Source organism: Mesocryomonas fontinalis, from assembly GCF_055730125.2.
This window is the reverse complement of the sequence record NZ_JBUZWG020000001.1, coordinates 958,532-1,071,936: the sequence shown is the minus strand read 5'-3', so window position 1 is coordinate 1,071,936 and position 113,405 is coordinate 958,532. Positions and strand designations below refer to the sequence as shown.

General features: G+C 66.8%; 105 protein-coding genes, 1 tRNA gene and 1 other annotated feature (2 of these 107 running past the window's edge). Of the genes, 59 read left to right on the top strand and 47 right to left on the bottom strand.

What is annotated here, in order from left to right; all coding sequences use genetic code 11:
- Positions 1-364, bottom strand: partial view of an N-methyl-L-tryptophan oxidase gene (gene solA / locus ACZL02_RS04910; RefSeq protein WP_472939040.1) — the 5' end (the start) only. The gene continues 821 nt to the left of window position 1, outside the view; the window shows 364 of its 1,185 coding nt (coding positions 1-364); the start codon lies at positions 362-364; the stop codon falls past the left edge of the window.
- A 307-nt stretch (positions 365-671) separates the two neighbouring features.
- Between solA and ACZL02_RS04905 the strand changes: the two genes are divergently transcribed.
- Positions 672-1,721 (top strand): LLM class flavin-dependent oxidoreductase, encoded by a 1,050-nt coding sequence (locus ACZL02_RS04905; protein WP_472939039.1) that lies wholly within the window; start codon positions 672-674, stop codon positions 1,719-1,721.
- On the opposite strand, the gene ACZL02_RS04900 is transcribed toward ACZL02_RS04905, so the two are convergent.
- Positions 1,708-2,697, bottom strand: coding sequence for a LysR family transcriptional regulator (locus ACZL02_RS04900; RefSeq protein ID WP_472939038.1), 990 nt, complete (start codon positions 2,695-2,697; stop codon positions 1,708-1,710). The genes ACZL02_RS04905 and ACZL02_RS04900 overlap by 14 nt on opposite strands.
- A gap of 95 nt (positions 2,698-2,792) precedes the next feature.
- On the opposite strand from ACZL02_RS04900, the gene ACZL02_RS04895 reads away from it, so the two are divergent.
- From ACZL02_RS04895 to ACZL02_RS04885, 3 genes are all read left to right on the top strand, one after another.
- The gene (locus ACZL02_RS04895) at positions 2,793-3,407 is read left to right on the top strand and encodes an FMN-dependent NADH-azoreductase (RefSeq protein WP_472939037.1); all 615 of its coding nucleotides are present in this window, start codon (positions 2,793-2,795) and stop codon (positions 3,405-3,407) included.
- A gap of 550 nt (positions 3,408-3,957) precedes the next feature.
- The gene (locus tag ACZL02_RS04890) at positions 3,958-4,893 is read left to right on the top strand and encodes a phytanoyl-CoA dioxygenase family protein (protein WP_472939036.1); all 936 of its coding nucleotides are present in this window, start codon (positions 3,958-3,960) and stop codon (positions 4,891-4,893) included.
- Entirely contained in the window at positions 4,890-5,564 is a 675-nt protein-coding gene (locus ACZL02_RS04885; RefSeq protein ID WP_472939035.1) for a DUF1028 domain-containing protein, read from the top strand. Before ACZL02_RS04890 ends, ACZL02_RS04885 begins: the two co-directional genes overlap by 4 nt.
- 26 nt (positions 5,565-5,590) lie before the next feature.
- Here the strand turns inward: ACZL02_RS04885 and ACZL02_RS04880 are convergent, their stop codons facing one another.
- Complete coding sequence (locus tag ACZL02_RS04880) at positions 5,591-6,334, bottom strand: carboxylesterase family protein (RefSeq protein ID WP_472939034.1); 744 nt, start codon at positions 6,332-6,334, stop codon at positions 5,591-5,593.
- Between the two features lie 166 nt (positions 6,335-6,500).
- Complete coding sequence (gene argE / locus ACZL02_RS04875) at positions 6,501-7,661, bottom strand: acetylornithine deacetylase (protein ID WP_472939033.1); 1,161 nt, start codon at positions 7,659-7,661, stop codon at positions 6,501-6,503.
- Between the two features lie 338 nt (positions 7,662-7,999).
- Here argE and ACZL02_RS04870 point away from each other — a divergent pair, with 338 nt between their 5' ends.
- The 4 genes from ACZL02_RS04870 to ACZL02_RS04855 all read left to right on the top strand — a co-directional run bounded on the left by ACZL02_RS04870 (position 8,000) and on the right by ACZL02_RS04855 (position 12,687).
- A complete protein-coding gene (locus tag ACZL02_RS04870; RefSeq protein ID WP_472939032.1) occupies positions 8,000-9,136 on the top strand; it encodes an ABC transporter ATP-binding protein in 1,137 nt (378 codons plus the stop codon).
- A gap of 150 nt (positions 9,137-9,286) precedes the next feature.
- On the top strand, positions 9,287-10,369 hold the full coding sequence (locus tag ACZL02_RS04865; protein ID WP_472939031.1) for an ABC transporter substrate-binding protein: 1,083 nt from the start codon (positions 9,287-9,289) through the stop codon (positions 10,367-10,369).
- 102 nt (positions 10,370-10,471) lie between these two features.
- A complete protein-coding gene (locus tag ACZL02_RS04860; protein ID WP_472939030.1) occupies positions 10,472-11,764 on the top strand; it encodes an ABC transporter permease in 1,293 nt (430 codons plus the stop codon).
- 11 nt (positions 11,765-11,775) lie between these two features.
- Positions 11,776-12,687 (top strand): ABC transporter permease, encoded by a 912-nt coding sequence (locus ACZL02_RS04855; protein ID WP_472939028.1) that lies wholly within the window; start codon positions 11,776-11,778, stop codon positions 12,685-12,687.
- Between the two features lie 317 nt (positions 12,688-13,004).
- Here the strand turns inward: ACZL02_RS04855 and ACZL02_RS04850 are convergent, their stop codons facing one another.
- From ACZL02_RS04850 to hemP, 4 genes are read right to left on the bottom strand one after another with little or no spacing between them, the layout of a single operon-like run.
- Complete coding sequence (locus ACZL02_RS04850; protein ID WP_472939027.1) at positions 13,005-13,826, bottom strand: heme ABC transporter ATP-binding protein; 822 nt, start codon at positions 13,824-13,826, stop codon at positions 13,005-13,007.
- Positions 13,827-13,833: 7 nt separating this feature from the next.
- Positions 13,834-14,913 carry a FecCD family ABC transporter permease gene (locus ACZL02_RS04845; RefSeq protein ID WP_472939026.1) on the bottom strand — a complete coding sequence of 360 codons (1,080 nt, stop codon included), beginning with the start codon at positions 14,911-14,913 and terminating at the stop codon, positions 13,834-13,836.
- 5 nt (positions 14,914-14,918) lie between these two features.
- Complete coding sequence (locus ACZL02_RS04840) at positions 14,919-15,785, bottom strand: heme/hemin ABC transporter substrate-binding protein (RefSeq protein WP_472939025.1); 867 nt, start codon at positions 15,783-15,785, stop codon at positions 14,919-14,921.
- Between the two features lie 8 nt (positions 15,786-15,793).
- Entirely contained in the window at positions 15,794-15,985 is a 192-nt protein-coding gene (gene hemP, locus ACZL02_RS04835; protein WP_472939024.1) for a hemin uptake protein HemP, read from the bottom strand.
- Between the two features lie 223 nt (positions 15,986-16,208).
- Here hemP and ACZL02_RS04830 point away from each other — a divergent pair, with 223 nt between their 5' ends.
- Positions 16,209-18,422 (top strand): TonB-dependent hemoglobin/transferrin/lactoferrin family receptor, encoded by a 2,214-nt coding sequence (locus tag ACZL02_RS04830; protein WP_472939023.1) that lies wholly within the window; start codon positions 16,209-16,211, stop codon positions 18,420-18,422.
- A 91-nt stretch (positions 18,423-18,513) separates the two neighbouring features.
- A complete protein-coding gene (gene hmuQ / locus ACZL02_RS04825; protein ID WP_472939022.1) occupies positions 18,514-18,855 on the top strand; it encodes a heme-degrading protein HmuQ in 342 nt (113 codons plus the stop codon).
- 103 nt (positions 18,856-18,958) lie between these two features.
- On the opposite strand, the gene ACZL02_RS04820 is transcribed toward hmuQ, so the two are convergent.
- The 5 genes from ACZL02_RS04820 to ACZL02_RS04800 all read right to left on the bottom strand — a co-directional run bounded on the left by ACZL02_RS04820 (position 18,959) and on the right by ACZL02_RS04800 (position 23,805).
- Positions 18,959-19,699 (bottom strand): ParB-like protein, encoded by a 741-nt coding sequence (locus ACZL02_RS04820; RefSeq protein ID WP_472939021.1) that lies wholly within the window; start codon positions 19,697-19,699, stop codon positions 18,959-18,961.
- Positions 19,700-19,895: 196 nt separating this feature from the next.
- A complete protein-coding gene (locus tag ACZL02_RS04815; protein ID WP_472939020.1) occupies positions 19,896-20,984 on the bottom strand; it encodes an ABC transporter ATP-binding protein in 1,089 nt (362 codons plus the stop codon).
- The gene (locus ACZL02_RS04810; RefSeq protein ID WP_472939019.1) at positions 20,971-21,750 is read right to left on the bottom strand and encodes an ABC transporter permease; all 780 of its coding nucleotides are present in this window, start codon (positions 21,748-21,750) and stop codon (positions 20,971-20,973) included. The genes ACZL02_RS04815 and ACZL02_RS04810 overlap by 14 nt, the downstream gene beginning before the upstream one ends.
- Before the next feature lie 8 nt (positions 21,751-21,758).
- Complete coding sequence (locus ACZL02_RS04805) at positions 21,759-22,580, bottom strand: ABC transporter permease (RefSeq protein ID WP_472939114.1); 822 nt, start codon at positions 22,578-22,580, stop codon at positions 21,759-21,761.
- A gap of 157 nt (positions 22,581-22,737) precedes the next feature.
- The gene (locus tag ACZL02_RS04800) at positions 22,738-23,805 is read right to left on the bottom strand and encodes an ABC transporter substrate-binding protein (RefSeq protein WP_472939018.1); all 1,068 of its coding nucleotides are present in this window, start codon (positions 23,803-23,805) and stop codon (positions 22,738-22,740) included.
- 355 nt (positions 23,806-24,160) lie between these two features.
- On the opposite strand from ACZL02_RS04800, the gene ACZL02_RS04795 reads away from it, so the two are divergent.
- The 3 genes from ACZL02_RS04795 to speB (ACZL02_RS04785) are packed head-to-tail and all read left to right on the top strand — an operon-like array spanning position 24,161 to position 27,160.
- Positions 24,161-24,892, top strand: coding sequence for an MBL fold metallo-hydrolase (locus ACZL02_RS04795; protein WP_472939017.1), 732 nt, complete (start codon positions 24,161-24,163; stop codon positions 24,890-24,892).
- Positions 24,889-26,094, top strand: coding sequence for an aminotransferase (locus ACZL02_RS04790; protein WP_472939015.1), 1,206 nt, complete (start codon positions 24,889-24,891; stop codon positions 26,092-26,094). Before ACZL02_RS04795 ends, ACZL02_RS04790 begins: the two co-directional genes overlap by 4 nt.
- Positions 26,087-27,160: an agmatinase gene (speB, locus tag ACZL02_RS04785; RefSeq protein ID WP_472939014.1), complete on the top strand. Its 1,074-nt coding sequence runs from the start codon at positions 26,087-26,089 to the stop codon at positions 27,158-27,160. The genes ACZL02_RS04790 and speB (ACZL02_RS04785) overlap by 8 nt, the downstream gene beginning before the upstream one ends.
- A gap of 22 nt (positions 27,161-27,182) precedes the next feature.
- Here speB (ACZL02_RS04785) and ACZL02_RS04780 read toward each other — a convergent pair whose 3' ends face one another.
- The 3 genes from ACZL02_RS04780 to ACZL02_RS04770 form a co-directional block, all read right to left on the bottom strand.
- Positions 27,183-27,821, bottom strand: coding sequence for a hypothetical protein (locus tag ACZL02_RS04780; RefSeq protein WP_472939013.1), 639 nt, complete (start codon positions 27,819-27,821; stop codon positions 27,183-27,185).
- A 96-nt stretch (positions 27,822-27,917) separates the two neighbouring features.
- Positions 27,918-29,441 carry a carnitine 3-dehydrogenase gene (locus tag ACZL02_RS04775; protein ID WP_472939012.1) on the bottom strand — a complete coding sequence of 508 codons (1,524 nt, stop codon included), beginning with the start codon at positions 29,439-29,441 and terminating at the stop codon, positions 27,918-27,920.
- Between the two features lie 4 nt (positions 29,442-29,445).
- Positions 29,446-30,351, bottom strand: coding sequence for a beta-keto acid cleavage family enzyme (locus ACZL02_RS04770; protein WP_472939011.1), 906 nt, complete (start codon positions 30,349-30,351; stop codon positions 29,446-29,448).
- A 105-nt stretch (positions 30,352-30,456) separates the two neighbouring features.
- Between ACZL02_RS04770 and ACZL02_RS04765 the strand changes: the two genes are divergently transcribed.
- From ACZL02_RS04765 to ACZL02_RS04740, 6 genes are all read left to right on the top strand, one after another.
- Positions 30,457-31,434, top strand: a complete 978-nt coding sequence (locus ACZL02_RS04765) for a GlxA family transcriptional regulator (RefSeq protein ID WP_472939010.1) — start codon at positions 30,457-30,459, stop codon at positions 31,432-31,434.
- A gap of 292 nt (positions 31,435-31,726) precedes the next feature.
- Positions 31,727-33,316 carry an ABC transporter substrate-binding protein gene (locus ACZL02_RS04760; protein ID WP_472939009.1) on the top strand — a complete coding sequence of 530 codons (1,590 nt, stop codon included), beginning with the start codon at positions 31,727-31,729 and terminating at the stop codon, positions 33,314-33,316.
- Complete coding sequence (locus tag ACZL02_RS04755; RefSeq protein WP_472939008.1) at positions 33,316-34,431, top strand: ABC transporter permease; 1,116 nt, start codon at positions 33,316-33,318, stop codon at positions 34,429-34,431. Before ACZL02_RS04760 ends, ACZL02_RS04755 begins: the two co-directional genes overlap by 1 nt.
- A 9-nt stretch (positions 34,432-34,440) precedes the next feature.
- Positions 34,441-35,262, top strand: coding sequence for an ABC transporter permease (locus ACZL02_RS04750; protein WP_472931713.1), 822 nt, complete (start codon positions 34,441-34,443; stop codon positions 35,260-35,262).
- Positions 35,259-36,893, top strand: coding sequence for an ABC transporter ATP-binding protein (locus ACZL02_RS04745; RefSeq protein WP_472939007.1), 1,635 nt, complete (start codon positions 35,259-35,261; stop codon positions 36,891-36,893). The genes ACZL02_RS04750 and ACZL02_RS04745 overlap by 4 nt, the downstream gene beginning before the upstream one ends.
- 584 nt (positions 36,894-37,477) lie before the next feature.
- Positions 37,478-39,481: a CocE/NonD family hydrolase gene (locus ACZL02_RS04740; RefSeq protein WP_472939006.1), complete on the top strand. Its 2,004-nt coding sequence runs from the start codon at positions 37,478-37,480 to the stop codon at positions 39,479-39,481.
- Positions 39,482-39,517: 36 nt separating this feature from the next.
- On the opposite strand, the gene ACZL02_RS04735 is transcribed toward ACZL02_RS04740, so the two are convergent.
- Both ACZL02_RS04735 and ACZL02_RS04730 read right to left on the bottom strand, forming a co-directional pair.
- Positions 39,518-40,420 (bottom strand): alpha/beta hydrolase, encoded by a 903-nt coding sequence (locus tag ACZL02_RS04735; RefSeq protein ID WP_472939005.1) that lies wholly within the window; start codon positions 40,418-40,420, stop codon positions 39,518-39,520.
- A gap of 132 nt (positions 40,421-40,552) precedes the next feature.
- Positions 40,553-41,248, bottom strand: a complete 696-nt coding sequence (locus tag ACZL02_RS04730) for a TetR/AcrR family transcriptional regulator (RefSeq protein WP_472939004.1) — start codon at positions 41,246-41,248, stop codon at positions 40,553-40,555.
- A 188-nt stretch (positions 41,249-41,436) separates the two neighbouring features.
- Between ACZL02_RS04730 and ACZL02_RS04725 the strand changes: the two genes are divergently transcribed.
- From ACZL02_RS04725 to ACZL02_RS04675, 11 genes are all read left to right on the top strand, one after another.
- Positions 41,437-42,501 (top strand): efflux RND transporter periplasmic adaptor subunit, encoded by a 1,065-nt coding sequence (locus tag ACZL02_RS04725; protein ID WP_496258416.1) that lies wholly within the window; start codon positions 41,437-41,439, stop codon positions 42,499-42,501.
- On the top strand, positions 42,498-43,571 hold the full coding sequence (locus ACZL02_RS04720; RefSeq protein WP_472939002.1) for an efflux RND transporter periplasmic adaptor subunit: 1,074 nt from the start codon (positions 42,498-42,500) through the stop codon (positions 43,569-43,571). The genes ACZL02_RS04725 and ACZL02_RS04720 overlap by 4 nt, the downstream gene beginning before the upstream one ends.
- Complete coding sequence (locus ACZL02_RS04715; RefSeq protein WP_472939001.1) at positions 43,568-46,678, top strand: efflux RND transporter permease subunit; 3,111 nt, start codon at positions 43,568-43,570, stop codon at positions 46,676-46,678. Before ACZL02_RS04720 ends, ACZL02_RS04715 begins: the two co-directional genes overlap by 4 nt.
- Positions 46,679-46,843: 165 nt before the next feature.
- Positions 46,844-47,044, top strand: a complete 201-nt coding sequence (locus ACZL02_RS04710; RefSeq protein ID WP_472939000.1) for a hypothetical protein — start codon at positions 46,844-46,846, stop codon at positions 47,042-47,044.
- A gap of 117 nt (positions 47,045-47,161) precedes the next feature.
- The gene (locus tag ACZL02_RS04705; RefSeq protein WP_472938999.1) at positions 47,162-47,620 is read left to right on the top strand and encodes an RrF2 family transcriptional regulator; all 459 of its coding nucleotides are present in this window, start codon (positions 47,162-47,164) and stop codon (positions 47,618-47,620) included.
- Positions 47,621-47,684: 64 nt separating this feature from the next.
- Complete coding sequence (locus ACZL02_RS04700) at positions 47,685-49,079, top strand: FAD/NAD(P)-binding protein (RefSeq protein ID WP_472938998.1); 1,395 nt, start codon at positions 47,685-47,687, stop codon at positions 49,077-49,079.
- Between the two features lie 138 nt (positions 49,080-49,217).
- A complete protein-coding gene (locus ACZL02_RS04695; protein ID WP_472938997.1) occupies positions 49,218-49,847 on the top strand; it encodes an RBBP9/YdeN family alpha/beta hydrolase in 630 nt (209 codons plus the stop codon).
- 72 nt (positions 49,848-49,919) lie between these two features.
- Complete coding sequence (locus tag ACZL02_RS04690) at positions 49,920-50,450, top strand: flavin reductase family protein (RefSeq protein ID WP_472938996.1); 531 nt, start codon at positions 49,920-49,922, stop codon at positions 50,448-50,450.
- Between the two features lie 155 nt (positions 50,451-50,605).
- Positions 50,606-51,559 (top strand): sulfonate ABC transporter substrate-binding protein, encoded by a 954-nt coding sequence (locus ACZL02_RS04685; RefSeq protein ID WP_472938995.1) that lies wholly within the window; start codon positions 50,606-50,608, stop codon positions 51,557-51,559.
- Positions 51,560-51,644: 85 nt separating this feature from the next.
- The gene (locus tag ACZL02_RS04680; protein WP_472938994.1) at positions 51,645-52,406 is read left to right on the top strand and encodes an ABC transporter permease subunit; all 762 of its coding nucleotides are present in this window, start codon (positions 51,645-51,647) and stop codon (positions 52,404-52,406) included.
- Between the two features lie 28 nt (positions 52,407-52,434).
- The gene (locus tag ACZL02_RS04675) at positions 52,435-53,253 is read left to right on the top strand and encodes an ABC transporter ATP-binding protein (protein ID WP_472938993.1); all 819 of its coding nucleotides are present in this window, start codon (positions 52,435-52,437) and stop codon (positions 53,251-53,253) included.
- 43 nt (positions 53,254-53,296) lie between these two features.
- Here ACZL02_RS04675 and ACZL02_RS04670 read toward each other — a convergent pair whose 3' ends face one another.
- The gene (locus ACZL02_RS04670; protein ID WP_472938992.1) at positions 53,297-54,127 is read right to left on the bottom strand and encodes a transglutaminase-like domain-containing protein; all 831 of its coding nucleotides are present in this window, start codon (positions 54,125-54,127) and stop codon (positions 53,297-53,299) included.
- A 142-nt stretch (positions 54,128-54,269) separates the two neighbouring features.
- Positions 54,270-55,451 (bottom strand): amidase, encoded by a 1,182-nt coding sequence (locus ACZL02_RS04665; protein ID WP_472938991.1) that lies wholly within the window; start codon positions 55,449-55,451, stop codon positions 54,270-54,272.
- A gap of 178 nt (positions 55,452-55,629) precedes the next feature.
- On the opposite strand from ACZL02_RS04665, the gene ACZL02_RS04660 reads away from it, so the two are divergent.
- Both ACZL02_RS04660 and ACZL02_RS04655 read left to right on the top strand, forming a co-directional pair.
- Entirely contained in the window at positions 55,630-56,847 is a 1,218-nt protein-coding gene (locus ACZL02_RS04660; RefSeq protein ID WP_472938990.1) for an acyl-CoA dehydrogenase, read from the top strand.
- Between the two features lie 233 nt (positions 56,848-57,080).
- A complete protein-coding gene (locus ACZL02_RS04655; protein ID WP_472938989.1) occupies positions 57,081-57,581 on the top strand; it encodes a DUF427 domain-containing protein in 501 nt (166 codons plus the stop codon).
- Between the two features lie 3 nt (positions 57,582-57,584).
- Here the strand turns inward: ACZL02_RS04655 and pncA are convergent, their stop codons facing one another.
- Positions 57,585-58,217, bottom strand: coding sequence for a bifunctional nicotinamidase/pyrazinamidase (gene pncA, locus ACZL02_RS04650; RefSeq protein ID WP_472938988.1), 633 nt, complete (start codon positions 58,215-58,217; stop codon positions 57,585-57,587).
- 76 nt (positions 58,218-58,293) lie between these two features.
- Complete coding sequence (locus ACZL02_RS04645) at positions 58,294-60,840, bottom strand: hybrid sensor histidine kinase/response regulator (RefSeq protein WP_472938987.1); 2,547 nt, start codon at positions 60,838-60,840, stop codon at positions 58,294-58,296.
- Positions 60,841-61,088: 248 nt separating this feature from the next.
- Between ACZL02_RS04645 and ACZL02_RS04640 the strand changes: the two genes are divergently transcribed.
- Positions 61,089-61,832 carry a phosphatase PAP2 family protein gene (locus ACZL02_RS04640; RefSeq protein WP_472938986.1) on the top strand — a complete coding sequence of 248 codons (744 nt, stop codon included), beginning with the start codon at positions 61,089-61,091 and terminating at the stop codon, positions 61,830-61,832.
- Positions 61,833-61,859: 27 nt separating this feature from the next.
- Here ACZL02_RS04640 and ACZL02_RS04635 read toward each other — a convergent pair whose 3' ends face one another.
- The 5 genes from ACZL02_RS04635 to chvE form a co-directional block, all read right to left on the bottom strand.
- Positions 61,860-64,949, bottom strand: a complete 3,090-nt coding sequence (locus tag ACZL02_RS04635) for an efflux RND transporter permease subunit (RefSeq protein ID WP_472938985.1) — start codon at positions 64,947-64,949, stop codon at positions 61,860-61,862.
- Positions 64,946-66,208: an efflux RND transporter periplasmic adaptor subunit gene (locus ACZL02_RS04630; RefSeq protein WP_472938984.1), complete on the bottom strand. Its 1,263-nt coding sequence runs from the start codon at positions 66,206-66,208 to the stop codon at positions 64,946-64,948. Before ACZL02_RS04630 ends, ACZL02_RS04635 begins: the two co-directional genes overlap by 4 nt.
- A gap of 312 nt (positions 66,209-66,520) precedes the next feature.
- Positions 66,521-67,723 carry a multiple monosaccharide ABC transporter permease gene (gene mmsB / locus ACZL02_RS04625; protein WP_472938983.1) on the bottom strand — a complete coding sequence of 401 codons (1,203 nt, stop codon included), beginning with the start codon at positions 67,721-67,723 and terminating at the stop codon, positions 66,521-66,523.
- A complete protein-coding gene (mmsA, locus tag ACZL02_RS04620) occupies positions 67,720-69,267 on the bottom strand; it encodes a multiple monosaccharide ABC transporter ATP-binding protein (RefSeq protein WP_472938982.1) in 1,548 nt (515 codons plus the stop codon). Before mmsA ends, mmsB begins: the two co-directional genes overlap by 4 nt.
- 123 nt (positions 69,268-69,390) lie before the next feature.
- Complete coding sequence (gene chvE / locus ACZL02_RS04615; protein ID WP_472938981.1) at positions 69,391-70,470, bottom strand: multiple monosaccharide ABC transporter substrate-binding protein; 1,080 nt, start codon at positions 70,468-70,470, stop codon at positions 69,391-69,393.
- A 295-nt stretch (positions 70,471-70,765) separates the two neighbouring features.
- Between chvE and ACZL02_RS04610 the strand changes: the two genes are divergently transcribed.
- The 7 genes from ACZL02_RS04610 (at position 70,766) to ACZL02_RS04580 (ending at position 77,484) form a co-directional block, all read left to right on the top strand.
- Positions 70,766-71,581: a FadR/GntR family transcriptional regulator gene (locus ACZL02_RS04610; protein ID WP_472938980.1), complete on the top strand. Its 816-nt coding sequence runs from the start codon at positions 70,766-70,768 to the stop codon at positions 71,579-71,581.
- A gap of 3 nt (positions 71,582-71,584) precedes the next feature.
- Positions 71,585-72,514 (top strand): Gfo/Idh/MocA family protein, encoded by a 930-nt coding sequence (locus tag ACZL02_RS04605; protein WP_472938979.1) that lies wholly within the window; start codon positions 71,585-71,587, stop codon positions 72,512-72,514.
- A 102-nt stretch (positions 72,515-72,616) separates the two neighbouring features.
- Positions 72,617-74,419 (top strand): IlvD/Edd family dehydratase, encoded by a 1,803-nt coding sequence (locus ACZL02_RS04600; protein WP_472938978.1) that lies wholly within the window; start codon positions 72,617-72,619, stop codon positions 74,417-74,419.
- Positions 74,420-74,501: 82 nt separating this feature from the next.
- A complete protein-coding gene (locus tag ACZL02_RS04595) occupies positions 74,502-75,434 on the top strand; it encodes a 2-dehydro-3-deoxygalactonokinase (RefSeq protein ID WP_472938977.1) in 933 nt (310 codons plus the stop codon).
- 2 nt (positions 75,435-75,436) lie between these two features.
- Entirely contained in the window at positions 75,437-76,078 is a 642-nt protein-coding gene (locus ACZL02_RS04590; protein WP_472938976.1) for a 2-dehydro-3-deoxy-6-phosphogalactonate aldolase, read from the top strand.
- Positions 76,075-76,971 (top strand): SMP-30/gluconolactonase/LRE family protein, encoded by an 897-nt coding sequence (locus tag ACZL02_RS04585; RefSeq protein WP_472938975.1) that lies wholly within the window; start codon positions 76,075-76,077, stop codon positions 76,969-76,971. The genes ACZL02_RS04590 and ACZL02_RS04585 overlap by 4 nt, the downstream gene beginning before the upstream one ends.
- A 165-nt stretch (positions 76,972-77,136) precedes the next feature.
- On the top strand, positions 77,137-77,484 hold the full coding sequence (locus ACZL02_RS04580; protein WP_472931673.1) for a hypothetical protein: 348 nt from the start codon (positions 77,137-77,139) through the stop codon (positions 77,482-77,484).
- Between the two features lie 92 nt (positions 77,485-77,576).
- On the opposite strand, the gene ACZL02_RS04575 is transcribed toward ACZL02_RS04580, so the two are convergent.
- Together ACZL02_RS04575 and ACZL02_RS04570 are read right to left on the bottom strand one after the other, a co-directional pair.
- Positions 77,577-79,181, bottom strand: a complete 1,605-nt coding sequence (locus tag ACZL02_RS04575) for a putative bifunctional diguanylate cyclase/phosphodiesterase (RefSeq protein ID WP_472938974.1) — start codon at positions 79,179-79,181, stop codon at positions 77,577-77,579.
- 391 nt (positions 79,182-79,572) lie between these two features.
- Complete coding sequence (locus tag ACZL02_RS04570) at positions 79,573-80,058, bottom strand: SRPBCC family protein (RefSeq protein WP_472938973.1); 486 nt, start codon at positions 80,056-80,058, stop codon at positions 79,573-79,575.
- A gap of 418 nt (positions 80,059-80,476) precedes the next feature.
- On the opposite strand from ACZL02_RS04570, the gene ACZL02_RS04565 reads away from it, so the two are divergent.
- The gene (locus ACZL02_RS04565) at positions 80,477-81,499 is read left to right on the top strand and encodes an SOUL family heme-binding protein (RefSeq protein ID WP_472938972.1); all 1,023 of its coding nucleotides are present in this window, start codon (positions 80,477-80,479) and stop codon (positions 81,497-81,499) included.
- A gap of 98 nt (positions 81,500-81,597) precedes the next feature.
- On the opposite strand, the gene ACZL02_RS04560 is transcribed toward ACZL02_RS04565, so the two are convergent.
- On the bottom strand, positions 81,598-81,942 hold the full coding sequence (locus ACZL02_RS04560) for a cupin domain-containing protein (RefSeq protein ID WP_472938971.1): 345 nt from the start codon (positions 81,940-81,942) through the stop codon (positions 81,598-81,600).
- Positions 81,943-82,027: 85 nt separating this feature from the next.
- Here ACZL02_RS04560 and ACZL02_RS04555 point away from each other — a divergent pair, with 85 nt between their 5' ends.
- A complete protein-coding gene (locus ACZL02_RS04555; protein ID WP_472938970.1) occupies positions 82,028-82,162 on the top strand; it encodes a hypothetical protein in 135 nt (44 codons plus the stop codon).
- Between the two features lie 13 nt (positions 82,163-82,175).
- On the opposite strand, the gene ACZL02_RS04550 is transcribed toward ACZL02_RS04555, so the two are convergent.
- From ACZL02_RS04550 to ACZL02_RS04540, 3 genes are all read right to left on the bottom strand, one after another.
- Positions 82,176-83,456, bottom strand: a complete 1,281-nt coding sequence (locus tag ACZL02_RS04550) for an O-acetylhomoserine aminocarboxypropyltransferase (RefSeq protein ID WP_472938969.1) — start codon at positions 83,454-83,456, stop codon at positions 82,176-82,178.
- Positions 83,457-83,662: 206 nt separating this feature from the next.
- Complete coding sequence (locus tag ACZL02_RS04545) at positions 83,663-84,052, bottom strand: CoA-binding protein (RefSeq protein WP_472939113.1); 390 nt, start codon at positions 84,050-84,052, stop codon at positions 83,663-83,665.
- A gap of 86 nt (positions 84,053-84,138) precedes the next feature.
- Positions 84,139-84,957, bottom strand: a complete 819-nt coding sequence (locus ACZL02_RS04540; protein WP_472938968.1) for an enoyl-CoA hydratase — start codon at positions 84,955-84,957, stop codon at positions 84,139-84,141.
- Between the two features lie 279 nt (positions 84,958-85,236).
- On the opposite strand from ACZL02_RS04540, the gene rplM reads away from it, so the two are divergent.
- From rplM to ACZL02_RS04505, 7 genes are all read left to right on the top strand, one after another.
- Complete coding sequence (gene rplM / locus ACZL02_RS04535; protein WP_472938967.1) at positions 85,237-85,701, top strand: 50S ribosomal protein L13; 465 nt, start codon at positions 85,237-85,239, stop codon at positions 85,699-85,701.
- Positions 85,701-86,171 carry a 30S ribosomal protein S9 gene (rpsI, locus tag ACZL02_RS04530; protein WP_472931662.1) on the top strand — a complete coding sequence of 157 codons (471 nt, stop codon included), beginning with the start codon at positions 85,701-85,703 and terminating at the stop codon, positions 86,169-86,171. Before rplM ends, rpsI begins: the two co-directional genes overlap by 1 nt.
- A gap of 177 nt (positions 86,172-86,348) precedes the next feature.
- Positions 86,349-86,645, top strand: a complete 297-nt coding sequence (locus tag ACZL02_RS04525) for a hypothetical protein (RefSeq protein ID WP_472938966.1) — start codon at positions 86,349-86,351, stop codon at positions 86,643-86,645.
- The gene (locus ACZL02_RS04520) at positions 86,635-86,919 is read left to right on the top strand and encodes a type II toxin-antitoxin system RelE/ParE family toxin (RefSeq protein WP_472938965.1); all 285 of its coding nucleotides are present in this window, start codon (positions 86,635-86,637) and stop codon (positions 86,917-86,919) included. Before ACZL02_RS04525 ends, ACZL02_RS04520 begins: the two co-directional genes overlap by 11 nt.
- A gap of 107 nt (positions 86,920-87,026) precedes the next feature.
- On the top strand, positions 87,027-87,986 hold the full coding sequence (speB, locus tag ACZL02_RS04515) for an agmatinase (protein ID WP_472938964.1): 960 nt from the start codon (positions 87,027-87,029) through the stop codon (positions 87,984-87,986).
- 103 nt (positions 87,987-88,089) lie between these two features.
- On the top strand, positions 88,090-89,145 hold the full coding sequence (gene argC, locus ACZL02_RS04510) for an N-acetyl-gamma-glutamyl-phosphate reductase (RefSeq protein WP_472938963.1): 1,056 nt from the start codon (positions 88,090-88,092) through the stop codon (positions 89,143-89,145).
- The gene (locus tag ACZL02_RS04505; RefSeq protein WP_472938962.1) at positions 89,142-89,738 is read left to right on the top strand and encodes an MOSC domain-containing protein; all 597 of its coding nucleotides are present in this window, start codon (positions 89,142-89,144) and stop codon (positions 89,736-89,738) included. The genes argC and ACZL02_RS04505 overlap by 4 nt, the downstream gene beginning before the upstream one ends.
- Positions 89,739-89,765: 27 nt before the next feature.
- Here ACZL02_RS04505 and ACZL02_RS04500 read toward each other — a convergent pair whose 3' ends face one another.
- Positions 89,766-90,854, bottom strand: coding sequence for a COX15/CtaA family protein (locus ACZL02_RS04500; RefSeq protein WP_472938961.1), 1,089 nt, complete (start codon positions 90,852-90,854; stop codon positions 89,766-89,768).
- Between the two features lie 243 nt (positions 90,855-91,097).
- Here ACZL02_RS04500 and ACZL02_RS04495 point away from each other — a divergent pair, with 243 nt between their 5' ends.
- Positions 91,098-91,319, top strand: coding sequence for a DUF2842 domain-containing protein (locus ACZL02_RS04495; RefSeq protein WP_472938960.1), 222 nt, complete (start codon positions 91,098-91,100; stop codon positions 91,317-91,319).
- Between the two features lie 33 nt (positions 91,320-91,352).
- Here the strand turns inward: ACZL02_RS04495 and ACZL02_RS04490 are convergent, their stop codons facing one another.
- A complete protein-coding gene (locus ACZL02_RS04490; protein WP_472938959.1) occupies positions 91,353-92,399 on the bottom strand; it encodes a polysaccharide deacetylase family protein in 1,047 nt (348 codons plus the stop codon).
- A gap of 391 nt (positions 92,400-92,790) precedes the next feature.
- Here ACZL02_RS04490 and ACZL02_RS04485 point away from each other — a divergent pair, with 391 nt between their 5' ends.
- On the top strand, positions 92,791-93,690 hold the full coding sequence (locus ACZL02_RS04485; RefSeq protein ID WP_472938958.1) for a GNAT family N-acetyltransferase: 900 nt from the start codon (positions 92,791-92,793) through the stop codon (positions 93,688-93,690).
- A 42-nt stretch (positions 93,691-93,732) separates the two neighbouring features.
- On the opposite strand, the gene ACZL02_RS04480 is transcribed toward ACZL02_RS04485, so the two are convergent.
- Complete coding sequence (locus tag ACZL02_RS04480; protein ID WP_472938957.1) at positions 93,733-95,835, bottom strand: GumC family protein; 2,103 nt, start codon at positions 95,833-95,835, stop codon at positions 93,733-93,735.
- 195 nt (positions 95,836-96,030) lie between these two features.
- Here ACZL02_RS04480 and ACZL02_RS04475 point away from each other — a divergent pair, with 195 nt between their 5' ends.
- The 5 genes from ACZL02_RS04475 (at position 96,031) to ACZL02_RS04455 (ending at position 101,759) form a co-directional block, all read left to right on the top strand.
- Positions 96,031-96,591 carry a polysaccharide biosynthesis/export family protein gene (locus ACZL02_RS04475; RefSeq protein ID WP_472938956.1) on the top strand — a complete coding sequence of 187 codons (561 nt, stop codon included), beginning with the start codon at positions 96,031-96,033 and terminating at the stop codon, positions 96,589-96,591.
- Positions 96,592-96,690: 99 nt separating this feature from the next.
- Entirely contained in the window at positions 96,691-97,881 is a 1,191-nt protein-coding gene (locus ACZL02_RS04470) for a glycosyltransferase (RefSeq protein WP_472938955.1), read from the top strand.
- Positions 97,882-97,965: 84 nt separating this feature from the next.
- Positions 97,966-99,498, top strand: coding sequence for an undecaprenyl-phosphate glucose phosphotransferase (locus ACZL02_RS04465; protein WP_472939112.1), 1,533 nt, complete (start codon positions 97,966-97,968; stop codon positions 99,496-99,498).
- 112 nt (positions 99,499-99,610) lie between these two features.
- Positions 99,611-100,837 carry an O-antigen ligase family protein gene (locus tag ACZL02_RS04460; protein WP_472939111.1) on the top strand — a complete coding sequence of 409 codons (1,227 nt, stop codon included), beginning with the start codon at positions 99,611-99,613 and terminating at the stop codon, positions 100,835-100,837.
- Between the two features lie 76 nt (positions 100,838-100,913).
- Positions 100,914-101,759: a polysaccharide deacetylase family protein gene (locus ACZL02_RS04455; RefSeq protein WP_472938954.1), complete on the top strand. Its 846-nt coding sequence runs from the start codon at positions 100,914-100,916 to the stop codon at positions 101,757-101,759.
- A 94-nt stretch (positions 101,760-101,853) separates the two neighbouring features.
- On the opposite strand, the gene ACZL02_RS04450 is transcribed toward ACZL02_RS04455, so the two are convergent.
- The 3 genes from ACZL02_RS04450 to ACZL02_RS04440 all read right to left on the bottom strand — a co-directional run bounded on the left by ACZL02_RS04450 (position 101,854) and on the right by ACZL02_RS04440 (position 103,272).
- Positions 101,854-102,396: a formaldehyde-activating enzyme gene (locus tag ACZL02_RS04450; RefSeq protein ID WP_472938953.1), complete on the bottom strand. Its 543-nt coding sequence runs from the start codon at positions 102,394-102,396 to the stop codon at positions 101,854-101,856.
- Between the two features lie 188 nt (positions 102,397-102,584).
- The gene (locus ACZL02_RS04445) at positions 102,585-102,869 is read right to left on the bottom strand and encodes a hypothetical protein (protein WP_472938952.1); all 285 of its coding nucleotides are present in this window, start codon (positions 102,867-102,869) and stop codon (positions 102,585-102,587) included.
- Between the two features lie 244 nt (positions 102,870-103,113).
- A complete protein-coding gene (locus ACZL02_RS04440) occupies positions 103,114-103,272 on the bottom strand; it encodes a DUF3563 domain-containing protein (protein ID WP_472938951.1) in 159 nt (52 codons plus the stop codon).
- A gap of 266 nt (positions 103,273-103,538) precedes the next feature.
- Between ACZL02_RS04440 and ACZL02_RS04435 the strand changes: the two genes are divergently transcribed.
- Together ACZL02_RS04435 and ACZL02_RS04430 are read left to right on the top strand one after the other, a co-directional pair.
- Positions 103,539-104,573, top strand: a complete 1,035-nt coding sequence (locus tag ACZL02_RS04435) for a phosphotransferase enzyme family protein (RefSeq protein ID WP_472938950.1) — start codon at positions 103,539-103,541, stop codon at positions 104,571-104,573.
- A 179-nt stretch (positions 104,574-104,752) separates the two neighbouring features.
- Positions 104,753-104,808: a sequence feature (sul1 is cis-regulatory element that is thought to sense ions involved in sulfur or methionine metabolism; They are found in Alphaproteobacteria), on the top strand.
- A 74-nt stretch (positions 104,809-104,882) separates the two neighbouring features.
- Positions 104,883-106,373, top strand: coding sequence for a SulP family inorganic anion transporter (locus ACZL02_RS04430; RefSeq protein WP_472938949.1), 1,491 nt, complete (start codon positions 104,883-104,885; stop codon positions 106,371-106,373).
- A gap of 123 nt (positions 106,374-106,496) precedes the next feature.
- Here the strand turns inward: ACZL02_RS04430 and ACZL02_RS04425 are convergent.
- From ACZL02_RS04425 to ACZL02_RS04395, 7 genes are all read right to left on the bottom strand, one after another.
- A tRNA-Pro gene (locus tag ACZL02_RS04425) sits at positions 106,497-106,573 on the bottom strand.
- Positions 106,574-106,721: 148 nt separating this feature from the next.
- Positions 106,722-107,285, bottom strand: a complete 564-nt coding sequence (locus ACZL02_RS04420; protein ID WP_472938948.1) for a MerR family transcriptional regulator — start codon at positions 107,283-107,285, stop codon at positions 106,722-106,724.
- A 29-nt stretch (positions 107,286-107,314) separates the two neighbouring features.
- Positions 107,315-107,665, bottom strand: coding sequence for an integration host factor subunit alpha (locus tag ACZL02_RS04415; protein ID WP_472931641.1), 351 nt, complete (start codon positions 107,663-107,665; stop codon positions 107,315-107,317).
- Positions 107,666-107,773: 108 nt separating this feature from the next.
- Positions 107,774-108,751, bottom strand: coding sequence for a beta-ketoacyl-ACP synthase III (locus tag ACZL02_RS04410; protein WP_472931639.1), 978 nt, complete (start codon positions 108,749-108,751; stop codon positions 107,774-107,776).
- Complete coding sequence (plsX, locus tag ACZL02_RS04405; RefSeq protein ID WP_472938947.1) at positions 108,751-109,821, bottom strand: phosphate acyltransferase PlsX; 1,071 nt, start codon at positions 109,819-109,821, stop codon at positions 108,751-108,753. Before plsX ends, ACZL02_RS04410 begins: the two co-directional genes overlap by 1 nt.
- Before the next feature lie 81 nt (positions 109,822-109,902).
- Positions 109,903-110,469, bottom strand: coding sequence for a YceD family protein (locus tag ACZL02_RS04400; RefSeq protein ID WP_472938946.1), 567 nt, complete (start codon positions 110,467-110,469; stop codon positions 109,903-109,905).
- Positions 110,466-110,990: a ubiquinol-cytochrome C chaperone family protein gene (locus ACZL02_RS04395; RefSeq protein ID WP_472938945.1), complete on the bottom strand. Its 525-nt coding sequence runs from the start codon at positions 110,988-110,990 to the stop codon at positions 110,466-110,468. The genes ACZL02_RS04400 and ACZL02_RS04395 overlap by 4 nt, the downstream gene beginning before the upstream one ends.
- A gap of 164 nt (positions 110,991-111,154) precedes the next feature.
- Here ACZL02_RS04395 and ACZL02_RS04390 point away from each other — a divergent pair, with 164 nt between their 5' ends.
- A complete protein-coding gene (locus ACZL02_RS04390; RefSeq protein WP_472938944.1) occupies positions 111,155-111,676 on the top strand; it encodes an outer membrane protein assembly factor BamE in 522 nt (173 codons plus the stop codon).
- A gap of 244 nt (positions 111,677-111,920) precedes the next feature.
- On the opposite strand, the gene ACZL02_RS04385 is transcribed toward ACZL02_RS04390, so the two are convergent.
- Positions 111,921-113,405, bottom strand: the 3' portion of a protein-coding gene (locus tag ACZL02_RS04385) for a beta strand repeat-containing protein (protein ID WP_472938943.1). 921 nt of this gene lie beyond the right edge of the window; 1,485 of the gene's 2,406 nt are visible here — the last part of the coding sequence; the start codon falls outside the window, past its right edge; it ends in the stop codon at positions 111,921-111,923.

Below are 113,405 nucleotides of genomic sequence, written 5' to 3'. Positions count from 1 at the left end.
TGTCCAGCACCTCGTGCGGCAGTTCGTGCAAGGCGCAGGCTTTCAGCGTGCCGGAGACGATCTGGCTGTCCGGCTGGCCCATCTGCAGAACGCCGTTGATCTCCAGCACCGGCGCCCCGGTCTCCGCGGCGAGGCGCTGCCAGTTGGCGTAGGCGCGTTTCAGCAGCGGGACATAGGCCTCGCCTTCGAAGTAGCCGAGGCGGATGATGCGGCTGTCGCCATGCGAGGAGCCTTGCGCATGCGCCGGAAAGTTCGCCTCGAACCCGACGGTGCGCAGGCCGCGCCTGGCGAGATGGGCGATCGCCGCACTGCCCATGGCGCCGAGGCCGATCACCGCGACGTCGAAATCCAGCGGCGCAGTCATCGGCGGCACGGCGAAAAGCGGGGGATGGCGATCGAGGACATGATGGCTCCGTCATAAAGCGCAGCAGCGTTCGCCGCGGTGCGCAGAGGCTTCCTCACGGCGGCCGGCGGGTGCGCTGCGACCGGCGTAGCCGGAGACGCGCCGGCGGACAAGGCATCGGCCGACCCTTGCGGCGCGTGTTTTGGCTGATCGGGGATGCTTCGCGATGCGAACCGGTGACGGTGCGTCGCGGCTTGGCAGCCCATCGAGGCGATCACATCTCCGGCCGATGGGCTATCATTCCGCCTGAAGCTCGAAAGGATGCAGTATGGAACTCGGTCTCAGCTCGTTCGCGGAAACCACACCCGATCCGGTCACCTCAGTCGTCGCCAGCCACGGGCAGCGGCTGCGCGAAGTGGTGGAGGAGATCGTCCTCGCCGACTCGATCGGTCTCGACGTCTACGGTCTCGGCGAGCATCACCGACCGGACTACGCCTCGTCGGCCCCGGAACTCGTGCTGGCCGCCGCCGCGACGCGGACGACGCGCATCCGGCTTACCAGCGCCGTGACGGTGCTCTCCTCGGCCGATCCGGTCCGGGTGTTCCAGAACTTCGCGACGCTCGACGGGCTGTCCAACGGGCGCGCCGAGGTCATGGCCGGGCGCGGCTCGTTCATCGAATCCTTTCCGCTGTTCGGGCAGAACCTCGATGACTACGACGACCTCTATTCGGAAAACCTCGAACTCCTGCTCGCCATCCGCGAGCGCGAGGTGGTGTCCTGGCGCGGCGGTCACCGTCCGGCCATCGTTGAGCGGGGCGTCTACCCGCGCCCGGTTCAGCACCCCCTGCCCGTCTGGATCGCCAGCGGCGGCAACGCGCCTTCGGCGGCGCGGGCGGGTGCGCTCGGCCTGCCGCTGGCGCTCGCCATCATCGGCGGCAGCCCGGCGCAGTTCGCGCCGCTGGTACGGCTCTATCGCGAGGCCGGAGCGCGCGCCGGGCACGATCCGCAGAGCCTGAAAGTCGCCGTCCACTCGCACGGCTTCGTTGCCGACACATCGGCGCGGGCCGCGGAACTGTTCTTCCCGTCGACGGCGATCGCGATGAACAAGATCGGCCGCGAGCGCGGCTGGGCGCCCTACTCCCGCGCCGGCTTCGACAATGCCCGCAGCCCCAACGGCGCGCTGTTTGCCGGCAGCCCGGCCGAGGTCGTCGCCAAGATCCTCCTTCTGCGCGAGAACCTCGGCATCGACCGCTTCCTCCTGCACACGCCGGTCGGCAGCATGCCGCACGCCGAAGTGCTGGAGACCATCCGGCTTTACGGCACCGAGGTCGCCCCAGCAGTGCGGGCAGTGGTGCGGGCGACGGTCAAGGCGGCGTAAGCTCCGCTGCCGCATCGCTGGCCCCCGCAGAGCCTTCGCAGATCTCCTGACGTTTCGCCCAGCAGGGATCCCAGGTCGGCACCGGGCCGAAATGGGCGGCGAGAAAGTCGACCAGCGCCCGGACCCGGGCCGTCATCGAACGCCCGGGCGGCATCACCGCGTAGACGCCGACTTCCTCGGGCGACCAGTCGGTGATCAGCGGGACCAGGCTGCCGTCGGCGAGCGCGGGGGAGACGATGAAGGTCGGCAGCAAGGCGACGCCGAGCCCCGCCCGCGCCATCTCGCGCAGCGCCTCGCCGTTGTTCGCCCGAATCCGGCCGGTGACGCGCGCGCTCTCGGCGGCGTTGCCACGGCGAAAGTGCCACTCCGTCGAACGTGCCGTGTTGGTGTAGACCATCAGATCGTGATCGCTGAGATCGCGCGGGCGCTGCGGCGTTCCGCGGGCGGCGAGATAGGCGGGACTGGCCACCGGCACGGCTGCGACCGGTGCGAGCTTGCGGGCGATCAGGCTGGAGTCCGGCAACTTGCCGATCCGCACCGCCATGTCGAACGGCTCTGTGAGGAGGTCGACGCGCCGATCGTCGAGCGCGAGGTCGAGGTCAACTCGCGGATGCCGCTTCAGAAAGATCGCCAGTGCCGGCGCCAAATGGTCGACGCCGAAGCTGATCGGCGCGGCGATACGAATCGTGCCGGCGATCTCGGCGGTCGCCGCCGCCACTGCCTCGTGCGCGGCTTCGAGGTCGCCGAAGATCACCGAGACCCGTCGGTGATAGTCGCTGCCGATATCGGTCGGCGTGGTGCCCTTGGCACCGCGGATCAGCAGCGTCGCGCCAAGCTGCCGCTCGAGATTGGCCACCCGCCGCGACACGATCGACTTCGAAACCCCGAGTTGCTCGCCCGCGCGGGCAAACCCGCCGGTCTCGACCACGGCCGAGAAGGCCTGGACGTCGAGGAAGTCGACCGAAGAGCGTTCCATTTACAGCAACACCGAAGCAGGAAAATGACGGCTTTCGGAAACGTATCCCGCTGGATATCTGTAGCCCATCGAAGCAGGATCCAGAAGGCACGACCATGAGCATTCTCGTCATCAAGAGCAGCGCGAACGGGCCAAGCTCGGTTTCCGGCAAGCTCGTCGACCAGCTGGTCGCCCGCCTCGCTGCCGCCAAGCCGGGCGTTGCCGTGATCGAGCGCGACCTCGACGCCGCGCCGGTGCCGCATGTCCAGTCCTCGACGCTCGGCAGCATCGGCCGGGCCGCGCCGAAGGAAGGCGCCGATCCGATCCGCGACCTCGCCAATACGATGATCGCCGAGGTGCACGCGGCCGACATCATCGTGATGGGCGTGCCAATGTACAATTTCGGCATCCCCTCGACGCTGAAGGCCTGGTTCGACCATGTGCTGCGGGCCGGTGAGACCTTCGCCTACACCGCCGAGGGGCCGAAGGGCCTCGTCGCGTCGAAGCCTGTCGTGGTCATCGAGACCCGCGGCGGCGCCTACACCGGCACCCCAATGGAAATCTTCGATAACCAGGAGCCGCACCTGCGCGGCATGCTGGGCTTCATCGGGCTTCGCGACGTCGACTTCGTCCGCGTCGAGAAGCAGGGCATGGGCCCGGACAATGCCGAGCCGCAGATCGCCGCGGCCGCCGCGTGGATCGCCGGCTTCGACCCCGCCAAGGCCGCCTGAACCGGACGCAGGCAACCGGTCAGTTGTGGAGCCTTGGGCGCGGCGGGACCCTCCGGCCGCGCCCTTCATCTGTTCGCGATCAGCGCCGATTGTCCTTGGCCCGGCTCCGCCACGTGCTAGACTCGGCGCAGCGGAAACTGATCGCGGCAGGCCCGGCGCACCGGAGACCGTGTCGTTCTCATCCGCCGCCATCAACGCCGGGCCTGTGGCCCGGCCAGACACTTACGGAGAGCGGACGATGAAAGAGAGCAAGGGCAAGTCGAAGAAGCCGGCGCCGCCAAAGCAGAACGCCGCCGCGCCGAGCCAGAAGATGGCCGGTGCCGCGCCGCCGAAGCCGAAGAAGTAGCGGCAGCGCGGGCCGGGCCCGCCGGCCAGGACAAGGCGGGCGCCGGCTTTTCGGCGACCGCCCCCGCCGGGGCGCCGGCATCGGAAAAGCCGAGGCGCGACATCGCAATCGCATGCTTTCCCCGGCTCCCGATCCCGGCGAGACTTTTCCGGCGCGCCTTTCCCGGGATATTCGTCCCGGCGGGGCGGGCTCAGGAGAGACGCCGTGACCCTCGCCCCCATGCCCCTCGCCCAGATGCCCCTCACACCCATGCCCCTCACCCCCGTGGTCCTCACCGAAGACCAGATCGCCGCCTTCCACCGCGACGGCGTGCTGACCGTCGAGAATGCCGTGACCCCCGGGGAACTCGCGGCACTGCGCGCCGACTTCTCCGCCTGGGTCGAGGAGAGCCGGGCCGAGACCGCGCCCTATGGCCAAGGGCTGGATGGCCGCGCCCGCTTCGACATGGAGCCGGGACACTCGGCCGAGGCGCCGGCGCTCCGCCGCATCAACGCGCCGACCGAGATCTCGAAGGCCTATTTCGACGTGATGTCGGGAAGCCGGATGACCGCGATGGTCGCCGCCTTGATCGGGCCCGACGTCAAGCACCACCACAACAAGATCAACTCCAAGCTGCCCGGCGCCAAGACCAGCGTCAGCTGGCACCAGGATTTCCCGTTCACGCCGCACACCAATGACGACCTGATCACCGCCCTCCTGATGGTCGACGAGGTGACCGAGGAGAACGGCCCGCTGGAGGTCGTGCCGGGCACCCACAAGGGCGAGATCCACAGCCTCTGGCACGACGGCGTCTTCACCGGCGCGATGGACGGCGGCGTCGCCGGCGAGATGCAGGCCGCGGCGGTGAAGTGCTTCGGGCCGGCCGGCTCGGTCTGCCTGATGCACACCCGCCTGGCGCACGGCTCGGCACCGAACCTCTCGGACGCGCCGCGCACCCTTTTCATCACCGTCTACTCCGCCGCCGACGCGATGCCCTGCTGCCCCAACCCGGTGCCGAACGCGCATGAGGGACTGATCGTCGCCGGAACCGACCCGAAGAGCGTGCGCGCGACGCCCTACGAGATGCAGGTGCCGGAATTCCCGAAAGGCGCGTCCTTTTTCAGCCAGCAGGCGCGGGCAACGACGGGCAGAGCCGCATGACGTTCTCGATCGTGGCGCGCTGCGCGGAAACCGGCATGTTCGGCGTTGCCGTCGCCTCTTCCTCGCCCGCGGTCGCGGCGCGCTGCGCCTATGCGGCGGCCGGCATTGGGGCGGTCGCGAGCCAGAACGTCACCGATCCCCGCCTAGGCCAGCAGGCGCTGGAGCTGATGGCACGGGGCGCCTCGGCAGCCGAGACCGTCGCCATCCTCGAGCGCGTGGCGCCCCATCCGGACTATCGCCAGGTGCTGGCGGTCGACGCCGCGGGAGGGGCCGCGATCTTCTCCGGCGCCAAGGCGCTCGGCGTGTTTGCCGAGGCGCTCGGCCCGAACGTCGCCTGCGCCGGCAATCTTCTGGCCGACGCCGGCGTCCCGGCGGCGATGGTGGCAAGCTTTGCCGGCTCCTCCGGCCCGCTCGGCGACCGGTTGATCGCGGCCCTCCAGGCAGCACTCGCCGCCGGTGGCGAGGCCGGCCCGGTCCGCTCGGCCGGCCTGAAGCTGGTGCGCGACGTCGCCTGGCCGGTCGCCGACCTTCGCTGCGACTGGAGCGAGACCTGCCCCGTCGCCGAACTGGACACGCTCTGGCGCCTCTACGCCCCGCAGCTCGACGCCTACGTCACCCGCGCGATCGATCCACGCGAGGCCCCGAGCTACGGCGTGCCGGGCGACCGATAGGGCCGCGCCTCGGCAGCGACCGCCTGCTACTGCGCGGGCGCGGCCGGGACGACCTCCAGCCGCTGCTTCAGCAGCCAGTCCCACAGCGCCTGATCGTTCAGCGCCTCGGCCTCGACCGCCTCATGGCTGACGCCCTCGAACACCGTCAGGCGCGCATCGCGCTTCAAGGCCTTCAGCCGCTCGTAGAGGATGACCGAGTCCGACAGCGGGATGATCTCGTCTTCCGATCCGTGGAACACCCAGAACGCCGCCTTCTCATTGGTCCGGTTGAGATAGTGGCGATTGCCGCCGCCGGCGATCGGGACGACGGCCGCGAAGGTTTCGGGATACTGCTCGGCCATCGCCCAGGCGCCGAAGCCGCCGCGGCTGTAGCCGACGACGTAGATCCGGCTGCGGTCGACGCGGTACTTCGAGATCACCTCGTCCAGCGCAGCCTTCACCTTCTCGATCGGGTAGAGAAGTTCCTCACTCGGATTCTGCGGCGAGAAGACTATGAACGGCAACGCCTTGCCGGCGTCGATCATCCTCGGCAGTCCGCTGGCCCTCACCTTCTCGATATCGCTGCCGCCCTGGTCGCCACCATGCAGCCAGACCACCAATGGATAGCTCTTGCCGGAGGTCTCGTAGTCTTGAGGCGTGGACAGAAGGTATTTCAGGTCGTTGACGATGGGCGCTTCGGCAGTATGCGGCTTCTGATCGGCCAGGGCCGAGACCGGATTCGAGATGGCGACCGCGCCGAGCGCGGCCAGCGAAAACAGGCATCGCAGCATGATTGATCCTCCCTTTGACGATACGAAGGATCGGACGGCACATGGCGATACCGCCGGCATCATCCGGCGCTGCCGAGCCGTCGTCCGCTGCTTGGTAACCCGGCGAGAAGGTTCGTAACAAGAAATATCAGGCTGACTGTGCATTCCGCCATGCGCCGGATCTTTCCTAAACCCCCGCCGCCAGCCGCTCGATCAGCCCATCCATCATCGCGTCGCAACGGGCGAGCTGGTCTTCGGTCACGAACTCGTCGGGGCGGTGGCCTTGCGCCATCGAACCGGGGCCACAGACGACGATGGGGATGCCGGCGGTCTCGGAAAACAGCCCGCCCTCGGTGCCGAAGGCCACCTTGATGGTGCGGTTGGTGCCGGTCAGCGACTGGACGAACGCGACGACCGCCGCGTTGCGCGCGGTGTCGAGGCCCGGGTAGCCGCCGGTGGTGGCGATCTCGATGCGGGCATCGGGATCGGCGGTGGTGGCGACGATGCGGCGTGCCTCTTCTTCCAGCTGCCGGATCATCGTTCTCGGGTCGTCGCTCGCAAGATGGCGGATCTCGAAATCGACCTCGGCGTAGTTCGGCACGATGTTCGGGCTGGTGCCGCCGCTGATCCGGGCGACATGCAGCGTCGTGTAGGCGACGTCGTAGTCGTCGTCCTTGGTGCCGTGGGCGGCGACGTCGGCCTGCAGCGCGCGGACCGCGCCGACGAAATCCGTGGCCAGGTGCAGCGCGTTCAGCGCCATCGGCGCCAGCGCCGAATGGCCTTCGCGTCCATGGCAGCAGGCGCGGTAGAAGCCCTTGCCCTTGTGGCCGGTGGCGACGACCATGTTGGTGGGCTCGCCGACGATGCCCATCAGCGGCTTCACCGGCGCGCTCGCCAGCATCTCGATGAGATCGCTGACGCCGATGCAGCCGATCTCCTCGTCGTAGGAGAGGGCGAGATGCAAGGGCGTGACGAGATCGCGCCCGGCGGCGCGCAGCGCGGCGGCGACGGCAGAGGCGACGAAACCCTTCATGTCGGCGGTCCCGCGGCCGAACAGCCGCCCGTCTCGGCGCGTCAACTGGAAGGGATCGACGCTCCAGTCCTGGCCCTCGACCGGCACGACGTCGGTGTGACCGGACAGCATGACGCCCGGAACGCCCCGCGGGCCGATGGTGGCGAACAGATTGGCACGGGTACCGCTCTCATGCGGAATGATGTCGATCTCGGCACCGGCCGCCGCGAGCAGGCCGCCGACATAGTCCAACAGCGGCATATTGGGGGTACGCGACAGGGTCGGGAAGGCGATGAGCCGATCCAGAATGTCGAGGGTCGTCGTGGGGCGCTGCATGCGAAATTGTGTCCTCTGCTGTGTATCATCCGGAATACGACATTTCCGACCGGCTTTGCGTCGCTCCAGCACTGCCCTTCCGGAATGACGGCGTGGCAGGCATTCGTCACGCTTTGTGACGAACCCCTCTAACGCTCAGTAAACCTTGCCAAATTTCCGATGCTACGCCCATGAAATCAGCAATCCTGCATTAGAATTAGGCATCAATTTTTTTGATGACGAACTGTGCGAAAAATGAATGAATCCGGTTGACCGCAGCGCAACGAGGACGTTGACTGAGGCATCAACGGCTGCCGATACCCCCGGCGGCCGACCGGAACAAGAGGCCAGATCACCGCATGAATGGCTCGGCATCTGCATTGAAAACCTCCTCGGGGCTGGGCGATCGGGCTTCGTCGGTTCGCTTCCAGAACGTCCAGAAGAGCTATGACGGCGAGGTCCTCGTCGTGAAGAACCTCAACCTCGACATCGCGTCAGGCGAGTTCCTCACCATGCTCGGCCCCTCGGGCTCGGGCAAGACCACGGCCTTGATGATGCTGGCGGGCTTCGAGCCCGCGACGCACGGCGAGATCTACCTCAACGGCCAGCCGATCAACAATGTGCCGCCGCACAAGCGGGGCATCGGCATGGTGTTCCAGAATTACGCGCTGTTCCCGCACATGTCGGTCGCCGAAAACCTCGCCTTCCCGCTGAACGTGCGCAAGATGGGCCGCGCCGAAGTCGAGAGCCGAGTGCGGAAAGTGCTCGCCATGGTCAAGATGGAGCAGTTCGGCAACCGTCGGCCGGCACAGCTGTCCGGCGGCCAGCAGCAGCGCATCGCGGTGGCCCGCGCGCTCGTCTTCGAGCCGGAACTGGTGCTGATGGACGAGCCGCTCGGCGCGCTCGACAAGCAGCTGCGCGAGCAGATGCAGTACGAGATCAAGCACATCCACGAGAACCTCGGCGTCACCGTCGTCTACGTCACGCACGACCAGACCGAGGCGCTGACGATGTCAGACCGGATCGCCGTGTTCAACGACGGCGTGATCCAGCAGCTCTCGACGCCGAACGCGCTCTACGAGGCGCCGCAGAACTCCTTCGTCGCCCAGTTCATCGGCGAGAACAACCGTCTGCACGGCACCGTCAGCCGCATCAGCGGCGATACCGCCGAGGTCCGGCTCGACAGCGGCGAGGTGGTGCGGGCGCGCGACGTCAATTCCGGCGGGCTGAAATCGGCGACGACGATCTCGCTCCGGCCAGAGCGGGTCGCGTTCGACCCGGCAGAGGGTAGCGTCGACAACGTCCTCGAGGGCCGCATCGAGGAGTTGATCTACCTAGGCGACCACATCCGCGTGCGCATGACCATCGCCGGCAATTCCGACTTCGTCGTCAAGCTGCGCAACGAGTCGGGCGGGCCCGCCATCGGCGCCGGCCGGACCGCGCGCGTCGGCTGGAAGTCGGCCGACTGTCACGCGCTCGACCGCATGGCCGGCTGAGCCAGAGCCTTTTATCAGCGTCTCCAGGGGCGCCCGTCTTATCGGCGTCTCCAGGGACGCCCGTCTTATCGGCGTCTCCAGGGGCGGCCGTCATCCTTTCGAGACCAACGGCCCGGCGGTGATCGCGGGCTTCAAATGGGGAAGTGCACCATGCGTTTCATGACTTGGATGGCGTCGACGAGCATCGCTGTCGGGCTTCTCACCACGGCCGCGACCGCCGGCGAGATCACCGTGGTGTCCTGGGGCGGCGACTACGCCAAGAGCCAGGACGAGGCCTATTTCAAGCCATGGATGGCGGCCACCGGCAACAAGGTGAACTCGGTCGACGCGGACAATCCGAAGACGCCGATCAAGGCCCAGGTCGAGGCCAAGAATGTCAGCATCGACGTCGCCGACGTCGAGTTCTCCGATGCCGTGCGCTACTGCGACGAGGGCCTGCTCGAGCCGCTGGATACCAAGACGCTGCCCGCCGGCGTCGACGGCACCGCGGCCGACAAGGATTTCATCGAGGGTGCGCTCGGCGACTGCTCGGTCGCCAACATCGTGTTCTCCACGATCTTCGCCTACGACACCTCGAAGTTCACCGGCGAGACGCCGACCACCATGGCCGACTTCTTCGACGTGAAGAAGTTCCCCGGCAAGCGCGGCATGCGCAAGGATCCGAAGGCCAACCTCGAGATGGCGCTGATGGCCGACGGCGTGCCGGCGGCCGAGGTCTACGAGATGCTCGACACCAAGGAAGGCGTCGACCGCGCCTTCAAGAAGCTCGACCAGATCAAGGGTAACGTCGTCTGGTGGGACGCCGGGAGCCAGGCCCCGCAGCTGCTGGCGGACGGCGAGGTGGCGATGACCACCGCCTATAACGGCCGGATCTTCGGCGCCCAGATCAAGGAGAACAAGCCGTTCGCCATCGTCTGGGACGGCCAGATCCTCGACATGGACTTTTTCGTCATCCCGAAGGGCGCCCCGAACAAGGACCTCGCCTGGGACTTCATCAAGTTCGCCACCGGCTCCAAGCCATTGGCAGATCAGGCGGCCTGGATTTCCTACGGCCCGGCCCGCAAATCCTCCGGACCCCTGGTCGGCAAGTTCAACGACGGCAAGACCGACATGGGCCCGCACATGCCGACCGCCGAAGCGAACATGGGCAATGCCCTCGTCAACAGCTTCGAGTTCTGGGCCGACCACAACGACGACATGCAGGCCCGCTTCGCCACCTGGCTCGCCAGCTGATCTGAGACCAGCGGCGGCGGGGTCCTGCCCCGCCGCCTTCGCATCACCGGGATGGACCATCTGGCAGACAGGCGGGCCTCCAGCGAAGAAGGCGCAAAGCCCATGAGCGACATGCTCCTCGATGCCCGCACCGCCTCGGCCCGTGCCGCGCCGCGCGCCGCCATCGTGTCCGCCGACGGCACGCCGCTGAAGCAGGCGCTGCTGCGGGCGACCCGCCGCGCCCGGTGGCGCGCCTTCGCCTTCGTCGCGCCGCTCGGCCTGTTCATCCTCCTGACCTTCGCCTTTCCCATCGGGCAGATGCTCTGGCTCAGCATCTGGAACCCGACCTTCAGCGATGCCATGCCGCGGACGACCGCCTACTTCAGCGCCAATGCTGGTCTCGGCGTTCCCGGCGAACCCGGCTTCGAGGCGCTGGCGCTCGACATCAAGGATGCCCAGGCGGACCGGACGCTTGGCCAGGTCGGCACCCGCATCAACTATTCCATGCCCGGCGCCAATTCGCTGTTCAAGAAGACCGCCCGCGGCGTCGCCAAGCTCGAGGCTGCCCCCTACAAGGAGGCCCTCGTCGCCATCGACAAGGACTGGTCCGATCCCGCGATGTGGGATGCGATGCGCCGCGCCTCTTCCTCGATCACCGGCGACTTCTACCTCGCCGCCGTCGACCTCACCCGCGACGCGACCGGCAGCATCGTTTCCATGCCGGCCGAGCAGAGCATCTACGTCATGCTGTTCATCCGCACGCTCTGGCTGTCGGCGGTGATCGCCGCGATCTGCCTGGTGCTCGGCTTCCCCGTCGCCTACCTCCTCGCCACGCTGCCGATGCGCACCTCCAACCTCCTGATGGTGCTGGTGCTGCTGCCGTTCTGGACGGCGCTGCTGGTGCGCACCACCGCCTGGCTGGTGCTGCTGCAGGGACAGGGCGTCCTCAACAACATCATGGTGGCGCTCGGCATCCTCTCCGACGATGGCCGGATCGAGATGATCTACAACCGCACCGGCACGATCATCGCGATGGTGCACATCCTCCTGCCGTTCATGATCCTGCCGCTCTACTCCGTGATGAAGACGATCAAGCCGCATTACATGCGCGCCGCGATCTCGATGGGCGCGACGCCGGCTCTGGCCTTCCGCAAGGTCTACATCCCGCAGACGGTCCCGGGCATCGGCGCCGGTACGCTGCTCGTCTTCATCCTGGCCATCGGCTACTACATCACGCCCGCCCTCGTCGGCGGCGCATCGGGCCAGCTGATCTCCAACACCATCGCCTTCCACATGCTGTCGTCGCTGAACTGGTCGCTGGCGGCAGCGCTCGGCGCGATCCTGCTGGCCGGCGTGATGCTGCTCTACTGGCTCTACGACCGCCTCGTCGGCATCGACAACATGAAGCTCGGCTGAGGAGACGGACCATGGCGCTGCCGATCTACGCGACCCCGCTCGACCGCGTGACCTACTACGGTTTCCGCATCTTCTGCGGGCTGGTCTTCCTGTTCCTGATCGCCCCGATCCTGATCATCATCCCGCTCTCTTTCAACGCCGAGCCCTACTTCACCTACACCAAGGCGATGCTGACGCTCGATCCCGCAGCGTTCTCGCTGCGCTGGTACGACCGGCTGCTGACCTTCGGCATGGCCAATCCCGACGCCCCCCGCGACGTGGCCTGGTGGTGGGACGTCTGGAACAATGCGCAGTGGGTGCACGCGGCGAAGAACTCGATCCTCATCGGCGTATCCTCGACCATCCTCGCCACCGTCCTCGGCACCATCGCGGCGCTCGGCCTGTCGAAGAAGGAGATGCCGTTCCGCAAGCTGATCATGGCGCTGCTGATATCGCCGATGATCGTGCCGCTGATCATCACCGCCACCGGGCTCTTCTTCTTCTATTCGGCGACCGGCCTCGCCCACACCTATATCGGCATCGTCATGGCGCATGCGACGCTGGGCATCCCCTTCGTCATCATCACCGTGACCGCGACGCTCGTCGGCTTCGACCATTCGCTGACCCGCGCCGCCGCCAATCTCGGCGCACCGCCCTCGACGATCTTCTTCAAGGTGATGCTGCCGCTGATCACCCCCGGCGTCATCTCCGGCGCGCTGTTCGCCTTCGTCACCTCGTTCGACGAGGTGGTGGTGGTGCTGTTCGTCGGCAGCTTCGACCAGCAGACCATCCCGCGGCAGATGTGGAACGGCATCCGCGAGCAGATCTCGCCCTCGATCCTCGCCGCCGCGACGATCCTCGTCCTCTTCTCCATCGCCCTCCTCACCGCCGTCGAACTGCTGCGCCGCCGCTCCGAGCGCCTGCGGGGCGTGACGCCAACCTAGTCAACCGGTCGCGGATCCGTCGGGTTCGCTTAGCCTCGACAGGGCCCGGGCGTCGTCGCTCGCCTACGGGACAAACGCGGATGTTTGAAATTTCGTCATCCTCGCGCGCAGTGCGGGGACCCATGCCAAGGCGCAGAACGCCGTTGCGACGGTGGAAGCAGTCCGCCCCAGACGAAAGCGAGCGACGGCGAAAATGTCCCGGCATGGGTCCGCGGAATGCGGCCGAGGATGACGACCGTCGGGGTTTGCGTCCCGCTCACGCGATGCCCAACAATTTTATCGCAGGCAGGGTCACTGACGACCCGGATGCGACGCCCTTATCCGCACATGCCAAACCCCGGCCGCGCTCCTACGGCGAGGCACTGCGGCAGGATGAACGGCACGCCGGCAGCCGGCGGCTGGCCGACGCGCAGCCGGATCCCGAATACCGCCTCGAGCAGGTCGTCCTCCAGGACATCCGACGGCGTCCCCTCGGCGACGATCCGCCCGGCCTGCATCACCAGCATCCGGTCGGCGAAACCCGCGGCAAGGTTGAGGTCGTGCAGGATGGCGAAGACGGCGCCGCCGGCATCGGCGAAACCGCGGGCGATCTCCAGCACGGCGATCTGATGGCGGATGTCGAGGCTCGATGTCGGCTCGTCGAGGAACAGCGTTCTCGCGACCCCCTCCGCCACCGGCGCGCCGATCTGGCAGAGCACCCGGGCGAGGTGCACGCGCTGCTGTTCGCCGCCGGATAGCGCCTGAAAGCGCCGCGCGCCGAAACCGCCAAGCTCGACTTGCTCCAGCGCCGCAATCGGCGCACGGCGCCGCTGCTCCGGTGTCAGTCCGGACCGCCCGTCGAGGCCGAGGCGCACCACTTCGAGCACGGTGAAGGGAAAGGCGAGGCCGGAGCTCTGCGGCAACACCGCCCGCTCCCGCGCGAGCGCCGGCGGAGCCAGATCCGACAACTTCTGGCCGCGCAGCGTCACGCGGCCGCAGTCGGGCGTCAGCTCGCCGGTCATCACCCGCATCAGCGTCGACTTGCCGGCGCCGTTCGGGCCGACGGCGACGGTGAGTTCGCCCGGCCGCACCCGCGTGCTGACACCGGAGAGGATGTTACGCGATCCCAGCCGGACCGAGATGTCGTCGAGCACGAGCATGGACGCCTCAGAGGTCGAGCGTGCTGCGGCGGCGCAGCAGCATCCAGAGGAAGAACGGCGCGCCGATCGCCGCCGTGATGATGCCGATCGGCAGCTCGGCCGGCGCGGCGATGGTACGGGCGACCATGTCCGCCGCGATCAGGAGAATCGCGCCGAGGAGCCCCGACGCCGGCAGCAGCGCCCGGTGTTCGGCACCGATGACGAGCCGCAGGAGGTGCGGCACGACGATGCCGACGAAGCCGATGACGCCGGTGGTCGCCACCGCCGCGCCGGTCGCCGCGGCGACGAGGAAGATGGCGAGGTTCTTCAGCCGCTGGACGGATATGCCGAGATGGAAGGCCTCGGCCTCGCCCAGCACCAGCGCGTTCAGCCCGCGCCCGAGCATCGGTGACGCGAGGATCACCGCCAGCATGACCGGCCCGCTCGCCGCGAGCTTGGCCCAGGTCGCGCCGCCGAGCCCGCCGAGGCTCCAGAACGTGATGTCGCGCAGCTGCTGGTCGTCGCTGGTGTAGACGAGAAGCCCCATCAGCGCGCCGGACAGGGCGCCGAGGGCGATGCCGGCGAGCAGCATGGTCGCCACCGAGGTGCGGCCGTCGCGCGTGGCGATGCGGTAGAGCACGGCTGTCGTCGCGAGCCCGCCGAGGAAGGCGGCAAGCGGCAGCGCAAAGCTGCCGAGCCCGGCACCTGCCACAACACTTCCGCCGAGAACGATCATGGCGACGGCAGCCAGCGCCGCGCCGGCGGACACGCCGACGAGGCCAGGGTCGGCGAGCGGATTGCGGAACAGGCCCTGCATGACCGCGCCGGCCACCGCGAGCGCCGCCCCGACGAGACCGCCGAGGAGGATGCGGGGCATCCGGATCTGCCAGACGATGATGTGGTCGCCGCCGAAGCGGGCCAATCCGTCGGCGCCCCCGAGGAGGATCGCCAACACGCGGGCGGGAGCCAGTGCCGCCGGGCCGACGCCGAGCGAGAGCACGCCGCAGGCGAGCAGCGCCACCGCGAGACCCGCGATGACAAGGGCGGCCTTCAGCGAGCGATCGCCCTCGCGCGCGGCCGCCGTGGCCAGCTGCAACCTTGAAGCCATGGCGCTCATGGCCGGGACAGCGCCAGGCCGGGGTAAAGCTTGCCGGCCAGTTCGCGCGCGGCGGCCGGGGTGCGTGGGCCGAAGCCGAGGAGGTAGAGCGCGTCCATGGTGATCACTGCCTTGTTGCGGCCGGCCGGCGTCTCGGCCAGGGCCGGCAGCGCGACGGCGGCGCTCGCATCGTGTGCCGCGCCGCCGCGGTCCATCATCAGCACGACATCCGGCTGCAGCGCGGCGGCGGCTTCCCAGGACAACGCCTTGTAGCCTTGCATGTCCGCCAGCACGTTGTCGGCGCCGGCCAGCCCGATCATGCTGTCGGCCGCGGTGCCCGTGCCGGCCGCCATCGGGCGGCCATCGGCCAGCGACAGGATGAACAGCACGCGTTGCCGCCGGCCGATCCCGGCGAGATCGGTCTCGAGTTTTGCAAGATCCGCCGCCATCGTCGCGGCAAGCTTTTCACCCTCGGTGCCGCGCCCGACGGCGGCGGCGACCGTCCGCACCTTTTCCGCCAGCGCCCCGGCATCGTGCCCAGCCGGCACGTGCACCACCGGCACCCCCGCCCCGTCGATCAACGCGACGGCATCGGCCGGCCCGGCGCCCACCTCCATCAGGATCATGTCCGGCGAGAGCGACAGCACGCCCTCGGCCGACAGTGCCCGGATGTAGCCGACATTCGGATGCGCCTTCGCCTCCGGCGGATAGAGGCTGGTCGTGTCGACCGCGGCGATCCGCCCGCCTTCGCCGAGCGCATAGAGGATCTCGGTGACGGCGCCGCCGACCGAGACAATGCGCTGCGGCTCAGCTGCGCCGGCGGGCAGAGCGAGGACGGCCAGAAGGGCTGCAATCCCGGGAAGCCGGGTCTGGAACGGGATCATCGGGGGCCTCATTTGGTCAGGATCAGCTTGCCGGCGCGGGTGACGCGCAGGCGGTAGAGCTCGCCGGCGTGGACGATGCCGATTTCCCGCGCCGCGCCGAACAGGTCCGACGCCTGGAAGTGACGAAACGGCAGCGGCAGTTGAGCGGTGTCGCTGGACGCGAACAGAGATGGGTCGGTCGGGGTATCGGCAGCATTCATGGAAATACGATCAGCTTTAGAATGGTTCAATTCTGGAATGATTCAAACAACTTAGATGTATCCAGTTATTTGTTGACTCACATATTCATCTTTGGGTAGGAGCGTCAACCAGAGGTCAGCCAGCGCAATGCAGGCAACGGCCCAGGCACCGCCAGCACGGCCACGCGTTTCCGCTGACCCAGCCAGCAATGCTTTCCTTTTCGAAACCTCAGGGAGTATTGCGATGGGTCGCCGCGCGCGCCTTTACGCCGGAGTTGCGTCCGGTCTGATCACCGCCTTGGCCGCGGTCCAGCCCGGCCTTGCGCAAGAGGCCGTTCCGGCCGTCGACAACGCCATCGAACTTGCACCGGTGACGCTGTCGGGGGCGGCCGGCAAGGTTCCCGCGACCAAGGCGGCCAGCGTCCTCACCCACCGCGTCACCCGTCCCGAGATCGACGCCGCGCAAATCGAGGACCCGGACGATATCGGCCGGCTCGACCCGGCGGTCGGCTATAGCGAGAGTTCGAAGAGCTTCAACATCCGCGGCCTCGACCGGGCGCGCGTCCTGACGACGGTCGACGGTATCCGCATTCCCTGGATCGAGGACGGCGCCCGTGGCCTTACCGGCGGCGTGTCCGGCTTCGACTTCGACACGCTGTCGCAGCTCGACATCGTCAAGGGCTCGGACTCCAGCCTGTTCGGCTCGGGCGCGCTCGGCGGCGTCATCGCGCTTCGGACGATCAACCCGGAAGACCTCCTCGCAAACGGCAAGGTCTTCGGCGGCCTCTCCAAGGGCAGCATCGACACCAAGGACGGAAGCTGGGGCGTCGAGCAGGCATTGGCCGCCCGCATCGACCAGACCTTCCTCCTCGTCCAGGGCGGCACCCGCGAGGGCAACGAGATCGAGAACCAGGGCGATGTCGGCGGCTTCGGCGCGCTGCGCACCGAGAAGAACCCGCTCGACTTCGACCAGCACAACGTCCTGGCCAAGGTCCGCCAGCATGTCGAAGGCGGTCACGTGTTCGGCCTGACGGCGGAATCGTTCGACCGGGACGACGACATGGAGAGCCGGACGTCGTCGGCCGCCACCTACAGGCCGGGCTCGGCCATGCAGGACGAAAGCAATGCGCGAAAGCGCGTCTCGGCAAGCTACGAATACGATCCCGGCAACACCGACGGGCTGATCGATGCCGCGGAGGCTGTGGTCTACTGGCAGCGCCAGGAGCTCGACAGCGACTTCACCGCGACCCGCCTGACGACGCCCAGCGGCGCCTACCGCCGGCTGACCGAGCGCGAGGAGGAAACCTTCGGCGTCAATGGCAGCCTGCTGTCGGAGATCGCCCTCGGCGGCCTGACGCATGGCATCACGATCGGCGGCGAGCTCTTCGGCAGCGAGGCTTCGTCGGCCTCCTCGGGCGAGGACAGCTGTCCGGCCCCGCCCTATACCGGCCGCTTCTACAACTGCAATTTCCTCCACACGAACCAGTCCGACATGCCCGATGTCGATGGCACGACGCTCGGCCTGTTCCTGCAGGACGAGATCGCGCTGGCGGACGGGAAGGTCCGCCTCACACCCGGCATCCGCTACGACTGGTACCAGCAGACACCGCAGGCGACGGCTGGCTTTGCAGACAATGTCGCGTTCGCTGGCCTGCCGGACGAGTCCTCGGACAGTGCCTTCTCGCCAAAACTGCGCGGCGAATGGGACATGGGTCCAGGCGTCACCCTGTTTGCACAGTGGGCGCAGGCTTTCCGCGCGCCCACGGCCTCCGAGCTCTACCTTCGCTATGGCGGGCCCGGCACTTATCTGAGGCTCGGCGATGCCGACCTCGAGCCGGAAACCAGCAATGGTTTTGAGATCGGCGCCAAGCTCGGCGACGAGACCTTCGGCGGCTCGATCAACGGCTTCTACAACCGCTACAAGAACTTCATCGACGCGGTGTCGGTGACGCCCGCCGAGGTCGGGATCCCCGCCGGTACCTATCCCCTGGGCATCACCCAGGTTCTCAACCGCGACAGCGTCGAGATCTACGGCGCGGAAGCCACCGTCTACTACCGGCAGGAGCTCGGCTGGCACGGCTCTGCCTCGTTCGCGAGCTATATCGGCCGTGACCGGGAGACAGGCGAGTACCTCAACTCCATTCCGGCACTGAAGGGCGTGCTTGGCGTCGGCTACGGCTTCGAGCAGTTCGGCGGCGACCTCATCCTCACCGGCGTCGCCGCCCGCAACAAGGTGGAGAACGACCTGTCGAAGACGCCCGGCTACGGCCTCGTCGACGTCACCGGCTGGTGGGCACCCGAAGCGCTGCAAGGGGCAAAGCTCAAGGCCGGGGTCTACAACCTCCTCGACACCACCTATTATGACGCCCTCGACATCCCCGACAGCGCCACGCTACCCAAGGAATACTACACCGAGGCGGGCCGCAGCTTCAAAGCCACCCTCACCTTCCAGTTCTGACCGTCGCCGGGACGCCACGGCGCACCCGGCCACACCCCGCCGGCCCGGCCCTCTCCGCCGAGCCGGCCTTCTCCGCCGAAAGGACAGACCGATGTTTATCGCCATGAACCGCTTCAAGGTCGCCAAGGAATCGACCCATGATTTCGAACAGATCTGGCTGAACCGCGAGAGCCAGCTCAACACCTTGCCGGGCTTCGTCGAATTCCAGATGCTGCGTGGGCCGGAAGCCGAGGACCATGTGCTCTACGCCTCGCACACCACCTGGAAGACCAAGGCCGACTTCGAGGCCTGGACGAAATCCGAGGCCTTCCGCGCCTCGCACGCCCGCACCAACACCTCCGGACGCGCGCCGACCTATATCGGCCATCCGCAGTTCGAGGGCTTCGAGAGTTTCCAGCACATCGCTGCGGCCCCGGCCGTCGACGTGGCCTGAGGCCAGCCCACTCCTGCCGGCAGCAGGCGCCCGGATGCAACGCAAGGCGCGTCCGGGTCCTGCACCGTGCGCGTCACGGCTTGCCGAAAACCGACGCGACGGCTCAATCGTCCTTGGCGCATTCGAACGATTTTGGCCGATCGCCGATATAGCCGGGAAGCGCCTTTGCGGCGGGGCTCCGGGCCAGTGCCAGCGCCGTCTTCACCATCGACGTCCCGTCGGCGCGGACCTCGGTGGCCGGCAGTGAAGGCTGCTCGCGCATCCAGTCGGCCCAGATGAACTCCGCGAACTCCTTCTGATCCATCTCGGAGCGGCAGTACCCGCCGGCCTTGCGCAGGCGCCATGCGAGGCTGCGGTAGGGATCGTCCGGCAACTGTTCGAGCGAGGCCGGCAACTGGCTCGGCGTCACCTTGTGGCCGTCCGCATCCGCGAGCCGGACCAGGCGATCCCGCACGAGCCCCTGCCAGAACGCGGCCTCGTCAGCGAAGGCGGGCCGGGCCACGACCTCGCACAGCGCCATCGGATGGTCCGCCAGCCGCCAGGCATCGGCGCCATGGTGGTGATCGGTGATGAACAGCGCGCCACCCGGCCCGTGAACCACCTTGATGGGATCAGCGGCGAGGTCGCGCATCGCCTTCTTCGGCTTGTCCTCGATCTTCGCCGCCTTGCTCGTCACTTCGTCGAGGCCGATGGCGCCCTGCAGGGGCCGGAGTTCGCGGACGTCGCAGCTGCAGGCTTGGCCGGCCGGCGTCGTGTCCGAACATGCCGCGTCGGCCGCAGCGGCGGAGCCGGATGGAACGGCCAGGATAGCCATGATCCCCCAGAACGTGATGATCGTCCTCATGAAAGCCCCTCCCCGTTCACCGACCGAGACGTCCGACCTCGGGCGATGACAAGGTCACCGCCGCTATAGCGCCGTCCGCTCGGCGCAGACGATATACCCTGGAGACGCCGCGTCCATGGCTTGGATGGCCCCGGCAGTGACCGAGGCGAAGGCATCGCCAGCGCCCCGATCGCAAGGCACCCCGATCAGGGGCCCGTCAGGCTTCCCCGATGACAACGGTGTGGGCAGGCGACCAGACGAGGTCGACGTCGGCGCCCACGGCATGCGGCCGGGCATCGCTGTTCTGGGCGAAGACCTTGAAGCTCTGTCCGACGCCCTCGGCGACATAGGTCAGCGCCTGTCCGGCATAGACCATGGAGACGATCCGCGCCGGCACGCGGTTCACCGGCGCGCCGCCGGTCATCGCGCCGGTCATGGCGCCCGACGCGGCTCCTGCCGCCGCGATCGCGATCTTCTCAGGCCGCACGGCCAGCGTCACCTTGGTCCCGACGGGCGGCAACGACGCGGTCGTGGCGATGGCGGCGCCGTCGGGGAGCGCGATGCCCGCATTGCCGACCATGCCCTCGAGAAAATTCATGTCGCCAAGAAATTCCGCGGCAAAGCGCGTGCTCGGCCGTTCGTAGACCTCGGCCGGCGCCCCGATCTGGACGATCCGCCCCTTGTCGAGAATGGCGATCCGGTCCGAGAGCGTCAGCGCTTCCTCCTGGTCGTGCGTGACGAAGATGGTGGTCAGCCCGCTCTCGCGCTGGATGCGCAGGAGCTCGACCTGCATCTCCTGGCGCAGCCGACGGTCGAGCGCCGACAGCGGCTCGTCGAGCAGCAGCACTTTCGGCCGGGTGACGATCGCCCGCGCCAGCGCCACGCGCTGCTGCTGGCCGCCGGACAATTGCTTCGGCTTGCGGGCGTCGAACCCCTCCAGCCGCACCATCTCCAGCGCCCGGCCGACCTCGCGCTTCGCTTCCGTGCCGCGGATGCCGCGGCGGTTGAGGCCGAAGGCGACGTTGCCGGCGACGCTGAGGTGCGGAAAAAGCGCATAGTTCTGGAACACCATGCCGATGTTGCGCGCCCAGACCGGCACGTCGGTGACGTCCTCGCCGGCGATCGCAACCCGGCCGGCATCCGGGGCGACGAAGCCGGCGACGATCCGCAGCAAGGTGGTCTTGCCGGAGCCCGACGGCCCGAGCAGGCTGGTGAACGAGCCGCTGGCGAAGCTGGCGGTGATGTCGGCGAGCACCGGCGTCGCGCCAAAACGCTTGGCGACGGCGGTGAGGTCAACGGCGCTCATCGGCAGCTCCCGGTCGGGCGAGCAATGCAAAGCCCAGGATGACCAGCATCGAGCCGATCAGGAGGATGGTGGAGATGGCGTTGATCTCCGGCGTAAATCCCTTGCGGATCGCCGAATAGATTTCGACCGGCAGCGTGCTCGCCCCTGGCGTCGCCAGGAAATAGGAGACCACGAACTGGTCCAACGAGACTGCGAAGGCGAACAGCGCCGCGCCGACGATGCTCGGCACCAGCAGCGGCAACGTTACCAGAAAGAAAGCCGAGAGCGGTCGCGCGCCGAGGCTCATGGCGGCCTCTTCGAGATCGACCCGCACGGTCGCGAGCCCGGTGCCGACGACGAGCACGACATAGGGGATCGCCAGCGCGACATGGCCGATCAGCATGGCATGGAAGCCGCGGCCGATGCCCGTCCAGAAGAAGAACACCAGCATCGCGGTGCCGGTGATCAGCCAGGGGATGGCGATCGGCGGCAGCAGCAGAAGTTTTAGCAGCGTCTGGCCACGGAACGTCCTTCGCGAGAGCGCCACCGCCGCCATGGTGCCGAGCCCGGTCGCCAGCACCGCGGTGATCGCGGCGATCGACAGGCTGTTGGAGCCGGCGCGGATCAGTTTCGCATTGCCCGCCAGCGCCTCGTACCAGCCGAAGGTGAAGTGGAACGGCAGCGCGTAGAGCGGCGACTCGTTGAAGCCCATGGCGATCATCACCGCGATCGGCAGATAGAGGAACACCAGGACGAGGCCGAGGTAGAATTTGGCAAGACGGCGCATGCGGTCCCTCAAGCCAACGTGGCGCGGCGCAGCACGCCGGAGAAGGTGGCGAAGACGGCGATCACCACGCCGAGGATGGTGAAGGACAGCGCCGCGCCGAGCGGCCAGTTAAAGGCCTGGGTGAACTGGTCCTCGATCACCGTGCCCATCGTCACCCCGACCGTGCCGCCGAGAATGCGCGGCTCCATGAAACTGCCGATCACCGGCACGAAGATCAGGATAGCGCCCGAGACGAGGCCGGGCATCGCCATCGGCACCAGGATCTTGCCGAGGATCACCCACCAGCGCGCCCCGAGGCTCGCCGCCGCCTCGATGACGGCGTCGTCGATGGTGACGAGGGCGATGTAGCAGGTAAGCACCATGTACGGGAGGTAGCCGTGCACGAGGCCGAGGATGATCGCCGGCTGGGTGTAGAGGAAGCCGAGCGTCGGGGCCCCAGGCCAGACCGTGCGGGCGACGGCATCGAGGAAGCCGCCCTCGCGGATCACCATGGTCCAGGAGAACACCCGCACGAGGCCGTTGGTCCAGAACGGCAGCAGGACGAGGATCAGCAGCGTCTCGCGCACCCGGCCGGCAGTGGCCTTGGCCAGCGCCAGCGCGGCGAGGAAGCCGGCGACGGCGCAAATCCCGGTGGTCCAGAGCCCGATCGACAGCGAGCGCCAGGCGACGCCCCAGAGATAAGGCTGGTCGGCGAAGGCACGGTAGTTCTTCAGGGTCCAGGCCACCGGCTTCGAGCCCATCGGCGTGGCCGTCAGGAAGCTGAAGCCGAACATGGTGGCGAGCGGCAGGAGGACTGCCAGCGTCAGCCAGGCATAGGTCGGGAGCAGCAGCGCTGCCGTTGCGACCCAGCCTGGCAGGCGCAGGCCGCGGGGGCGGACGGGAGACGTCGCTCGCACAAATCCGTCCGGGGACGGATTTGCTGTCGCCGAACCGGCCGCCGCAGCGTCCGGTTCGCGGTGCGCTGAATCGGCGGCTGACGCCCCCAATTCAGCTGGCATAGAACGCCTTCACCTCGGACCAGAGACTGGCGAACGCCTCGCGCCGCTCGTCCGGGATCGGCGCCATGAAGCTCATCGACGTCAGATATTCCGGCTTGTGGACGAGGCGGCTGACGTCGTCCGCCGGCAGCTTCTCCATCGCCGCCGCGCTTGCCGAGGCGGGCGCGCCGATCTTCGTCGCCCATTCGGTGTAGAAGTCCGGGCTGATCATGTAGTCGATGAATTTTGCCGCGCTGTCCTTCTTCTCGGACGTCGCGGGAATGGCGAGGCTGTCGAACCAACCGATGGCGCCTTCCTTCGGCACCACGAACTCGACCGGCAGCTTGAAATTTCGCTGCGAGCGCACCGAGGCGCCGGACCAGTAGACCGAGAGGTCGAACTCACCGGCCGAGAAGGCCTTGTTCCACTGGTCCTCGCTCGACCAGATGGTGCGCACGTTCGGCTTCAGGTCCTTCAGCGTCTTCATTACCGCCGGCAGATCCTTCGGATCGTTCATGTCCTGCCCGGTCATGAAGGCGCCGACCGCGACCGCCGTGACCGCGTCGTCGTAGAGACCGACCTTCTTGGCATGCACGGGGTCGGCGAGCGCGGCGTAGCTGTCCGGCTTCTGCGTCCCGGTCCGGAAGGCCAGCGCGTTCATGCCCCAGACCCAGGCGACGCCATAGGTCTTGCCGTCGGCGATGAGGTCCGGGTTGTCGCGCAGCTGCGGCGACAGGCCGGAAGCGTTGGCAAACTGGGCGAAATCGATCGGCTCGAGCAGTCCGTCGGCGACCGCCTGCTGGGTGCGGGCGCAGTTGACGAGGACGACATCGTAGACGCCGGGATTGGTCCGCAGCTTGGTCAGCATTTCCGGCTCGGAATTGAAGTAGTCGCTGACCACCTCGATCCCGGTCTGCTCCAAGAAGATCTTCAGCGCCCAGGCCTCGTCGGTGCCGTAGCCTTGCCAGTTCAGCACGGTGATGGTGTCGGCCGCCCGCGCCCGGCGCGGCAGGCCTAATGCTCCCGCGGCGACGGCCGCGGTGCCGAGCGACAGGATGGTGCGCCGTGTGAATGCCATGTCGATCCTCCCCTGCCGGCGTGCCGGTCGACCGGCCGCACGGATTTTCGTCCGTTCCGCCTTGCCCTCGATGGGCATTTCCCGGACAGCGGCGCTGAATGGCTGCCACATAAGCGGGCGCGGCGGCGACGCGTCAAGCGCTGCCACCGCGGGAGTTGCCCGCCTGCAGTGGAAGAAGCCCGCTAGGCAGCAGTTTGAAGGAACTGCAGTACGGGAATGCTTGTCCGGCGGGACGATTTGCAGCAGGCTGGCGGGCGATGAAAGACGACGCACCAAAGTGCTGCCGCGAAAGCGACGCCGAGGTGCCAAGCCTTAGGATTCGCATGCCCGATCACGCTTCCGGACGCCGCTGAGAATGGAGCGTGCCTCAGCGCTCGACTGGTACGAGACGCGCCGCCTCGCCGACGGCGTCACCTGGATCTACGAGCCGTTCATCGAGCCGTTCTACCGCTGCAACATCTGGCATGTTCGCGGCCGCGATGGTGACATGCTGGTCGACAGCGGCATGGGCGTCGTCAGCCTTCGGGAGCAGATCCCGCTCGTCAGCGAACGGCCGCTGCAGGCGGTCGCCAGTCACACGCATTTCGACCATGTCGGCTGTCATCACGAGTTCGAATGCCGCTGCGTGCACGCGGCGGAAGCCGATCTTCTCGCCGCGCCGACACGGGCGAACACGCTTGCCGATCCCTACGTCACCGACGCCATCTTCAAACGCCTGCCGCCTTTGCCTTATGCTTCCGCGACCTATGCGGTGAAGGCGGCGCCAGCGACGCGGCTGCTGGCGGACGGCGACGTGATCGATCTCGGCGACCGCCACTTCGAGGTGATCCACACCCCCGGCCATTCGCCCGGCGGAATCGCGCTCTGGGAAGCGGCGAGCGGCCTGCTGTTTTCCGGCGACATCGTCTACGACGGGCCGCTGATCGAGGACACCTACCATTCCAACGCCGCCGATTATGTGAAAAGCATGGAGCGGCTGCTGGCGCTGCCGGTGCGTCTCGTGCATGCCGGACACTTCGCCAGCTACGACGCAGACCGGCACCGGGCGATCATCCGGGCCTTTCTGGACGGCAAGGACAGAGCATGACCAATCCCTTTCTCGCACGCGTCGCCGCCCCGCCGATCGGCCAGGCCGCGCTTTGGGCCGCGGGCTATGACGGCAGCCACGGTCCGCTGATCAACCTCAGCCAGGCGGTGCCCGGCGAGGCGCCGCCCGCGGCGATGCTGGCCAAGCTTGCCGAAGCCGCCGGCAGCGACGATGCCGCGCGCTACGGCCCGATCCTCGGCGACACCGCGCTGCGCAACGCCTATGCCGCACACGTCTCGGCGCTCTACGGCACCAGCATCATCCCATCGGAAACCGGCATCTCCGCGGGCTGCAACCAGGCCTTCTTTGTCGCCATGATGACGGTGGCGAAGACCGGCGACGCGGTGATCCTGCCGACGCCCTCCTACTTCAACCATACCATGACGCTCGACATGCTGGGCATCGAGACCCGGGCGCTGCCGACGCGGGCCGAGGACGGCTTCCTGCCCGACCCCGCCCGCATCGAGAGCCTGATCGACGGCAAGGTCAGGGCAGTCGCCCTCGTCTCGCCGAACAATCCGACCGGGGCGATCTACCCGCCGGCGCTGATCGCGGAGATCTTCGCGATCTGCCAGAAGCACGGCATCTTCCTGATCCTCGACGAGACCTATCGCGACTTCATGCCGGAATCGCAGGCCCCGGCGCACGACCTCTTCCAGCGGAACGGCTGGCGCGAGACGCTGGTCTGCCTCTATTCCTTCTCCAAATCCTACGCCATTCCCGGCCACCGCATGGGTGCGATGACCGCCTCGGCGGGCTTCCTCGACCAGGCCGAGAAAGTGCTCGACTGCCTGCAGATCTGCGCCCCGCGCCCGCCGCAACCGGCCCTCGTCTGGGCGATCACCGCGCTCGCCGACTGGCGGCAGGAGAAGCGGGCGGAGATTTTGACGCGCGCGGACGTCTTCCGGAAAACCATGGCGGATCACCCGAATTGGCGGATCGAGCAGGTCGGCGCCTATTTCGCCTATGTCCGGCATCCGTTCCACGGCACGCCCTCGGCCGTCGTCGCCGAAAGGCTGGCGCGGGAGCTCGGCGTCGTCACCCTCCCCGGCAGCTTCTTCGGCGCAGGCCAGGACGCGCACCTGCGCATCGCCTTCGCCAACGTCTCGGCAGAGCGTATCGCCAGCCTCGGCGAACGGCTGGTCAAGGCGCGTCAGATGTTCGACGCCCCTGCCCGCACCCCGGAGAGCGTCCATGGATAAGTCCCGTCTCGACCGCTTGCGCGAGCGCTATTCCGGCGTCAACGAGGCGGCTCTCTACGATCCGCACTTCGCCGCGGTCGCCGCCCACCAGATCAGCCCGAGCGGCACCCGCGTCGCGCCGTACGCCGGCCTGCCGACGCTGCTAGACGCGCCCTACCGGGCCGTCACCTGGCCGGCGCCGGACCTCTCGGACCTCGACGTCGCGCTGATCGGCGCGCCGATGGATCTCGGCGTCACCAACCGCAACGGCTCGCGCTTCGGTCCGCGGGCGCTGCGCACGATCGAGCGCGTCGGGCCCTACAACCACGTCCTACGCACCATGCCATCGGCCGAACTGAAGATCGCCGACATCGGCGACGTGCCCTTCCGCAGCCGCTTCGACCTCGAAAAGTCGCACGAGGACATCGCCGCGGCGATCGCGACGATCCAGGCGGCCGGCGTGATCCCGCTGACCGTCGGCGGCGACCATTCGATCTCGCTGCCGATCCTGCGTGCGCTCGGCCGAGAACGGCCGGTCGGCATGATCCACATCGACGCACACTGCGACACCAGCGGCATGTTCGACGGCTGCAAGTTCCACCATGGCGGACCGTTCCGCCAGGCGGTGCTCGAGGGCGTGCTCGACCCCGAGCGGACGATCCAGATCGGCATGCGCGGCACGGCGGAATATCTCTACGAGTTCTCGCTGGAATCCGGCATGACGGTGGTTCATGCCGAGGAGATCGCCGGCATCGGCCTCGCCGCCTTGTCGGAACAGGCCAAGCGCGTCGTCGGCGACGGCCCGGTCTACCTCTCCTTCGACATCGACAGCCTCGATCCCGCCTTCGCGCCGGGCACCGGCACGCCGGAGATCGGCGGCCTGTCGACGCGGGAGGCGCAGGCCCTCATTCGCGGCCTCGCCGGCATCGACATCATCGGCGGCGACGTCGTCGAGGTGGCCCCGCAGTATGACGCGACGACCAACACGGCGCATGCCGGCGCACAGATGCTGTTCGAGACCCTGAGCCTGATCCCGTTCAAACCGGGGATGGCGGATCCGGCGAACACGGTGACGGCGACGCGGTGATGACCGGGGCAACGCTGGGGGGTCAGCGCAACAAGCCCTCGTCGGCGAAACCTTCCCACCCCTTCAGGTCGGACGCCATCGGCTCCTGAGAGTGGGGCTTCCGGCGTGCCGGCGTCTTGGGGGCGCCCTTTCCGGCGCGCGTCAGGGCGGCCTTGCCGGCACCCCGCCTTCGGGCCTCTGCGCTGGCGGCCTTGTCCTCCTCGCGCCAGAGGGCCGGCCGGTCGCGGTCGAGCACGTCCTCGATGTGCCGGGGATCGAACACGTGGAAGGTGACCGCCTTGGCGCGTCCGCGCAGCTTCACGGTGCGGGTCCCCGCGCTCTGCAGGCGTCCGTCCTTGGTCCACCGCAGCCGCTCGCGCGGCGCGATGGTCAGGATGTCATCGACTTCGCGCGGCAGCAGCGGCAGGTCCGCTATGCCCACCAGCGTCGCGGCGACGATGACCGAAGCATGCTCGAACCGGTCTTTCTCCTCCGACGGAATGCTGAGGCGAAAGACGTCGTCCGCCCGCGTCAGACGCTTGCGATCGGGGAACGGCAGTTTGGCGAGGATTTCCCGCTCGATACCCTTGGCGCGCACCGCCGACCCGAAAGCCGCGGCGGTCGGAAACGGCCACTCGGCGACGAGAAAGGCGGCAGCGGGGGCGGAGGGCTCGGCGTTCATCAGACGTGAACGACGGTCCCTGCCGTTTCTTTCCCTGCCAAGACGAGGCGATCGGCGGTGACCCCTCGGCTTCTCCGAAATCCCGGCGTCTGCCGCCTACCGCTTCTGCCCAACCGACCGCCCCGCCGCCTCGGGCCGCGCGAGACCCGCATGGGCCTCCGCCAGCTGGACCAGCGTCGCCGCCATCGCGCCTTCCGCCGGCACGACCTTGCCGCTCGCCGTGTCGACGTGCAGCAGCAGGTGCTCGCCGGTCGCAACCGCGTCCCCGGCGGCGTTGGTGACGGTGTGGAAGATGTGCAGGCGCTTCGGGTCGGTGGAGACGACCTGCGTTGCGACGCCCAGCACCGCGCCGACCTTGCACTCCTTGAGGTGCCGGAGGTGCGACTCGGCGGTGTAGAAGCTGTGCCCGCCGGCAAGGTAGGCCTTGTCGAGGCCGATGTGGGCGAGCAGCGCGTCGGTGGCGTCGCCGAGCACCTGCAGGTAGCGATATTCGGTCATGTGGCCGTTGTAGTCCGCCCAGCCCGGCAGAACAGTCGCCCGGTGCAGCGAAAGCGGCTGCGACGGATCGGGGGCAGAAGGATGCGCAAACGCTCCCACTGCCTTGGGATCGACGGGCTTGGCGAGAGCGGTCTCGGCGAGGTGCGCCTCGTAGGTGTTGAGCAGCTCACCGGCACCCCAGCCGGCACCTTCGTTCTGGCGCGCGAGCGCATGCATGATGGCGACGAGGTTATCGTCGCGGATGCGCTCGAGTTCGCGGATGGAGAGGCCTGCGGCCTGGGCGTCGGACTGGTCGGAGATCTTGTCGACGAGCGCGTCCGTGAGATCCGGCACGTCCATCAGCTTGGTCCACGGCCATTTCAGGCAAGGCCCGAACTGCGCCATGAAGTGCCGCATGCCGGCCTCGCCGCCGGCGATGCGGTAGACCTGGAAGATGCCCATCTGCGCCCAGCGCAGGCCGAACGAGTAGCGGATGACGTCGTCGATCTCCTCGGCGGTGGCGACGTCGTCGTTGACCAGCCACAGCGCCTCGCGCCAGAGCGCCTCGAGCAGACGGTCGCCGATGAAGGCGTCGATCTCCTTGCGCACCACCAGTGGCTTCATGCCGAGCCCGGCATAAAAACCGCGCGCCATGTCGATGACGGCGGCATCGGTCGCCTTGCCGGCGACGAGCTCGACCAGCGGCACGAGATAGACCGGGTTGAACGGGTGGGCGACGAACAGCCGGCCGGGGTGCTGGAGGTTCGCCTGCAGGTCGGACGGCAGCAGGCCGGAGGTGGACGAGCCGATCAGCACGTCGGGCCGGGCATGGGCGTCGATCTCGCCGAGGATCTTCTGCTTGAGGTCCAGGCGCTCCGGTGCGCTCTCCTGGATCAGGTCGGCATCCCTGACCGCTTCCTCCAGCGTCGCGACGAAACGGACCGTGCCGAAGGTCGGCCTCGGTCCCGGCACCAGCTGCGCGAAGGCCCGCGCGGCATTCTCCATCAGGCCGGCGAGCTTGCGCTCGGCCTCCGGGTCGGGATCGTAGACGGCGACGTCGAGGCCGTTCTGGGCGAAGCGGGCGACCCAGCCGCCGCCGATGACGCCGCCGCCGATGACGGCGGCTTTGGTGAATCCGGTCATGGTGTTAAGCCCGCTTCCTGAGTTTCAGCTTCTCGCGCGTTTCGGCCGGGCCGATGACCCGCGCGCCCATCGAGGTCAGCGTCGTCTTGGCGGCCGCGACGAGGTCGCCGTTGGAGGCCAGCACGCCCTTGCCGAGCCAGAGATTGTCTTCGACGCCGACGCGGACATTGCCGCCGGCGAGCGCGGCGAGCGCCGCATAGGGCAGCTGGTTGCGGCCGATCGAGAAGGCCGAGAAGATCCAATCCTTCGGCAGGTTGTTGACGATCGACATGAAGGTGCCGATGTCGTCCGGCGCGCCCCACGGGATGCCCATGCAGAGCTGGACGAGGACGGGATCGTCGAGCAGCCCCTGCCCGGCCAGCCACTTCGCGAGCACCAGATGGCCGGTGTCGAAGATCTCGATCTCCGGCCGCACGCCGAGCGCCTGGATCTGCCGCGCCATCTCGCGCAGCATGGCCGGCGTATTGGTCATGACGTAGTCGCCCTCGCCGAAATTCATCGTGCCGCAGTCGAGCGTGCAGATCTCCGGCAGCAGCTCGGCGACATGGGCGAGCCGCTCGGTGGCACCGGCCATGTCGGTGCCGACGGTCGCCGGCGGCAGCGGGTTCTCGACCGAGCCGAAGGTGATGTCGCCGCCCATGCCGGCGGTGAGGTTGATGATCACGTCGACGTTCGAGGCGCGGATGATCTCCACCGTCTCGCGGTACAGCGCGAGGTCGCGCGAGCCTTGCCCGGTCGCGGGATCGCGGACGTGGATATGGGCGATGGCGGCGCCTGCCTCGGCGGCCTCGATGGAGGCGGCGGCGATCTCGGCGGGCGTCACCGGCACCTTTGCCGACCGTCCGGTGGTGTCGCCCGCGCCGGTGACCGCCGCGGTGATGAAGACGTCGCGGTTCATCGCCAATGCCATGTGTGCTGATCCCTCTCGGCCATGCCGGTTCCTGACACCGAGGATCGTGCCGAAAATCCACGGCAACCGCGATACCAAACCCGCTGGGTTTGATACGCTATGCGCATGGCATCGATCTTTTCGCCGAGCGAGCAAGCCCTTTCGCTCGACCTTCTCGTTCTTCCCGACGTCTCGCTGCTGTCGCTCGCCTCGACGCTGGAACCGCTGCGGGCGGCGAACCGCGTGGCGGGCCGCGAACTCTACCGCTGGCGGCTGGTCTCGCCCGACGGACACGCCATTACCACGTCGAGCGGCCTGCGGATCGACGTCGACGCGGCTTTCCAGCCGGACTCGGACGCCGGGGCGCTGATCGTCGTCGCCGCCTTCAACGTCCTGCGGCACGCGACGCCGGCCCTGTTGCGCGGCTTGCGGGCCGCGGGGCGGCGACGGACGGCGCTCGGCGGAGTGGAGGCCGGCGCCTGGGTGCTGGCGCTGGCGGGCCTCCTCGAGGGACACCGGGCGACGACGCACTGGGAGGACCTCGAGGACTTTGCGGCGCGGTTTCCCGGGATCGATGTCCAGCCGAGCCGCTTCGTCGTCGACGGCGACCGCTTCACCACCGGCGGCGCCTCTCCCGCTCTCGACATGATGCTGGACCTCATCCGCATCCGGCAAGGCTACGCGCTGGCGCTGAGCGTCGCCAGCGTCTTCATCTACGACCGCGCGCACACCGGCGAGGACCCGCAGCCGAGCGTCTCGCTCGGCAGCCTCGGCTGGTACGAGCCGCGGGTCGCCGCGGCCATCCGGGCGATGGAGGAGCGGATCGACAGGCCGCTGCCGATAGGCGAGATTGCGGCTCGCCTCGGCATCGGTGTCCGGACGCTGGAGGCTCAGTTCCACCAGCATGTCGGGCTGTCGCCGCGGGCGTTCTACGGCCGGATGCGGCTGGAAGCCGGACGACGAATGGTGCTTGAAACTTGTGACGATATGTCGTCTGTTGCAGCACGCTGCGGATTTCATTCCGCTTCCGCCTTCGCCCGCGCTTTTCGTGAACGCTACGGCAGCAGCCCCTCCACCGCCCGGGCTGCAAGAAGAAACCAGTAGACATCGTCTAATGGAGCGCTTCCGTCTTGACCGCGATGTCTATCACCACCGCATTGCAACATAAAGCGGCACCGATCGCCTGATTTTGACGCATATTCCAACTTCGATACTGAATTTATTCGCTGTCAATATTTGATTGTTAAACACGACACTTGATGTCGCACGTGGACTGCTTGGAAAATCGCGGGATGGATAGCGTCCCCTTCGAGCCAGTGAACACCAGTCAACCCTTGAAACAGACCCTCCATGGCCGCTCGCCAAGGGTCTTGCAGAGCCCTTCCAGGAGACGAGCATGAGCGATTACCTGAAGTTTCTCGCCGCCGAGGTGACCCGCAGCGGCATGAGCCGTCGCGAGTTCATGGGGCGGGCTCTGGCGGCTGGCGTCAGCCTGACCGCTGCGGGATCGCTCTACTCGACCAGCGCCTCGGCGCAGACCCCGGTCAAGGGTGGCGTGCTGAAGCTCGGCCTCGAGGGTGGCGCCGCCACCGACGTGCTCGACCCCGCCAAGTACCTGTCGCAGGTGCTCTTCGTCATCGGCCGCACCTGGGGCGATATGCTGGTCGAAAGCGACCCGCTGACCGGCCAGCCGGTGGCGGCGCTCGCCGAATCCTGGGAGTCCTCGGCGGACGCCAAGACCTGGACCTTCCAGATCCGCAAGGGCGTGCAATTCCACGACGGCAGCGAGATGACGCTGGACGACGTCGTCGCCACCCTCAAGCGCCATACCGACGAGAAGTCTGAGTCCGGCGCGCTCGGCGTGATGAAGTCGATCGGCGAGATCAAAGCGGACGGCGGCAACCTCGTCGTCACCTTGCCGGAAGGCAATGCCGATCTGCCGCTGCTGCTCTCCGACTACCACCTGATCATCCAGCCGAAGGGCGGCGTCGACAAGCCGAACGCCGCCATCGGCACCGGCCCCTACAAGCTGGAGAGCTTCGAGCCGGGCGTTCGCGCGACGTTCTCGAAGAACACCAACGACTGGCGCCAGGACCGCGGCTACGTGGACTCGGTCGAGATGATCGTCATCAACGACGCCACCGCGCGTGTCGCCGCGCTCTCCTCGGGCCAGGTGCACTTCATCAACCGCGTCGATCCGAAGACCGTGAGCCTCCTCAAGCGCTCGCCGAAGATCGACATCCTGAACACGTCGGGCCGTGGCCACTACGTCTTCATCATGCACTGCAACACGGCGCCGTTCGACAACAACGACCTGCGCATGTCGCTGAAATACGCGATGGACCGCGAGGCGATGGTGAAGACCATCCTCGGCGGCTACGGCAAGGTCGGCAACGACTTCCCGATTAACGAGACCTACGCGCTGTTCCCTGAGGGCATCGAGCAGCGCGCCTACGACCCGGACAAGGCGGCCTTCCACTACAAGAAGTCCGGCCATTCCGGCCCGGTCCTGCTGCGCACCTCGGACGTCGCCTTCCCCGGCGCGGTCGATGCCGCCGTGCTCTACCAGGAGTCGGCCAAGAAGGCCGGCATCGAGATCGAGGTCAAGCGCGAGCCGGGCGACGGCTACTGGACCAATGTCTGGAACGTCCAGCCCTTCTCCACCTCCTACTGGGGCGGCCGTCCGACGCAGGACCAGATGTACACCACCGCCTACACCTCGAAGGCCGACTGGAACGACACGCGCTTCCTGCGCGAGGACTTCGACAAGCTGCTGCTCGAAGCCCGCGCCGAACTCGACGAGCCCAAGCGCAAGGACATGTACCGGACGATGGCGATGATGGTCCGCGACGAGGGCGGCGTGATCCTGCCGATGTTCAACGACTTCGTGAATGCCGCTCAGAAGAGCGTGAAGGGCTACGTCCACGACATCGGCAACGACATGTCGAACGGCTTCGTCGCAACGCGCGTCTGGCTCGAAGCCTGATGGCGCTCGGGCCTTCCGATGCCAGTGGCGTCACCGGCCGGCTGCCGGCGGGTGACCCGCTGGCGGTGGCCGGTCAAGCCGGAGGCGTCCTCGCCGCTCCGGCGCCGCCACCGGCCGCAGAAAGGCCCGGCGCCTCCGCCTTCCAGCGCCTGCGCGGCGAGTACCCGCTGGCCTGGATGATCCTGCAGCGGCTGGTGCTCAGCCTCGTCCTGCTCTGGGCCGTATCCCTGGTGCTGTTCCTCGGCATCCAGGCGCTGCCCGGCGACTTCGCGCAGACCTATCTCGGACAGTCCGCGACACCGCAGGCGGTCGAGAACATTCGCCGCGAGCTCGGCCTCGACCAGCCGGCGGTGACCCGCTACCTCTCCTGGCTCGGCGGCGCCGTCCAGGGCGATTTCGGCACGTCATGGGCGTCGAAAAACTCGATCTCCGACCAGCTGTCGAACCGGCTCGGCAACACGCTGTTCCTCGCCGCCTTCGCCGCCCTCGTCTCGGTGCCGCTGGCGATCGGGCTCGGCATGCTGTCGGTGCTGTACCGCGACCGCATTCCGGACCGGATCATCAACATCTTCTCGCTGGCGGCGATCTCGTTGCCGGAGTTCTTCGTCGGCTACCTCTTCATCTTCCTGTTCGCGATCACCCTCGGCTGGGTGTCCTTCCCCTCCACCGTCTATTCCGGCATGCCTTTCCTCGAACGGGTCGAGGCGATCATCCTGCCGTGCGCGACGCTGGTTCTGGTGGTGCTCGCGCACATGATGCGGATGACCCGCGCGGCGATCCTTAACGTCATGGCCAGCCCCTATGTCGAGACCGCCGAGCTGAAGGGCCTCAGCCGGATGCGGATCATTGCCCGGCATGCGGGCCCCAACGCCATCGCGCCGATCATCAACGTCGTCGCGCTGAACCTTGCCTACCTCGTCGTCGGCGTGGTCGTCGTCGAGGTGGTGTTCGTCTATCCCGGCATCGGCCAGTACATGGTCGACGCGGTGACCGTCCGCGACATGCCGGTGGTGCAGGCCTGCGGCCTCCTCTTCGCTGCCGTCTACATCGTCCTCAACATGATCGCCGACATCCTCGCCATCGTGTTCAATCCTCGCCTCCGGCACCCGAAGTGAGGGCCTGACATGCGCCTGCGCAGCATCCCCGTCTCGGCCTGGATCGGCTTTGCCGGCATCGCCCTCGCGCTCTTTTGCGCCCTCTTCGCGCCCTACATCGCGCCCTATGGCGAGCGCGAGGTGGTGGGCGAGGTCTGGGAGCCGATGGGCGCGACCTTCCTTCTTGGCACCGACAATCTTGGCCGCGACCTTCTCTCGCGTCTGATCTTCGGCGCCCAGACGACGATCCTCGTGGCTTCCTGCGCGACGCTCCTGTCGTTCTCGCTCGGCGTGCTGCTGTCGTTCACCGCCGCTGTGCTGAAGGGCTGGACCGACCAGGCGCTGTCGCGGCTGAACGATCTGATGATGGCGATTCCGACGCTGATCTTCGCGCTGGTGGTGCTGGCCGTGCTGCCGCAGAAGCTGTGGATCCTGATCTCGGTGATGGCGGTGCTGGATAGCACCCGCGTCTTCCGGCTCGGGCGGGCGGTGGCGACCGACATCGTGGTGATGGACTTCGTCGAGGCGGCGCGGCTGCGCGGCGAAGGAACCGGCTGGATCATTTTTCGCGAGATCCTGCCGAATGCCTTGTCGCCGCTGCTGGCCGAGTTCGGTCTGCGCTTCGCCTTCTCGGTGCTGTTCCTGTCGACGCTCTCCTTCCTCGGCCTCGGCATCCAGCCGCCGGACGCCGACTGGGGCGGCATGGTCAAAGACAACAAGGACGGCATCATCTTCGGCATCTCGGCGGCGCTGATCCCGGGGGCGGCGATCGCCTTCCTCGCCATCTCCGTCAACCTCGTCGTCGACTGGCTCCTGAACCGGACCTCCAGCCTGAAGGGAGGCCGCGGATGACCGGCGACCTTTTGCGCGTCCGCGACCTGAAGATCGAGGCGCGGATCTACCCGCCCGGCGAGGCGCCGCGCGACATCACCATCGTCCACGGCGTCTCCTTCGACCTCCAGAAGGGCAAGGTGCTCGGGCTGATCGGCGAGTCCGGCGCCGGCAAGTCGACCATCGGTCTTGCGGCCCTCGGCTACGGCCGCGGCGGCATCACGCTGTCGGGCGGCACGGTGACGCTGAACGGCGTCGACCTCATCGGCTGCGGCGCCAAGGGCCTGCGCCAGCAGCGCGGCGCGAAGGTCTGCTACGTCGCGCAGTCGGCGGCGGCCGCGTTCAATCCGGCCTACCGGCTCGGCGACCAGATGATCGAGGCGGCGCTGAAGCACGGGCTGATGACCCGCGATGAAGCGCGCAAGAAAGCCGACCACCTGTTCAAAATTCTCGGCCTGCCGAGCCCCGACACCTTCGGCCGACGCTATCCGCACCAGGTTTCCGGCGGCCAGCTGCAGCGGGCGATGACGGCGATGGCGCTCCTCCCCTCGCCCGACCTCATCGTCTTCGACGAGCCGACCACAGCACTCGACGTGACAACGCAGATCGACGTGCTCGTCGCGATCAAGCGGGCGATCGAGGACACCGGAACGGCCGCGATCTACGTCACGCACGACCTCGCCGTCGTCGCGCAGATCGCCGACGACATCATGGTGCTGCAGCACGGCAAGACGGTGGAATACGGCACCACGCGGCAGATCCTCGAAGCCCCCGCGATGGAGTACACGCAAAAGCTCGTCGCCATCCGTCACAACGCCAAGGACGAGGCGCCAGACCAGAGCGACCGGTTGCTGACGATCGACCACGTCGACGCCGGCTACCCCTCCGGCCTGCGCGTTCTGCATGGCGTCTCCATGCACCTACCGAAAGGCCAGACGCTCGCCGTCGTCGGCGAGTCCGGCTCGGGCAAGTCGACGCTGGCGCGGGTGATCACCGGGTTGCTGCCCGCCCAGAACGGGCGTATCGTCTTCAAGGGCCGCGAGCTGCCGGCCAAGCTCAAGGACCGTCAGCGCGAGGATCTGCGCAAGATCCAGATGATCTACCAGATGGCCGATACGGCGATGAACCCGCGGCACACCGTCGCCGAGATCATCGGACGGCCGCTGACTTTCTATTTCGGCCTGCGCGGGGCCGCCAAGCGTGCCCGGGTGAACGAGCTGCTGGAGGAAATCGAGCTCGGCGGGAACTTCGCCGACCGCTTTCCGGCCGAGCTGTCCGGTGGCCAGAAGCAGCGCGTGGCGATCGCCCGGGCGCTCGCCGCAAAACCCGAACTGATCCTCTGCGACGAGCCGACCTCGGCGCTCGACCCACTGGTCGCCGACGGCATCCTGAAACTCCTGATGCGGCTGCAGAAGGAGACGGACGTCTCCTACCTCTTCATCACCCACGACATCGCCACCGTGCGCGCCATCGCCGACAGCGTGGCGGTGATGCACCGCGGCAAGCTGGTGCGCTTCGGCCCGAAATCGAAGGTGCTGCAGCCGCCGTTCGACGATTATACCGACCTCTTGCTGAAGTCGGTGCCGGAGATGCGGGTCGGCTGGCTGGAAGAGGTGCGGGACCAGCGGCGGATGGCGGCAGCGGGGAATTAGGGGAGTGCCGCAATGCCTCCCAATCCCAGGCTCCCGCTTACGGAGGCGGGACGCGAGCAGATCAAACTGCGGGCAACGTTTCTTAACGGAATTGCCGTTGCGACCTTTGCTGTCGGAACACTGACCACGCTGGCGAGAGCACTCCTGGACACCCCCGAAGGTCATACTGGCATTGCGGTGGGCGTCAGCTTGTCACTGGTTTGCTTTGTCACCAGCTGGGTCATACATATCGTCGCGTACAGACATTTGAGGGAGTTGGATCGATGACGGTCGACCAAATCATCCTGTTGTCGATAGTGCCTTTCGGCGCACTGTTGATACTGGCGCTCTCCTGCTTGCAGATAAAATTGATGCCTCCGTCGCGGGCATTACCAACCCGTGCAGCAGCGAGAAAACGCGGCTCAGCTCCCGACGAATAGCTGCACAGGCCGGATTTCCAACCCAGCGCCGATCGCAACCCGACGGGGACGGCAAGATCATGCGAGCAAGGGCTGGCGGTCGTCGATGCGCGCGCTGCTCGGGTTTTTGTCGACTTTCGGTGCGATCGTAAAATCCCTCATCCCCCCACAGCCTCCGAGACCCGCATGCCCTACAGCGTCATAGAGAACACCTGGATCCCGCTTGCCGACGGCACGAAGCTCGCCGCCCGCATCTGGATGCCGGAGGGCGCCACGTCCGTTCCGGCGGTGCTGGAATACCTGCCGTATCGCAAGCGCGACGGGACCTGCCTGCGCGACGAAGCGACCTATCCGACCTTTGCCGAGGCAGGCTATGCCGGGGTGCGCGTCGACATTCGCGGGTCCGGCGAATCCGACGGGGTGATCGACGGGGAGTATACGCCGCGCGAACTCTCGGACGCGCTGGAGGTGATCGACTGGATCGTCGCGCAGCCCTGGTCTTCCGGCGCCGTCGGCATGATGGGCATCTCCTGGGGTGGGTTCAATTGCCTGCAGGTGGCGGCACTGAAACATCCGGCGCTGAAGGCGGTGATCTCGCTCGCCTCGACCGTCGACCGCTACAATGACGACATCCACTACAAGAACGGATGCCACCTTTCGGCGCAGCTGTCCTGGGCGTCGAACATGCTGGCCTACCAGTCGCGCGCGCCGGACCCTGCCATCGTCGGCGACCGCTGGAAGGCGATGTGGCTGGAACGGCTGGAGGGCGAGCCGTTCATGCTGGAGGAATGGCTGCAGCACCAGCGGCGCGACGCGTTCTGGCAGCATGGCTCGATCGGCGAGGATTTCGGCGGCTTCCCGGTGCCGGCGCTGGTGATCGCCGGCTGGGCCGACGGCTACCGCAACACGCCGCTGAAGGCGGTCGAGGGACTGGGCGACCGCGCCAAGGCGCTGATCGGCCCGTGGGTGCACAAGTATCCGCATTTTGCCTTTCCGAAGCCGCGGACGGACTTCCTCGGCGAAGCCGTAAAGTGGTGGGACCGCTGGCTGAAGGGCACCGAGAACGGCATCGAGGCGCTGCCGCAGGTACGGGCCTACATCCTCGACGGTCCGAAGCCGGCCCGCCGCCGCGACGCGGATCCCGGCCGCTGGGTGGCCGTGGAGACGTGGAAGGCGCCGGAGACGCTGGAGTTGCACGGAAACCTTGGCCGGACGCTTGTGGCGGAGACGGCGGCGAGCGGCATGGATACGGCGGCGGCAGGCGTCGCCGAGGCGCACTACCTCAAATCGCCCGAGGATACCGGCACGATGTCGGGCGAGTACTTCACGCTGAAGCCGGACGCCGAGATGGCCGGCGACCAGCGGCTGGACGATGCCGGATCGCTGGTGTTCGACACCGCCGTCCTCGCCGAGCCGATAGAGATCCTCGGCCAGCCCCGTCTCTCCGTGACGCTGACGCCGGAGACCGCGTCCGGCAACCTCATCGCCCGCCTCGTCGACGTGCATCCCGACGGGACGGCGACGCGGGTCGCCTTCGGCGTCCTCAACCTCACCCACCGCGGCGGCAATGCCGCGCCTGAAGCGCTGACGCCCGGCGAGCCGGTGACCGTGCAGCTTGCGCTCGATGCCTGCGGCTACCGCTTCAACGCGGGCCACAGCCTGCGGCTGTCACTGTCCACCGCCTACTGGCCGATGGTGCTGCCGGGGCCGGCGGATGGCGGGGTGACGATCGAGACCCAGGGGCTTGTCCTGTCCCTGCCCCTACTTGGCGATGCCCGGACGATCGATATCCCCGCGCCGGCCAACCCGAACCCGCTGCCGACCTACATCGAGCATGCGCCGTCGGTGACGCGGCGGGCGGTAGAGCGCGACCTCGGCGCCGGCGTCACCCACTACCATATCCTGGAAGACACCGGCCTGTTCGAGCACCCGGACACCGGGCTCTCGACCCGCCAGGTGCGCGACGAGACCTGGTCGATCGCCCCGGACGATCCGCTGTCGATGACGGGCGAGTCGCGCTGGATCACCGAGATGGTCCGCGAAGGGTGGTCGACGCGGACGACGACGGTCGCGCGCATCGCCTGCACGGCGAGCGACTGGCTGATCTCGGCCGAGGCAGTGGCCTTCGAGGGCGACGCCGAGATCCACCGCAAGACCTGGGAACGGACGATCGCGCGCGATTTCATGTAGGGCGCGAGGGATAGGACGCCGTTCGGCACCTCGTCCTCATCGCGCCAGCGCGGCGATACCGTTGCACAGCGCGTCGAAAGCAGCGGCAGCGCTCGGGCTGAGATGGCGGGCGCGCAGCCAGGCATGCACCATCTGCGGCTCCTCGCGGAAGGTGACGTCGACGCCGGCCTCGGCGAGGCGCGCGGCATAGCGCCTGGCGTCGTCCCGCAGCGGATCGAAGTGTGCGGCGGTGATGTAGGCCGGCGGCAGGCCTTCGAAGCGCTGGGCCCGCAGCGGATGGGCGACGACGTCGTCCTCACGGGCCGCGTAGACGCTGCGGTAGTAGGCGACGTCGGCGGTGGTGAGGCCTGGCGCCTCCGCCATCTCGTCATAGGAGCCGGTCGCGAGGTCGCCGCCGAGGCCGGGATAGATCAACACCTGTCCCACCACGCCGAACAGCCCCTCGGAGCGAGCGCGGACCGTCAGGCCCGCAGCCAGGTTGCCGCCGGCGCTGTCGCCGATGACCACGACGCGGCGGCCGTCGACCAGCAATTGCCTGAGCACCTGCATGGCGTCGTCCGACGCGGCGGGGTGGCAATGTTCGGGCGCAAGCCGGTAATCGACGGCAACGAGTTTGGCGCCGGCCGCCTCCGCGATCTCGGCGGTGATGGCGTGGTGGCTGTCGAGCGAGCCGACGACGAAACCGCCGCCGTGCAGATAGAGAAGCGTCGCCACCGCGGTGCGCCGCGCCGGGCGATAGAACCGGACGGGAATGCCACAGAGGAAACTGTCCTCGACGGCGAGGCCCTCCGGCAGCGGTGCGGCGAAACCTTTGCACATTTCGTCATACCACCGGCGCTGCTGGTCGATCGCGGCGTCGACCGCGTCCGGCGGATAGAAGCCGTCGACTCGGGCCTGGTAGGCAAGGATTTCCGGCTCGGTCGGCGATGGCGGGCGCATGGGCGAACTCCGTGGGCGATGCCCGACGGGGTAGCGCGTCAGGCGCACGAAGCCAATTGGCGACCGCGGGACGTCAGATCCAATGCCCTGTCTGCCTCACTCCAGAGCGATGCTGCGCGCCCTGGCGCCGCTTCAGGCAGCGGCCGACGGATTGGTGCCAGGCACGGCGTAGGCGGCGAGGAAGAGCGCGATGCCGCTGTCGACCCGCTTCTGCACGTCGGCGGCCCGCATCGGCTCGAGGCCGAGCATCTCGTGCATCGGGATCTCGCAGGAAATCAGGGCCAGGAACTGGACGGCGGCGAGATGCGGATCGGGCACGGCGAGGCGGCCGCGGGCGTCGGCCTCCCGGAGGAAGGCGCCGATGCGACCGTGCAGCACGCGCGGACCCGCCTCGAAGAAGATGCGGCCGAGTTCGGGAAAGCGCGGCACCTCCGCGACGATGACGCGGTAGAGCCCCATCGCGGTGCCGGTGACGAACATGCCGACGAAATTGCGCGCGATCGTCTTCAGCACGGCCTCGATGTCGTCCGTGGCTCTGCCTTCCGTCCAGATGTCGCCGGAGATGCCGATGCACTGCTCCTCGACCAGAGCGGCAAACAGCGCCTCCTTGCTGGCGAAGTGGGCATAGAGGGTCGCCTTCGACACCTTGGCCGCGCGCGCGATGGCATCGGTCGAGACGGCGTCATAGGGCTGCGCGAGAAACAGCCGGTGGGCTGCGTCCATCAGCTGGGCGACTTTGGCATTGGATCGGTCCGGCGACTTGCAGAGGCCGGAGAAGCACGCCGCGATCGATTCCTTGATGCGCGAGCGTCCGGGGGTATTGACCATGAAACGGCAATTCTTCAGGTCCGAGAGAAGACGATTGACACTTCTCAATCTGGACGGCATCAGTCAAGACTGAACTGAACGGTTCAGTTCTATTTTTACCTCTCGAGGCTTCGATGCGCCCGATCTCCCCTTCCCGCCGATCCCCCTTCCGCCTCCTCAATCCCCGCAGTTCGAAGCGGGCGGGCCTGATGCTCGCTCTCCTCGGCGCGGCTTCGCTGGGGGCCTGCGGCGATGAGGCCCCTATACCACCGCCAAAGCTGACGCCTGTGCGCGGCGAGACGGTGGTGCGCAAGCCGTTCGCCCCGACGGTGACCCTGACCGGCTCGATCGCCGCCCGGATCGAGAGCAACCAGTCCTTCCGCACCAGTGGCCGTATTGCCAACCGGCTGGTCGATGTCGGCGATCACGTGGAAAAGGGCCAGGTTCTGGCGACGCTTGATACCGAGGAGCAGCAGGCGGACCTTGCCGCGGCGAAGGCCAGCCTTGGCGCCGCCGAGGCGACGCTGCGCCAGGCACAGACGACGCTCGATCGGCAGAAGCAGCTGCTGACGGGCGGCTACACCACCAAAAGTTCCTACGACAATGCCGCCGAGGCGGCTCAGACGGCCGAGGGAACGCTGGTCGCGGCGAAGGCGGACGTCGCCACCAACGAGGATCAGCTGGCCTACACCTCGCTGCGCGCCGATGCAGCCGGCATCATCACCGCCCGCAGCGCCGAGGCCGGCCAGGTCGTCGATGCTGCGCAGACGATCTTCAGCCTGGCGCAGGATGGCGAGCGACAGGCAGTCTTCGACGTCTATGAATCCCTCCTGTCGAAATCGCCGACGGACGGCAAGGTGGCCGTGAGCCTCGTCAACGATCCCACCGTGACGGTGACCGGCAAGGTCGACGAGATCGCGCCGATCTTCGACACGACCGGCGGCACGGTGCGGGTCAAGGTCGGCCTCGGCGCCAACCTGCCACCGGCCATGACACTCGGTGCCGCGGTGGCGGGCTTCGCTACGCTGGAGCGGCACGATGCCATCACCTTGCCATGGACCTCGCTGTCCTCCGACCTCGGCAAGCCGGCGGTCTGGGTCGTCGATACCGCGACCAACAAGGTTGCGCAGCGTCAGATCGTCATCGAGCGCTATCGAACGGGCGAAATCCTCGTCGAGGACGGCCTAAAATCGGGGGACGTGGTCGTGACCGCTGGGGCGCAATTGCTGCGCGAAGGCCAGGTCGTCGCTCTGGACATGGGAGCCGCCCAGTGAGAAACGCCCTCTTTCTCGCCCTTCTGGCTACGGTCACACTCGCGGGCTGCAGCGAGGAGGCAGCGCCGCCGCCGCCCATCCGGCCCGTGCTCTCCGTCGTCGCCGCACCGCAGACGATCGCCGATCGCGGCTTCTCCGGCACGGTCCAGCCGCGCTATTCGACCGAGCGCGCCTTCCGCATTCTCGGCCGCATCGTCACGCGCGACGTGGACGTCGGCGACACCGTGGTTCCCGGCCAGTTCCTGGCGGCCCTTGATCCGACCGTTCAGGACCTCGCGGTCCGGTCGCTCGAGGCGGAGCTCTCGAAATCCACCGCCCAGCTGACCAATGCGACCTCGACCGAGAGCCGGCAGAAGCAGTTGCTGGCGCGCACCGCCTCGACGCAGTCGGATCTCGATGCCGCCGTGCAGTCGCGCGAGTCGGCCGATGCCGCGGTCACCACGGCGCGCTCCAACCTTTCCAAGGCGAAGGAGCAGCTCGGCTACACACGGCTGATCTCCGATACCGCAGGCGTCGTGACCGCGACCGGGGCGGAAGTCGGGCAGGTCGTGGCCGCCGGGACGACCGTCATCACCATCGCCCAGGCCGAAGTGCGCGAAGCCGTCGTCGACGTCCCCGACGACATCGCCAAGGAAACCCGGCTCGGCGACACGTTCGACGTGACGCTGCAGATCAACCCGAGCGTCAAGGCGGCCGGCAGGGTGCGCGAGATCGCACCGCAGGCAGATGCCACGACGCGGACCCGCCGCATCAAGATCACCCTCGACAACCCGCCGTCCACCTTCCGGCTCGGCACCACCATCACCGCGGCACGGCGCATCACCGGATCGGCCGGGATCGCGCTGCCGGCGACAGCCATCCTCGACAAGGACGGCAAGGCATCGGTCTGGGTCGTCGACCCCGCGGCGATGACCGTGGCGACGCGCCCGGTCACGCTCACCGGGAAGGAGAGCCAGGGCATAGTGACGATCGGCACCGGCGTCGATGCCGGCATGCGGGTCGTGACGGCCGGCGTGCACAGCCTGGAAGAGGGGCAGAAGGTCAAGCTGAGCGAAGGAGCCGTCCCATGAACGGATTCAATCTTTCCGAATGGGCGCTGCGGCACCGCTCGCTGATCTGGTACTTCATGCTGGTCTCGTCGCTGGCGGGGGTGATGTCCTACATCAACCTCGGCCGCGAAGAGGACCCGAACTTCACCATCAAGACCATGATCATCACGGCGCAGTGGCCGGGTGCCTCGGTCGAGGACACGATCAACCAGGTCACCGACCGCATCGAGAAGAAGCTCGAGGAACTCGACCAGCTCGACTACGTCCGCAGCCAGACGACGCCCGGCTCGACCACGATCTTCGTCAACGTGCGCGACACCATTCAGGGCGACGAGGCCGTGGGCGCGGCCTGGATCCGCGTGCGCAACATCATCGCCGACATCAAGGGCGAGATGCCGTCCGGCGTCCAGGGCCCCTTCTTCAACGACAGTTTCGGCGACGTCTACGGCAACATCTACGCCTTCACCGCCGACGGCCTGAGCCAGCGCCAGATGCGCGACTATCTGGAAGCGGCGCGCGCCAAGATCCTGACAGTGCCGAACGTCGGCAAGGTCAATCTGATCGGCGCGCAGGACGAGGTGGTCTACCTCGAATTCTCGACGCGCAAGACCGCCGCGCTCGGCATCAGCCAGTCGACGATCGTCACGGCGCTGCAGGAGCAGAACGCGATCTCGCCTTCGGGCGTGATCGAAGCGAACGGCGAGCGCATCTCGGTGCGCGTCAACGGTCAGTTCTCGTCCGAGGACAGCCTGCGCGGCGTCAATCTCTGGATCAACAACCGCTTCTTCCGGCTGTCGGACGTCGCGACCATCACGCGGGGCTACGTCGACCCGCCGACATCGCTGTTCCGCTACAACGGCCAGCCTTCGATCGGCCTGTCGATCGGCATGAAGCCGGCGGCGAACCTTCTGGAGTTCGGCGAGGCGCTGACCGAGGAAATGCGCCAGATCGAGGCGGATCTGCCCGTCGGCGTCGGCATCCACAAGGTCTCGGACCAGCCGAAGGTCGTCGAGGAGGCGGTCGGCGGCTTCACCAAGGCGCTGGCAGAGGCGGTGATCATCGTCCTCGTCGTGTCCTTCATCAGCCTCGGCATGCGCGCCGGCTTCATCGTGGCGCTGTCGATCCCGCTGGTGCTGGCGATCACCTTCGTCTTCATGGAGATCTTCGGAATTTCACTGCAGCGCATCTCCCTCGGCGCGCTGATCATCGCCCTCGGCCTGCTCGTCGACGACGCGATGATCGCGGTCGAGATGATGGTGGCGCGGCTCGAGGTCGGCGATACGCTGCACAAGGCGGCGACCTACGTCTACACCTCGACCGCCTTCCCGATGCTCACCGGCACGCTGGTGACGGTGGCCGGCTTCATCCCCGTCGGCCTCAACAACAGTGGCGCCGGCGAATTCACCTTCACGCTCTTCGTCGTCATCGCAGTGTCGCTGCTGGTGTCCTGGGTGGTGGCGGTGCTGTTCGCGCCACTCCTCGGCGTCACTTTCCTGCCGAAGACGATGAAGAACAAGCACGAGAAGCCGGGCCTCTTCACCCGCAGCTTCCGCGCCATCCTGCTGCTCTGCATGCGGCTGAGGTACCTGACGATCCTCGTCACCATCGGCCTGTTCGCGACCGCCATCTACGGCATGGGCTTCGTGCAGCAGCAGTTCTTCCCCTCCTCCGACCGGCCGGAGGTGATCGTCGACTGGACGGCGCTGCAGAGCGGCTCGATCACCGAGACGCGGGCGCAGATGGACCGCTTCGAGAAGAACCTCGTCGGCGACGAGGACATCGACTTCTGGTCCTCTTATGTCGGCCAGGGCGCCGTGCGCTTCCTGCTCTCCTACGACGTGCCGCCGGCCAGCCCTAACTTCGGCCAGATCGTCATCATGACCAAGAGCCTGGAGGCGCGCGAGCGCGTCCGCGCGCGGCTGAACGCGATTGCCGAAAAGGAGTTCGTCGGCACGGACGTCTTCGTCCACGCGCTCGACATCGGCCCGCCGGTCGGCCGCCCGGTGCAGTACCGGATCAGCGGCCCGGACATCCAGACGCTGCGCGGCTATGCGCAGGACGTTGCCGGCATCGTCGCCGACAACCGCAATATCGGCCAGATCATCTACGACTGGAACGAGCCGGCACGGGTGGTGAAGGTCAACGTGCTGCAGGACAAGGCCGCGCAGCTCGGCGTGACCTCCGAGGACATCGCCTCGGTGCTGAACGGCATCGTCGGCGGTTCGACGGCGACGCAGATCCGCGACTCGATCTATCTCGTCGATGTCGTCGGCCGCGCCATGCCGTCGGAGCGCTCGTCGATCGAGACGTTGGAAAACCTGCAGATCTCCGCCCGCGACGGCACCGTCATCCCGCTCGCCGCGGTGGCGACCTTCCGCTACGAGCTAGAGCAGCCCTTGGTCTGGCGGCGCGGCCGGCTGCCGACCATCACGGTCAAGGCGGCGTTGGCAACGGCGGTGCAGCCGGCGACGGCGGTCGCCGAGATTCAGCCCAAGCTCGATGAATTCACCGCCAAGCTGCCGGCCGGCTACAGCATCGCCATCGGCGGCGCGGTGGAGGAGAGCGGCAAGGGCCAGGGACCGATCGTCAAGATCGTTCCGCTGATGCTGTTCGCGATGGCGACGATCCTGATGTTCCAGCTGCAGAGTTTCCAGCGGCTGTTCCTGGTGGTCGCGGTGGCGCCGCTCGGGCTTATCGGCGTCGTCGCTGCGCTGCTGCCCTCCGGGGCACCGATGGGCTTCGTCGCGATCCTCGGCATTCTGGCGCTGATCGGCATCCTGATCCGCAACTCGGTGATCCTGATCGTCCAGATCGAACACCTGATCTCGGAGGGCGTGGCCAAGTGGGATGCGGTGCTGGAGGCGACCGAGCACCGGATGCGGCCGATTCTCCTCACCGCGGCCGCCGCCTCGCTGGCGCTGATCCCGATCTCCCGCGAGGTGTTCTGGGGGCCGATGGCCTACGCGATGATGGGCGGCATCATCGCCGGAACCGTGCTGACGCTGCTGTTCCTGCCGGCGATGTACGTCGCCTGGTTCCGGATCAAGGAAACGCCGAAGCCGACGGGCAAAGACGCTGTGGAGCCGATGCCGGCGACGCCGCCGATCGAAGGTCCGGCCACCGCCTGACGCATGTCACGGAGGCACCGACACACAGAGGCCGGCGGACAGCGCCGGCCTCTGGAGGGTAAGATGAGCCGGAGTGAGAGCGCGGTCTCCGGCGTCGAAAAGTGCTCCGCTTGACATAAAGCTACAAACGCTATGGACTGATCTCCAAATGGGAGACGACATCCAATGCGAACATCCCTCACCCACACCCGCGATGCGCTCGGTCTCATCGGCGCTGTCACGCTCATCCTCTACATCGTCGTCGTGCCGCACCGTCCGGAAAGCGAGGGTCCCGGCGGCGGCTTGCGGACGGTCGCGATCGATCAGGCCGAGATGCCCCGCGAAAACCACCGTGTTGCGGAAGCGACTCTGGAGGTGCAGCCATGACGGAATTTTCAACCACGAAATGCCATTTTACTGGGCATATCCGACCCCTTAATCTATACCGCCGCTCTATAGATAATCTCGACACCAGAGCGGCAGTGTGGAAGGCGCAGGCAGACGATGCTGACCATGAAGGGCAAGTATGGCCTCAAGGCCATGATGCATCTCGCGGCGGTTTCAGAGGGACGGCTGACGCTGTCGGACGAGATCGCCAAGAGCAACAACATCTCGAAGAAGTTCCTCGACGCCATCCTCGGCGATCTCCGCAATGCCGGCTTCGTGCATGCCCGCAAGGGTCGCAACGGCGGCTATGCGCTGTCGCGTCCGCCGGGCGAAATCCGGGTCGGCCACATCTTGCGGGTTCTCGACGGACCGTTGGCGCCGATCTCCTGCGCCAGTCGAACGGCCTACCGGCGTTGCGACGACTGCAAGGACGAGCAGGCCTGTTCGGTGCGGCTGGTGATGCTGGAGGTGCGCAACGCCATCTCGGCCGTGCTGGACGAGAAGACGCTGTCGGAAATGCGCGACATGCCGGGCGACATCGACCTCGGCGCGGACGAACTGGCCGCTCTGGCCTAAGCGGTTCCGTCGTCGCCAGGACCCGACCGGCCGATCTGGACCGTTCGTGCGGGAGGGCCGCGGCATGACCGGCAAGCGCATCATCATCGTCGGCGGCGGCGCCAGCGGCACGATCCTCGCGGCGCGGCTACTCGGGCGGGACGGCAGCCGCGTCAAGGTCGCGATCATCGAGCAACGGCCGGAGATCGGCCGCGGCATCGCCTACTCCACGCAGCAGCGCGACCACATCCTCAACACCCGCGCCGGCTCGATGAGCGCCTTCGCCGAGGACAGCGAGCACTTCTGGCGCTGGCTGATCGAGACCGGCGCGCCGGACGACCTCCGCTGCTCCGATCCGTTCTGCTTCGTCTCGCGCAGCCTCTATGGCCGCTATCTCGGCGATCTGCTGAAACCTTGGCTGGCGGAGACCGGCGACGGCCGCCTGGAGATCGTCTCCGGCGAGTGCACCGGCATTCGCACCACGGCGGGCGGCGTCGTCGTCGATCTCGCCGACAACACCAGCCATATCGGCCATGCCGCCGTGCTGGCGACCGGGCACGCGGTGCCGGGGTTTGCCGCCGGGAGCCCCTATATCGGGGCGTGGTCGACGCCGGCCGAAGCCGGCATCGGACCGGACGATCTGGTGCTGATCCTCGGCACCGGCCTGTCGATGGTCGATGCGGTGATCCAGCTTGCCAACGAGGGACACCGCGGCAAGATCACCGCACTGTCGCGTCGGGGACTGCTGCCGCGGGTCCACAAGCGCAATACGCCGATCCGCATCGACGCCGCCGACGTGCCTTTCGGTACCGAGATTTCCTATCTGCTGCACTGGTTCAGGCAGACCGTCGTCTGGGCGAGCGAGCGCGGCGGCGACTGGCGGGACGTGGTCGACGGCATCCGCCCGCATACCGCCAAGCTCTGGCAATCGCTGACGCCCGAGGCGAAGAAGCGCTTCCTGCGCCATGTCCGGACGTTCTGGGAGGTGCACCGCCACCGCCTGCCACCGGAGAGCGAGGTGAAGATCCGCGCGGCCGCGACACGGGAGCGGCTCGACATCGTCACCGGCTACTTTCAGGGCGTCGAGACGACGGAGCGGGGTGTCGAGGTACGGTTTCGCCGGCGGGGCGCCGCGGTTGCCGAGACCCTCTCGGTCGGCAAGGTCATCGACTGCACCGGCATCCTGCGCGATGTCACCCAGCACCGGGAAGGCCTGATCGCCAGCCTGATCGAGCGCGGCCTGGCCCGGCCGGACGCGCTGAAGATCGGAATCGACGTCGACGAGCAGTGCGCGGTGGTCAACCAGGCGGGTCAGGCCTCGCCGACCCTCTTCGCCGTCGGCCCGGTGACGCGGGCACGGTTCTGGGAGGTGACGGCGATCCCCGACATCCGCCTGCAATGCGCCGTGTTGGCAGAGCGTCTTCACGCCGTGCTCCAGGACGCGCCGAGGGCGGCCGCCCCGCTCTCCTTGCTCCGCTGAGGAGAAGAGTGTCAGCGGAGCCGCAGAAGTTTACCCCATAAATCTAGCAATATAGTATTTTGTTCTTTTCCAGCACCGACGGCGTCCCCTACCTTGCCTGCAGATCGAACGAGGCTTCGGGACAAGGAGGACTGGCTGATGATCCACACGCTCATCATTCCTGGCTATCACGGGTCGCCGGCGGGACACTGGCAGCGCCATTGGGCCGCCGACAATCCGCTGGTGGAGATCGTCGAGCAGGAGGACTTCGATCATCCGGTCCTCACCTACTGGCTGCATGTCCTCGAAATGCATCTGTCCTCCGCCCCGGGGGCGGTGCTGGTCGCCCATAGCCTCGGTTGCGCCCTCGTCGCCCACCTCGCTGGCCGACCGTCTGCCGCCCATATCGGCGGAGCGCTTCTGGTCGCGCCGGCCGATGCCGACGGGTTCGCCGGAGAGGACGAGGGATTTGCCGACTTCGCGCCGCTGCCGACCGCCGCCTTGCCGTTTCCCTCGATCGTCGTGGCCAGCCGCAACGATCCGTTCATGACTTATTCGCGGGCCACCGCACTCGCCAGGCTTTGGGGCGCCGGCCTCGTCGACCTCGGTGAGGCCGGCCACATCAACGTCGCCAGCGGCTACGGCCCCTGGCCCGACGGCGTGATCCTTGCCGAGGCCCTGCGCGGGCGCCAGACGCAGGCGCAGACCGTGCCTCCGTCACGCCCATCCTTGCCGGAAGCCGCCTTCCTCGCCCGCCGCGACGCCGTCACGCTCCGACCGACGGGGTAAGCCGCGCCGATACTGGGGGCCCGTCGATCCGGCGGGTCTCAATCCTTGCAACTTCCGCATTCCGGAGCCGCCATGTCCGCATCCGCCGTCCTCACCCGGCTTTCGCCACTTCCCGCCCCAGGGCATGCCGGGCTGAAGGCCGCTATGCGCCACCTCGTCGGCGGCGTCTCGGTGGTGACCGCCGGACGCGGCGACAGCCGAACCGGGGCCACCGTGACATCCGCCCATTCGCTGTCGATGGAGCCGGAAACCATGCTGGTGTCGATCAATCTCGCCTCCTCGACCTGGCCGGCCATTCGCGACGGCGGCCATTTCTGCGTCAACATCCTGGAGGCTGGCCAGCAGGAGATTGCGGACCGGTTTGCCGGGCGGGGCGGCCTGAAGGGCGCCGACCGCTACCAGGGCGCCGACTGGATCGTGCTCGAGACCGGCGCCCTGGCCCTGGACGGCGCCCTCGCCTCGATCGACTGCGAGGTCGAGCATATCGTCGAGCGACACAGCCATGCGCTGGTCTTCGGCCGGGTGCGCGCCGTCGTCACCGGGCACGGCGCGGCGCTTGTCTACAGCCACGGTCGCTACGGCGTTCACCCCGGCGCCGACTGATCCGCCCGGCCGGCGGGCTCCCGAACCGCCCGGCCAGCGGCGCGCCGCTCGCCATGTCCTCCCGATGGCGAGCGGCGCCTCTCCCCATCGTCACAGCACCGCCTCTCACAGCATCGCCCGCACAGCATCTCTCATCTCAACAAAGGAAACCTCGGATGTCCCTCAAATCCTTCCTCGTCGGCGCGGCCTCCCTGGCGCTCCTTGCCGCTTCGAGCTTCTCGGCGACCGCTGCCGACCTCAAGGAGTTCAATGTCGGCTTCCAGAAGAACGGCGTCCTCGTCGTGGCGCGCAACCAGCAGCTGATCGAGAAGGCGCTGGCCGACGAGGGCATCAAGGTGAACTGGGTCGAGTTCCAGTCTGGCCCGCCGCTGCTGGAGGCCATGAACGTCGGCTCGATCGACTTCGGCACCACCGGCGACTCGCCGATCATCTTTGCCCAGGCGGCGGGTGCCGACGTCGTCTACGCCGCGGCGCTTCCCTCGACCGGCCGGAACTCGGCCATTCTCGTCCAGAAGGACAGCCCGATCCGGTCTGTCGCGGACTTGAAAGGCAAGAAACTGGCGTTCACCAAGGGCTCGAGTGCCCACAACGTCGCCGTTGCGGCGCTGGAGAAGGCGGGCCTCGGCTATGCCGACATCGAACCGGTCTATCTCAGCCCCGCCGATGCCGGGGCCGCGTTCTCGACCGGCTCGGTCGACGCCTGGAGCATCTGGGACCCCTTCTATGCCGGCGCCGAACTGAACTCCGACGCCCGCGTGCTGACGGCGGGGCCTGAGATCCTCGGCAAGACGAACTCCTTCTTCCTCGCCAATGGCAGCTTCGCGAAGGCGCATCCCGACGTGTTGCGGCAGGCGATCGGCGCGCTCGGCGAGGCCGGCAAGTGGGCGAACACCCACAAGGACGGCGTTGCCGAAGCGTTGAGCGCGGCGACGGGTGTGCCGATCGAGATCCAGAAGCTGACCGCCGAGCGCGGCGAGTTCACGGTGACGCCGGTGACCGACGACATCGTCAAAACCCAGCAGGAGGTCGCCGACCGGTTCGCCAAGCTCGGCCTGATCCCCGCGCCGATCGCCGTGCGCGACATCGTGTGGACGGCGCCACAAGGCTGAGCCCCGGGGCACCCTTCTGCCCCGTCTCCCAACCGCCCGCCCGCCGCGCCAGCCGGCCGCGCGGGCGGCAGATGCAGGATCGATCATGACGAAGACGACCGACCGGGCGTTGCCCTTTCTTGTGCCGCTGGCCGTGCTCGCGGCGTGGCAGATCGCCAGCCAGACCGGCTATGTCCCGAAGAACGTTCTGCCGGCGCCGACGGCGGTGTTCGATGCCTTCATCCGCCTTGCCGGCAATGGGCAGTTGGCCGAGCATATGCGGGTCAGCGTCGGACGCGCGCTCAGCGGGTTCCTCGTCGGCGGCGCCATCGGCTTCGCGCTCGGCCTTGCCAATGGGCTGTCGCGGATGTCGGAGACCGTCCTCGACACCTCGGTTCAGATGATCCGCAACATTCCGCACCTCGCGCTCATCCCGCTGGTCATCGTCTGGTTCGGGATCGGCGAGGAGGCCAAGCTGTTCCTCGTCGCGCTCGGCGTGTTCTTCCCGGTCTACGTCAACACCTTTCACGGCATCCGCTCGGTCGATCCGCAGCTGATCGAGATGGCGCGGGTCTATGGCGCCGGACCGGGCGAGCTGTTTGCGTGGGTCATTCTGCCGGGCGCCTTGCCGTCGATCCTCGTCGGCGTGCGCTTCGCGCTCGGCATCATGTGGCTGACCCTGATCGTCGCCGAGACGATCTCGGCCTCTTCCGGCCTCGGCTACATGGCGATGCAGGCGCGCGAGTTCATGCAGCTCGACGTCGTGATCCTCGCCATCTTGATTTACGCCGCCCTCGGCAAGCTCGCCGACAGCGTGGTGCGCCTTGCCGAACGTCGGGCGCTCTCCTGGAACCCGGCCTACCGCTAACTCCCCGCAACATCCCGGAGGACCCGACATGGACGCTGCCTTCTTCCCGCCGCTCCTGCGTTTTGCCCGCGACAAGACCCTTGTCCAGCCGGTGACGGTATCGCGCTCCGTCGGTGCGGCCGTAAACGTGCGCGGCCTCTCCAAGCGCTATGGCAACAAGACGGTACTGGACGGCATCGACCTCGACATCCGGCCGGGCGAGTTCCTGGCGATCGTCGGGCGTTCGGGCTGCGGCAAGTCTACGCTGCTGCGGCTGCTGATGGGGCTGGAGCAGCCGGACGCCGGCCGGATCGAGATCGCCGGGAAACCTGCGCTCACTGCCGCCCGCGCGACGGGGCGTTTCCTGTTTCAGGAACCGCGCCTGCTGCCTTGGCAGCGGATCGTCGACAATGTCGCCCTCGGCACCGATAGCCAGCTGCCACGCGCTGCCCGGCGCAAACTCGCCGCCACCGCCTTGGAGGAGGTTGGGCTCGGCGACCGCGGTGGTGAATGGCCTTCCGTGCTATCTGGCGGTCAGCGGCAGCGCGTGGCACTGGCGCGCGCGCTGGTCAGCCACCCCGCCTTCCTCGCTCTCGACGAGCCGCTCGGCGCCCTCGATGCGCTGACCCGGATCGACATGCAGCGTTTTCTCGAGCGTGTCTGGCGAGATCAGGGCTTTACCGCCGTGCTGGTGACGCACGATGTGTCGGAGGCGGTGACGCTCGCGGACCGCATCGTGCTGATCGAAGACGGAAGGGTTGCGCTCGTTGTGCGCGTACCACTCGCCCGCCCACGGCAGCGTGGCACGCCGGAGTTCGGAGCGCTCGAGGCAAGGGTGCTCGGCAAACTCCTCGAACGCGCCGCCTGAAGCAGCGCGTTCGCTCATCGGCTGATCCGTCGCGACAGCCCAGCTACTGGGCGGCGATGGCGGAGGCCGGCAGGATCTCGTCGGTGATGACATCGAAGCGCGAGAGGTTCGACGGGCCGAAGCTCGTCGACAGCGCCACGTCGGTCGCGTCGCGGCCGATCGCCATCAGGATGCGGCCGATGCGCGGCGTGTTGTGGCGGGCATCGAACGTGTACCAGTGCCCGCCGAGATAGACCTCGAACCAGGCGCTGAAATCCATCGGCGACGGCATCGCGGGAACGCCGATATCGCCGAGGTAACCGGTGCAGTAGCGCGCCGGAATGTTCATGCAGCGGCAAAGTGTGACCGCAAGATGCGCAAAATCGCGGCAGACGCCGAAGCGACCGGTGTGGCCATCATGCGCGCTGCGGGTGGCGTCCGCCTTCTGGTAGTCGAAGGTGATGTGGTTGTGGACGTAGTCGCAGATCGCCTGCACGCGGCCCCAGCCGAAGGGCGTGTGACCAAAATTCTGCCAGGCGAAGTTTGCTAGCTTGTCGGTGTCGCAGTAGCGACTGCCGAGGAGATAGACGAGGACGTCGTCCGGCAGATCCTTGATGTCGTGCTGCACCGCATGCCAGGCCTGCACGTCCGGAAGCCCGGTATCGTAGATCTCGAACTCGGTCGAAATAGTGGTAACGCCGGGCTGCATCACGATGCGGCTGCAGGCGTTGCCGAAACCGTCAGTGTAGTCCCAGGCCTCGATCGGCCGGTCGAAGCTCAGCACCTGGTCGGTCAGGAGGTCGACGCGGCGCGAGGGATGGATGTTCAGCACCAGCAGCATCGGGGTGGGCTGCCAGACTTCGTAGGCGACGTGGAACCCTGCGCGTATCTTCATGCCACTCCCCGCGTGCAAGCTTTCAGGACGAAGGTTAACCCGTCACTCGTCCCCAAATGCAAGTGCCATGCCATCGGTTTCACGGTCCCGGGAATATTGCGCGCCCTTGGCGCTGGCCTCCCTCGGCGGGGATGGTAGCCGTTCAGCCGTTGGCGTCCGGCCAGAGGTTGGCGGCGAGCGCCAGCAGCGCGCGATCGGAGCCGCGCGGCCCGATGAGCGAAATGCCGAGCGGGCCGCCATCGAGCATGCCGGCGGGCGCGACGACCTGCGGCAGACCGGCAAGCCCCGCGACCGACAGCAAGGTCATGGCGCCGATGCGGAAGCTCTCGTTCACCTCCGGCGAGGCGACAAGCGGCACCGGCGCATCGGCCACCGCCGGCGCGAGCAGCACGCCGTCATGGCCAAGGCAGGCGTCCATCGCGGCGCGAAAGCGGCTGCGGGCGCGGTCCGCTGCCGCCTCCTGGTCGGCATCGATCGTGCGGGCGAGGGCCAGCCGCTCGCTGACCGGACCGCCCATGTGCCAGTTCCGCCCCTCCAGCCAGGGATCGATCTGCCGGACGATTTCCCGGGACTGCAGAATGCGGAAGGCGTCGAACACCTGGTGCGCCGGCATGTCGCCGAAGATCTCGACGGGCTCGGTGCGCACCTGCGCCGATGCCGATTCGAGCAGCGCCGCGGCGTCGGGCGCCAGCCTGGCGAACATGTCGGTCGCCCTCAGCAGCCGCGGAACGGGCAAAAGCGGCGCCGGGTCGTCGCCGAGGAGGACGTCGCCAATCCGCAGCAGCGTGGCCCCATCGCGGGCGAAGAAGCCGAGGGTGTCGAAGCCCGGCGCCAGCGCCATGCAGCCCTCGAGCGAGATCCTCCCTTGCGTCGGGCGAAAGCCCCAGAGGCCGCAGAAGCTTGCGGGCGCCCGAACCGAACCGCCGGTATCGGTGCCGATCGCGATATCGACGAGACCTGCCGCGACCGCCGCTGCCGAGCCCGAGGACGAGCCGCCGGGAATGCGGCCCGGCGCTTTGGTGTTCACCGGCGTGCCGAAATGCGGATTGGCACCGAACAGCGAATAGGCGATCTCGTCGGTCTGCGTCTTGCCGGCGAAAACCGCACCGGCGTCGAGCAGGCGCTGGATCGACGGCGCGGTCACCGCCTTGATGCCGCTCGCCGCCAGAATCGAGGGATTGCCGCAGCCGGTCGGGTACCCCGCGACGTCGAACAGGTCCTTCACCCCGAGGCGGAGGCCTTTCAGAGGGCCGTCGGCTGCGGCGGCAATGGCCGCCGGCGGATAGGGCAGGAAGGCGCGAACTGGATCGTGATCGAGCAGCATCGGGCTGTCCTTCGGGCGTTTCGGTGCGGCAACGGGCGCTGCCAAAGCCTTATAGCGGTCGCCTTACCTCGCCGCCAACGATCGCGGCAAACGAAGAGGGCTGGACCGACCGCTGTCAGAGGTCATAATGCGGCGACGGCGTTCGCCCGCGAACGCAGAGAAAGATAAGGCAGCGATCATGAGCCACGCGACGACGAGCGAGAGCCGGAAGCCCGAACCCGCCCGCTTCGACTGGACCGACCCCTTCCGTCTCGACGACCAACTGAGCGACGACGAGCGGATGATCTTCGAGACCGCCTGCGCCTATGCCGAGGAGAAGCTGCGGCCGCGGATCGTCGCCGCCTATCGCGACGAGAGCTTCGACCGTTCGATCTTCAACGAGATGGGCGAGCTCGGCCTGCTCGGCGTGACGCTGCCGGAGGAGTACGGCTGCGCAGAGGCCTCCTATGTCTCCTACGGCCTCGTCGCCCGCGCGGTCGAGCGCGTCGATTCGGGCTACCGGTCGATGATGTCGGTGCAGTCCTCGCTGGTGATGTATCCGATCTACGCCTATGGCGACGCTTCCCAGCGTCAGAAGTACCTGCCGAAGCTCGCCTCCGGCGAATGGATCGGCTGCTTCGGCCTGACCGAGCCCGAGGCGGGCTCCGACCCAGGCGGCATGACGACGCGGGCCGAGAAGGTGGCCGACGGCTACCGGCTCACCGGCGCCAAGATGTGGATCTCGAATTCCCCCGTCGCCGACGTCTTCGTCGTCTGGGCGAAGTCATCCGCGCATGACGATCAGATCCGCGGCTTCATCCTCGAAAAGGGCATGGCCGGTCTCTCGGCGCCGAAGATCACCGGCAAGCTGTCGCTGCGCGCCTCGATCACCGGCGAGATCGTGATGGATGGCGTGATCGTGCCGGAGGAGAACCTCCTGCCCAACGTCTCCGGCCTGAAGGGTCCTTTCGGCTGCCTCAACCGCGCCCGCTATGGCATTTCCTGGGGCACGATGGGTGCGGCGGAAGATTGCTGGCAGCGCGCCCGCGACTACACGATGGAACGCCGCCAGTTCGGCCGGCCGCTTGCCGCCACCCAGCTGATCCAGAAGAAGCTCGCCGACATGCAGACCGAGATCGCGCTCGGGCTGCAAGGCTCGCTGCGCGTCGGGCGGTTGTTCGACGAGGGCAAGATGGCGCCGGAGATGATCAGCCTCGTCAAGCGCAACAATTGCGGCAAGGCGCTCGACATCGCCCGGCAGGCGCGGGACATGCACGGCGGCAACGGCATCATGGGCGAGTATCACGTGATCCGCCATTCGCAGAACCTCGAGACGGTCAACACCTACGAGGGTACGCACGACGTTCACGCGCTGATTCTCGGCCGCGCGCAGACCGGGCTGCAGGCGTTCTTCTAGCGCTTGGCTACGCCGCGGTCCGTCCAGTGGTATGCACCGCAGGCTTTGGCTTGGACGAGGACACCGGCACTCCCGCCGGTGGTCCTCTTCCAAAACCGGAGTCGGATCAACCGGCTGGCGCCCGATCCTGACAGGGTTGTTCAGCTGCCTTCGAAACCAGGCGAGCGATCAGTTCGGGGTGATCGCGGCGAAGGCGTCTCGCCGTCGGGCGCCACGACGCTCATAGTGCCGGCATGTTCAAGCACCCACGCAGAGACACCCCCGCCCCCGGCCAGGAAAGCGTCTGGGACTTCCCGCGGCCGGCCCGGATCGAGCCGGTCGGCTTCCACCTCCGCGTGGACTTCGCGGGCCGGACGATCGCCGAGACGCGGCGGGGCATGCGGGCGATCGAGACGAGCCACCCGCCGTCCTATTATTTTCCGCCGGAAGACGTGGATACCGCGCTGCTGGTGCCCGCATCGACCCGGACACTCTGCGAGTGGAAGGGCGGCGCCTCCTACCATGACATCGTCGTCGGCGGGCGAACCGCGGAAGACGCGGCGTGGTCCTATCCGCGCCCGACATCGGACTTCCTCGCCGTCGCCGGATGGTTCGCCTTCTACCCTGGCCGCGTCGATGCCTGCTTCGTCGACGGCGAGACCGTGACCCCGCAGGCGGGCGACTTCTACGGTGGCTGGATCACGCGCCATGTCGCCGGCCCGTTCAAGGGACCGCCGGGCACGCGCGGCTGGTAGACGTCAGCCGTGGATGTCGGCAGAGGTTGCGAGCACGACGCCAGCCTCCGTCATCTCGGCCATCGCCCTCGCCAGCGAGCCGTCGACATCGATGGCCCGGCAGGCTTCCTCGATGAGCACGACGTCGAAACCTGCGGCGCGGGCATCGAGCGCCGTCCAGGCGACGCAGAAGTCGGTCGCCAGACCGGCGAGAAAGAGGCGCGCAACGCCGCGCTCGCGGAGATAGGCACCGAGACCTGTTCGCGTCGCGCGGTCAGCCTCCATCAGGCCGGAATAGCTGTCGACGTCGGCATGGAAACCCTTGCGAACGATCGCCTGGGCACCGCGGAGATCGAGCCGCGGGTGGAAGTCGGCGCCCGCGCTGCCCTGGATGCAGTGGTCCGGCCACAGCACCTGGAGGCCGTAAGGCAGCGTGATCGTCTCGAAGGGCCGGCGGCCATGCGTCGAGGCAAAGGAGATATGGCCGGACGGGTGCCAGTCCTGCGTCACCGCGGTGTTGCCGAAGCGCGGTGCAAGGGCGTTGATGACCGCAACGACCGCATCGCCATCGCTCACCGCCAGCGCACCACCGGGGCAGAAGTCGTTCTGCACATCGATGACCACCAAGGCGTCGCGGGCACTCTCAAGCTCGATCATCTCGTCTCTCCCACCCGAAAGCGGCCCTTCCGGCCAATTTTGGATACGCCGTCACGCCAGAGGCTCGACCAAAGGCTCAGCGCCCCGTTCTATCGACCGCCTCGCGGACGGCCGCTTCCAGTTCGCCGGAACCATAGGGCTTCTGCAGCACCACCGCATCGCCGGCGTTCTCGACCTTCGCATCACCGGTGGCGAAGACGACCGCAATGCCCGGGCGGAGTTGCCGCGCCCGATCGGCGAGCTGCGGGCCGGACATGCCGGGCAGATTCACGTCGGCGACGAGAACATCGATCGCCGTCATCTCCAGCGCCGAGATCGCATCTTCCGCATTGTCGGCCTCGACGACGACATGGCCCGCGTCATGCAGCATGTCGGCGGAATTCATCCGGATCAGCGCATCGTCCTCGACAAGGAGGATGGTACGCGGGGTGAACTGGCGCGGGGCCTCCGCGGGCGCGGGCGGCTGGCCGGCCCGCTGGTCACCCTTCTGGCCGCGCAGCGACAGCACGTGCCGCACCTTTCGCGCCAGCGCTTCCCGCGAGTAGGGTTTCGACAGGAGTTCCACGCCGGCGTCGAGGCGGCCACCATGGACGATCGAGTTCTCGGTGTATCCGGAGGTGAACAGCACGGCGATCTCCGGCAGGCGCTCGCGGGCGCGCCGGGCGAGTTCGGTCGACTTCAGCGTGCCCGGCATCACCACGTCGGTGAACAGGAGGTCGATCGGGATGCCGCTCTCGACGACGCTAAGCCCGGACTGCGCGTCCACCGCCTTGAGGACGCGGTAGCCGAGATCGGTCAGCATCTCGACGACGGTCGCACGCACCGCCTCGTCGTCCTCGACCACCAGGACCGTCTCCGCCCCACCGATCACCCGGTCCGAAGACAGCTTGACCTCGATGTCCTCGGCCGCCAGCGCCCGCGGCAGATAGAGCCGGATGGTGGTGCCATGGCCGAGTTCGGAATAGATCTTAATGTGGCCGCCGGACTGCTTGACGAAACCGTAGACCATCGACAGCCCAAGCCCGGACCCCTTGCCCTCGGTCTTGGTCGAGAAGAACGGCTCGAACACCTTGTCGATGATCTCCGGCGCCATGCCGCAGCCGGTATCGGTGACCGCCATCATCACATACTGGCCGGCGGTGACCTCGAGGTGCGAGCGGGCATAGGCATCGTCCAGGCTGACATTGCCGAGCTCGATGGTCAGCTTGCCCTCACCGTCCATCGCGTCGCGGGCATTGATCGCAAGGTTCAGAAGCGCGTTCTCGATCTGGTGCGGATCGATGAACGTGTTCCAGAGGCCACCGCCGGCGACCGTCTCGATCTCGATGCTCTCGCCGATGGCCCGGCGCAGCATGTCGTCCAATCCCCGCACCAGGCGGGTGACGTTGACGACCTTCGGCTCCAGCGCCTGCCGGCGGCCGAAGGCGAGCAGCTGGCCGGCAAGGCGTGCGCCGCGCTCGACGCCGGCGAGCGCATTCTGCACGCGGCGCTCGGCCGGCTCGTTGCCGCGGATGTCCCTTTCCAGCAGCTGCAGATTGCCGGAGACGACCTGCAACAGGTTGTTGAAGTCATGCGCGACGCCGCCGGTCAGCTTGCCGATGGTCTCCATCCGCTGTGCCTGCTCCAGCGCTACCTCGGCCTGTCGCCGCTCCTCGATCACCGCGGCAACCCGGCTCTCGAGATTCTCGTTCAGTTGGCGCAGCTGATCCTCGACGATCGCGCGCTGGCGCACGCTCTGCTGCAGCTCCTCGGCATGCTGGCGCAACTGTTCCTCGTTGCGCTTGCGGGCGTCGACGTCGAACGCGAGGACATGGATGCCCTCGACGGAGCCGTCCGCCGCGAGCCGCGGGATGTAGCGGATCTCGGCCATCGACCGCGAACCGTCCGGGCGGGGTATCCAGCCGTCGGACACGATCATCTCGCCGGCCAGAGCGCGGTTCTGCAGCGGCTGGCGCTCGAAATAGGCTTCGTCGCCGAGGATGACCCTGGCATGGCGCCCGACGATGTCGGCCGGATCAAGCCCCAGCCACTCGCGGTAGTGATTGTTGGCGAAGCGGTAGATCAGATTGCGGTCGACGAAGGCGACGAGGATCGGAAGGGAATCGGTGATGGTCCGCAGCTCGGCCTCGCGGCGGGCCAGTTCGCGCTGCGCGGACACGGCGGCCGTCGTCTCGAGCACCGTGCAGAGGACCCCGCCGATCTCCCCGTCATCCTGCCGGACCGGCGTGTAGAAAAGGTCGAAGGTCGCCTCTTCCTGGATGCCGTTCCGGTTGAGGACGAGGGCCTGATCGCGAAAGGACTGCACCTCGCCGCGAAAGCCAGCCGCCAGCACCTGCCTGTTCCAGTCCCAGATTTCCGGCCAGATCGCATCCACCGCACCGCCGAAGGCGCGCGGGTGTTTTCCGCCCGCGATAATGCGGTAGCTGTCATTATAGAGCATCGTGTGGTCCGGCCCCCACATCAGCACTTTCGGTATTGGGGAATTGACGACGACATCGGCGACGGAGCGCAGCGCCGGGGACCAGTCATCGAGGCGGCCGAGCGAAGTAGTGGACCAGTCGAAGGTCCGAACGAGCTCTCCGGCTTCGCCGCCGTCAACAGGCCATTGCTGCTTCGTTGCCATCTTTTCCGCCACGTCTTCCGGTCGCATGACCGACCTTTGGGGTCGCCTTTTCCACGATGCAAAGGTCGCACCGGGCAGCCTCACGCGTATGTTCAGTGCCAGAAAGTAAGTCAACGAAAAGGATCAACCGAAACCGTACAATTCCGGATCTGGAACGGTCCGTTCACACGGGCCGACGATTTTACCACGACTTCCCTCGCCCCTGCCCTATGCTTGTTGTCCGAAACGGCAGCTAACAAGGAATAACCATGCGCCTCACTCCCCGCGATGTGCTGCACTGGACCGGTCAACACGTCGAAGCATGGACCCTTCTGCGCCTCGTTCTCATCGCGCTTGGCATCTGGGGATTTGCGGCGATCGCCGAAGAGGTGATGGAGGGCGGGACGCACGCCTTCGACATTTGGCTGCTCCTGGCGCTTCGCGACGCCGCCAACCCGCAGAACCCCTACGGGCCGGGCTGGCTGCAGGAACTGTTCCGCGACTTCACGGCGCTCGGCGGCGTCGGCATTTTGACGCTGATCACCATCGCCGTCTCCGGCTTCCTGTGGATGCAAGGCAACCGCCGCTCGATGCTGCTGGTGATCACCGCGATCTTCAGCGGCTTCATCATGTCCTCCCTCCTGAAGCGCGGCTTCGACCGGCCAAGGCCAGATCTCGTGCCGCACGGCTCGATCACCTACACGGCGAGCTTTCCGAGTGGCCATGCGATGCTGTCGGCGATCGTCTACCTGACGCTCGCCGTCCTCGTCGCCCGCGTCCAGCCGCAGCGCGGGATGAAGATCTACCTGCTCACCGTGGCGACCCTCCTGACCTTGGTGATCGGCGTCAGCCGGGTCTACCTCGGGGTCCACTGGCCGACGGACGTACTGGCCGGCTGGGCCGCCGGGGCCAGCTGGGCCCTCCTCTGGTGGGTCATCGCCACCTGGCTGGAGACCCGCGGCGTCGTCGAAAGCGAGAAGACGGAGGACAACGCCCCGTCTACCCGGACGTGAGCGCCACCGTCCGGAAGAGCGCGCCCGCTACTCGCCGGGTTGCGCGACGCCGCGGTCTGCGGCCGTCGGCGGGTTGACCAGCCGCGACAGCGCGCGCTTCAGCCGATCCCCGAACCCTTCCATCAGGCTGTGGAGGCTCGGGATGAAGACCAGCGAGAGCATAGTCGAGACGATCAGGCCGCCGATCACCGCGACGGCCATCGGCGAGCGGAACTCTCCGCCCTCGCCGATGCCCATGGCGGAGGGCACCATGCCGGCGATCATGGCGATGGTGGTCATGACGATCGGCCGGGCGCGCTTGTGCGCTGCATCGAGCGTCGCCTCGCGGCGTGAGACGCCGGCGCGCTCCTGCATCACCGCGAACTCGACCAGCATGATCGCGTTCTTGGTGACGATGCCCATCAGCATCAGGAAGCCGATGACCACCGGCAGGCTGATCGGGTCGTTGGCGAAGTAGAGCGCGACGATGGCACCGCCGACCGACAGCGGCAGCGATAGGAGGATCGTCGTCGGCGTCAGGAAGCCGCCGAACAGCAGCACCAGCACCGCATAGACCATCAAGACGCCGGCGCCGAGCGCGAGGCCGAACGACGAGAACACGTCCTGCATCACCTCGGCGTCGCCCGAGCTCTGGATATAGACGCCGGGCGGCGGGTTGGCGGCGAGCGGCAGCGCGTAGATGGCGGCGAGCGACTCGCCGAGCGGCATTCCGGCCGGCAGGTCCGCGCCGATGGTGACGCGGGCGCTGCGGTCGTAGCGCTCAAGCTTGGTCGGGCCGTCGGCCAGCGCGATGATGGCGACGACGCCGAGCGGCACGCTGCCGCCGCCAGTGCGCGGGACCATCTGGTTGCTGAGGTTCGAGAGGTCGCGGCGGGCGTCGTCGTTCAGCCTGACCATGATCGGCACCTGCCGGTCGCCGCGGTTGAACTTCGCCAGTCGCGCCTCGACGTCGCCGATGGTCGCGACGCGGATGGTCTCGGCGATGGCATTGGCGGTGACGCCGAGTTCGGCCGCGACATCGCCCTTCGGCGTGATCTGGATCTCCGGGCGCATCAGCGAGGCGCCGGAGGTGACGTTCTTCACCGAGCCCAGAGCGGCGATGGCGTCGACGAGATCGCGGGCATAGGCGTCGACCTTGCCTTGATCCTCGCCGAGGATGGAAAGGACGATGGCGCGCTGGCCGCCGTCATTGGCGAAATAGGTACGGATGTCGGGAATGCCGGCGATAGCATCCTCGATCTTCGCCTCGATCTGGTACTTGCCGAGGCTGCGCTCGGCCTTCGGCACGTAATAGAGGCTGATGACGGCCTGCGTCGGATCGGCGACGGAGCCGCCGCCCGGACCGTTGCCGCCGGTGATGAGGACGTCGGCGACTTCGGGGATAGCCTGCAGCTTCTCGGCGATCGCCGAGGTGACCCGCATGTTGTCCTCGACCTGGGAGCCGGGCGGCAGCTCGACCGAGAGCGCCGAGCGGCCATTGTCCTCCTCGGGGAGGAAGCCGGTCGGCAGCAGCGTCGCCGACCAGATCGACACGGCGAAGAAGGCGAGGCCCAGCCCGAGCGTGATCCAGCGCCAGCGCAGCGTCCAGCGCAGGATGCGCAGGTAGTTCCGCATGATGAAACCGTCGGGCCGCTGGCCATGGCCGCGGTCTTTCAGGAAGTAGGCGGTCATCATCGGGGTCAGGAACCGCGCGACGGCGAGCGAGAACAGCACGGCGATGGCGACGGTCAGTCCGAACTGGCGGAAATACTGGCCGGCAATGCCGGACATGAACGACACCGGCGCGAAGACCGCGACGATGGTCGAGGAGATCGCCACCACCGTCAGCCCGATCTCGTCGGCCGCTTCCATCGAGGCTTTGTAGGGCGACTTCCCCATCGCCATGTGCCGCTCGATGTTCTCGATCTCGACGATGGCGTCGTCGACGAGAATGCCGGTGACGAGCGTCACCGCGAGCAGGCTGATGCCGTTCAGCGAGAAGTCGAGGATCCACATCATGAAGAAGGTCGGGATCACCGACAGCGGCAGCGCGACGCCGGCGATCAGCGTCGCCCGCCAGTCGCGCAGGAACAGGAAGACCACCACGACGGCGAGCGCGGCGCCTTCGTAGAGCGTGTCCATGGTCTGCTCGTAATTGCCGCGGGTGTAGACCGACACATCGTCGATCTTGGCGAAGGTGACCTCGGGATAGAGCCCCTTCAGCTTCTCGACCGCCGCATAGGCGCTGTCGGCCGCCTCGGTGTCGGAACCGCCGGTCGAGCGCAGGATCTGGAAGGCGACGATCGGCTCGCCGTCGAAGCTCGCATAGGACCGGATCTCGGCGCCGCCGTCGTTGATGCGGCCGATCTGGTCGAGCCGGACGGACCGCCCTTCCGATAATACGATGGGAAGCGCGGCGAGGTCGGCGACCGACAGCGAGGAGCCGAGGGCCCGGATCGAGAACTCGCGGCTGCCGAGATCGCCGCGGCCGCTGCCGAGATTGATGTTGGTGGCCGAGAGCTGCTGGCTGACTTCCGCCGCGGTGATGCCGAGGGAGGCGAGACGCGCCGGATCGAGGTCGACATTGATCTGCTCGTCGATGCCGCCGACGCGGCGGACGTCGCCGACCGAGTTCAGCCCCTGAAGCTCGCGCGCCACGTCGTCGTCGACGAAATGCGAGAGCTCGGCGATCGTCCGGTTGGGATCGGTGACGGAGTAGGTGACGATCGGCAGGCCGGTGACGTCGAGCCGCTGGACGATCGGCTCCTCGACCGAGGCCGGCAGGTCCGAGCGCACGCGGGTGACGGCATCCTTGACGTCGTTCAGCGCCCGCTGCGAATCCGCCTCGAGGTCGAACTCGACCGTCGTCGACAGCGTCGAATCGGTCGCGACCGTGGTGATGTGCTTGACGCCAGAGACGCTGGTGATCGAGTTCTCGATCGGCTGGCCGACCTGGGTCATGATCTCCGACGGCGCCGAGCCGGGCTGAGCGACGCTGACGATGATGATCGGGATGTCAATGTTCGGGAAGTTGGTGATCGGCAGGCGGAGAAACCCGACGATGCCGATGGCCAGGAGCGCCAGGAAGATGGCGATCGGCGGAACCGGGTGGCGGATCGACCAGGCCGAGAAGTTCACTGGGCCACCGCCTTGCCGCTACCGGCGACATCGCCCCGCGCCACCTCCTCTGGCTTGGGCTCGGGCTTGGACTCGGGCGCCCTGGCGACGGGCGCCGTGACGGGACGGATCTTCATCCCATTGCGAAAGAACGGCCCGGACTTGGCGACCACGGTCTCTCCCGCCGCAAGGCCCTTGGCGATCTCCACCAGATCGTTCTCGACGATCCCGGTCGACACCACCCGCACCTCGATGACACCGGCCGCATCGACGACCTGGACCGTGTCGCCGGCGCTGCTCGGCACGACCGCCGACAGCGGCACGGTGACGGCGTCGCGCGTCGCTGTGGTGACGACGGCACTCGCAAAAATGCCGATCGGCAGGCCGCGATCGTCGTCGACGCTGATCTTGACGCTGCCGAGGCGGGTCTTCGGATCGACGTTCGGCGAGAGCAAGCGCACGGTGCCCCGGCGGTTCTCGAAGCCGGACAGGCGCAAGGTCGCCTTCTGGCCGGGCTTCACCTGGCCCAACGCCGTCTCGATGATCTGGCCGTCGAACTCGATCTCGCCGTCCTGGATCAGCGTGAACATCGCCGCCGTCTCCATGCCGGCGTTCTGCCCGACATTCGCCGAGCGGGTGGCGATGACGCCGGCGACCGGCGCCACGACCTCGGTGCGCGCCAGTTGCAGCGCCAAAGCCTCCCGCCGCGCGCGGATCTGCTCCAGCTGGGCGGTGGCGGTGGTCAGCGCATCGCGCGCCGCCTGCAGCGAGGCAGTGGCACCGGCAAACGTCGCCTCGGCGTCGTCGAGCGTCGAGCGCGCGCCGGCGCCGTTGGCAAGAAGCTTGCGGGCGCGTTCGAGGATGCTGGTCGCCTGCACCAGCGTCGCCTGCTGGCCCTCGATCTGGCTGCCGTTCTGCGCGATGGTGGCGCGGGCGGCATCGATCTCGGCATCGGTCTGTCGAAGCTGCGACTCCAGCGGCGCGCGGTCGAGACGCACCAGCACCTCGCCCTTTGCGACGGTATCGCCGACATCGGCGGTCACTTCGATGATCTGGTAGCCGGTGACCTGCGGCATCACCGACACCGTCTCGCGCGCGACGAGCGAACCGTTGATCGGCACGGTCTGGGTCAACCTTGCCATGGACGAGGTGACGACGGTAGCGGCGGGAAGGCGGACCGTGCGCGACGCAGGCGCTGGCGCATCGTCGGCCAGGGCGGAACGGACTGGAGCGAGTGCCAGCAGGAGCATCAAGGCGGCACTCGGGTATCGCATCGTCATCGTCGTCCAGTTTCCTCCCGCGCGTCGACCATTGTCGGTCTTGGCGCAGCGTACTTCTACCACGCGATCGTGGCGATAAAGGTCCGTCGCCGCCGCGTCAAAACGCGGGCCTGCCGACGGGGCACGCTAACATCTGACGTCAGCGCGCGAAACGCCCTGGACCTTCAAGTGACAAAGTACCGCTCCGACGTCCCATATGCCGACCCGGCGAAAAAGCCTTGTCCGGCATGGAAAAGGCCCGGCACCTTGTCTCGAGGTCCGGGCCTTTCGGTGATCGGCCAGCCTTGGGGCTGCCCTATCGGCTGCGGCGGTTCAGGCCTTGTTGCGGTTGTAGACGTCGAAGCAGACGGCGGCGAGAAGGACGAGGCCCTTGATCACCTGCTGGTCGTCGATGCCGATGCCGAGGATCGACATGCCATTGTTCATCACGCCGATGATGAAGGCGCCGACCACGGCGCCGATGACCTTGCCGACGCCGCCATAGGCGGAGGCGCCACCGATGAAGCAGGCGGCGATGACGTCGAGCTCGAAGCCGACACCGGCCTTCGGCGTCGCCGAGTTGAGGCGGGCGGCGAAGATCAGGCCGGCGAGCGCTGCGAGGACGCCCATGTTAACGAAGGTGAAGAAGGTCAGCCGGTCGGTCTTGATGCCCGAGAGTTTCGCCGCCTTCTCATTGCCGCCGACCGCATAGATGCGGCGGCCGACCGTGGTGCGGGTGGTGACGAAGCCATAGACCGCGATCAGCAGCGCCATCACGATCAGGACGTTCGGGAAGCCGCGGTAGGAGGCGAGCAGCCAGGTGATCAGCATGATCGCCGCGGTGATAAAGATGTTGCGGCCGAGGAAGAGCGCGAAGGGCTCGTCGACCTGGCCGAGGCGCGTCTGCTTCTGCCGGCGGCGGGCGCTGAGGAAGAGCAGCAGCGCGGCGGCGGCAGCGCCGAGCAGCAGCGTCGTCATGTGGACGCCGGGGGTGCCGGCGAGGAGGTCGGGGATGAAGCCCTTCGACAGCAGCTGGAAGGCCTCCGGGAACGGGCCGACCGAAGCCGAGCCCAGCACCTTCAGCGTCAGGCCGCGGAAGACCAGCATGCCGGCGAGCGTCACGATGAAGGACGGCACCTTGAAGTAGGCGACGAGATAGCCCTGCGCGCCGCCGATGATGGCGCCGACGGCGAGGCAAATCAGCGAGGCCGAGAAGCCGTCCATCCCCTGCTTCACCATCAGGACGGCGCCGAGGCCGCCGATGAAGCCGGCGACCGAGCCGACGGAGAGGTCGATGTGGCCGGTGATGATGATCAGCAGCATGCCGATCGCCATGATGATGACGTAGCTGTTCTGCAGCACCAGGTTGGTGAGGTTCAGCGGCTTCATCAGGACGCCGCCGGTCATGACCTGGAAGAAAGCCATGATCACCACGAGGGCGAGCAGCATGCCGTATTCGCGGATGTGCGCCTTGAAGAAGCCGAGGTCGAAGCCCTTGCCGGCGGAGGTCGGCTCGTCGGCCGTCTTGATGCTCATTGCGTTTTATCCTGGACTGGTTGGCCGGAACGGATGATCGCCCGCATGATGCTTTCCTGGCTCGCCTCGGCGGCCGGCATTTCGGCGCAGATGCGTCCTTCGTTCATGACGTAGATGCGGTCGCAGATGCCGAGAAGCTCCGGCATTTCCGAGGAGATGACAAGGACGCCTTTGCCCTCGTCGGCCAGCTGGTTGATGATGGAATAGATCTCGAACTTGGCGCCGACGTCGATGCCGCGGGTCGGCTCGTCGAGGATCAGCAGCTCGGGACCCGAGAACAGCCACTTCGACAGCACGACCTTCTGCTGGTTGCCGCCGGAAAGGTTCAGCGTCTTCTGCAGGATGCCGGAGGAGCGGATGTTGAGCTTCTTGCGGTAGCTCTCCGCCACCTCGCGCTCTTTGTGGTTGTCGATGACGCCCGCGTTCGAGATGCCGGCCAGATTGGCCATCGAGATGTTCTGCTTGATGTCGTCCTCGAGCACCAGGCCGTACTGCTTGCGGTCCTCGGTGACGTAGGCGATGCCCGCGTCGATCGCCTTGCCGATGGTCGAGACGTCGACGGTCTTGCCGTGCATCTTGACCTCGCCGGAGATATTGCGGCCATAGGCCTTGCCGAAGACCGACATGGCGAGCTCGGTGCGCCCTGCCCCCATCAGCCCGGCAATGCCGACGACCTCGCCCTTGCGGACGTTGATCGAGATGTCCTTCAGCACCTGGCGCTGGGCGCTGAGGTGGTGGAAGGCGTTCCAGTGGCTGACCTCGAACAGCATCTCGCCGATCTTCGGCGTACGCGGAGGATAGCGGTCGTCGAGGTTGCGGCCGACCATGTCGCGGATGATGCGGTCTTCGGAGATCTCCTCCTTCTTGCAGTCGAGCGTCGATACCGTCGAGCCGTCGCGCAGAACGGTGATCTGATCGGCGACGCGGGAGATCTCGTTCAGCTTGTGCGAGATGATGATCGCCGACATGCCTTGCCCCTTGAACTCCAGCAGGAGGTCGAGGAGGGCCTGGCTGTCGCTCTCGTTGAGGCTGGCGGTCGGCTCGTCGAGGATCAGCAGCTTCACGTCCTTGGCGAGCGCCTTGGCGATCTCGACCAGCTGCTGCTTGCCGACGCCGAGATCCTTGATCAGCGTCGTCGGGTTTTCCTTCAAGCCGACCTTGGCCAGGAGCTCGCGGGTCCGCGCATGGGCGGCGTCCCAGTCGATGATGCCGTAGCGCGCCACCTCGTTGCCGAGGAACATGTTCTCGGTGATCGACAGCAGCGGCACGAGAGCCAGCTCCTGATGGATGATGATGATGCCGAGCTTTTCGGAGTCAGCGATGTCGCGGAACTCGCGCTTCTCGTCCTCGTAGCGGATCTCGCCCTCGTAGGTGCCACTGGGATAGACACCCGAAAGCACCTTCATCAACGTCGACTTGCCGGCACCGTTTTCGCCGCAGATGGCGTGGATCTCGCCGGCGCGCACGGTGAGATTGACGTTGTCCAGCGCGCGGACGCCCGGAAACGTCTTGGTGATCGCGCGCATTTCCAGAATGGGAGTCATCGTGTCCTCCGCCACGTCCGGGACCGGGGCAAGTTGCGCCGGTGGGAAAGGCCGGGTTCAAGCTTGAAGCAGAAAGGCCCGGGAAGCGTGAGCCACCCGAGCCTCGATCACAAGCGGTTCTTCTTACTTCAGCTGGTCGGCGGTGTAGTAACCGCTGCCGACGAGGGTTTCCTCGAGGTTGGTCTTGTCGACCGCGACCGGCTTCAGGAGGTAGGACGGGACCACCTTGACGCCGTTGTTGTAGGTCGTGGTGTCGTTGACCTTGACCTCGGTGCCAGCAGCCATCGCGTCGACCATGTCGACGGTGACCTTGGCGAGCTCGCGGGTGTCCTTGAAGATCGTCGAGGTCTGCTCGCCGGCCATGATCGACTTGGCGGACTGGACTTCGGCATCCTGGCCCGAGACAACCGGCATCGGCATGTCGGCAGCGCCGTAGCCAACGCCCTTCAGCGAGGAGATGATGCCGATCGAGATGCCGTCATAGGGCGACAGGACGGCGTCGAGCTTCTTGTCGGCGTAGTTGGCGGACAGGATGTTGTCCATGCGCGCCTGTGCGGTCGCCGGATCCCAGCGCAGCGTGCCGACCTTGTCCATGCCGGTCTGGCCGGACTGGACGACGAGCTTCTTGGAGTCGATGTACGGCTGCAGCACGCTCATCGCGCCGTCGTAGAAGAAGAACGCGTTGTTGTCGTCCGGCGAACCGCCGAAGAGCTCGATGTTGAACGGGCCCTTGCCGTCCTTAAGGCCGAGCGCCTTCTCGATGGTCGAGGCCTGCAGCACGCCGACCTGGAAGTTGTCGAAGGTCGCGTAGTAGTCGACGTTCGGCGAGTTCTTGATCAGGCGGTCATAGGCGATGACCTTGATGCCCGCATCGGCGGCCTGCTGCAGCACGTCGGTAAGGGTAGTGCCGTCGATCGAGGCGATGACGAGGACCTTGGCACCCTTGGTGACCATGTTCTCGATCTGCGAGAGCTGGGTCGGGATGTCGTCTTCGGCGTACTGCAGGTCGGCAGTGTAGCCCTTGGCCTGCAGCGCCTTGACCATGTTGTCGCCGTCGGCGATCCAGCGCGCGGAGGACTTCGTCGGCATCGATACGCCAACGGTTCCCTTTTCCTGCGCGTACGCGGCGCCGGACAGAGCGGCCAGGCCGAACACGGCACCAGCCAGAAGCAATTTCAAAGTTTTCACACGACTCTCCCTCATCAAACGGTTATTGACGCAAATTGCCCCGCGCTCGAAATCTGGCTTCGACCGCCGGCACTGCATCGCGAATTCAGCCGCTCCTCCTCATCACCGCGGCCGTCTTCTCCCGGGCCGCTCACTGCCCCTGAGCGAAATGGGCAGTTCGTATGACGCTCAAAGCTTGATTTCCTTTGATCGTACTGTCAAGGGGATCGGCACCATTCATCATATCAATCCCCGATCTGGTAAACATCTGGACGCGGCGTTGCTTATTTAGCCGCCAATGATAGGATGATTACGGGACGGATGGGGTGGAATGAACGACATCTTGCAGCAGAGGGCGCGCCCGGAGGGGCGCATCAAGGGCGAGAAGGTCAATCGTACGATGACGCTCGCCGTCGACCTCGGCTGCAAGATCACCTCCGGCGCCCTGGTCGCGGGAACGGTACTGCCTACCGAGGCTGAGATCCAGCAGACCTACAGCGTCTCGCGCACCGTGGTACGCGAAGCCATCCGCCACATCGCCTCGAAGGGCCTCGTCACCGTCGGCCCGAAGGTTGGCACCCGGGTGCGTGATTCGAACGACTGGAACATGCTCGACGCCGAGGTGATGCGCTGGCATCTGATGGTGGGCAACCGCCGGCCCTTCGTCGAGGCGCTGTACGAGATGCGCCTGATCAACGAGCCCGAGGCCGCTCGGCTCGCGGCCAGCCGGATCACCGAGGAGCAGTCGGTCCGGCTCGCCCAGGCGCTGCAGGCGATGGCCGACAATCCGCGCGGCTCGCCCGAACTTATCGCCGCCGACCTCGCCTTCCACCGCATCATCCTGGAGGCGACCGGCAATCCGATCCTGCGCTCGCTCGGGACGATGATCGAGCGCAGCCTGTCGATCTCCTTCTCGCTCTCCTGGCGGCAGAACCCGCAGGAGGAGACGGTGCGCCAGCATGCCCGCGTCTACGATGCGATCCGGCGCGGCGACGGCGAGGCTGCCAGCCTGTTCATGCGGCGGCTGATCGAAAGTGCCGCGCAGGACGTGGTCGCCTCCCTTTACAGCCAGCCGGACGACGACTGTCCGGACACGGACGCTGCGGATGCCGCGTCCCTCCCTTCCAAGAATCATCAGGTGCAGTAGGAAATGACCGCAGACAGCATCCAGCTCGGACTAGCCGGCGTCGGCAAGATCGCCCGCGACCAGCACATCCCCTCGCTCGGCCGGACGCCGGGCATCGCGCTCGTCGCCGCGGCCAGCCGCAACGCCGCCGTCGATGGCGTCGCCAACTACGAGACGCTCGAGGCAATGCTCGCCGGTTCGCCCGAGATCGCGGCCGTCTCGCTGTGCACCCCGCCGCACGTGCGGCAGGCCTACGCGTTGGCGGCCCTCGCCGCCGGCAAGCATGTGCTCCTCGAGAAGCCGCCCGGCGCGACGCTCGCCGAGATCGAGCCGCTGGTCGCCCTCGCAAACGCCAAGGGCCTGACGCTCTTCGCCACCTGGCACTCGCGCTTCGCTCCGGCGGTCGAGCCGGCGCGCGCTTTCCTCGCCGATACGGCGATCCGTTCGGTGAAGGTCGAGTGGAAGGAGGACGTGCGCCACTGGCATCCCGGCCAGGACTGGATCTGGGAGCCCGGCGGCCTCGGCGTCTTCGATCCCGGCATCAACGCGCTGTCGATCGTCACCCGCATCCTGCCGGAGCCATTCTTCCTGACGGCCTCGACGCTGGAGTTTCCGGCCAACCGCGCGCAGCCGATCGCGGCCAACCTCGCCTTCTCCGACCGGCTGGGCACCCCGATCACGGCCGAGTTCGACTGGCGCCAGACCGGCCCACAGACCTGGGACATCACCGTCGAGACCGACAAGGGCGTCCTGATGCTGTCGAAGGGTGGCAGCGAGATGCGGGTGGACGGCACGGTTGTGGCGATGCCGCCGGAAGCGGAATATGACGGCATCTACGCCCGCTTCGTCGAGCTCATCCGGTCGGGCCGCTCCGACGTCGACGTCTCGCCGCTGCGCCATGTCGCCGACGCCTTCATGCTCGGCCGCCGCACCATCGTCGACGCCTTCGACTAGCCACGATCATCATCGCCTCTTTCCTTCAGCCCGGAAACATCCGCTGACGGACCACCTGAAGCCAAGCCCGATTCTCAGATCCAGCCAAGAAGTTGACCCAAAATGCTGAAGAACAACGAGACCCAGACCAAGCTTCGCTCCCGCGCCTGGTTCGACAATCCGAGCAATCCGGACATGACCGCGCTCTATCTCGAGCGCTACCTGAACTTCGGCCTCAGCCTTGAGGAGCTTCAGTCGGGCATGCCGATCATCGGCATTGCACAGACCGGCTCGGACCTCAGCCCCTGCAACCGGCATCACCTCGAGCTCGCCAAGCGCGTGCGCGACGGCATCCGCGAAGCCGGCGGCATTCCGCTGGAGTTTCCGGTTCACCCGATCCAGGAAACTGGCAAGCGTCCGACCGCCGGCCTCGACCGCAACCTTGCCTATCTTGCGCTGGTCGAGGTGCTCTACGGGTATCCGCTCGACGGCGTCGTCCTCACCATCGGCTGCGACAAGACGACGCCCGCCTGCCTGATGGCGGCGGCGACCGTCAACATTCCCGCCATCGCCCTCTCGGTCGGCCCAATGCTGAACGGCTGGTTCCGCGGCGAGCGCACCGGGTCGGGCACGATCGTCTGGAAGGCGCGCGAGCTGATGGCCAAGGGCGAGATCGACTACCAGGGCTTCATCAAGCTCGTTGCGTCCTCGGCCCCGTCGACCGGCTACTGCAACACCATGGGCACGGCGACGACGATGAACTCGCTCGCCGAGGCGCTGGGCATGCAACTGCCGGGCTCGGCCGCGATCCCCGCTCCCTACCGTGACCGCCAGGAGATCAGCTACCTCACCGGCAAGCGCATCGTAGACATGGTGCACGAGGACCTGAAGCCCTCCGACATCCTGACCCGCGAGGCCTTCGAGAACGCCATCCGCGTCAACTCGGCGATCGGCGGCTCGACCAACGCGCCTATCCACCTCAACGCGCTGGCCCGCCATGTCGGCGTCGAGCTGTCGATCGACGACTGGCAGACCTATGGCGAGGAGATCCCGCTGCTGGTCAACCTGCAGCCGGCCGGCGAATACCTCGGCGAGGACTATTACCACGCCGGCGGCGTGCCGGCCGTGGTCAACCAGCTGATGCTGCAGGGCCTGATCCACGAGGACGCCCCGACCGTCAACGGCAAGAGCATCGGCGACAACTGCCGCGGCGCGCGGATCGAGGACGCCAACGTCATCCGTACCTTCGACAACCCGCTGAAGACCCATGCCGGCTTCCGCGTGCTGCGCGGCAACCTGTTCGATAGCGCCATCATGAAGCTCTCGGTGATCTCGCCGGAATTTCGCGAGCGCTATCTCGCCAATGCCGCCGATCCGGAGGCCTTCGAGGGCCGGGCGATCGTGTTCGACGGTCCGGAGGACTACCATCACCGCATCGACGATCCGGAGCTGGCGATCGACGAGCACTGCGTCCTCTTCATGCGCGGCGCCGGCCCGATCGGCTATCCCGGCGCTGCCGAGGTGGTGAACATGCGGGCGCCCGACTACCTCATCAAGCGCGGCATCTCCTCGCTCGCCTGCATCGGCGACGGCCGCCAGTCCGGCACGTCGGGCTCGCCTTCGATCCTCAACGCCTCGCCGGAAGCGGCGGCCGGTGGTGGCCTGGCGCTGATCCGGACCGGCGACCGGGTGCGCATCGACATCGGCCGCGGCACCGCCGACATCCTGATCTCGGACGAGGAGCTGGCCGAACGCCGCACCACGCTCGCGGCGGAGGGCGGCTACCAGTACCCGGCCCACCAGACGCCTTGGCAGGAGATCCAGCGCGCCATCGTCGGACAAATGTCGACCGGCGCCGTGCTGGAGCCGGCGATCGCCTATCAGCGGATCGCCCAGCTGAAGGGCCTGCCGCGCGACAACCACTGAGCCGAGCGCCGGCATCGACACGGCAAGGGGCGCGCGAGGCGCCCCTTTTCACTGACCACCGCCTGAAAAAACGAGACGCCTGATGACCACGCCCGACACCGCCTTCTGCGCCGCCGTCGACTGGGGAACCTCCGGGTTCCGGCTCTGGCTGCTCGACGTCAACGGCGGGGTTCTCGGCGAGCGCCGCAGCCGCGAGGGCATGCAGGTCGCCGCGGCGGGCGCAGGCTTCGCGCCGATCCTGGAAGCGCATCTCGCCGCGCTGGATGCTCCGGTGGACCTGCCGGTCATCGTCTGCGGCATGGCGGGCGCGCGCCAGGGCTGGGTCGAGGCGCCTTATGTCGACGCGCCGGCCGACCTTGCCGCCATCACCCGCGGCGCCATCCGGGTGCCCGGCATCGCCCGCGACGTGCGGATCCTGCCCGGCGTTGCCCAGCGCGCGCGGTCGGCTGGCCTTGCCGACGACGTGATCCGCGGCGAGGAGACGCAGGTGATGGGCCTCGGGCTCGAGGGCCTCCTGTGCCTGCCCGGCACGCATTCGAAGTGGGTCGAGGCCGGTAGCGGCCGGATCTCGGGCTTCTTCACCTTCATGACCGGCGAGATGTTCGCTCTCCTCAGCGAGCACTCGATCCTGCGCCACAGCATCGACCCCGCCGCTGACGTGATCGCCGAGCGGGAGGCCTTTGCAGCGGGCGTCGCTGCCAGCCTGGAGACCCCGGCGGCGATTCTCAACCGCCTGTTCTCGCTGCGGGCGAGCGGCCTGTTCGGCACGGCGACGCCGGCCGAGGCACGCTCGCGGCTCTCGGGCCTCCTCATCGGCCTCGAACTCGCCGGTGCCCTGGCGCTCTACCCCGGCCGGAACACGGTGACGCTCGCCGCCTCCGGACCGCTGCGCGATCTCTATCTCGCGGCGCTGCCCCTCGCCGGCTTCACGACCACGGAAGCCGATGCGGACAGCGCCGTCCGCAAGGGCCTCATCGCCGCCGCCCGCCATTGCTTCGGCACCTTCAAGGACTGACCATGACCGAGATCCCGCACGTCGCCTGGCCGCCGCTGAAGCGCGCCCTCGTTGCCATCTTGCGCGGCCTGAAGCCCGAGGAGGTCGAGGCGACCGTCGGCGGCCTGATCGATATCGGCTTCGAGGCCATCGAGATTCCGCTGAACTCGCCGGAGCCGTTCCGTTCCATCGAAATGGCTGCCCGGATGGCGCCGGCCGGGGTCCTCATCGGCGGCGGCACGGTGCTGACGCCCGAGGCGGTCGACCGGCTGAACGATGCCGGCGGGCGCATCCTCGTCAGCCCGAACGTCAACCCGGCGGTGATCCGCCAGGCAGCCGGGCACGGCATGGTCACGATGCCGGGCGTCTTCACGCCGACGGAGGCTTTTGCTGCGATCGACGCCGGCGCATCGGCGCTGAAATTCTTTCCGGCCGGGGCGATCGGCATCGGCGGGATCCAGGCGATGATGGCCGTGCTGCCGAAGACCGTCCCGATCGGCGTCGTCGGGGGCGTGTCGGATGCCGATTTCGCCGCTTTCGGCAAGATCGGCGTGCGGACCTTCGGGCTCGGTTCCAGTCTCTACAAGGTCGGCATGCCCGCCGCCGAGGTCGTGGCCCGCGGCAAGGCGGCGATCGCCGCTTACGACGAAGCGTTCGCAGCGTGAGCGGCGTCAAAGCCGAGAGCGTCGCGACGACGGTCCTCACCCAGCATTCCTGCCATCTCGGCGAAGGACCGACCTATGATGTCGCCAGCGACACCGCCTGGTGGTTCGACATCCTGGAGAAGACGATGCTCGAGCATCGCTTCACCACCGGCGAGACGGTGTTGCATCCCCTGCCCTTCAAGGGCAGCCAGCTCGCCTTCATCGACGACAAACGGCAATTGGTCGCGACCGAGGACGGGCTCTACGTCCGCGACATCGCCAGCGGCGCGATGGCGCGGCACACCCGGCTTGAGGACGACAATCAGCGGACCCGGTCGAACGACGGCCGCGTGCATCCCTCGGGCGCGCTGTGGATCGGGACCATGGGCCTCAACGCCGAGAAGGGCGCGGGATCGATCTACCGTTTCTACCGCGGCGAAGTGACGAAGCTCTACTCGGGCATCAGCATTCCCAATGCCATCTGCTTCACCGCCGACGGCACCACGGCCTATTTCACCGACACCGCCGTCGGTCTCCTGATGCGCGTCCAGACCGAGCCAACAACCGGCGAACCGATCGGCGAGGCGGTGCCGCTCTATGACCATCGCGGCCAGGAGGGCGGGCTCGACGGCGCGGTGATCGACGCCGAGGGCGTGATCTGGAATGCGCGCTGGGGTGCCTCTTGCCTCGATGCCTACAGCCCGGCGGGTGATAGGCTGCGCACCATCGCGCTGCCCGCCAGCCGGCCGACTTGCCCGCTTTTCGTCGGGGCAAAGGCGGACCGCATGCTGGTGACCTCTGCCCGGGAAGGCATGAGCGAGGCGGAGATCGCAGCGGAGCCGGAAGCGGGAAAGACCTTCCTGCTGGATTTCCCGATGAAGGGCCGGCATGAACCAAGAGTTCTTCTGGACTAAGCATTACTTACTGCACTGCAACAGTAAAACTTATCGGACAAACTGCTGATCTGGCTGAACAATGCAGACATGCCGGAAACGCATGGCTACCCATATTGTGCAGTGCAGCGAAGCCGATTATATCTTGCGTCGGAGGATGATTAATTCTTCTTAAAGGACGTAGAGATGACCAAGACCACCCTCCTCGCGCTTGCCGCGATCCTGACCGCCGGCGCCGCCCAGGCCGCCGACGTTAAGCCGATGACCGCCAAGAGCGTGGTGCTCGAGGACGCCACCGGCGTCGTTTATTACACCCAGGAAGCCGGCGGCTTCCGTGTCGTGGCGACCATGAGCGCTGCCGAAGGCGCTGCGCCGGTTCGCTTCGTCGCGACCTTGGCCGACGGCCAGGCGGTGACCGTGTCGATCCCGTCGGAAGCCGGCAAGGCGCCGCGCGAAATCGAGATCAGCCGCGATGGCGACGTGCTTACCGTCGGCGAAGCCGAGGCTGTGATGGTCCGCGCCTCGCTCGACTAAGCCTGCTCCGCCGCAAGGCCGGCGCGTACAAAAAAAGGGTTCCGTTCGCGGCGTCCCTTTTTTTGCGCTGAGGAAAGCCGATCGAGCGGCGTTCAGGCGGCGCAGACGTCCTGGTGCAGGTCGGCAGGGGCCGCCAGCAGCGCATCGACATCACCCGAGGTCATCGGCCGGGCGTAATAGAAACCCTGAACCTCGGTCAGCCCTTCTTCCCGCGCAAAATCGCGCTGGTTGGCCGTCTCGACGCCTTCCAGAATGGTTTCCATCTTCAGCGCCTTCGACAGGCGCACGATGGTGCGAACGATCTCCGCGTCCTCCGAACTGTCGGCGACGTCCCGCGTGAAGGAACGGTCGATCTTCAGCCGGTCGAACCGGAAATGGCGGAGGTTGGACAGGCTGGAGAAGCCGGTCCCGAAATCGTCCATGGTGATGCGCACGCCGAGGCCCCGGAGACGGTCCATCGCGGTGCGGACACGGTGCGAGGACTCCAGCAGCAGCGATTCGGTGATCTCGAGGTCGAGGCGCCCCGGCGCGAGCCCGCTCTCGGCCAGCGCGGCCTCGATATGGTCGACGAGGTTGGCATCCTTGAACTGGACCGGCGACAGGTTGACGCCGATGCCGATCGGCTTCGGCCATTTTGCGGCGGTCTTGCAGGCCTCCCTGAGGATATGCCGCCCGAGGCGAACGATGAGACCCGAGCTCTCCGCCAGGGGGATGAAATCGATCGGCGACATGAGGCCGCGCACCGGATGGTTCCAGCGCACGAGCGCCTCGAACGAGCGGATCACCTCGCTCTTGGTGCCGTAGATCGGCTGGTAGTGGAGTTCGAACTCGCCGCGGTCAATCCCGGCGCGCATCTCGGCCTCGAGCATGGTCTCGTCATCCTTGCGCGCCTTCATCTCCGGCAGGAAGATGCAGTAGCAGGATTGCGGGCTGAGCTTGGCCTGGTACAGCGCGACGTCGGCCGAGCGCATGACTTCCGACCAGGTACTGCCGTCGCCGCCGACGCGGGCGATCCCGACCGAGGTATTCGGCTGGATCCTGGTGTCCTCCACCGCCATTTCGCGCGTCACGGCGGCCAGTAGGTTCTCGGCGAAGAGACCGGGTTCGGCCTCGTCGTCGGAGGGGAAGTGCACCAGGATGAACTCGTCGCCGCCGAGGCGCACGGCGATATCGTCCGGTCCGGACACCGCGATCAGGCGCCGACCGACCTCCTCCAGCACCATGTCGCCGGCCCGGTGGCCGAAGGTGTCGTTGATGTGCTTGAAATCGTCGAGATCGAGCATGTAGAGGAGCGCGCCCCGCATCTCCCAGGTCCGGGTCGCCAGGCCCTCCTCCAGCGTGCGGGTCAGATGGGCGCGGTTGAACAGGCCTGTCACGGCGTCGCGGTGAGCCTGGGCACGCATCCATTGTTCGGTCTGCGTTAGCTGGCGCATCTGCTCGCGCACGCGGCGGTAATGCTTGCCGATGGAGTAGAAGATGCGGCCGATGATAAGCGGCGAGATCAGCGCCAGGCTGTGCATCAGGCTCGATGCAAACGTCGCCTCGAGGCCGCCATCCATGCCGCGCCAGCTGCGCACCTGCATGTCGACGGCAAGGCTGGTCACCGAAAACACGACCCCGAGCGCCACACCGCCCATAGCGTAGGCCAGCTCGAGTTTCCGCTCGCGGATGGCTTCGCTGGCGCTGGAAAACCGCATGGCCGACCCGATCCCAAATTCCTGCTCCAAGGCAGTATGGACTGAAAGGATGCGTTCAAGCCGTGGCGATGTTGGGCAGCGGGTCTCAACCCGATAGCCAACCGGACACTGCCGGAAGCGACATCAGGTTACTCAGGCGATATTACAGACTGCTTAAGACTTGCGTCGAAAAGACGACTGATCGTTTAGGCAGCTGTATATGAACGATGCTTCAGATTTTAGATGTTCCTGAACGAAAGTATTAGATACTTTTTGCAGTCTTAAAAACAACGATTGGGTCGTCCTATCGTCGAACTCAATCGCTGGTGACGGCCGTCTTCGCAGATTTACGCTACCCCGGCTTCCCTCTCGAAGCCGGGGTAGCGGACGCCTGTTCCTGAAATAGTGCCGGCTACTTCGCCGCCTTATCGACCAGCGCCTTCAACCCGGACTCGTAGATGCCGGTGATCACCTTCTCGGCCTCCGCATCGCTGGCGCCCTTGGCGTCGAAGGTCCCGGTCCAGCTGACCTCGGTCTCCTTGCCGTCAGCATCGGCCTCGACCGTCAGCGTCGACTGGTAGTTGGCGACCGGAAGGGGCCCATCGACGATCTTGTAGGTGTAGGTCATCTTCTTGTCGTCGCGGCTCACGAGTTCCTCGACGAGGGTGCCGCCGCCGCCGGCCAGCGTCAGGGTGCGAACGGCGACGCCGTTCTTCTGGCTCTCGACGCATTTCTCGATAGCCGGATGCCAGCTGCCGATGCCGCAGAAGTCGCCGACCGTTGCCCAGACCTTCGCGGCGGGAACGTCGGTATCGATATCCTTGTCAATGCTGATGGCCCACGCCGGCGACGACGCCGCCAGCCCGGTCGCAAGGACAATCCAACCCGTCTTTCGCATGTCTTCCTCCACGTTGAACCCGCGGTGCCCACGCCATCAGTAGCATGGGCAAAGACTTTCGAAAGGCCGCAACGCTGCGCTTCGCATGATGCTTCGCCAGCATCGGGAGGGCGCGGAAACAACGGACAAAAAAAGGGGCGGCTCGAAGGCCGCCCTGAAGTCTTGTCTGGAGTATCAGTCCATGAAGAAACTGATGTCGCTATAAGCTTCTTGGCGGGGAAAGGTTGCAGTGCACGGAGAGCCCGGGAAAAGTTCGTCGTATCGGCTCGCCCGCCGCTGCGGAGGGCGGTCGATCGGGTGACGACGCGCAACCATCGCCGCGGGCTCGGCGTTATGAGCGCAACATGCCGGGCCGAAGGCCGGGCTTCCCAATTGCGGCGCACCACCCACCGGCTGCCGTGCTTTCCAGGAGATGCTTATGTTCCGCGACAAGTCCAGCGCCTACGACCGTATCCATGACGCGATCGGCGACATCGGCGACAAGATCGTCGAACTGGAGCAGCAGGTCGCTGACCGCTTCACCCCGTCGACGGCCGAGCGCGTCCGCCGCTCGATCCAGCGCAACCTGCCGGGTCATTCCTCTTCCCGTTATGTGCCGGACTTTTTGACCAACTGGTCCGTACCGAGCGCCGAGGATGCACGCAGCTCCTACCGCTCCGTTCGCGACCGCCTGCCGGAAGTCGGCAGCGCGCTGTCGGGGATCGCAAGCCGGATCCCGACCTCGCGCCTTTCCAGCCTCTCGCGCAGCCTTCCCGATCCACGCCTGCCGCGGCCGCAGAGCTTTCGCCGCGGGATGCAAGCGCAGCAGGGCCTCGACTTCCTGCGGCAGCGCCCGGGGCTGTCGACCGTCCTGATCGGCGGCGGCGTCCTCGCCTTGGCGGGCGCGGCCTACTTCGTCACCAAGAAGGTTTCCGACCACACCGAAGAGCCGGACTACGACACGGTCCGCAACGACGGTGACATCGAAGTCCGCGACTATGACGGCATGGTCGTCGCCGAGACGATCAAGAGTGGCTACCACGAGAAGGCCCGCCGGATCGGTTTCGAGACGCTGGCCGACTACATCTTCGCCAATAACCGCAATGGCAAGAAGATCCCGATGACCTCGCCGGTCCTCCAGCAGCTGTCGGAGAATGAGGGTCAGACCAAGGGCTGGGCCATCCGCTTCGTCATGCCGAAAAAGCACACGGTCGCGACCTTGCCTGCTCCCGCGTCAGACGACGTCAAGCTGAAGGAAGTCCCGTCCAAGCGCGTCGTCGCCATCCGCTTCAATGGCAACTTCTCGGCAACGCTCGCGTCGAAGAAGCTGATGCTGCTCTACAACTACATCGCCGACGAAAACCTGACGCAGAAGGGCGACCCGGAATACGCCTTCTACAACCCGCCGTGGACCCCGGGCTTCCTCAAGCGCAACGAGATCCTCATCGAGGTCGAGCGCTGAACAAGCCAGTTCGCTGAACAAAACGCCCACCCCCTCAAGGGTGGGCGTTTTGCTGTGGGGGTCGCTGCAAGGGGCCGGTTTGCCAGACAGGCCGTCGCTTACTCCTTGATCACGTAATGCTTCACCGTTGTCTCGATCACCGCCCAGGTTCCCTTGAAACCGCGCGGGATGATGAAGCTGTCGCCAGCCCTGACGGTTTGTGCAGGTCCCTTCTCCGGCGTCAGAACAGAATGCCCTGAGATGATGTGGCAGAACTCCCATTCGGTGTATTCCACCGTCCATTCGCCGGGGGTGGCTTCCCAGATCCCGGCGTAGAGCCCGGCGCCGTCGTCCTCGAGGTTCCAGGTTCGGGTCTGGGGATGACCGGACAGAACCTTTTCGGCGGAAGGCGCATCGGAGACCGCAGCGACGCCGGTCTCGTCGAACATCACAAGCTTCATCAAAACTCCTCAATATCTTCCGTTACGTCAGCCGCGAGCAAGGCTCAGTGGCTAGAAGAAAAGCTTACTCCCAAGCGGGACAATCGCCATGTCGGGTCAGGCAGTGCTTACCTTCCTCGCCTTCTTCGCGTCGAACATCGTCGTCGCCAGCATTCTCGGCATCTATGCCGAGCGGCTGATGTCGGCCTGGCGGCGCTTTCGCCGCATGCCGGCAAACGGATAGGAAATCGCGGGCATCAGGTCCGCGCCAGCGCTTGCGCGAGGTCGGCGACGATGTCCTCGATGCTCTCGATCCCGACCGACAGCCGCACGACGTCCGACCCGGCCCCGGCAGCTATTCTCTGTTCGTCGCTGAGCTGCTTGTGCGTGGTCGACGCTGGGTGAATGACCAGCGAGCGCGTGTCGCCGATATTGGCGAGGTGCGAGAACAGCTCCAGAGACTCCACGAAAGCGACGCCCGCCGCGTACCCGCCCTTCAGCCCGAAGGTCAGCACAGCGCCCGCGCCTTTCGGGCAATAGGTCTGCATGAGAGCATGACCGGGGTCGGAGGCGAGGCCGGCATAGGAAACCCAGCCAACCTTGTCGTGGCTCGATAGATACTCCGCCACTGCCAGCGCGTTGTCGCAATGGCGCTGCATGCGCAGCGGCAAGGTCTCGATGCCCGTCAGGATCATGAAGGCGTTGAACGGCGAGATCGAGGGCCCGAGATCACGCAAGCCCAGCACCCGGCAGGCGATGGCTAAAGCGAAGTTGCCAAAGCTCTCGTGCAGGACGAGGCCGTTATATTCCGGACGCGGCGTGGACAGCACGGGATAGCGGTCGCTGGCCGACCAGTCGAAGGTACCGCCGTCGACGATCGCGCCGCCCATCGAATTGCCGTGCCCGCCCATGAACTTCGTCAGCGAGTGGACGACGATGTCGGCGCCGTGCTCCAGCGGCCGGCAGAGGTAGGGACTGGCCAGCGTGTTGTCGACGATGAGCGGCAGGCCGTGCCGGTGCGCGATCTCCGCGATCCCTGCAATGTCGACGACGACGCCGCCGGGATTGGCGATCGATTCGATGAAGATCGCTTGCGTCCTGTCGGTGATCGCCGCCTCGAAGGTCGAGATGTCCGAAGGGTCGGCCCAGGCGACATGCCAGTCGAAGGCCTTGAACGAATGCGCGAACTGGTTGATCGAGCCTCCATAGAGCCGGCGCGAGGCGATGAAGGCATCGCCGGGCCGCATCAGCGCATGGAACACCAGGAGCTGCGCGGCATGGCCGGAGGCGACGGCAAGTGCGGCCGTGCCGCCCTCGAGCGCAGCCACGCGCTCTTCTAGCACCGCCTGCGTCGGGTTCATGATGCGCGTATAGATATTGCCGAACTGCTGCAGGCCGAACAGCGCGGCGGCATGGTCGACGTCGTCGAAGACGAAGGATGTGGTCTGGTAGATCGGCGTGGCGCGTGCGCCGGTGGCGGGATCGGGTTGGGCGCCGGCATGGACGGCCAGCGTATCGAAGCCGGGTGTCGAGCTCATGAAGTCCTCCCTGGTTTTCGCGACCGCCAGTGTGACTCCAGCGCGCCCGGCGACAAAGCCCATTCTGTCGGCATCAGGAAAGCCCGTCCGCCGCTTCGTCCTCAGGAAACAGGCCCCGCCCGCGGTATCGTGGGCGATCGGGCGACGGCGCGGTGTTCTCGTGCAGGACACTCCCGGCAAAAGCCGCGACAAAACTCTGCAGGCAGCTAGCGAAGCAGCTCGATCTTCGGGCAGCGGTCCATGACCACCGTCATGCCGGCGGCCACCGCCTTTGCGGCCGCAGCGTCGTGGCGGACGCCGAGCTGGGTCCAGATCACCCGTGGCCGCGGCACGAGCGCCAGGGCCTCGTCGACAATGCCCGGCACCGCCTCGCTCGCCCGAAAGATGTCGACCATGTCGATCGGCTCGGGGATGTCGGCAAGGGTCGCGTGGCAGGTCACGCCAAGGAGGGTCTTGCCCGCCTGCCCCGGATTGACGGGAATCACGCGGTAGCCGCGGGACAGAAGAAACTTCATCACCCCGTTGGAAGGTCGCGTCTCGTTCGGACTGGCCCCGACGAGCGCGATGACCTTCACGCCCGCGAGAAGGGCCGCGATGCCGGCCCGGTCGCTGACGAGGCCGGCTGGGTCAGCGGCAGGGCTGGCCGGGTCGCCTGAGGATCCACTGTCGTGCAGCGGCCCGCTCATTCGCCCGTCCAGACCGGCTTGCGCTTGTCCAGGAAGGCGCCGATCCCCTCGCCGGCATCGCGCGCAAGAAGGTTTTCGACCATGACGCCGGTGGCATGGGCATAGGCTTCCGCCAGCGGCAGCTCGGCCTGGCGGTAGAAAGCTGCCTTGCCGAGCGATACGGCCAGCGGTGATTTCGAGGCGATCGTGTTGGCGTATTTCTGCACGACAGTGGTGAGATATTCCGGCGGCACGACGCGGTTGACCAGACCGAAGTCGCGCGCCGAGCGGGCGTCGATGGTCTCGCCGGTCAGCAGCATCTCCATCGCATGCTTCGGCGCCATGTTGCGCGACAGCGCAACGGCGGGCGTCGAGCAGAACAGCCCGATGTTGACGCCCGGCGTGCAGAACGCCGCCTCTTCCGACGCGATTGCGAGGTCGCAGCTGGCGACGAGCTGGCAGCCTGCCGCGGTGGCGAGCCCCGCGACCTCGGCGATGACCGGGCGGGGGTGGTGCACGATCGCCTGCATCAGCTCCGCGCAGCGCGCCATCGCCTCGGCGAAGAACGCCTCCCCGCCATCCGCGTCCCGCCGGTGGGCAGTCAGTTCCTTGAGGTCGTGGCCGGCGGAGAACACCGAGCCGGTGGCCGCGATCACCACGACACGGCAAGCCGGGTCCTCGGCCGCCGCACGCAGCGCCTCGATCAGCGCCGCCATCGTCGCCATCGACAGCGCGTTGGCCGGCGGGTTGGACAGGACAATGCGGTGAATGCCGGGCGGCCGGGCAATCGCGACGGAGGACGTTGCCGTCGTCGGATGGGACAGGATATCGGCCATGTCGTCGGTCTCGCGTGCTGGTGTCGTCGCATCGTTCTAGACGATCCCGCCGGCCACGCCCATCGACAGGCGCCACATTTCTTTACGGTACTATTATACCTCATACATCAAGTTATTGATTCTGCTGACTTATACCCGTCTTAAGCGGCATTCAGCCATCTTGACCAAAGCCCCCCCTGTCGTTACACACACGTCACAGAGAGCGGCCCCAAGGGGCCGCGCTTTTCGTTTGGCGGTCCCCCGGATTGCCGCATCGCCGCTCATCCAAGGGTAGACCCCATGAAAACCTTCTCGCAGAAGAACGAGACGGTGGTGAAGAAGTGGATCGTGATCGACGCCGAAGGACTCGTCGTCGGCCGCCTCGCCTCCATCATCGCCCTCCGCCTTCGTGGCAAGCACAAGCCGACCTTCACCCCGCACATCGACGACGGTGACAATGTCATCGTGATCAATGCCGACAAGGTGGTGTTCACCGGCAAGAAGTTCACCGACAAGACCTACTACTGGCACACAGGCTTCATCGGCGGCATCAAGCAGCGCAAGGCGCGGCAGATCCTCGAAGGCCGCTTCCCGGAGCGCGTCGTCGAGAAGGCCGTGGAGCGCATGCTTCCGGAAGGCCCGCTCGGCCGCCAGCAGCTGAAGAACCTGCGCGTCTACGCCGGTTCTGAGCATCCGCATGTCGCGCAGACCCCTGAGTCCCTCGATGTCGGCGCGATGAATCCCAAGAACCGGAGGGCTGCATAATGGCCGATCTGAATTCGCTGCAAAGCCTCGGCACCGTCGACACGCTCGTCGAAGCCCCGGTCCACGTCCAGAAGATCGACCAGCTCGGCCGCGCCTATGCCACCGGCAAGCGCAAGGACGCGGTCGCCCGCGTCTGGGTCAAGCCGGGCTCCGGCAAGATCACCATCAACGGCAAGGAATTCGCGGCGTACTTCGCCCGTCCCGTGCTGCAGATGGTGCTGCGTCAGCCGATCGTCGCCGCTGCCCGTGATGGCCAGTTCGACATCGTCGCTACCGTCGCCGGCGGCGGTCTTTCCGGCCAGGCCGGTGCCGTCCGTCACGGCATCTCGAAGGCCCTCACCTATTACGAGCCGGGCCTTCGCGCCGTGCTCAAGAAGGGTGGCTTCCTGACCCGCGACAGCCGCGTCGTCGAGCGCAAGAAGTACGGCAAGGCCAAGGCCCGTCGTTCGTTCCAGTTCTCGAAGCGCTAAGCTTCGCACTCCTGGAATTTTACTTTTGGAAGGGTCGGCAGTCATGCCGGCCCTTTTTCTATGGTCAGAACCAAGCGGACCTGCGACGAGCGCCATCCTTGTCCGGCTGACCGAACGCCGTGTTCTCCTGGATACCGACCGGTGCTATCCTCGCCCGACGCGAACAAGGAGCAGCGCATGCCCAGCGTGACCTTCACCGTCGATCTCGACGACGAGGCGCTCGCCGTCTTCGACGCCCTCGCCGCAACCAAGGGCCACGGCCGCGCGGCCATGCTGGAACAGCTGGTTCACGAATTCCTGCAGTTCGAGGCCGAGACGCCCGAATATGACGCCTGGTTCCGACACGAGGTCGAAGAGGGCCTGCGCGAGATGGCGGAGCCGGGCGCGGAGTTCGTTTCGCATGAAACGGTGATGGCCGAAGCGAGGGCACTGCTCGAGACGCGGATGGCCGAGGCCAAGAAGCGTGCGGGTTAAGTGGTGGAAGAAGGCGCGCGTCGATCTTCTGGACATCGTATCGGCGATCCAGAGCGAACGCCCTTCGGCTGCAACGGCCTTCCTCGACAAGATTGACCGGCATGTCGGGTGCCTGGCGCAATTTACCCACATCGGTCGCCGTGGACGGGTGGTCAAGACGCACGAGCTCGTCATCACCGGCACACCCTACGTCCTCATCTACAAGGTCTTCGGCGATTGGGTCGCGGTCACAAGGGTGCTGCACGGCAAAAGGCGTTGGCCTACCCGCCGATAGTCGAGACGGCCGAGCGTCGGCGTCGCGCCGCCGGAAGCGATCCGCCCTTCAATATGACCGCCCGATGCGCTAGGCAGCCGCAACTGACGCACATCATCGGATCTGCCATGGCTTCCAAATCGATCGACAACGCCTTCACGGCAACCGATGCCCTCGGCGCGGCGAGTGATCCGACCTATGCCGGCATTCCCTCCTTCATGCGGCGCAAGCTGACGAAGACGCCGGCAGGAGCCGACGTCACCGTCTGGGGCATTCCCTTCGACGCCTCGGTCTCGAACCGGCCGGGCACGCGCTTCGGACCTTCAGCGCTGAGGCGGGCGTCGCAGATCTTCGACAATGATCCGCAATACCCGTTCCACCGCGACCTGTTCGAGACGCTCAGCGTCGTCGACTATGGCGACTGCCTGCTCGACTACCGCACGCCCGAGACGGCGCACGAATTGATGCGCGCGGAAGCGGAGACCTTGCTTGCCGAGACCGGTTTCCTGCTGACGCTCGGCGGTGACCACTCGATCACCTGGCCCCTCCTGCAGGCGCATGCCGCCAAGCACGGGCCACTGTCGCTGGTGCATTTCGACGCGCACCAGGACACCTGGCCGCTGGCGCATTCGGCCGCTGGCGAGCGCGTCGACCACGGCTCCTTCCTGACCGCGGCGGTGAAGCACGGGCTGGTCGATGTGGACACCTCGATCCAGATCGGCATCCGCACGCACGCCCCGGAGACGCTAGGGCTCGAAATCATCCACGGCAACGAGGTCGAGGACCTCAGCGCGTCCGCCATCGCCGAGCGCATTGCAGCGCGAACCGGCGGGCGAAAAGTTTACCTCACCTTCGACATCGACTGCCTCGACGTCGCCTTCGCGCCGGGTACCGGCACGCCGGTCGCCGGCGGTCCGTCGAGCGCGAAGATGCTATCGGTGCTGCACAAGCTGAAGCATCTGCCGATCGTCGGCGCTGACGTGGTGGAAGTATCGCCGCCGTTCGACCATGCCGACATCACCGCGGTGGCGGGCGCGACCGTGGCTCTCTATGTGCTGGGGATCCTGGCGGAGCAGAAGGCGGGGTAGGCTTTGCCTGCCTGTTCTTCAGTTGAGAGAATGATTCACCTGGCTGACGAAACGATTCCGCGGCCGGCGACAAGTGTCTGAAATAGCTGCGATGGAGAGTGGCATGGCGAAGAAGATCAGGATCGGCGTCCTCGGCGCGAGCGGCTATACCGGCGCCGATCTGGTGCGCCTCGCCGTTCGCCATCCCGGCATCGAGATTAACGCGCTGACGGCCAACAGCCATGCCGGCAAGCCGATGAAGGCGGTGTTCCCGCATTTCTCGCACATCGAACTGCCGGATCTCGTCAAGGTCGACGACGCCGACTGGGGCGCGGTGGACGCGGTGTTCTGCGGGCTGCCGCACGGCACGACGCAGGCGATCACCAAGGGCATCTTCGAGCGCTATCCCGAGGTGAAGATCATCGACATGTCGGCCGACTTCCGGCTGCGCGACCCCGCCGCCTACAAGGAATGGTACGGGCTCGACCATGTCGCCACCGACATCCAGCCGGAGGCGGTATACGGCCTCACCGAGCACTATCGCGCCGAAATCGCGGACGCGCGCCTGATCGCCTGCCCCGGCTGCTACCCGACCGCTGTCCTGCTGGCCCTGCTGCCGCTGGCCAAGGCCGGCCTGATCGACGTCACGGACATCGTCATCGATGCGAAGTCCGGCGTCTCGGGCGCTGGCCGCAGCCCGAAGGAGAACGTCCTCTTCTGCGAGGCCGGCGAGGGCATGAGCCCCTACGCCGTCGGCAAACACCGTCACATGGCGGAGATCGAGCAGGAAATCGGCAAGGCCGCAGATGTCGCCGACCTCCGCGTCAACTTCACGCCGCATCTCATTCCGATGAGCCGCGGCGAGCTTTGCACGAGCTATGTCCGTCTGTCCGCGGGACGGACGGCAGCGGACCTTCGCCAGCAGCTGGTCGAGACCTATGCCGCCGAGCCCTTCGTAACCGTCGCCGCAGAGGGCGTCCTGCCGCAGACGCAGATGGTGCGCGGCTCGAACTATGTCGTCGTCAACGTCGTGCCCGACCGCATTCCCGGCCGGGCGATCGTCATCTCGACCCTCGACAACCTGGTGAAGGGATCGGCCGGCCAGGCGATCCAGAACTTCAACGTCGCCTACGGCCTGCTAGAGACGCTCGGCATCGAACAGCTGCCGTTGTTCCCATGAGCGGCACCGACGAAACCCTCTTTGCGGGGAAGCCGATAGCGACGGAACCGGCAGATGGCCGCGTTTTCGCAGTGGCAGTCCATGCGGTGCATGCCTTCTCGAAGCAGACGGCCCCGAGCATCACTTTGCTGGAAGGTCTCGGCGTCGAGGGCGACGCGCATGCCGGCGTCACGGTGAAGCACCGGTCGCGGGTCAAGGTCGACCCGACGCAGCCGAACCTGCGGCAGGTCCATCTGATCCATGGTGAGTTGCTGGACGAACTTGTCACCGGCGGCTTCACCGTCTCCGCAGGCACGCTCGGCGAGAACATCACGACCCGTGGGATCGATCTCCTCGGTCTGCCGCGTGGCGCGCTTCTGCACATCGGAGATGAAGCGATGGTGGAAGTGACCGGGCTGCGCAATCCCTGCGCCCAGCTCGACGCGCACGAGAAGGGGCTCACGGCCGCAACGCTCGGGCGGGATGCCGAGGGCGGGCTGGTGCGCAAGGCCGGCGTCATGGCCGTCGTGCGCCAGGGCGGCAGCATCACGCCGGGCGATGCGATTCGCCTGATCCTCCCGCCCCTGCCTCACGAGATGCTCAAGCCGGTCTAAGCCAGCCTGAGCGAAAACCCGAACGGATCAGGCCCGGATCGGATACGGCCCTTTCAGCGCCCGCGCATGGGCGACGCTGAAGGCGAGGACGACCAAGGCGCCGGCCTGGTGCAGCAAGGCCCAGCCGATCGGCACCGCCAGCAGCAGCGTGGTGATGCCGAGACCGGCCTGGACCAGCACCAGAGCGAGGAGCACGCCCGCCCGACGCGCATGCGTCGTGCGCGGCGCCCGGCGGATGGAGGCGATGGCGTGCATCAGCACGACCGCCAGCAGCAGATAGGCGCCGCAACGGTGCACGAACTGCACGGTCATCACGTTTTCGAAGAGGTTGCGCCAGGCGGGCTGCATGGCGAACAGGCCTGACGGCACGAGGCTGCCGTCCATCAGCGGCCAGGTGTTGAAGGTTAGGCCGGCATTGAGCCCGGCGACGAGCCCTCCGAGGTAGATCTGCATAAGAGCGAGGAACAGGATGATCCCGGCGGCGCGCATCGAGGTCCGCGACGGCGCGGCATCCCCGCTGTGGGGCGCGAGACCGCGGGCAACCCAAAGCGTCGCCGTGAAGATGAGGCAAGCGGTGGTGAGGTGGACGGCGAGCCGGTACTGGCTGACATCGGTGCGCTGGCTGAGGCCGGAGGCGACCATCCACCAGCCGATCGCGCCCTGCAGGCCGCCGAGCGCCAAGATGCCGACGAGCTTCGGTTTCAAACCCGCCGGAATACGCCCCGCAATCCAGAAATAGGCGAGCGGCAAGGCGAAGACGAGACCGACGAAGCGGGCGAGAAACCGGTGTGCCCACTCCCACCAGTAGATCGTCTTGAAGCCTGAAAGCTCCATCCCCTGGTTCAGCTCGGTATATTGCGGGATCTGCTGGTAGAGCGAGAACTCCTCCTGCCATTCCGCCTCGGACAGCGGCGGGACGACGCCGTGGATCGGCTTCCACTCGGTGATCGACAGGCCCGATTCGGTGAGCCGCGTCGCACCGCCGACGACGACCAGCGCGAAGACGATCAGCGCCACCAGATAGAGCCAATACCGCACGGCGCGGCGGTTTGCGCCGTCCCGGCTGATGCCGGCGGAGAGGACGGCTGCGGGTGGGGAAAGCGAAACGCTGGACATCGGCACCAACCTTGGCCTTGGGGCAAGCCGACGACCTGGCCTTCCCCTATCGGAAATACCATCCGGCAGGCCAGGCCTCGAAAGGATGGCGGCACGGACAGTTCTGAAGGTCATGTGCCCCGAACCGCCCTCGACTTCAAGCGGTCGGACCGTCGCAGGCGGGGCGGGACGGTAGAGCTACCGCTGGCCTTTCCGGTCGCCAGTGCCTAAGCATCTTGGCGACCACAAGGATTGGCGGACGGTATGCCCCTCAGATTGAGAAAACTCATCGGTACGGTGATCATGATCGTGCTCGTCGCGGTCTATGCGATCTTCGCGACCGCCTTCGCCTCGCTCTATCTCGGCCAGTCGAGCGGCTGGGTCCACCTCGCCTTCTTCGCCATCAGCGGGTTGTTCTGGGTGGTGCCGGCGATGTTCCTGATCCGCTGGATGGAAGGCTACAAGGGCAAGCCGCGCGCCCGCTGACCGGCCGGGTGCCGTCGCGGTAGCGGCGGAGGGTCAAGCCCTGGTACCGCGCTCCTTCCAGCGGCCCGGCAGGCCCGAAATCAGAACGTCGATGTAGCGCGGGTCCTGGTAATAGCCGTTGAGCGACAGGCGTGGCAGCGCGTGACGGTTGAAAGCCGTTTGCGGGCTCAGCGCGTGCAGTTGGGTGGTGAAGGCAGCGGCATAACCGGCGTCGGCGGCCGCCGCAAACTCGCGTGGACCGCAGGCCGCCTTGTAGCCAAAGGGGTAGGCGAAGAAGTCGGGGATCCGGCCGAGCCGTTCGCCGATCACCTGCCGGGATTGCGCGAGTTCGCGCTGCATGTCGTGTAGGTCGAGCCGCGAGAGCCGCGCATGCGTCATCGAGTGGGCGCCGATGGTGCAGAGCGGATCCTCCGACAGACGCCTGAGGGTATCCCAGTCCATGACCCGGGATGCGGCGTCGCAAGCGACGATTTCGTTGAGCTCCGCCAGGCGTCGGACGGTCCCATCGAGGCAGGCTTCCGGGCACTCGTTCGTCAGATAGAGGAAGATCCGGTCGAACGCCCGTCGCTTGTCGGCCACGGTCCGCGCCGGCAACGTCTCCGGCCGGAAGGGCACGCGGACGCTGCCGCGGTTCCGCACCACCTTCTCGACGACCTCCCACCAAGGCAAGGTCGTCCCTTCCGTCATTCCCGGCGTGATGAAGATGGCATAGGGCACGTTATGCCGCCGGAACACCGGCACGGCGTGGAGGTCATTGTTGACGTAGCCATCGTCGAGGGTGAAGGCGGCGAAGAAGCGTCCACCGCCGCGCTGCGGCTCGGCGATGCGAAGGGTGGCCTCGGCAAGGTCGACGAACTCGACGCCCCGGGCGGCCAGATGGGCGATCACGGCGTCGAGGAAGTCCGGGGTCACGCGAAGATGGCCGTTGGGCGGAAAATTGCCGAGCGCATCGGGCGAAACGTGGTGCAAGGTGAAGACCGCGCCGAAAGGCTGCGCGCGGCGGACGATGAAGTCGGACAAGCCGCTCCACCAGACCGTCTGCAGCGCGGCCCTTCCCGCCCTTGTCTTCCAGTCTCGCATGCCGTTTCCATCGATCAGGCAAAGAACATCGCACGCTCTCGGGCGCAGGGTTCCAAGGTTTCAGGCAGAAGAGGCGCCATACCCTGGGGCACGCGGCCTTCCGGGCGAAGGTATAAGGCGATCCTTTATATTTTCATGCATCGAGGGGCGCCGGCGCGCGGTGTCGGCACACGGGAGTTGCAGCATTTCATCCGCCAGCCAACCAATTTCACCGCTGCCGGCGGACGCCGCCTCCGCCCTCGTTCTCGTGCGGGCAAGTCCCGACGAAAGGACGACGCGCGAGGGAACCCCTTTCCAGGGAGCAGGCTTCATCGCCGCCTGGGAGACAACCAGAGGTCGCCTGCTGAAGAGCGAGACCTGGTTGCTGGTATCTGCGGGAGGGGCGGCGGCGATGCCGATCGAGATTGTCCGCCGCGGCCCTCTGCGGATCGGTCGCTTTCCGGGCGAGACGCATGCCAACGCCAATGGCTGGACGCTGGCTTCGAGCGAAAGCCCGCTGCTGACCCGCCAGAACATTCGTGCCGCGGCGACTGCTGCCGGCATACGAATCGATGCGCTCGATTTGCGGCGTGTGTTCGAGGCGAATTGGCTCGGCACGGACTTCACGGTGACGCCGGCCTTCGAGGAACGCTTCGCGATCTCGCTGGAAGGTGGGCTGGAGGCTGTCCTTGAGCGCGGGAACGGCAAGCGAAAACGCAAGAAATTCCGCTCGCAGCAGCGCCATTTCGAAGATCGGGGCGGCTATCGTTTCCGCGACCTGCCGCGGGCGGAAAGGGCAGCGGCGCTGGATCTCTTCCTGCGACAGAAGGCCGAGCGCTTCCAAGCACTGGCGATCCCCGATCCCTTCGCCGATGCCGGCATCCGGGCCTTCCTGATCGCTCTGTTCGAGGATCCCACGACCGACGCCCGCCTCTACGCCATCGAGAGCGGCGGCGACATCAAGGCCATGCTAGGCGGGATCGTCGGTCGGCAGACCTTCTGGGGCATGTTCTCCTCCTACGCCGACGACGCGGACGCCGCCGTCAGCCCTGGCGAACTGCTGCTCTGGCACATGGTCGAGCGCCTGTCGCAGGAAGGGCTCTGCGCGCTCGACCTCGGTCCCGGCGCGGAGCGCTACAAGCAAGCCTGGTGCGACCGGACCATCCCGCAGGTGGACGCGACGCTGGCGCTGACGGCGGGGGGACGCGTCTATGTCGGCGCCATCAGGCTGCTCGCGGATGCCAGCCGCCTGGTCAAGCGCCACGAGGGCTTGAGGGCGGTCGTCCAGAAACTGCGGCGGCACCTGCGCTGATCCGCCGGGCCGCTGGCCACTGTTCGGAAGCTGGCGCCCGCGTCAGGCGGCGGCTCGCACCGCGGCGGAACCACCGGTGTGCATCATCACGACGTCGCCGAGGCCGGCGGTCGACAACCGCTGCATGAGCGCCTCGCCCTCGGCTTCCTCCCCCGGCTCGACCGAGACCACCAGGGCCGCGCCGTCGTCCATCAGCCGCTTCAGGGTTTCCGGCAGCATGGCGCCGCAGTCCACCATGGTGCAGTCATACGCCTTGCCGAGCGCTTCGAGCACGACGATCATCTCCTCGGTCGCATCGGTCTCGCCGCCGATCGCGGTGAAGCCGCCCGAGGGCAGGACATGCGCCGAGGTCAGCAGATCGCGGTGGATGACGTCGGCGAAGGAGGCGAGCCCGTCGACGAGGTCGCCAGCGCCTTCCGCATCGTCCGGCACGCCCATCGCGCGGGCGGAGGCGTTGTCGGCGGTCAGGTCGACGAGGATGGTCGAACGCTGCTGGCCCGCCAGCTGGCGAACCAGCGCGACGCTGGCGCTCCGGCCCTCGCCCACGGCGGGAACGACGAGGACGCGCGGGATCTCGCTGGCGAGGATCGCCTCGCCGAGCTCGGCGACCCCCGTGCCGTAGCGGTTGCGGACCGTCTCGGCGGCGGGAATGGCGCCGAGCGCTTCGGCCGGGCGCGCCGATGAAGGCATGGCGGGAAGACCGGCATCGCGGGCGGCCAGCGCGGGCGAATGCTCGGCGGCCCAGCGACCGCGCTGCGGGCTCGGCGTCAGCGCCCGGCCCGAGAACAGTTCGGTCAGAAGAAGACCAATGATGGCGACGAGAAAGCCGGCGAGACCGGCCGCAGCGGTGATCGGGAGGACCTTCGGGAAATAGGGCTCGGCCGGAAGCTGCGCCTCGGAGAAGATGCGCGCATCAACCGGGAGATAGTCGCGAGCGCCGCGGGCGACGGCCTCGCGATAGCGCGTCAGATAGCTTTCGAGAAGCTGGCTCTGCGACTGCGCCTCGCGCTCGAGCGAGCGCAGTTCGACCTCCTGGCCGCCAGCCCGCGAGGACTCTACCTTCAGGCGGCCCATCTCGGACGTCAGCGACGCCTCGCGCTGGCGGGAGGCATCCGCCTCGGTCTCCAGCGACGCCTGCACCTTGGAGGCCTCGCGGGTGATCTCCGTCTGCAGGTCGCGGCCCTGGGAGCGCAGGGCGCGAAGCCGCGGATGATTCTCGAGGAGCGTCGTCGAGAGGTCGGCGATCTGCGCCTTCAGCGAGACCTGGCGCTCGCGCAGGGCTTGGATCGTCGGTGAGGACAGGACGTCGGAGACGGTGTCGAGCGCGACGCCGCGCCGGATCGCATCCCGGATGCTTTGCGCCTTGCCCTCGGCCGCAGCCCGTGCGGCACGGGTACGCGACAGCTCGGTGGCGATTTCCGACAGCTGCTGGGTGGCGAGAACGCTCTGGTTCTGCCCGACCAGGAGATCGGACGAGGTGCGGAACGCGGCGACCTTGCCCTCGGCCGCCTTGACGGTCTCGCGCAGGTCCGCGATTTCCTGCTCGAGCCAGCCCGTGGCATTGTTGTTCGAGGAAAGCAGCGCCCCCTTCTGTCGCGCGAGGTACTCGTCGGCGATGGCGTTCGGGACGTCTCGGGCAAGGGCGGGATCGTGCGAGGAGAACTCGATGACCAGAACCCGCTGGTTCTCCTTGCGATAGACCTGCAGCTTCTCGCGCATCCGCTCGATGATCTCGCCCGGTGGGGAGTCGGCCTCGGGGCGGACGCGGGTCAGGATGCGGTCCATCAGCGAGACCTTCGGCGCGAACTCGGCAAGCGTGGAGAGCTTGAAGCGGTCGGCGACGTCGCCGAGAATCTCGGCCGAGGTCATCAGCGAGACCTGGCTTTCGATACTCTCGGGGCTGAAGACACCCTCCCCGCCGCCTGCGCCGGCGCCGTCGTTGCGGGTATAGGAGGACTCGCGGCTTTCGACGACGATCTGGGTATCGGCCTTGTAGGTCGGCGGAATGAGGGCGGCGATCGCAAAAGCCGATCCGGCAAACAGCAAGGTCGTCAGGACGATCAGCAGCTTGCGGGCCCACACGGCAGCAGCCAGACGCCCGATATCGATATCGGCGTCGGCCTCATCTGCTCTGTGCTTCGGCATGGTGTTTCCCCGCAGTGCCCCTGAGATTGAAGAATCGTCCACGAAGGTAACCGGAACGTTAACAAGCTCACTCGATACATCCGTAACACAGAGGTGAAGCCGCCGGTCAAGTTTACGAACGGTTAACCCTAACGAAACTATAAGAGGTCAGCGGCTCTCCGGCCGGGCGAACGATCTTCGGCGGGATAAGCGGACATGCGCATCTGCATCATGGGACCCCTGGCCCTCACCTTGGCGCTGCTCGGCGGATGCGCGAGCTACCAGCCGACGCCGCCCGCCTTCCACAATGTCCTGAACGAGCCATACCATCTCGACGCCGGCGACCGGGTTCGGGTGACGGTGTTCGAGCAGGACGGCCTCTCCAATACCTACACCATCGACAAGGGCGGCTACTTCTCCATGCCGCTCGTCGGCACCGTGCCGGCGCGGGGCAAGACCACCAAGGAGCTGGAAGCCTCGCTTTCGCAGAAGCTGCGCGACGGCTTCCTGCGCGATCCCGACATCACGGTGGAGGTCGACCAGTACCGGCCGTTCTTCATCATGGGCGAGGTCGGTACCGGTGGCCAATATACCTACGTGCCCGGCATGACGGTGCAGAATGCCATCGCGATTGCCGGCGGATACTCGCCAAGGGCCCAGCAGAAGACGGTCGACGTCACCCGCCAGGTCAACGGTCGGGTCATCTCCGGCCGCGTGCTGACCTCCGACCCGATCCTGCCCGGCGACACGATCTTCGTGCGGGAGCGCCTCTTTTAACCGTTGAGAACGATAGCTTCGACAGGACTTTGTGGTGGCGTCGGGCGGTGTGTCGTGTGAGTTGTTCACTCACAGACAACACGAAAGTCCTGACGGGGTATGGTTAGCCAGAAGATCCGGATCATCCATTGTTTCAGATCGCCCGTCGGGGGAATCTTCCGGCATGTCCGCGATCTGATCGATGCGCAGATCGCCGAAGGCCATGAGGTCGGGATCCTCTGCGACTCCATCACGGGCGGCGAATTCGAAGAGAAGATGATCCGCGAGGTGACGCCGAAGCTCGCGCTCGGCGTTCACCGCATCATCATGCGCCGCTCGATCGCACCCTCCGACCTACTCGACATGTGGCGCAGCTACACCCTCGTGCGTGACATCCGTCCCGACGTGCTGCACGGGCACGGCGCCAAGGGAGGTGCCTATGCGCGGCTGGTCGGCACCGCCAGCCGCATCTCCGGGGGGCGCACCGCGCGCCTCTACACGCCGCACGGCGGCAGCATGCACTATGATCCGAAGACGCTCGGGGGCTGGATGTTCTTCCGGCTGGAGCGCTTGCTCGAGCATGTCACGGATCACCTGCTCTTCGTGTCGCAATACGAGGCGGACGCTTACCGAAAGAAAGTGGGCAAGCCGGCCGTCGCCGCACGCGTCGTCTACAACGGCCTGTCGCCAGCCGAATTCGCGCCGGTCACGCCGGATCCCGATGCTGCCGATTTCATTTATCTCGGCATGCTGAGGAGCCTGAAGGGGCCCGACATTCTCATCCGGGCCATTGCCGAGATGGCGAAGTCGGGGGGACCTCCCGCCACCGCCGTGATCGTCGGTGCCGGCCCCGAGAAGCCCGACTTCATGAAACTGGCCGATGACATCGCACCGGGCCTCGTCCGGTTCGTCGAGCCTCGTCCGGCACGGGAGGCGCTGCGGCTCGGGCGGGTGATGGTGCTGCCGTCGCGCGCCGATTCGCTGCCCTATGTGCTGCTGGAGGCTCTCGCGGCGGATCGACCGGTGATCGCCGTCAATGTCGGCGGTGTCAGCGAGATCATCCCGAGGCACCTCCAGCCCCTCGTCGCCGCCCGCGACAGCCTTGCGCTGGCCGAGGCCATGGCGAACCGGCTGCGGGAACCGCTGGTCAATTCCAGTGCCTTGCGCCATCACATCCAGAGCGTGTTCTCGATCGAGCGGATGGTCGGCGACACCATGGCCGCCTACCGCCGGGCCCTGGCGGGGCCGAGGGCCCAATCCGCAGGCGACAGGCCTGCCGCGGCGCGTCAAACGCGATCAAACAAATCTTAGCGGAACCCTGCTAAGGAACCGGTATGCACCGCAACCGGCGGCCAGCGGCAGGTACAGCCCTTGCGGGGTAGAGAGGGCGAGACGATGGATGGCGACGGCGAGCTGCCTTTCTCCCGCAACGCCGTCCAGGCGTTCCAGAAGCTTTCCAGCGACGAACCGGTGGTGCTCAACGCCTTTGCCGCGCGTACCGCCGCGCAGTTCAAGGACAACGTCATCTCGTCGAGCATGCTCTGCGGGCTTTGGCGGCTGGTCGAATTCACCTTGCTGCTTGCCGTCGCCATTGTCGTCTACTTCTCCTATGTCGGCTTCGAGCACGGGAGCCCGTGGCTCTATCTCCTCGTCGCCGGTCTCGGTGCCGCGACCGGCGTCGGCGCCATCCAGCTGGCCGAGGGCTACGACATCCCGATGCTGCGCACCCGCTCGACCCAGATGCTGCGGGTGGGCCTCGGCTGGGCCGGCGCCATCGCGCTGATGGCCGTCGGCATCTTCTTCATGAAGGCGCAGGAGGAATATTCGCGTGTCTGGCTAGGAACTTGGTTCCTCGGCGGCTTCGCGACACTCGCCATCGCCCGCAGCATCCTCGGCGCCAACATCAGGCGCTGGGCGCGCAATGGCGTGATGGAACGGCGCGCGGTGATCGTCGGCGGCGGCAAGGGCGCCGAAACCTTGATTCGCGGCCTCGAGATGCAGGAGGAGAGCGACATCCGGATCTGCGGTATCTTCGACGACCGCGACGACCGCCGCTCGCCGCCGCTTGTCGCCGGCTACCCGAAGCTCGGCACCATCCGCGAGCTCGTCGAGTTCGCCCGCCTCGCCAAGATCGACATGCTGATCGTGACGCTGCCGCTCTCGGCCGAGAAGCGGGTGCTGGCGCTCCTCAAGGATCTCTGGGTCCTGCCGCTCGATATCCGGCTGTCGGCCCACACCTCGCAGCTGCGCTTCCGGCCGCGCTCCTACTCCTACATCGGCCAGATCCCGCTGCTCGACGTCTTCGACCGCCCGATCGCCGACTGGGACTGGATTGCCAAGCGCGCCTTCGACCTGTTCTTCGCGAGCCTTGCGATCATCCTTTTGTCGCCGGTGTTCCTCGCGACCGCCATTGCGATCAAGCTGGACTCCAAGGGTCCGGTGATCTTCCGCCAGAAGCGACATGGCTTCAACAACCGGATCATCGAGGTGCTGAAGTTCCGCTCGATGTATCAGGAGATGTCGGACCCGACGGCCCGCAAGATCGTCACCCGCGGCGACCCGCGTGTCACGAAGGTCGGTCGCTTCATCCGCAAGAGCTCGATCGACGAGCTGCCGCAGCTGTGGAACGTGCTGAAAGGCCAGCTCTCGCTGGTCGGGCCACGGCCGCATGCGGTGCACGCGGTGTCGTCGATGAACGAGACCTTCGTCGAGATCGTCGACGGCTATTTCGGTCGCCACAAGGTCAAGCCCGGGATCACCGGATGGGCGCAGATCAAGGGCTTCCGCGGCGAAATCGACCAGCCGGACAAGCTGAAGAAGCGCGTCGAGCACGATCTCTACTACATCGAGAACTGGTCGATCTTCCTCGACCTCGCCATCCTGGCGATGACGCCGATCAGCCTGTTCAAGACCGAACACGCCTACTGAGATGACGCTCCCCTACCCTCCCGGCGCGACGCTTGCGGACGACCGGCCAGACCGTCGCGGCAGAAGCGACGACCGGCTCGCCCCTCGCCATCTCGGGCGGGTGCAATTCGCCATGCTGGGCAATGGGGCGATCGCGCTCGGCGTCTTCCTGTCGGGCTTCGTCATTTCCGAGCCGGCGCCGTACGAGCTTTACCTCGTCGGGCTGATCGCCATCTTCGGCCTTGTCGGAGCGCTCAAGATCAGCGCCGGCACGGCGCCGCTGCTGGTACTCCTGCTGCTCTTCAACGCCGGCGGGCTGGTTTCTCTGACCCAGATGGTGGACCTCAAAAGCGGCCCGCTCTACGTCGCCGTCTCCACCTTCCTGGCGCTGTCAGCCGTGTTCTACGCCGCGGTGATCGAAGCCGACCCGCGGCGGCTGAAGCTGATCTTCACCGCCTATACCTCAGCGGCGCTCGCGACCGGCTTGCTCGGTATTCTCGGCTACTTCAACGCGTTTCCCGGCGCCCACGCGTTCACCCTCTACGAGCGCGCCAAAGGCGCCTTCCAGGACCCCAACGTCTTCGGCCCGTTCCTGACGTTGCCGGCGGTCTATCTCGTGCAGCGGCTCGTCACCGAACGACTGATGACGGCTGGCTGGAAGCTGATCGCACTCGGTATTCTGACGCTGGCGGTCTTCCTCTCTTTCTCGCGCGCCGCCTGGGGTATCTACGGCTTCTCGATCATCTTCGCGGTCGGGCTGATGCTGCTGAAGGAGCGCTCGGCGAAGTTTCGCCTGAAGATCGCGACGCTCGTCCTCGTCGGCGTCGTGCTGATGGCGATCGTCGTGCTCGTCGCCTTGCAGTCGGAGAAGGTGGCCAGCCTGTTCTCGGAACGGGCGCAAATTGTCCAGTCCTACGATTCGGCGCGGCTCGGCCGCTTCGCACGCCATCTCCTCGGCTTCCAGATGGCGATGGAGCATCCGCTCGGCATCGGCCCGCTGGTGTTCGGCCCGATCTATGGCGAAGACACCCACAACATCTGGCTGAAGGCGCTCCTCGACTACTCCTGGCTCGGCTTTGCCGCCTACCTCATCTTTATCTTCACCACCCTCGGCGCCGGGCTGAAGATCCTTCTGCGCGACCGGCCTTGGCAGCCCTATCTGATGGCGAGCTACAGCGTTTTCGTCGGCCATGTCGGCATCGGCAACGTCATCGACACCGACCACTGGCGGCATTTCTACCTGATCACCGGCATTATCTGGGGCTGTATCGCGCTCGAACGGCGCTGGCAGCGGGACCGGCGGCCGCGGTCGCTTCGGCAGGCGCTGGACAAAGCGTCGGCCCGGCGTGCCGAACCCTGAACCGAGGCCGCCGCCGCAGTTCCGCCACGAGCCGGGCGCCTCTCACCCGCCGACATCCCTTGCCGAGACCGACACCATGCGCATTCCCGTCCTTGCGGCGCTCTGCTGCTGCCTCTCCCCGCTTTCCGCCCTAGCCGGGAGCGGCGACGTCGAGCCGCACATGCACATTGCCGGGCCGCGGCCCGAAGCACCAGGTTTCGCCGCGCTGACGCCGGGATCGCAGGCGCCGGTCGTGCTGGTCGGGGCGTCCGCGCCGCTGCCAAATGTCCCGGCGGCGATCGGACCAGCGACCGGCCAGCAGGCGAAACCCGCGATCACCGTGGCGCTGACCTTCGACGCCTGCATGGGCGCTGTCGACGAGCGGATCCTCGGCACGCTGGTCGACCACCGAATTCCCGCGACGATCTTCGTCACCCGTCGCTGGCTTCAGCACAACCATCCAGCGCTCGCCGTGCTGCGCGCCCATCCCGATCTCTTCGAGATCGAGAACCATGGCGCAGAGCACCTCCCGCCGGTCACCGACCATCCGACCATGTTCGGGCTGAAGACCGCGGGAACGATCGAGGCGGTGCGCGCGGAAATTCAAGGCGGCGATGCGGCGATCCTCGCTGCCACCGGACAGCCATCGCGCTGGTTCCGCGGGGCGACCGCCCGCTACAGCCGCGACGCCGTCGCAGAGATCGCCTCAGAAGGTTTTCTGCTGGCCGGCTACAGCTTGAACGCCGACATGGGTGCCTCGCTCGGCGCCGCCGCAGTCGATCGCCGGATCCGCGCCGCCAGGGACGGCGACGTGATCATCGCCCATATCAACCAGCCGAAGCGCCCCTCGGGCGCCGGGGTCGCATCCGGCATTCTCGCCCTTCAGGCCGAGGGCGTGCGCTTCGTCCGGCTGGAGGACGCGACGATCGAGGCGATGCGCTAGCGCTTAGAGGCACTGCGCTGGCATTCCGGAGCAAGGCGAAAGCAGTGTCGGGGGGACGTCGCCACGCCTCCCCGATCGCCCGCGTCTTGCGCAGCTATTCGTAGTCGACGACGCCGCTCAGCGCGTAATGCTGCACCGTCTTGCGGTTGGCGATGAGCTCGTCGACCGTCGGCGAGCCGGTGAGCGCGCGCGAGATCGCAAGCTTCGTCGCTTCGTAATTGGTGCGGTAGAGATCCTTGAGGTCGAGGTTCTCGTCGCTGGCACAGCGCGGATCGAGCCAGATCATGATGATCATGCAGAGCTCGTCGACGTCCGCTTTCGGCAGGATGCCCTCGATCAGGCAGTCGACGATCGCGTCGCCGGTGGCACCTTGCACCACGCCGCCGAGCAGTTCGACATAGGCGAGATCGTGGATCGTCGCCTTCGTCGTCATCATGGTGGCCGGCCGGACGAGCTGGTTGAGGTCGCGGACGACGAACATCCGGGTGTGGCCGACCGTCTGGCCCATCATCGAGGCGAAGGCGGTGCCGACGGGACCGCGCACCGAGCCGATCAGCACTTCCGGCATGGCGTCGGTGAACTGCCCTTCGGCCGCGAGCACGGTGGCCTCGCCCGTGCGGAACCAGATGTCGGTCATGTCGTCGTCCCCTGCGTTGCAATGGGAAAAAGCCATGCGACATCCGATGGTCCGTCGCAAGACAGCCAAAGGGCGAAGGCGTTTTATTTGGATGTAGGGCGGGTGGCTGCGACGCCTGTTCGCGGCGTCGGATCGGACGCGGTCTCGCCGGAGCGCGGGGGTCGCAGACCTAGGCCGTTCAGGCGCCGTTAGAAACCGGCACCGGTGCCGATGCCCATTCCCGCCATGACGCAGGATCTCTCGCGAAAATACTGGAGCCGAAGATTGTCGCCGGACATGACGAGGCGGCCGCGACCGTCCCGCACCGCCTCGACCGCCTGCACGCCGCTGCTGCCGCCCGGGGCGCGGTAAACGCCGACGACGCATCCGCTGTCATCGAGACTGCGGCTGAGCGCCCAATCGAGGGCTGGCTGCGACCGGGTGAACGCGCAGAAGGATGGAGCCTCGTCGGTTTCCACCGTGACAACGAACATCGGCACCTCCACCCAAGACCGCGACATCCGAGAATGTGGCAGAACGGCGGCAGGCTGGCGAGTCGATTCTTGGGTTGCCCGGCAAGAGGCGGGAGGACTGCATCCATCAATCAGCTGCATCTGACCGGCTGGCAACGCTGCGTCAGTCAGGACAGGCGGGCGGATGTGTATGGATCGACAGAGGCGATCATCGGATGACCGCTGGGGGGCGACTGGTTCGAACCAGGCCGCCCCAGATACGGCGTCAGTAGCCGAAGCGGCGCTGACGGAAGGCACCGGCGTCGATTTCCTGCTGGCGGCGCTCAAGGTCGAGCAGCGAAACCGCCTCGTTCAGGTATTCGAGGGCCGGATCGCGGCGCGAGCGGCTGACGGCCGAACGAAGTGTGCGTGTGAAGATGTTCATGGCAATACTTCCGAAATTGGGTTTGTCTCCCAAGCATCAATCTAGTTCCCGCTTGGTCATGCTGCAATGCACATTGCTGCATGGCGGCCATGCAGTCAGCTTCGAACACCGTCAGCGCGGCAATTCATCCTTTCTCAACCATGCGCCTGTGCTTTGCCGCTCGCGCAGATGTTGGGCTGCACGGAACCCGCCGGCCTGGCGTGGCCCCGGTCGGCGATCCGTGCGAAGACGCCGCGAGATCGCAAATCCGACCCTTGATGGCCCTCATGTTCGATGAAGAGTTCCTCGCCAGCTTGCTGGCCGGCCTGCGCCGAGAGCTACGGCACTGGGGGCTCGCGGACGATTCCGAGCTTTCGCTGATGACCATCTCGGAGAATGCGACCTTCCTTGCCGAGGATTCCGGGCGGCGCCTTGTGCTGCGGGTGCAGCGGCCGGACTATCATACGCCGGCGGAGATGCGTTCGGAGCTCGCCTGGATCGAGGCCCTCCGCGCCGAAGGCATCATCGAGACCCCGCAGCCGATCGCCCGGCAGGACGGAACCTGGCTCGGCAGCTTCCCGGTCGACGGGCAGACGCGGTACGTCGCCGGTTTCGCCTTCATGAGCGGACGGGAGCCGCAACCCGGCGAAGACCTGTCCGGCTGGTTCCGGCATCTCGGCAGCCTCAGCGCACGCCTCCACGAGCACAGCCGCCGCTGGGCCCCGCCGGATGGCTTCGTTCGCAAGACCTGGGATTTTCGCACCATGCTGGGCGAGGCCCCGCACTGGGGCGACTGGCGGGCGGGGCTCGGCCTCGACGACGCCGGCCGGGACGTCATCGCGCGCGCGGCGGCGGTCATCGACCGGAGGCTCGCAGCCTATGGCAAGGACCGGCAGCGATTCGGCCTCGTCCATGCCGATCTCCGCCTCAGCAACCTCCTCGTCGAGGGCGACCGGCTGGGGGTCATCGACTTCGACGATTGCGGCTTCAGCTGGTTCCTCTACGACTTCGCCGCGGCGATCAGCTTTCACGAGCACGAGGATTTCGTTCCGGCGCTTCAGGCGGCGTGGGTGGCCGGCTACCGGGACGTCGCCCAACTCCCGGCGGAAGACGAGGCGATGCTGACCGTCTTTATCCTGTTGCGGCGGATCCTTCTCACCGCCTGGATCGCCTCGCATGCCGAGACGCCGACGGCATCCGCTTGTGGGGCGGCCTACAGCGCCGGCACGGTGGAACTGGCCGCGGACTTCCTCGCCGCCTGCGGCGAGAGCGCCGTGCATCCAATTGGATGCACAAAGGACGCTCTATCTTCTTCAATCTAGGACATCTTTCTTTGATTGGGTGAGTCCACCCAATCGCAGGATGCTCTAGAGAGAGCGCAGACGTTTGCATCAGCGCCCTGGAGGGCGATCAGACGCCGAGAGGCAACGCCGCGCATACCTGCCGCGCACCGATTCCGGCTTGCCCCGCGCGGCGGAGGCGGCTAGGTGTCGCCCATCGCTCTGGACCCGGTGCAATTCCGGGTGGCTCTTCCGGCCGCCGATCCGCCGGACAACGCACACGACACGCCCGACAGCACGATCCGCCCTGAGCGGACTGTCCCCGCGTGATCTCTGCGGACATTAAAATTCATGAACACCCAATCCATCTCACGCTACCGCTCCGAGTGGTTCGGCGGGGTCACGGCGGCGCGCCGTGACGTTCTCGCCGGCATGGTCGGCACCTTCGCGCTGATCCCCGAGGTCATCGCCTTCTCCTTCGTCGCGGGCATCGACCCCGAGGTCGGGCTCTTCGCCTCCTTCGTCATCGGCATCGTCATCGCCTTCGCCGGCGGTCGCCCGGCGATGATCTCCGGCGCGGCAGGCTCGGTGGCGCTCGTCGTCGCCGCCCTCGTCGGCAGCCACGGCCTGCAATACCTCCTCGCCGCCACCGTGCTCGCCGGCCTCCTGCAGATCGTCTTCGGCCTCTTGAAGCTCGACGTGCTCATGCGCTTCGTCTCGCGCTCGGTCCGCACCGGCTTCGTCAACGCGCTGGCGATCCTCATCTTCTCGGCGCAGCTGCCGCAGATGATCGGCGTCACCTGGCATACCTATGCGATGATCGGCCTCGGCCTTGCCATCATCTACCTCTTGCCCCGCCTGACCACGGCGATCCCCTCGCCGCTGATCTGCATCGTCGTGCTGACGCTCATCGCCGCGGCATTTCCGATGCCGATCGTCACCGTCGCCGACCTCGGACGCCTGCCCGACTCGCTGCCCTCGTTCAGCTTCCCCGGCGTGCCGATGACATGGGAGACGCTCGGCATCATCGCGCCCTATGCGCTCGCCATGGCCGCCGTCGGCCTGCTGGAGTCCATGATGACCGCCAGCGTCGTCGACGATCTCACCGAGACGACGAGTTCCAAGGCCCGGGAATGCACAGGGCTCGGCCTCGCCAACTTCGCGGCGGGCCTGTTCGGCGGCATCGCCGGCTGCGGCATGATCGGGCAGACCGTCGGCAATGTCCGCTATGGCGGCCGCGGCAGGCTGTCGACGCTGGTCGCCGGCGTCTTCCTGCTGATCGTGATGGTGCCGCTGCGGCCCTGGGTCGCCCAAGTCCCGGTCGCGGCGCTCGTGGCGATCATGATCATGGTCTCGATCAGCACCTTCTCCTGGGGCTCGATCCGCGATCTCGCGCGGCATCCCAAGGTCTCCGGCATGGTCATGCTGGCCACTGTCGCGGTGACGGTCGCCACGCACGACCTGTCGATGGGCGTCGCCGTCGGCGTGCTCCTCAGCGGCGTGTTCTTCGCCTTCAAGGTGACCAAGCTGATGGATGTTGCCGTCGGCTACGACGAGGCCAGCGACACGCGGCTCTACACCGTCACCGGCCAGGTCTTCTTCGCCAGCGCCGACATCTTCGCCGACCGCTTCGATCTCCGCGATACCGCACGGGCCGCCAGGATCGACCTGACCGCGGCCCATCTCTGGGACATCACGGCCGTCGGCGCCTTGGACGAGGTCGTCGGCAAGATGCGTCGGCACGGGATCGCGGTCGAGATCATCGGCCTGAACCAGGCCAGCGCCGTGCTGGTCGACCGGCACGCGCCGCTGGTGCGCGACGGCCTGTCGCCCGCCGCCTGACCCCACCAGTTCTGCCGCCGCGCCATTCGCGGGCGTGGCGGCCGAAACCCTGCCCGGACAAAACAAAACCGCCGAAGGCTTGCAGCCGCGGCGGTTTTTTATGCGAGGTTCTGTGGGAAAAATTGGTCGGAGCGAGAGGATTCGAACCTCCGACCCCTTGGACCCCATCCAAGTGCGCTACCAGGCTGCGCTACGCTCCGATCGAGAGAACCCTTAGAGAGAGAGGGCTCTGCGCGCAAGTCTCTTCGTGCGGTCGGTTGGGGAAATCGGCGGCGCCAGCAATGTGGCGTCATCCGGCAGGCTATGTCCCCCCGCTGGTCGGCGAACCGCCCTGCCCTCTGCTTTAAGCTACCGAACCTGATCCAGCAGCCGCTTACATTCCAGCAGTTCGAGCACGACGTCCTGCAGTGTTGCGGCGCTTTCGGCGGGGAGGCCGATCTTCGGGCCCTGGTCGGGCTCGCGGTCGCGGCGCAGCAGGGAGGAGAGGCCCGAACGGGGGCGCGCGGCTTCAGGCCTTTCGGCCATGACGGGCATTTCGTCCTGCTCGAGATCGCTCTCTTCGGAATAGACGTCCTCGGGCTCGTCGGCCTCCGGCATCGGCGCACGGGCTACCTGCATGGTGTCGAGCCCGGTCAGGTCGCCCGCACCGATCGCCATGACGAAGCGGTTGCCGTTTTCCTTGAGGATGCGCTGCACGCCCTTGATCGTGAATCCCTTCACGTAGAGCAGGAAGCGGATGCCCTTCAGCAGTTCGACATCGTCCGGGCGGTAATAGCGCCGCCCGCCGCCGCGCTTCATCGGCTTGATCTGCGTGAACCGGGTTTCCCAGAAGCGCAGGACGTGCTGCGGCAGGTTCAGGTCCTCGGCCACCTCGCTGATCGTGCGGAAGGCGTCGATGCTCTTGTCGCTCATGGGCGTGCCCGGAAATTCACTCAGCGCCCTTACTCGGCTGCCTTGAGCATCTCATCGGCGGGAACGGCGACGCCGCTCCGGCGCCCGTGCGATTCGAGGATCCGGTCCTTCATCACATTGGACGGCTTGAAGACGGCGACGCGGCGGGGTGAAATCGGCACTTCCTCGCCGGTCTTCGGGTTGCGGCCGACACGCTCGTTCTTGTCGCGCACCAGGAAGGAGCCGAAAGACGAGATCTTGACCGATTCGCCACGGGCGATGGTGGAGCAGATCTCCTCGAGAACGGTTTCGACGAGATAGGCCGATTCCGTTCGCGACAGGCCGATCTTGCGGAAGACCGCCTCGGCGAGATCGGCTCTGGTCACCGTTCTGTCACCCATTGCTATCCCCTTAGAAAGCAGGATCGCCCCGCCGTTCCCCAACGGCAACGATCGATCACGCGTCGGTGTAAAATACTGAAATCTGCAGCGAAATCAAGGCGGAAACGACTACCAGCGAACGAGCACCGCGCCCCAGGTAAAGCCGCCTCCCATGGCTTCGAGGAGAACGAGCTGCCCCGGCTGGATCCGGCCGTCCCGGACCGCCTGGTCGATGGCGAGCGGGATCGAGGCGGCCGATGTGTTGCCGTGATCCTGCACCGTCACCACGACCTTTTCCAGCGGAATACCGAGCTTCTTGGCGGAAGCGTCGATGATGCGCCGGTTCGCCTGGTGCGGCACGAACCAGTCGAGATCGTCGGCGGTGATGCCGAGCGCGCCGAACGAGTCCTCGATCACGTCGGTGATCATGCCTACCGCATGCTTGAAGACCTCGCGGCCTTCCATGCGCAGCTTGCCGACGGTGCCGGTGGTCGACGGGCCGCCGTCGACGAAGAGCTTCTCCTCATGCTCGCCGTCAGAGCGCAGGCGCGAGACGAGGACGCCCCGGTCCGCCGGGCTGCCGTCGCCGGTCGAGGCCTCCAGCACCAGCGCACCCGCGCCGTCGCCGAAGAGCACGCAGGTCGAGCGGTCTTCCCAGTCGAGGATGCGCGAGAACGTCTCGGCGCCGATCACCAGCGCGCGCTTGGCCATGCCGCCGCGGATGTAGAGGTCGGCGGTGGTCAGCGCGTAGACGAAGCCCGAGCAGACCGCCTGCACGTCGAAGGCGAAGCCGTGCCGCATGCCCAGGCGCTTCTGCACCTGCACGCTGGACGCCGGGAACGTGTTGTTCGGCGTGGCGGTGGCGAGCACGATCAGGTCGATGTCGTCCGGCGTCAGACCGGCGGCATCCAGCGCCTTGCGGGCGGCGCCTTCGGCCAGCGACACGGTGGTCTCGGTGGCGTCGGCGATGTGGCGGTTGCGAATGCCGGTCCGCTGGACGATCCACTCGTCCGAGGTCTCTACGATCCCTGCGAAATCGCGGTTCGACATGATCCGCGCCGGCAGCACCGAGCCGGTGCCGCGGACGATCGATCGGATGACACTCATCAATTGCTCTCCGGCAAGTCCGTCGCGACCTCTTCGGAGACGCGCAGATAGAAAGTACGAAGATCCTGCTCGATCTTCTCTCTAAGGCCGTTCACGGCCATGGCGTAGGCGAGGTCGATCGCCGCCGCGGTGCCCTCGGCGTCGGTGCCACCGTGGCTCTTGATGACGATGCCGTTGAGGCCGAGGAAGACGCCGCCGTTCACCTTGCGAGGGTCCATCTTGTCGCGCAGCCGGTCGAAGGCGCCCTTGGCGAGGAAGTAGCCGGCGCGCGCCATCCAGGTGCGGGTCATCGCCGCCCGGAGATAGCCGGCGATCTGGCGTGCCGTGCCCTCGGCGGTCTTCAGCGCGATGTTGCCGGTGAAGCCCTCGGTGACGACGACGTCGGTCGTGCCCTGGCCGAGATCATTGCCCTCGACGAAACCGCGATAGTCGAGCCCGGGAATCTCGGTTTCTTTCAGGAGCCGCCCGGCCTCGCGCACGTCGTCCTGGCCCTTGACCTCCTCGACCCCGATATTGAGCAGGCCGACCGTCGGCCGCTCGATGCCGAGCAGCGCGCGCGCCATGGCCGCGCCCATCATCGAGAAGTCGATCAGCTGCTGGGCGTCGGCACCGATCGTCGCGCCGACGTCGAGGACGACGCTCTCGCCGCGGATCGTCGGCCAGATCGCGGCAATGGCGGGGCGCTCGATATTGGCCATGGTGCGAAGGCAGAATTTTGCCATCGCCATCAGCGCGCCGGTGTTGCCGGCGGACACCGCGACATCGGCCTCGCCGGTCTTCAGCGCCTCGATCGCCCGCCACATCGACGACTTGTAGCGGCCCTGGCGCAGCGCCTGCGAGGGCTTCTCCTCCATGCCGATCGACATCTCGCAGTGGTGGAACACCGACGCAGCCTTCAGCAACGGCAGGCCGTCGAGGATCGGCAGGACCTTTTCTTCCTGGCCGAACAGCACGAAGCGGATGCCGGGATGGCGCTGCAGCGCGATCAGTGCACCAGGAAGGATGACGGATGGGCCGTGATCCCCGCCCATGACGTCGAGGGAGATCGTGACTCCGGATTTCAGATCCAACGCAATTCGCTTTCGTTCGTCGATAGCCTCAGGCGGCGCGACCATAGTCAATTCAGGTGACGGTTCAACAGCGGGCGAGCGTCATGTGCGATCAGGCTTCAGTCGCGCCAGCGCGGCGAAGGGCGAGACGCGCCCGACATCGGGCTCCGGATCGGTATCGAACTCGTCGAAGGATGCGCCTTGCCCGCGCGGATACGGGTCTAGGCCGAGGGCCAGGATTTCGGTCAGCACCAGACCGAGGTCGATCTGGTCGCCGGAGAAGGTCTCGGGAATGTCGTCGCCTTCCGGATCGAGGTGAAGTTCGCCATCCTCCGGCTGCGGCAGCCGGGCGAGGCGCGAGTTCTCGGGAACGAACACCAGATCCACCTCCTCTTGGACTTTTTGATGGAGGGGATCGAGCGTCACCACGTCGGTCTGCACCACGTCGGCCGCCAGCGTTCCCGTGACCTTGGCGCCGCCGCCCCGCCAGCCCTTCACCGAGAGATCCGCGGTCAGCCTTTCGATCGCCGGGATCTCCAGAAGTGCCGCGACGATGGCGCACTCCTTTTGAGTGGCCTCGAACCGCACGGGCATGCCGGCCTTCGGCAGCGTCGAGACGGTCACGAAGAAGGACAGCACGTCCTTCGGCTTGTCGCTGCTGTCGGTCACGCGGCTCTTTCTCCCAGTTGGCCGGTCAGGATATCCGCCGTCGGCACGCCGTCCCACGTCGCCTTGCGCGCCATCAGATAGGCCGCCAAGGCTGGCGCTGCCTCCGGCGCGGCATCCGCCGGCAATGCGAAGCGGCGGAGCGCGGCGGCAAGCGACGCGCCATCGCCGACGGTGAGGCCGGGATCATAGGCGTTGACGCGCTCGTAGAACATGCCGGCGAGCTTGCGCATGCGCTTGGGTACCGAAGGGTCGCCGATGCCGATCTCGCGGATCGAGTCCTCGATGTCGGTCATGAAGCGATCGACCAGATCCTGCGCCACGGGCTTCAACGAAGCCTCGTCGCGGCAGCGCGACAGGAACAGGAAGACCTGGATCGACAGCGCCTCGAATCGGCCCATGACGGTGTCGGGAAGGCCGAGCTCGGTATACAGCACCTCGCGGCGCGCTTCGGTGACGATCGCTGCGTATAGATCGTCGATGATCTCCCGGTTGCGCCGCCGATTCCTGAAACGTTCGAGCATCTCGCCTCCCACTCCCTTGCGAAGGGCCGGTCGCATGGACGGGGGCCGATTGCAACGCCTCCCAAGGTGCTTTACTCAAGCCTACCGGTCCTGAACGTCCGTTGTCCGGTCGCGATATCGCCTCAACGGGTCCGTATGTAACGCTGGAAACCGCTCCAGGGGAGATGTCACGCGTGAAATCTAGCCACCCATTCTTTCGTCCCGCCATCGCTTCCGTCGCGCTCGGGACGCTCATCCTTCTGGGTGGCTGCTCGACCAGCGAGGTGATGAACCAAGGCTATATCGTCGACGAGCAGACGATCCAGCTGGTTCCGGTTGGCTCGAGCCGCGAGCAGGTGCTCCTGGCGCTGGGTTCTCCCTCGACGACCGCGACCTTCGACAACGAGGTATTCTACTATATCTCTCAGAAGCGCGTCCGTTCGATGGCGTTCATGAACCCCAAGCTCGTCGACCAGCGCGTGCTTGCGGTCTACTTCGGCGCCGACGGGACCGTATCGCGCCTTGCCAATTACGGCTTGCAGAACGGCGCCCTGTTCGACTTCATCACCCGCACGACCCCGACCGGCGGCAAGGATGTCAGCTTCCTCGGCCAGATCCTCGAGCCCGGCGCCCCGCCGAGCGTCGGCCTCCCCGGCGGCAACCCGAACCAGGGCGCCATCGACCCGAACCGCGCCGCCGGCCAGTAGCCCGGAGGCGGCCGCGCCCGGCAAGGTTCTGCGGCAAGGCTTCGGAAAAGAGCTGGCAATGCTGGTCGGCTGATGAGTCAGCCCGACCGGCGGCGCTCTCAGGCGACCGAGCAGAAATCCGGTACGGACGACAACGACAAAAGGCCTCCGCCTCGAGGTATCCCCGAGGCGAAAGCCAGTCTCATGCGCGGCGACTGATCTTATGGGAAAGCGGGACGGCTCCGGGCCGTCCCGCTTTTTTCGTTTAAGCGACGTATGCCGCCGAAAACTGAGCCTCCGTCACACCCTGGAGAACGATGGAACCGCCATCGGCGAAGACCAGCGTCGCCGCACCGCCAGAACCCGTGGTGAGGCTGTAGACCTGTCCTCCGAGTTCCAGGCGATCGCCGCCGCTGAGGCTGAAGTCGGTGATCGTATCCGTGGCGCCGGCCCCGTGGACGAACCGATCAGCGCCGCCGCCGCCGGTGTAGACGTTGGCACCGACGCTGCCTTCGAGACGATCATTGCCGCTGCCGCCGGTGATCGTATCATTTCCGACACCACCGTAGATGGTGTTGGCCCCGGTCCCGGTCACCAGGATGCGATCATCGCCACCATTGCCGTAGATGACGTTGTTGCCATTGCCGGTCACCGTGATCTGCTCGGCTCCGTCCGTCGGATCGTTGAAGAGCGATCCGCCGTAGATGACGTTATTGCCGTCGCCGGTGACGCGAATGATATCGCCGTCGCCGGTGCCGCCGAAGATCTGGCTCGACGCGCTGTTGCGGACTTCGATCGTATCGGCGCCCAGGCCGCCGAAAACTGTCGTGGCACCGCTGGAGGTGATGAGAACGTTGTCATTGCCACCGTTGGCATAGACGAAGCTGGAACCGCTGCCGCCCACCGTGATGAAGTCGCCGCCATCGTTGGGATCGTTGTCGATAGACCCGCCGTAGACTGTATTGGTGCCCGTGCCGGAGACGGAGATGGTGTCGCCATCGGCGGTGCCACCATAGACGAGATTGTTGGCATTGTTGGCGACGACGATACTGTCGGCGCCGAGACCGCCATAGACGGTACCCGCGCCCGCCGCGCGGTAGTCGATGCTGTCGTTACCTCCGTTGCCGTAGACCTGGCTGGCCCCCCCGCCGCTGACGATGATCTGATCCCCGCCGTCGTTCGGATCGTTCACGGAACTTCCGCCGAAGAGGGAGAGTGTATCCCCCGCGATGGGTTGGGCCGAGATCGTATCCGACCCCCCACCGCCGACATATGTTCCGTTGCCGGTTCCGGGCGGGATGACGATGACGTCGTTCCCGGGGCCCGAAGGCGGGGCCTCGAAGACGTCGCGAACCGTGATCGCCAAGGCCTGGGTGGTGGTCGTCGCTATACCATCGGAGACCCCGACGTTGACGTCGTAGATGTTATCGGCGCCGTTATCGGTGGGGTTTTCGAAATCTGGAGCGGAGAGGAACTGCAAGACACCGGTCGAGGCACTGATCGTGAACTTCGCCGCATCGACGCCACCGGCAATCGAGTAGGTTCGAGTCGCGCCGTTGTCGACGTCGGTCGAAGTGACCGTCGTGACCAGACTGCTGTTCTCCGACAGAGAGACGGATCCCGATGACCCGCCGCCACTTGACGTGATGACCGGCGCATCGTTGGCGCCGACAATCGTCACCGTAACATTCTGCGTCGAGCTGATGTTATCGGCGCCCCTCAGTGTCACCGCGTAGGTTTGAACAAGGGA

Coding starts and splice junctions, on each gene's coding strand:
- ACZL02_RS04905 (WP_472939039.1), top strand. CDS start 672: ATGGAACTCGGTCTCAGCTCGTTCGCGGAAACCACACCCGATCCGGTC.
- ACZL02_RS04900 (WP_472939038.1), bottom strand. CDS start 2,697: ATGGAACGCTCTTCGGTCGACTTCCTCGACGTCCAGGCCTTCTCGGCC.
- ACZL02_RS04895 (WP_472939037.1), top strand. CDS start 2,793: ATGAGCATTCTCGTCATCAAGAGCAGCGCGAACGGGCCAAGCTCGGTT.
- ACZL02_RS04885 (WP_472939035.1), top strand. CDS start 4,890: ATGACGTTCTCGATCGTGGCGCGCTGCGCGGAAACCGGCATGTTCGGC.
- ACZL02_RS04880 (WP_472939034.1), bottom strand. CDS start 6,334: ATGCTGCGATGCCTGTTTTCGCTGGCCGCGCTCGGCGCGGTCGCCATC.
- argE (WP_472939033.1), bottom strand. CDS start 7,661: ATGCAGCGCCCCACGACGACCCTCGACATTCTGGATCGGCTCATCGCC.
- ACZL02_RS04870 (WP_472939032.1), top strand. CDS start 8,000: ATGAATGGCTCGGCATCTGCATTGAAAACCTCCTCGGGGCTGGGCGAT.
- ACZL02_RS04865 (WP_472939031.1), top strand. CDS start 9,287: ATGCGTTTCATGACTTGGATGGCGTCGACGAGCATCGCTGTCGGGCTT.
- ACZL02_RS04860 (WP_472939030.1), top strand. CDS start 10,472: ATGAGCGACATGCTCCTCGATGCCCGCACCGCCTCGGCCCGTGCCGCG.
- ACZL02_RS04855 (WP_472939028.1), top strand. CDS start 11,776: ATGGCGCTGCCGATCTACGCGACCCCGCTCGACCGCGTGACCTACTAC.
- ACZL02_RS04850 (WP_472939027.1), bottom strand. CDS start 13,826: ATGCTCGTGCTCGACGACATCTCGGTCCGGCTGGGATCGCGTAACATC.
- ACZL02_RS04845 (WP_472939026.1), bottom strand. CDS start 14,913: ATGGCTTCAAGGTTGCAGCTGGCCACGGCGGCCGCGCGCGAGGGCGAT.
- ACZL02_RS04840 (WP_472939025.1), bottom strand. CDS start 15,785: ATGATCCCGTTCCAGACCCGGCTTCCCGGGATTGCAGCCCTTCTGGCC.
- hemP (WP_472939024.1), bottom strand. CDS start 15,985: ATGAATGCTGCCGATACCCCGACCGACCCATCTCTGTTCGCGTCCAGC.
- ACZL02_RS04830 (WP_472939023.1), top strand. CDS start 16,209: ATGGGTCGCCGCGCGCGCCTTTACGCCGGAGTTGCGTCCGGTCTGATC.
- hmuQ (WP_472939022.1), top strand. CDS start 18,514: ATGTTTATCGCCATGAACCGCTTCAAGGTCGCCAAGGAATCGACCCAT.
- ACZL02_RS04820 (WP_472939021.1), bottom strand. CDS start 19,699: ATGAGGACGATCATCACGTTCTGGGGGATCATGGCTATCCTGGCCGTT.
- ACZL02_RS04815 (WP_472939020.1), bottom strand. CDS start 20,984: ATGAGCGCCGTTGACCTCACCGCCGTCGCCAAGCGTTTTGGCGCGACG.
- ACZL02_RS04810 (WP_472939019.1), bottom strand. CDS start 21,750: ATGCGCCGTCTTGCCAAATTCTACCTCGGCCTCGTCCTGGTGTTCCTC.
- ACZL02_RS04800 (WP_472939018.1), bottom strand. CDS start 23,805: ATGGCATTCACACGGCGCACCATCCTGTCGCTCGGCACCGCGGCCGTC.
- ACZL02_RS04795 (WP_472939017.1), top strand. CDS start 24,161: ATGGAGCGTGCCTCAGCGCTCGACTGGTACGAGACGCGCCGCCTCGCC.
- ACZL02_RS04790 (WP_472939015.1), top strand. CDS start 24,889: ATGACCAATCCCTTTCTCGCACGCGTCGCCGCCCCGCCGATCGGCCAG.
- speB (WP_472939014.1), top strand. CDS start 26,087: ATGGATAAGTCCCGTCTCGACCGCTTGCGCGAGCGCTATTCCGGCGTC.
- ACZL02_RS04780 (WP_472939013.1), bottom strand. CDS start 27,821: ATGAACGCCGAGCCCTCCGCCCCCGCTGCCGCCTTTCTCGTCGCCGAG.
- ACZL02_RS04775 (WP_472939012.1), bottom strand. CDS start 29,441: ATGACCGGATTCACCAAAGCCGCCGTCATCGGCGGCGGCGTCATCGGC.
- ACZL02_RS04770 (WP_472939011.1), bottom strand. CDS start 30,351: ATGGCATTGGCGATGAACCGCGACGTCTTCATCACCGCGGCGGTCACC.
- ACZL02_RS04765 (WP_472939010.1), top strand. CDS start 30,457: ATGGCATCGATCTTTTCGCCGAGCGAGCAAGCCCTTTCGCTCGACCTT.
- ACZL02_RS04760 (WP_472939009.1), top strand. CDS start 31,727: ATGAGCGATTACCTGAAGTTTCTCGCCGCCGAGGTGACCCGCAGCGGC.
- ACZL02_RS04755 (WP_472939008.1), top strand. CDS start 33,316: ATGGCGCTCGGGCCTTCCGATGCCAGTGGCGTCACCGGCCGGCTGCCG.
- ACZL02_RS04750 (WP_472931713.1), top strand. CDS start 34,441: ATGCGCCTGCGCAGCATCCCCGTCTCGGCCTGGATCGGCTTTGCCGGC.
- ACZL02_RS04745 (WP_472939007.1), top strand. CDS start 35,259: ATGACCGGCGACCTTTTGCGCGTCCGCGACCTGAAGATCGAGGCGCGG.
- ACZL02_RS04740 (WP_472939006.1), top strand. CDS start 37,478: ATGCCCTACAGCGTCATAGAGAACACCTGGATCCCGCTTGCCGACGGC.
- ACZL02_RS04735 (WP_472939005.1), bottom strand. CDS start 40,420: ATGCGCCCGCCATCGCCGACCGAGCCGGAAATCCTTGCCTACCAGGCC.
- ACZL02_RS04730 (WP_472939004.1), bottom strand. CDS start 41,248: ATGGTCAATACCCCCGGACGCTCGCGCATCAAGGAATCGATCGCGGCG.
- ACZL02_RS04725 (WP_496258416.1), top strand. CDS start 41,437: ATGCTCGCTCTCCTCGGCGCGGCTTCGCTGGGGGCCTGCGGCGATGAG.
- ACZL02_RS04715 (WP_472939001.1), top strand. CDS start 43,568: ATGAACGGATTCAATCTTTCCGAATGGGCGCTGCGGCACCGCTCGCTG.
- ACZL02_RS04710 (WP_472939000.1), top strand. CDS start 46,844: ATGCGAACATCCCTCACCCACACCCGCGATGCGCTCGGTCTCATCGGC.
- ACZL02_RS04705 (WP_472938999.1), top strand. CDS start 47,162: ATGCTGACCATGAAGGGCAAGTATGGCCTCAAGGCCATGATGCATCTC.
- ACZL02_RS04700 (WP_472938998.1), top strand. CDS start 47,685: ATGACCGGCAAGCGCATCATCATCGTCGGCGGCGGCGCCAGCGGCACG.
- ACZL02_RS04695 (WP_472938997.1), top strand. CDS start 49,218: ATGATCCACACGCTCATCATTCCTGGCTATCACGGGTCGCCGGCGGGA.
- ACZL02_RS04690 (WP_472938996.1), top strand. CDS start 49,920: ATGTCCGCATCCGCCGTCCTCACCCGGCTTTCGCCACTTCCCGCCCCA.
- ACZL02_RS04685 (WP_472938995.1), top strand. CDS start 50,606: ATGTCCCTCAAATCCTTCCTCGTCGGCGCGGCCTCCCTGGCGCTCCTT.
- ACZL02_RS04680 (WP_472938994.1), top strand. CDS start 51,645: ATGACGAAGACGACCGACCGGGCGTTGCCCTTTCTTGTGCCGCTGGCC.
- ACZL02_RS04675 (WP_472938993.1), top strand. CDS start 52,435: ATGGACGCTGCCTTCTTCCCGCCGCTCCTGCGTTTTGCCCGCGACAAG.
- ACZL02_RS04670 (WP_472938992.1), bottom strand. CDS start 54,127: ATGAAGATACGCGCAGGGTTCCACGTCGCCTACGAAGTCTGGCAGCCC.
- ACZL02_RS04665 (WP_472938991.1), bottom strand. CDS start 55,451: ATGCTGCTCGATCACGATCCAGTTCGCGCCTTCCTGCCCTATCCGCCG.
- ACZL02_RS04660 (WP_472938990.1), top strand. CDS start 55,630: ATGAGCCACGCGACGACGAGCGAGAGCCGGAAGCCCGAACCCGCCCGC.
- ACZL02_RS04655 (WP_472938989.1), top strand. CDS start 57,081: ATGTTCAAGCACCCACGCAGAGACACCCCCGCCCCCGGCCAGGAAAGC.
- pncA (WP_472938988.1), bottom strand. CDS start 58,217: ATGATCGAGCTTGAGAGTGCCCGCGACGCCTTGGTGGTCATCGATGTG.
- ACZL02_RS04645 (WP_472938987.1), bottom strand. CDS start 60,840: ATGGCAACGAAGCAGCAATGGCCTGTTGACGGCGGCGAAGCCGGAGAG.
- ACZL02_RS04640 (WP_472938986.1), top strand. CDS start 61,089: ATGCGCCTCACTCCCCGCGATGTGCTGCACTGGACCGGTCAACACGTC.
- ACZL02_RS04630 (WP_472938984.1), bottom strand. CDS start 66,208: ATGACGATGCGATACCCGAGTGCCGCCTTGATGCTCCTGCTGGCACTC.
- mmsB (WP_472938983.1), bottom strand. CDS start 67,723: ATGAGCATCAAGACGGCCGACGAGCCGACCTCCGCCGGCAAGGGCTTC.
- mmsA (WP_472938982.1), bottom strand. CDS start 69,267: ATGACTCCCATTCTGGAAATGCGCGCGATCACCAAGACGTTTCCGGGC.
- chvE (WP_472938981.1), bottom strand. CDS start 70,470: ATGAGGGAGAGTCGTGTGAAAACTTTGAAATTGCTTCTGGCTGGTGCC.
- ACZL02_RS04610 (WP_472938980.1), top strand. CDS start 70,766: ATGAACGACATCTTGCAGCAGAGGGCGCGCCCGGAGGGGCGCATCAAG.
- ACZL02_RS04605 (WP_472938979.1), top strand. CDS start 71,585: ATGACCGCAGACAGCATCCAGCTCGGACTAGCCGGCGTCGGCAAGATC.
- ACZL02_RS04600 (WP_472938978.1), top strand. CDS start 72,617: ATGCTGAAGAACAACGAGACCCAGACCAAGCTTCGCTCCCGCGCCTGG.
- ACZL02_RS04595 (WP_472938977.1), top strand. CDS start 74,502: ATGACCACGCCCGACACCGCCTTCTGCGCCGCCGTCGACTGGGGAACC.
- ACZL02_RS04590 (WP_472938976.1), top strand. CDS start 75,437: ATGACCGAGATCCCGCACGTCGCCTGGCCGCCGCTGAAGCGCGCCCTC.
- ACZL02_RS04580 (WP_472931673.1), top strand. CDS start 77,137: ATGACCAAGACCACCCTCCTCGCGCTTGCCGCGATCCTGACCGCCGGC.
- ACZL02_RS04575 (WP_472938974.1), bottom strand. CDS start 79,181: ATGCGGTTTTCCAGCGCCAGCGAAGCCATCCGCGAGCGGAAACTCGAG.
- ACZL02_RS04570 (WP_472938973.1), bottom strand. CDS start 80,058: ATGCGAAAGACGGGTTGGATTGTCCTTGCGACCGGGCTGGCGGCGTCG.
- ACZL02_RS04565 (WP_472938972.1), top strand. CDS start 80,477: ATGTTCCGCGACAAGTCCAGCGCCTACGACCGTATCCATGACGCGATC.
- ACZL02_RS04555 (WP_472938970.1), top strand. CDS start 82,028: ATGTCGGGTCAGGCAGTGCTTACCTTCCTCGCCTTCTTCGCGTCGAAC.
- ACZL02_RS04550 (WP_472938969.1), bottom strand. CDS start 83,456: ATGAGCTCGACACCCGGCTTCGATACGCTGGCCGTCCATGCCGGCGCC.
- ACZL02_RS04540 (WP_472938968.1), bottom strand. CDS start 84,957: ATGGCCGATATCCTGTCCCATCCGACGACGGCAACGTCCTCCGTCGCG.
- rplM (WP_472938967.1), top strand. CDS start 85,237: ATGAAAACCTTCTCGCAGAAGAACGAGACGGTGGTGAAGAAGTGGATC.
- rpsI (WP_472931662.1), top strand. CDS start 85,701: ATGGCCGATCTGAATTCGCTGCAAAGCCTCGGCACCGTCGACACGCTC.
- ACZL02_RS04525 (WP_472938966.1), top strand. CDS start 86,349: ATGCCCAGCGTGACCTTCACCGTCGATCTCGACGACGAGGCGCTCGCC.
- speB (WP_472938964.1), top strand. CDS start 87,027: ATGGCTTCCAAATCGATCGACAACGCCTTCACGGCAACCGATGCCCTC.
- argC (WP_472938963.1), top strand. CDS start 88,090: ATGGCGAAGAAGATCAGGATCGGCGTCCTCGGCGCGAGCGGCTATACC.
- ACZL02_RS04505 (WP_472938962.1), top strand. CDS start 89,142: ATGAGCGGCACCGACGAAACCCTCTTTGCGGGGAAGCCGATAGCGACG.
- ACZL02_RS04500 (WP_472938961.1), bottom strand. CDS start 90,854: ATGTCCAGCGTTTCGCTTTCCCCACCCGCAGCCGTCCTCTCCGCCGGC.
- ACZL02_RS04495 (WP_472938960.1), top strand. CDS start 91,098: ATGCCCCTCAGATTGAGAAAACTCATCGGTACGGTGATCATGATCGTG.
- ACZL02_RS04490 (WP_472938959.1), bottom strand. CDS start 92,399: ATGCGAGACTGGAAGACAAGGGCGGGAAGGGCCGCGCTGCAGACGGTC.
- ACZL02_RS04485 (WP_472938958.1), top strand. CDS start 92,791: ATGCCGATCGAGATTGTCCGCCGCGGCCCTCTGCGGATCGGTCGCTTT.
- ACZL02_RS04480 (WP_472938957.1), bottom strand. CDS start 95,835: ATGCCGAAGCACAGAGCAGATGAGGCCGACGCCGATATCGATATCGGG.
- ACZL02_RS04475 (WP_472938956.1), top strand. CDS start 96,031: ATGCGCATCTGCATCATGGGACCCCTGGCCCTCACCTTGGCGCTGCTC.
- ACZL02_RS04470 (WP_472938955.1), top strand. CDS start 96,691: ATGGTTAGCCAGAAGATCCGGATCATCCATTGTTTCAGATCGCCCGTC.
- ACZL02_RS04465 (WP_472939112.1), top strand. CDS start 97,966: ATGGATGGCGACGGCGAGCTGCCTTTCTCCCGCAACGCCGTCCAGGCG.
- ACZL02_RS04460 (WP_472939111.1), top strand. CDS start 99,611: ATGCTGGGCAATGGGGCGATCGCGCTCGGCGTCTTCCTGTCGGGCTTC.
- ACZL02_RS04455 (WP_472938954.1), top strand. CDS start 100,914: ATGCGCATTCCCGTCCTTGCGGCGCTCTGCTGCTGCCTCTCCCCGCTT.
- ACZL02_RS04450 (WP_472938953.1), bottom strand. CDS start 102,396: ATGACCGACATCTGGTTCCGCACGGGCGAGGCCACCGTGCTCGCGGCC.
- ACZL02_RS04445 (WP_472938952.1), bottom strand. CDS start 102,869: ATGTTCGTTGTCACGGTGGAAACCGACGAGGCTCCATCCTTCTGCGCG.
- ACZL02_RS04440 (WP_472938951.1), bottom strand. CDS start 103,272: ATGAACATCTTCACACGCACACTTCGTTCGGCCGTCAGCCGCTCGCGC.
- ACZL02_RS04435 (WP_472938950.1), top strand. CDS start 103,539: ATGTTCGATGAAGAGTTCCTCGCCAGCTTGCTGGCCGGCCTGCGCCGA.
- ACZL02_RS04430 (WP_472938949.1), top strand. CDS start 104,883: ATGAACACCCAATCCATCTCACGCTACCGCTCCGAGTGGTTCGGCGGG.
- ACZL02_RS04420 (WP_472938948.1), bottom strand. CDS start 107,285: ATGAGCGACAAGAGCATCGACGCCTTCCGCACGATCAGCGAGGTGGCC.
- ACZL02_RS04415 (WP_472931641.1), bottom strand. CDS start 107,665: ATGGGTGACAGAACGGTGACCAGAGCCGATCTCGCCGAGGCGGTCTTC.
- ACZL02_RS04410 (WP_472931639.1), bottom strand. CDS start 108,751: ATGAGTGTCATCCGATCGATCGTCCGCGGCACCGGCTCGGTGCTGCCG.
- ACZL02_RS04395 (WP_472938945.1), bottom strand. CDS start 110,990: ATGCTCGAACGTTTCAGGAATCGGCGGCGCAACCGGGAGATCATCGAC.
- ACZL02_RS04390 (WP_472938944.1), top strand. CDS start 111,155: ATGTCACGCGTGAAATCTAGCCACCCATTCTTTCGTCCCGCCATCGCT.